This is a genomic window from Kitasatospora sp. MAP5-34 (genome assembly GCF_029894335.1).
Classification (GTDB): Bacteria; Actinomycetota; Actinomycetes; order Streptomycetales; family Streptomycetaceae; genus Kitasatospora.
Window position 1 is genome coordinate 1 of sequence record NZ_JARXZC010000026.1, and the last position, 107,751, is coordinate 107,751.

General features: G+C 72.0%; 100 protein-coding genes and 3 pseudogenes. 56 read left to right on the forward strand and 47 right to left on the reverse strand.

Going from position 1 to position 107,751, the window contains the following annotated elements; all coding sequences use genetic code 11:
* Window positions 1-164 precede the first annotated feature (164 nt).
* From metF to P3T29_RS20870, 4 genes are all read left to right on the forward strand, one after another.
* Complete coding sequence (gene metF / locus P3T29_RS20855) at window positions 165-1,139, forward strand: methylenetetrahydrofolate reductase [NAD(P)H] (protein WP_280718061.1); 975 nt, start codon at window positions 165-167, stop codon at window positions 1,137-1,139.
* Window positions 1,136-2,647, forward strand: a complete 1,512-nt coding sequence (gene ahcY / locus P3T29_RS20860) for an adenosylhomocysteinase (protein WP_280718062.1) — start codon at window positions 1,136-1,138, stop codon at window positions 2,645-2,647. Before metF ends, ahcY begins: the two co-directional genes overlap by 4 nt.
* A 397-nt stretch (window positions 2,648-3,044) precedes the next feature.
* Window positions 3,045-3,608 carry a GNAT family protein gene (locus P3T29_RS20865; protein ID WP_280718063.1) on the forward strand — a complete coding sequence of 188 codons (564 nt, stop codon included), beginning with the start codon at window positions 3,045-3,047 and terminating at the stop codon, window positions 3,606-3,608.
* A 953-nt stretch (window positions 3,609-4,561) separates the two neighbouring features.
* Window positions 4,562-4,954, forward strand: a complete 393-nt coding sequence (locus P3T29_RS20870; RefSeq protein ID WP_280718064.1) for a hypothetical protein — start codon at window positions 4,562-4,564, stop codon at window positions 4,952-4,954.
* 61 nt (window positions 4,955-5,015) lie between these two features.
* Here the strand turns inward: P3T29_RS20870 and P3T29_RS20875 are convergent, their stop codons facing one another.
* Complete coding sequence (locus P3T29_RS20875) at window positions 5,016-5,369, reverse strand: hypothetical protein (RefSeq protein ID WP_280718065.1); 354 nt, start codon at window positions 5,367-5,369, stop codon at window positions 5,016-5,018.
* A gap of 740 nt (window positions 5,370-6,109) precedes the next feature.
* Window positions 6,110-6,523, reverse strand: coding sequence for a nuclear transport factor 2 family protein (locus P3T29_RS20880; protein ID WP_280718066.1), 414 nt, complete (start codon window positions 6,521-6,523; stop codon window positions 6,110-6,112).
* 141 nt (window positions 6,524-6,664) lie between these two features.
* On the opposite strand from P3T29_RS20880, the gene P3T29_RS20885 reads away from it, so the two are divergent.
* Window positions 6,665-7,585: a LysR family transcriptional regulator gene (locus P3T29_RS20885; RefSeq protein ID WP_280718067.1), complete on the forward strand. Its 921-nt coding sequence runs from the start codon at window positions 6,665-6,667 to the stop codon at window positions 7,583-7,585.
* A 121-nt stretch (window positions 7,586-7,706) separates the two neighbouring features.
* On the opposite strand, the gene P3T29_RS20890 is transcribed toward P3T29_RS20885, so the two are convergent.
* Window positions 7,707-8,468, reverse strand: coding sequence for a hypothetical protein (locus P3T29_RS20890; RefSeq protein WP_280718068.1), 762 nt, complete (start codon window positions 8,466-8,468; stop codon window positions 7,707-7,709).
* A 215-nt stretch (window positions 8,469-8,683) separates the two neighbouring features.
* A complete protein-coding gene (locus tag P3T29_RS20895; RefSeq protein WP_280718159.1) occupies window positions 8,684-9,121 on the reverse strand; it encodes a MarR family transcriptional regulator in 438 nt (145 codons plus the stop codon).
* A gap of 126 nt (window positions 9,122-9,247) precedes the next feature.
* Here P3T29_RS20895 and P3T29_RS20900 point away from each other — a divergent pair, with 126 nt between their 5' ends.
* The 6 genes from P3T29_RS20900 (at window position 9,248) to nadE (ending at window position 13,677) form a co-directional block, all read left to right on the forward strand.
* Window positions 9,248-10,126, forward strand: a complete 879-nt coding sequence (locus tag P3T29_RS20900) for an alpha/beta hydrolase (protein ID WP_280718069.1) — start codon at window positions 9,248-9,250, stop codon at window positions 10,124-10,126.
* Between the two features lie 332 nt (window positions 10,127-10,458).
* Complete coding sequence (locus tag P3T29_RS20905) at window positions 10,459-11,049, forward strand: GNAT family protein (RefSeq protein ID WP_280718070.1); 591 nt, start codon at window positions 10,459-10,461, stop codon at window positions 11,047-11,049.
* Between the two features lie 256 nt (window positions 11,050-11,305).
* Window positions 11,306-11,485, forward strand: coding sequence for a hypothetical protein (locus P3T29_RS20910; RefSeq protein WP_280718071.1), 180 nt, complete (start codon window positions 11,306-11,308; stop codon window positions 11,483-11,485).
* 236 nt (window positions 11,486-11,721) lie between these two features.
* Complete coding sequence (locus P3T29_RS20915) at window positions 11,722-11,937, forward strand: hypothetical protein (protein ID WP_280718072.1); 216 nt, start codon at window positions 11,722-11,724, stop codon at window positions 11,935-11,937.
* A 97-nt stretch (window positions 11,938-12,034) separates the two neighbouring features.
* Window positions 12,035-12,766 (forward strand): class I SAM-dependent methyltransferase, encoded by a 732-nt coding sequence (locus P3T29_RS20920; RefSeq protein WP_280718073.1) that lies wholly within the window; start codon window positions 12,035-12,037, stop codon window positions 12,764-12,766.
* Window positions 12,767-12,828: 62 nt separating this feature from the next.
* Window positions 12,829-13,677: an ammonia-dependent NAD(+) synthetase gene (nadE, locus tag P3T29_RS20925; protein ID WP_280718074.1), complete on the forward strand. Its 849-nt coding sequence runs from the start codon at window positions 12,829-12,831 to the stop codon at window positions 13,675-13,677.
* Window positions 13,678-13,745: 68 nt separating this feature from the next.
* Here nadE and P3T29_RS20930 read toward each other — a convergent pair whose 3' ends face one another.
* The 6 genes from P3T29_RS20930 to P3T29_RS20955 form a co-directional block, all read right to left on the reverse strand.
* Window positions 13,746-15,026 (reverse strand): sigma-70 family RNA polymerase sigma factor, encoded by a 1,281-nt coding sequence (locus P3T29_RS20930; protein WP_280718075.1) that lies wholly within the window; start codon window positions 15,024-15,026, stop codon window positions 13,746-13,748.
* An 18-nt stretch (window positions 15,027-15,044) separates the two neighbouring features.
* Window positions 15,045-15,446 (reverse strand): YciI family protein, encoded by a 402-nt coding sequence (locus P3T29_RS20935; RefSeq protein WP_280718076.1) that lies wholly within the window; start codon window positions 15,444-15,446, stop codon window positions 15,045-15,047.
* Window positions 15,447-15,825: 379 nt separating this feature from the next.
* Window positions 15,826-16,056 carry a hypothetical protein gene (locus tag P3T29_RS20940; protein ID WP_280718077.1) on the reverse strand — a complete coding sequence of 77 codons (231 nt, stop codon included), beginning with the start codon at window positions 16,054-16,056 and terminating at the stop codon, window positions 15,826-15,828.
* 89 nt (window positions 16,057-16,145) lie between these two features.
* Window positions 16,146-16,715, reverse strand: coding sequence for a Uma2 family endonuclease (locus P3T29_RS20945; protein WP_280718078.1), 570 nt, complete (start codon window positions 16,713-16,715; stop codon window positions 16,146-16,148).
* A 95-nt stretch (window positions 16,716-16,810) separates the two neighbouring features.
* Entirely contained in the window at window positions 16,811-18,277 is a 1,467-nt protein-coding gene (locus P3T29_RS20950) for a hypothetical protein (RefSeq protein WP_280718079.1), read from the reverse strand.
* Window positions 18,278-18,736: 459 nt separating this feature from the next.
* Window positions 18,737-19,750 carry a LysR family transcriptional regulator gene (locus P3T29_RS20955; protein ID WP_280718080.1) on the reverse strand — a complete coding sequence of 338 codons (1,014 nt, stop codon included), beginning with the start codon at window positions 19,748-19,750 and terminating at the stop codon, window positions 18,737-18,739.
* A 243-nt stretch (window positions 19,751-19,993) separates the two neighbouring features.
* Here P3T29_RS20955 and P3T29_RS20960 point away from each other — a divergent pair, with 243 nt between their 5' ends.
* The 3 genes and pseudogenes from P3T29_RS20960 to P3T29_RS20970 all read left to right on the forward strand — a co-directional run bounded on the left by P3T29_RS20960 (window position 19,994) and on the right by P3T29_RS20970 (window position 24,809).
* A complete protein-coding gene (locus P3T29_RS20960) occupies window positions 19,994-20,776 on the forward strand; it encodes a hypothetical protein (RefSeq protein ID WP_280718081.1) in 783 nt (260 codons plus the stop codon).
* A 201-nt stretch (window positions 20,777-20,977) separates the two neighbouring features.
* Window positions 20,978-21,130 (forward strand): annotated as a pseudogene (locus P3T29_RS20965) (RNA-guided endonuclease TnpB family protein); the annotation flags it as partial.
* Between the two features lie 70 nt (window positions 21,131-21,200).
* On the forward strand, window positions 21,201-24,809 hold the full coding sequence (locus tag P3T29_RS20970) for a hypothetical protein (protein ID WP_280718082.1): 3,609 nt from the start codon (window positions 21,201-21,203) through the stop codon (window positions 24,807-24,809).
* Window positions 24,810-24,898: 89 nt separating this feature from the next.
* On the opposite strand, the gene P3T29_RS20975 is transcribed toward P3T29_RS20970, so the two are convergent.
* Window positions 24,899-26,023: a methyltransferase domain-containing protein gene (locus tag P3T29_RS20975; protein ID WP_280718083.1), complete on the reverse strand. Its 1,125-nt coding sequence runs from the start codon at window positions 26,021-26,023 to the stop codon at window positions 24,899-24,901.
* 293 nt (window positions 26,024-26,316) lie between these two features.
* Window positions 26,317-26,457 carry a hypothetical protein gene (locus tag P3T29_RS20980; RefSeq protein ID WP_280718084.1) on the reverse strand — a complete coding sequence of 47 codons (141 nt, stop codon included), beginning with the start codon at window positions 26,455-26,457 and terminating at the stop codon, window positions 26,317-26,319.
* Between the two features lie 299 nt (window positions 26,458-26,756).
* On the opposite strand from P3T29_RS20980, the gene bla reads away from it, so the two are divergent.
* Window positions 26,757-27,683, forward strand: coding sequence for a class A beta-lactamase (bla, locus tag P3T29_RS20985; protein ID WP_280718085.1), 927 nt, complete (start codon window positions 26,757-26,759; stop codon window positions 27,681-27,683).
* Between the two features lie 84 nt (window positions 27,684-27,767).
* Here the strand turns inward: bla and P3T29_RS20990 are convergent, their stop codons facing one another.
* The 3 genes from P3T29_RS20990 to P3T29_RS21000 form a co-directional block, all read right to left on the reverse strand.
* Window positions 27,768-28,901, reverse strand: a complete 1,134-nt coding sequence (locus P3T29_RS20990; protein ID WP_280718086.1) for a methyltransferase domain-containing protein — start codon at window positions 28,899-28,901, stop codon at window positions 27,768-27,770.
* Window positions 28,902-28,915: 14 nt separating this feature from the next.
* Window positions 28,916-29,794, reverse strand: a complete 879-nt coding sequence (locus P3T29_RS20995; protein WP_280718087.1) for a radical SAM protein — start codon at window positions 29,792-29,794, stop codon at window positions 28,916-28,918.
* Between the two features lie 281 nt (window positions 29,795-30,075).
* A complete protein-coding gene (locus P3T29_RS21000; protein WP_280718088.1) occupies window positions 30,076-30,570 on the reverse strand; it encodes an NUDIX domain-containing protein in 495 nt (164 codons plus the stop codon).
* 509 nt (window positions 30,571-31,079) lie between these two features.
* Here P3T29_RS21000 and P3T29_RS21005 point away from each other — a divergent pair.
* From P3T29_RS21005 to P3T29_RS21015, 3 genes are all read left to right on the forward strand, one after another.
* A complete protein-coding gene (locus P3T29_RS21005; RefSeq protein ID WP_280718089.1) occupies window positions 31,080-31,910 on the forward strand; it encodes a helix-turn-helix transcriptional regulator in 831 nt (276 codons plus the stop codon).
* Window positions 31,907-32,116: a DUF397 domain-containing protein gene (locus tag P3T29_RS21010; protein ID WP_280718090.1), complete on the forward strand. Its 210-nt coding sequence runs from the start codon at window positions 31,907-31,909 to the stop codon at window positions 32,114-32,116. Before P3T29_RS21005 ends, P3T29_RS21010 begins: the two co-directional genes overlap by 4 nt.
* A 340-nt stretch (window positions 32,117-32,456) precedes the next feature.
* Window positions 32,457-33,755: an ATP-grasp domain-containing protein gene (locus P3T29_RS21015; RefSeq protein ID WP_280718091.1), complete on the forward strand. Its 1,299-nt coding sequence runs from the start codon at window positions 32,457-32,459 to the stop codon at window positions 33,753-33,755.
* 56 nt (window positions 33,756-33,811) lie between these two features.
* Here P3T29_RS21015 and P3T29_RS21020 read toward each other — a convergent pair whose 3' ends face one another.
* A complete protein-coding gene (locus P3T29_RS21020) occupies window positions 33,812-34,594 on the reverse strand; it encodes a crotonase/enoyl-CoA hydratase family protein (protein ID WP_280718092.1) in 783 nt (260 codons plus the stop codon).
* 399 nt (window positions 34,595-34,993) lie between these two features.
* The gene (locus tag P3T29_RS21030; protein WP_280718093.1) at window positions 34,994-35,383 is read right to left on the reverse strand and encodes a helix-turn-helix domain-containing protein; all 390 of its coding nucleotides are present in this window, start codon (window positions 35,381-35,383) and stop codon (window positions 34,994-34,996) included.
* Between the two features lie 59 nt (window positions 35,384-35,442).
* On the opposite strand from P3T29_RS21030, the gene P3T29_RS21035 reads away from it, so the two are divergent.
* Window positions 35,443-36,048, forward strand: a complete 606-nt coding sequence (locus P3T29_RS21035) for an NAD(P)H-binding protein (protein WP_280718094.1) — start codon at window positions 35,443-35,445, stop codon at window positions 36,046-36,048.
* Window positions 36,049-36,436: 388 nt separating this feature from the next.
* A complete protein-coding gene (locus tag P3T29_RS21040; RefSeq protein WP_280718095.1) occupies window positions 36,437-36,850 on the forward strand; it encodes an STAS domain-containing protein in 414 nt (137 codons plus the stop codon).
* 130 nt (window positions 36,851-36,980) lie between these two features.
* Here P3T29_RS21040 and P3T29_RS21045 read toward each other — a convergent pair whose 3' ends face one another.
* The 8 genes from P3T29_RS21045 to P3T29_RS21080 all read right to left on the reverse strand — a co-directional run bounded on the left by P3T29_RS21045 (window position 36,981) and on the right by P3T29_RS21080 (window position 45,500).
* Complete coding sequence (locus tag P3T29_RS21045) at window positions 36,981-37,880, reverse strand: 3-oxoacyl-[acyl-carrier-protein] synthase III C-terminal domain-containing protein (RefSeq protein WP_280718096.1); 900 nt, start codon at window positions 37,878-37,880, stop codon at window positions 36,981-36,983.
* A complete protein-coding gene (locus P3T29_RS21050) occupies window positions 37,873-38,964 on the reverse strand; it encodes an LLM class flavin-dependent oxidoreductase (RefSeq protein ID WP_280718097.1) in 1,092 nt (363 codons plus the stop codon). Before P3T29_RS21050 ends, P3T29_RS21045 begins: the two co-directional genes overlap by 8 nt.
* Window positions 38,961-39,719: a class I SAM-dependent methyltransferase gene (locus tag P3T29_RS21055; protein WP_280718098.1), complete on the reverse strand. Its 759-nt coding sequence runs from the start codon at window positions 39,717-39,719 to the stop codon at window positions 38,961-38,963. The genes P3T29_RS21050 and P3T29_RS21055 overlap by 4 nt, the downstream gene beginning before the upstream one ends.
* A gap of 60 nt (window positions 39,720-39,779) precedes the next feature.
* Complete coding sequence (locus tag P3T29_RS21060; RefSeq protein ID WP_280718099.1) at window positions 39,780-41,075, reverse strand: PLP-dependent aminotransferase family protein; 1,296 nt, start codon at window positions 41,073-41,075, stop codon at window positions 39,780-39,782.
* A gap of 7 nt (window positions 41,076-41,082) precedes the next feature.
* Window positions 41,083-42,432 carry a (3,5-dihydroxyphenyl)acetyl-CoA 1,2-dioxygenase DpgC gene (dpgC, locus tag P3T29_RS21065; protein WP_280718100.1) on the reverse strand — a complete coding sequence of 450 codons (1,350 nt, stop codon included), beginning with the start codon at window positions 42,430-42,432 and terminating at the stop codon, window positions 41,083-41,085.
* On the reverse strand, window positions 42,429-43,172 hold the full coding sequence (gene dpgB, locus P3T29_RS21070; protein WP_280718101.1) for an enoyl-CoA-hydratase DpgB: 744 nt from the start codon (window positions 43,170-43,172) through the stop codon (window positions 42,429-42,431). The genes dpgC and dpgB overlap by 4 nt, the downstream gene beginning before the upstream one ends.
* Window positions 43,173-43,192: 20 nt before the next feature.
* The gene (gene dpgA / locus P3T29_RS21075; RefSeq protein WP_280718160.1) at window positions 43,193-44,281 is read right to left on the reverse strand and encodes a 3,5-dihydroxyphenylacetyl-CoA synthase DpgA; all 1,089 of its coding nucleotides are present in this window, start codon (window positions 44,279-44,281) and stop codon (window positions 43,193-43,195) included.
* Between the two features lie 79 nt (window positions 44,282-44,360).
* On the reverse strand, window positions 44,361-45,500 hold the full coding sequence (locus tag P3T29_RS21080; RefSeq protein ID WP_280718102.1) for a glycine amidinotransferase: 1,140 nt from the start codon (window positions 45,498-45,500) through the stop codon (window positions 44,361-44,363).
* A gap of 499 nt (window positions 45,501-45,999) precedes the next feature.
* Between P3T29_RS21080 and P3T29_RS21085 the strand changes: the two genes are divergently transcribed.
* The 10 genes from P3T29_RS21085 (at window position 46,000) to P3T29_RS21130 (ending at window position 60,356) form a co-directional block, all read left to right on the forward strand.
* The gene (locus P3T29_RS21085) at window positions 46,000-47,055 is read left to right on the forward strand and encodes a methyltransferase (protein WP_280718103.1); all 1,056 of its coding nucleotides are present in this window, start codon (window positions 46,000-46,002) and stop codon (window positions 47,053-47,055) included.
* A gap of 158 nt (window positions 47,056-47,213) precedes the next feature.
* Window positions 47,214-48,923, forward strand: a complete 1,710-nt coding sequence (locus tag P3T29_RS21090; RefSeq protein WP_280718104.1) for an ABC transporter ATP-binding protein — start codon at window positions 47,214-47,216, stop codon at window positions 48,921-48,923.
* Window positions 48,920-50,677: an ABC transporter ATP-binding protein gene (locus tag P3T29_RS21095; RefSeq protein WP_348532850.1), complete on the forward strand. Its 1,758-nt coding sequence runs from the start codon at window positions 48,920-48,922 to the stop codon at window positions 50,675-50,677. The genes P3T29_RS21090 and P3T29_RS21095 overlap by 4 nt, the downstream gene beginning before the upstream one ends.
* Entirely contained in the window at window positions 50,670-53,138 is a 2,469-nt protein-coding gene (locus tag P3T29_RS21100) for an amino acid adenylation domain-containing protein (RefSeq protein ID WP_280718105.1), read from the forward strand. Before P3T29_RS21095 ends, P3T29_RS21100 begins: the two co-directional genes overlap by 8 nt.
* Complete coding sequence (locus P3T29_RS21105) at window positions 53,119-54,492, forward strand: peptide ligase PGM1-related protein (RefSeq protein ID WP_280718106.1); 1,374 nt, start codon at window positions 53,119-53,121, stop codon at window positions 54,490-54,492. Before P3T29_RS21100 ends, P3T29_RS21105 begins: the two co-directional genes overlap by 20 nt.
* Window positions 54,493-54,541: 49 nt before the next feature.
* Window positions 54,542-54,778 (forward strand): acyl carrier protein, encoded by a 237-nt coding sequence (locus tag P3T29_RS21110; protein WP_280718107.1) that lies wholly within the window; start codon window positions 54,542-54,544, stop codon window positions 54,776-54,778.
* A gap of 102 nt (window positions 54,779-54,880) precedes the next feature.
* Window positions 54,881-56,755: a condensation domain-containing protein gene (locus P3T29_RS21115; RefSeq protein ID WP_280718108.1), complete on the forward strand. Its 1,875-nt coding sequence runs from the start codon at window positions 54,881-54,883 to the stop codon at window positions 56,753-56,755.
* A gap of 52 nt (window positions 56,756-56,807) precedes the next feature.
* Window positions 56,808-58,067, forward strand: coding sequence for an ATP-grasp domain-containing protein (locus tag P3T29_RS21120; protein ID WP_280718109.1), 1,260 nt, complete (start codon window positions 56,808-56,810; stop codon window positions 58,065-58,067).
* 55 nt (window positions 58,068-58,122) lie between these two features.
* Window positions 58,123-59,379 carry an ATP-grasp domain-containing protein gene (locus P3T29_RS21125; protein WP_280718110.1) on the forward strand — a complete coding sequence of 419 codons (1,257 nt, stop codon included), beginning with the start codon at window positions 58,123-58,125 and terminating at the stop codon, window positions 59,377-59,379.
* A 44-nt stretch (window positions 59,380-59,423) separates the two neighbouring features.
* Window positions 59,424-60,356, forward strand: coding sequence for a fatty acid desaturase (locus P3T29_RS21130; RefSeq protein ID WP_280718111.1), 933 nt, complete (start codon window positions 59,424-59,426; stop codon window positions 60,354-60,356).
* A gap of 141 nt (window positions 60,357-60,497) precedes the next feature.
* Here P3T29_RS21130 and P3T29_RS21135 read toward each other — a convergent pair whose 3' ends face one another.
* The gene (locus P3T29_RS21135) at window positions 60,498-61,949 is read right to left on the reverse strand and encodes an amidase (RefSeq protein ID WP_280718112.1); all 1,452 of its coding nucleotides are present in this window, start codon (window positions 61,947-61,949) and stop codon (window positions 60,498-60,500) included.
* A 167-nt stretch (window positions 61,950-62,116) separates the two neighbouring features.
* A complete protein-coding gene (locus tag P3T29_RS21140) occupies window positions 62,117-62,935 on the reverse strand; it encodes an alpha/beta hydrolase (RefSeq protein WP_280718113.1) in 819 nt (272 codons plus the stop codon).
* Window positions 62,936-63,353: 418 nt separating this feature from the next.
* On the opposite strand from P3T29_RS21140, the gene P3T29_RS21145 reads away from it, so the two are divergent.
* Window positions 63,354-63,602, forward strand: coding sequence for an SCO4226 family nickel-binding protein (locus tag P3T29_RS21145; protein ID WP_280718162.1), 249 nt, complete (start codon window positions 63,354-63,356; stop codon window positions 63,600-63,602).
* A gap of 349 nt (window positions 63,603-63,951) precedes the next feature.
* On the opposite strand, the gene P3T29_RS21150 is transcribed toward P3T29_RS21145, so the two are convergent.
* From P3T29_RS21150 to P3T29_RS21170, 5 genes are all read right to left on the reverse strand, one after another.
* On the reverse strand, window positions 63,952-64,686 hold the full coding sequence (locus P3T29_RS21150; protein ID WP_280718114.1) for a cation transporter: 735 nt from the start codon (window positions 64,684-64,686) through the stop codon (window positions 63,952-63,954).
* 1 nt (window position 64,687) lies between these two features.
* Window positions 64,688-65,023, reverse strand: coding sequence for a metalloregulator ArsR/SmtB family transcription factor (locus P3T29_RS21155; RefSeq protein ID WP_280718115.1), 336 nt, complete (start codon window positions 65,021-65,023; stop codon window positions 64,688-64,690).
* Window positions 65,024-65,211: 188 nt separating this feature from the next.
* Window positions 65,212-65,607: a DUF3224 domain-containing protein gene (locus P3T29_RS21160; protein WP_280718116.1), complete on the reverse strand. Its 396-nt coding sequence runs from the start codon at window positions 65,605-65,607 to the stop codon at window positions 65,212-65,214.
* Between the two features lie 118 nt (window positions 65,608-65,725).
* Window positions 65,726-66,610, reverse strand: coding sequence for an aminoglycoside phosphotransferase family protein (locus tag P3T29_RS21165; protein WP_280718117.1), 885 nt, complete (start codon window positions 66,608-66,610; stop codon window positions 65,726-65,728).
* Window positions 66,611-66,798: 188 nt separating this feature from the next.
* Window positions 66,799-68,229, reverse strand: a complete 1,431-nt coding sequence (locus P3T29_RS21170) for an amidase (protein ID WP_280718118.1) — start codon at window positions 68,227-68,229, stop codon at window positions 66,799-66,801.
* 97 nt (window positions 68,230-68,326) lie between these two features.
* On the opposite strand from P3T29_RS21170, the gene P3T29_RS21175 reads away from it, so the two are divergent.
* On the forward strand, window positions 68,327-68,947 hold the full coding sequence (locus tag P3T29_RS21175; protein ID WP_280718119.1) for a TetR family transcriptional regulator C-terminal domain-containing protein: 621 nt from the start codon (window positions 68,327-68,329) through the stop codon (window positions 68,945-68,947).
* An 89-nt stretch (window positions 68,948-69,036) separates the two neighbouring features.
* Here P3T29_RS21175 and P3T29_RS21180 read toward each other — a convergent pair whose 3' ends face one another.
* From P3T29_RS21180 to P3T29_RS21200, 5 genes are all read right to left on the reverse strand, one after another.
* On the reverse strand, window positions 69,037-69,234 hold the full coding sequence (locus P3T29_RS21180) for a DUF397 domain-containing protein (RefSeq protein WP_280718120.1): 198 nt from the start codon (window positions 69,232-69,234) through the stop codon (window positions 69,037-69,039).
* 1,226 nt (window positions 69,235-70,460) lie between these two features.
* Window positions 70,461-73,268: a lantibiotic dehydratase gene (locus P3T29_RS21185; protein WP_280718121.1), complete on the reverse strand. Its 2,808-nt coding sequence runs from the start codon at window positions 73,266-73,268 to the stop codon at window positions 70,461-70,463.
* 68 nt (window positions 73,269-73,336) lie between these two features.
* Window positions 73,337-73,504 carry a hypothetical protein gene (locus P3T29_RS21190; protein ID WP_280718122.1) on the reverse strand — a complete coding sequence of 56 codons (168 nt, stop codon included), beginning with the start codon at window positions 73,502-73,504 and terminating at the stop codon, window positions 73,337-73,339.
* A gap of 76 nt (window positions 73,505-73,580) precedes the next feature.
* Entirely contained in the window at window positions 73,581-74,780 is a 1,200-nt protein-coding gene (fxlM, locus tag P3T29_RS21195; RefSeq protein ID WP_280718123.1) for a methyltransferase, FxLD system, read from the reverse strand.
* Window positions 74,781-74,996: 216 nt separating this feature from the next.
* Window positions 74,997-75,521, reverse strand: a complete 525-nt coding sequence (locus P3T29_RS21200) for an ATP-binding protein (RefSeq protein WP_280718124.1) — start codon at window positions 75,519-75,521, stop codon at window positions 74,997-74,999.
* A 231-nt stretch (window positions 75,522-75,752) separates the two neighbouring features.
* Here P3T29_RS21200 and P3T29_RS21205 point away from each other — a divergent pair, with 231 nt between their 5' ends.
* Together P3T29_RS21205 and P3T29_RS21210 are read left to right on the forward strand one after the other, a co-directional pair.
* Window positions 75,753-76,607, forward strand: a complete 855-nt coding sequence (locus tag P3T29_RS21205; protein WP_280718125.1) for a helix-turn-helix transcriptional regulator — start codon at window positions 75,753-75,755, stop codon at window positions 76,605-76,607.
* 28 nt (window positions 76,608-76,635) lie between these two features.
* The gene (locus tag P3T29_RS21210; protein ID WP_280718126.1) at window positions 76,636-76,863 is read left to right on the forward strand and encodes a DUF397 domain-containing protein; all 228 of its coding nucleotides are present in this window, start codon (window positions 76,636-76,638) and stop codon (window positions 76,861-76,863) included.
* Window positions 76,864-77,111: 248 nt separating this feature from the next.
* Here P3T29_RS21210 and P3T29_RS21215 read toward each other — a convergent pair whose 3' ends face one another.
* Window positions 77,112-78,350, reverse strand: coding sequence for an MFS transporter (locus tag P3T29_RS21215; RefSeq protein WP_280718127.1), 1,239 nt, complete (start codon window positions 78,348-78,350; stop codon window positions 77,112-77,114).
* 510 nt (window positions 78,351-78,860) lie between these two features.
* Between P3T29_RS21215 and P3T29_RS21220 the strand changes: the two genes are divergently transcribed.
* Both P3T29_RS21220 and P3T29_RS21225 read left to right on the forward strand, forming a co-directional pair.
* Complete coding sequence (locus tag P3T29_RS21220; protein WP_280718128.1) at window positions 78,861-79,355, forward strand: hypothetical protein; 495 nt, start codon at window positions 78,861-78,863, stop codon at window positions 79,353-79,355.
* A gap of 110 nt (window positions 79,356-79,465) precedes the next feature.
* Window positions 79,466-80,230, forward strand: coding sequence for a 2OG-Fe(II) oxygenase (locus P3T29_RS21225; RefSeq protein WP_280718129.1), 765 nt, complete (start codon window positions 79,466-79,468; stop codon window positions 80,228-80,230).
* A 95-nt stretch (window positions 80,231-80,325) separates the two neighbouring features.
* On the opposite strand, the gene P3T29_RS21230 is transcribed toward P3T29_RS21225, so the two are convergent.
* Window positions 80,326-81,090: an SDR family NAD(P)-dependent oxidoreductase gene (locus tag P3T29_RS21230; RefSeq protein ID WP_280718130.1), complete on the reverse strand. Its 765-nt coding sequence runs from the start codon at window positions 81,088-81,090 to the stop codon at window positions 80,326-80,328.
* A 9-nt stretch (window positions 81,091-81,099) separates the two neighbouring features.
* Complete coding sequence (locus P3T29_RS21235; protein WP_280718131.1) at window positions 81,100-81,765, reverse strand: DUF4386 domain-containing protein; 666 nt, start codon at window positions 81,763-81,765, stop codon at window positions 81,100-81,102.
* 77 nt (window positions 81,766-81,842) lie between these two features.
* Between P3T29_RS21235 and P3T29_RS21240 the strand changes: the two genes are divergently transcribed.
* The 3 genes from P3T29_RS21240 (at window position 81,843) to P3T29_RS21250 (ending at window position 83,371) form a co-directional block, all read left to right on the forward strand.
* Complete coding sequence (locus P3T29_RS21240; protein WP_280718132.1) at window positions 81,843-82,319, forward strand: MarR family transcriptional regulator; 477 nt, start codon at window positions 81,843-81,845, stop codon at window positions 82,317-82,319.
* 6 nt (window positions 82,320-82,325) lie between these two features.
* On the forward strand, window positions 82,326-82,595 hold the full coding sequence (locus P3T29_RS21245) for a hypothetical protein (protein ID WP_280718133.1): 270 nt from the start codon (window positions 82,326-82,328) through the stop codon (window positions 82,593-82,595).
* Between the two features lie 245 nt (window positions 82,596-82,840).
* Window positions 82,841-83,371 (forward strand): NUDIX hydrolase, encoded by a 531-nt coding sequence (locus P3T29_RS21250; protein ID WP_280718134.1) that lies wholly within the window; start codon window positions 82,841-82,843, stop codon window positions 83,369-83,371.
* Between the two features lie 84 nt (window positions 83,372-83,455).
* Here P3T29_RS21250 and P3T29_RS21255 read toward each other — a convergent pair whose 3' ends face one another.
* Complete coding sequence (locus P3T29_RS21255) at window positions 83,456-84,814, reverse strand: transcriptional regulator (RefSeq protein WP_280718135.1); 1,359 nt, start codon at window positions 84,812-84,814, stop codon at window positions 83,456-83,458.
* Window positions 84,815-84,951: 137 nt separating this feature from the next.
* Here P3T29_RS21255 and P3T29_RS21260 point away from each other — a divergent pair, with 137 nt between their 5' ends.
* From P3T29_RS21260 to P3T29_RS21270, 3 genes are read left to right on the forward strand one after another with little or no spacing between them, the layout of a single operon-like run.
* Window positions 84,952-85,551, forward strand: a complete 600-nt coding sequence (locus P3T29_RS21260) for a hypothetical protein (RefSeq protein WP_280718136.1) — start codon at window positions 84,952-84,954, stop codon at window positions 85,549-85,551.
* Entirely contained in the window at window positions 85,548-86,027 is a 480-nt protein-coding gene (locus P3T29_RS21265; protein ID WP_280718137.1) for a hypothetical protein, read from the forward strand. Before P3T29_RS21260 ends, P3T29_RS21265 begins: the two co-directional genes overlap by 4 nt.
* A complete protein-coding gene (locus P3T29_RS21270; RefSeq protein ID WP_280718138.1) occupies window positions 86,024-86,230 on the forward strand; it encodes a hypothetical protein in 207 nt (68 codons plus the stop codon). The genes P3T29_RS21265 and P3T29_RS21270 overlap by 4 nt, the downstream gene beginning before the upstream one ends.
* 366 nt (window positions 86,231-86,596) lie before the next feature.
* On the opposite strand, the gene P3T29_RS21275 is transcribed toward P3T29_RS21270, so the two are convergent.
* Both P3T29_RS21275 and P3T29_RS21280 read right to left on the reverse strand, forming a co-directional pair.
* The gene (locus P3T29_RS21275) at window positions 86,597-87,340 is read right to left on the reverse strand and encodes a response regulator transcription factor (protein ID WP_280718140.1); all 744 of its coding nucleotides are present in this window, start codon (window positions 87,338-87,340) and stop codon (window positions 86,597-86,599) included.
* The gene (locus P3T29_RS21280) at window positions 87,337-88,227 is read right to left on the reverse strand and encodes a histidine kinase (RefSeq protein ID WP_280718141.1); all 891 of its coding nucleotides are present in this window, start codon (window positions 88,225-88,227) and stop codon (window positions 87,337-87,339) included. Before P3T29_RS21280 ends, P3T29_RS21275 begins: the two co-directional genes overlap by 4 nt.
* Before the next feature lie 119 nt (window positions 88,228-88,346).
* Between P3T29_RS21280 and P3T29_RS21285 the strand changes: the two genes are divergently transcribed.
* Entirely contained in the window at window positions 88,347-89,087 is a 741-nt protein-coding gene (locus tag P3T29_RS21285) for an ABC transporter ATP-binding protein (RefSeq protein WP_280718142.1), read from the forward strand.
* The gene (locus P3T29_RS21290) at window positions 89,084-91,396 is read left to right on the forward strand and encodes an ABC transporter permease (RefSeq protein ID WP_280718143.1); all 2,313 of its coding nucleotides are present in this window, start codon (window positions 89,084-89,086) and stop codon (window positions 91,394-91,396) included. Before P3T29_RS21285 ends, P3T29_RS21290 begins: the two co-directional genes overlap by 4 nt.
* Window positions 91,397-91,540: 144 nt before the next feature.
* On the opposite strand, the gene P3T29_RS21295 is transcribed toward P3T29_RS21290, so the two are convergent.
* Window positions 91,541-91,801, reverse strand: a complete 261-nt coding sequence (locus tag P3T29_RS21295) for a hypothetical protein (protein WP_280718144.1) — start codon at window positions 91,799-91,801, stop codon at window positions 91,541-91,543.
* A 521-nt stretch (window positions 91,802-92,322) separates the two neighbouring features.
* Between P3T29_RS21295 and P3T29_RS21300 the strand changes: the two genes are divergently transcribed.
* Both P3T29_RS21300 and P3T29_RS21305 read left to right on the forward strand, forming a co-directional pair.
* The gene (locus P3T29_RS21300) at window positions 92,323-92,742 is read left to right on the forward strand and encodes a hypothetical protein (protein ID WP_280718145.1); all 420 of its coding nucleotides are present in this window, start codon (window positions 92,323-92,325) and stop codon (window positions 92,740-92,742) included.
* A 457-nt stretch (window positions 92,743-93,199) separates the two neighbouring features.
* The gene (locus P3T29_RS21305) at window positions 93,200-95,299 is read left to right on the forward strand and encodes a hypothetical protein (protein WP_280718146.1); all 2,100 of its coding nucleotides are present in this window, start codon (window positions 93,200-93,202) and stop codon (window positions 95,297-95,299) included.
* A 2,532-nt stretch (window positions 95,300-97,831) separates the two neighbouring features.
* On the opposite strand, the pseudogene P3T29_RS32720 reads toward P3T29_RS21305, so the two are convergent.
* The 3 genes and pseudogenes from P3T29_RS32720 to P3T29_RS21320 form a co-directional block, all read right to left on the reverse strand.
* Window positions 97,832-98,329: pseudogene (locus tag P3T29_RS32720) on the reverse strand (DUF4157 domain-containing protein); the annotation flags it as partial.
* A 569-nt stretch (window positions 98,330-98,898) separates the two neighbouring features.
* Window positions 98,899-99,117, reverse strand: a complete 219-nt coding sequence (locus P3T29_RS21315; RefSeq protein WP_280718148.1) for a hypothetical protein — start codon at window positions 99,115-99,117, stop codon at window positions 98,899-98,901.
* Window positions 99,114-99,404, reverse strand: a complete 291-nt coding sequence (locus tag P3T29_RS21320) for a hypothetical protein (RefSeq protein WP_280718150.1) — start codon at window positions 99,402-99,404, stop codon at window positions 99,114-99,116. Before P3T29_RS21320 ends, P3T29_RS21315 begins: the two co-directional genes overlap by 4 nt.
* 171 nt (window positions 99,405-99,575) lie before the next feature.
* Between P3T29_RS21320 and P3T29_RS21325 the strand changes: the two are divergent.
* The 10 genes and pseudogenes from P3T29_RS21325 to P3T29_RS21370 form a co-directional block, all read left to right on the forward strand.
* Window positions 99,576-99,731, forward strand: a pseudogene (locus P3T29_RS21325) (helix-turn-helix transcriptional regulator); the annotation flags it as partial.
* A gap of 18 nt (window positions 99,732-99,749) precedes the next feature.
* The gene (locus P3T29_RS21330; RefSeq protein WP_280718163.1) at window positions 99,750-100,355 is read left to right on the forward strand and encodes a DUF5753 domain-containing protein; all 606 of its coding nucleotides are present in this window, start codon (window positions 99,750-99,752) and stop codon (window positions 100,353-100,355) included.
* Window positions 100,352-100,564, forward strand: coding sequence for a DUF397 domain-containing protein (locus P3T29_RS21335; protein WP_280718151.1), 213 nt, complete (start codon window positions 100,352-100,354; stop codon window positions 100,562-100,564). The genes P3T29_RS21330 and P3T29_RS21335 overlap by 4 nt, the downstream gene beginning before the upstream one ends.
* Window positions 100,565-100,898: 334 nt before the next feature.
* On the forward strand, window positions 100,899-101,468 hold the full coding sequence (locus P3T29_RS21340; protein ID WP_280718152.1) for a cysteine dioxygenase family protein: 570 nt from the start codon (window positions 100,899-100,901) through the stop codon (window positions 101,466-101,468).
* Window positions 101,469-101,533: 65 nt separating this feature from the next.
* Entirely contained in the window at window positions 101,534-102,946 is a 1,413-nt protein-coding gene (locus P3T29_RS21345; protein ID WP_280718153.1) for an FAD/NAD(P)-binding protein, read from the forward strand.
* A 234-nt stretch (window positions 102,947-103,180) separates the two neighbouring features.
* Window positions 103,181-105,121 carry a LodA/GoxA family CTQ-dependent oxidase gene (locus tag P3T29_RS21350; protein WP_280718154.1) on the forward strand — a complete coding sequence of 647 codons (1,941 nt, stop codon included), beginning with the start codon at window positions 103,181-103,183 and terminating at the stop codon, window positions 105,119-105,121.
* Window positions 105,121-106,065, forward strand: a complete 945-nt coding sequence (locus P3T29_RS21355) for an FAD-dependent monooxygenase (RefSeq protein WP_280718155.1) — start codon at window positions 105,121-105,123, stop codon at window positions 106,063-106,065. Before P3T29_RS21350 ends, P3T29_RS21355 begins: the two co-directional genes overlap by 1 nt.
* Entirely contained in the window at window positions 106,062-106,286 is a 225-nt protein-coding gene (locus P3T29_RS21360; protein WP_280718156.1) for a hypothetical protein, read from the forward strand. The genes P3T29_RS21355 and P3T29_RS21360 overlap by 4 nt, the downstream gene beginning before the upstream one ends.
* Window positions 106,283-106,414 (forward strand): hypothetical protein, encoded by a 132-nt coding sequence (locus tag P3T29_RS21365; RefSeq protein ID WP_280718157.1) that lies wholly within the window; start codon window positions 106,283-106,285, stop codon window positions 106,412-106,414. The genes P3T29_RS21360 and P3T29_RS21365 overlap by 4 nt, the downstream gene beginning before the upstream one ends.
* 248 nt (window positions 106,415-106,662) lie before the next feature.
* A complete protein-coding gene (locus tag P3T29_RS21370) occupies window positions 106,663-107,673 on the forward strand; it encodes an IS630 family transposase (protein ID WP_280718158.1) in 1,011 nt (336 codons plus the stop codon).
* Window positions 107,674-107,751: the final 78 nt, after the last annotated feature.

Here is a 107,751-nt window from a genome sequence, read left to right on the forward strand (position 1 = left end):
CTGCGGCCGGAGCGGATCGGCGTGGTGCTGTCCGAGGAGTTCCAGCTGCACCCCGAGCAGTCCACCGACGCCATCGTCATCCACCACCCCGAAGCCGGCTACTTCAACGCCCGCTGACACCACACAACGTGACGAACAGTCAACTTCACTGAAGGAGGCCTGAGATGACTGCCCTGCAGGAAGCCCCGCTACGACACCACCGACCGGGACCGAAGGAGATCCTGGCGTCAGGCCTCCCCTCCTTCTCCTTCGAGTTCTTCCCGGCCAAGACCCTCGCGGGGGAGCGGGCCCTGTGGGAGTCGATCCGCCGGGTCGAGGCGGTGTCACCGTCCTTCGTGTCCGTGACCTACGGCGCCGGCGGCTCCTCCAAGGAACGCACCATCGCCACCACCGAGCGGATCGCCACCCACACCACACTGCGGGTGGTCGCCCACCTGACGGCCGTCGGCCACTCGGTGGCGGAGCTGCGCCGCATCGTCGGCCAGTACTCGGACGCCGGAGTACGCGACATCCTCGCGCTGCGCGGCGACCCGCCCGGCGACGCCCAGGGGACCTGGCTGCCCCACCCGCAGGGCTTCAGCCATGCCAGCGAACTGATCCAACTCGTAAGGGAACTCGGACAGTTCAGCATCGGCGTCGCCGCCTTCCCGGAGCGCCACCCGCGCTCGCCGGACTGGGGGAGCGACATCCGGCACTTCGTCGCCAAGTGCCGGGCGGGCGCGGACTACGCGATCACCCAGATGTTCTTCCGGACGGAGGACTACCTCCGGCTCAGGGACCGGGTGGCGGCGGCCGGTTGCACCATCCCGATCATCCCGGCGATCATGCCGGCCACCAACGCCCGCCAGATCCAGCGCTTCGCCGAGCTGAGCAACGCGACCTTCCCCAAGGAGCTGGCGGCCCGGCTCACCGCCGCCGCCGACGATCCGGCGGCCGCGCACCGGATCGGCGTGGACCACGCCACCGAACTGGCCGGCCGCCTGCTGGACGAAGGCGCCCCCGGACTGCACTACATCACGCTCAACCGTTCCACCGCGACGTTGGAGATCCACCGGGAGCTGTCCTCGCACCGCTCCCGGTCGCAGACCCCGCCCGTCATTACCTCCACCACCACCACCATTACCGAGGAGCAGCAGTGACGCGTCCGACCTTCACCGACTTCAAGGTTGCCGATCTCTCCCTGGCGCCGTTCGGTCGCAAGGAGATCCAGTTGGCCGAGCACGAGATGCCCGGCCTGATGTCCATCCGCAGGGAGTTCGCGGCCTCGCAGCCGCTGGCCGGTGCCCGGATCACCGGTTCGCTGCACATGACGGTGCAGACCGCCGTGCTGATCGAGACGTTGACGGCGCTGGGTGCCGAGGTCCGCTGGTGCTCGTGCAACATCTTCTCCACCCAGGACCACGCGGCCGCCGCGATCGCGGTCGGCCCGGAGGGCACCGCCGAGAACCCGTCGGGTGTGCCGGTGTTCGCCTGGAAGGGCGAGACGCTGGAGGAGTACTGGTGGTGCACCGAGCAGGCGCTGACCTGGCCGAACGGCCAGACGCCCGCTGCGCCTGATGGTTCGGCCGGCTGCGCCGGACCGAACATGATCCTGGACGACGGCGGTGACGCCACCATGCTGATCCACAAGGGCGTGGAGTTCGAGAAGGCCGGTGTCGCGCCGGACCCGTCGACGGCGGACAACGACGAGTTCCGGATCGTCCTGGAGGTGCTGAACCGCACCCTGAAGGAGACCCCGAACAGGTGGACCGAGGTCGCTGCCACGATCAAGGGCGTGACGGAGGAGACCACCACGGGTGTGCACCGGCTGTACGAGATGCACCGTGACGGCAAGCTGCTGTTCCCGGCGATCAACGTCAACGACGCGGTCACCAAGTCGAAGTTCGACAACAAGTACGGCTGCCGGCACTCGCTGATCGACGGGATCAACCGTGGCACCGACGTCCTGATCGGCGGCAAGGTCGCGGTCGTCTTCGGTTACGGCGATGTGGGCAAGGGCTGTGCCGAGTCGCTGCGCGGCCAGGGTGCCCGGGTGATCATCACCGAGATCGACCCGATCTGCGCGCTGCAGGCGGCGATGGACGGCTACCAGGTGACCACGCTGGACGAGGTCGTCTCGGTCGCGGACATCTTCATCACCACGACGGGCAACAAGGACATCATCCTTGCCTCGGACATGGAGAAGATGAAGCACCAGGCGATCGTCGGCAACATCGGTCACTTCGACAACGAGATCGACATCGCGGGTCTGGCGAAGCTGCCGGGCATCGTGCGGACCGAGGTGAAGCCGCAGGTCCACGAGTGGCACTTCCCGCCGAAGGCGGGCGATGGGCACAGCGCCGATGGTCACACGATCATCATGCTGTCCGAGGGGCGTCTGCTGAACCTGGGCAACGCGACCGGTCACCCGTCGTTCGTGATGTCCAACTCCTTCGCGAACCAGACGATCGCGCAGATCGAGCTGTTCACGAAGACCGAGCAGTACCCGGTGGACGTCTACGTGCTGCCCAAGCACCTGGACGAGAAGGTGGCCCGGCTGCACCTGGACGCGCTGGGCGTGAAGCTGACCGTGCTGTCCAAGGACCAGGCCGACTACATCGGTGTCCCGGTCGAGGGCCCGTACAAGCCGGAGACGTACCGATACTGACCCGCCAGGCGAAGGCCGCCCCTTGAATCCGGGGCGGCTTTCGTGCTGTCAGGGCGGGTCCTACTGACCAGCGCCGGCGAGCCCGGCCGTGACGGCCGTGACGGCCGTCGTACAGTGTCCCGCAGCGGCCTGCCGGACCACCAGCCGGCCGGAGGCCCGGATCTGCCGCCCGCCGGGCGCGGGCAGGCCACCTGCTCGGTGTGGGGCGCGTCAGCGGGGTGACGACGCGGCTGCGTGATGCGGGCGATGGTGGACGCGCACGCGAAGCAGTACCAGGCAGAGCCCGCCCGCGTCAGTTTGCGTCAGTTCGGGTCAGGTCGGGTTGCCGAGGAGATTCGATGTCACCTGGGCCCGGCGCGACTGCGGCTGGCAGGATCGTTCTGTGGAACGACAGTTGGTGTCTCTGGACAGGGTCGGTCTCGCGGACTGGCGGGCCGTCCACTCGTGGGCTTCGCTGGCCGAGGTCTGCCGCTTCCAGGCCTGGGGGCCGAACACCGAGGGGCAGACGCGCGCGTTCGTGGCGGCTGCGGTGGAGGCCTGGTCGCAGGTGCCCCAGCGGCGGTTCGCTTATGCGGTGCGCGTCGGGGGCGACGTGGTCGGCATGGGTGAGCTGCATGTCCGGAGCCGGGGGCAGCGCCAGGGCGAGATCACCTATGTCGTGCACCCCCGGGTCTGGGGCCAAGGCGTGGGGACGGCGATCGGGCGGGAGCTGCTCGGGCGAGGGTTCGATGAACTCGGGCTCCACCGGATCCACGCCACCTGCGACCCGCGCAATCTCGCGTCGGCCCGGGTGCTCGGCAAGCTCGGCATGACGCGGGAGGGGCGCCTTCGCCACACCGCGCTGATCCGGGACGGTTGGCGGGACTCCGAGGTGTTCGGCATCCTCGAGGACGAGTGGCGCGCGGTCGGGTGGACCGACCGGGCCTCGGGGGGTGCCTGTTGGGACCGGGATCATTTCTGACGTTAAGTCAGAATGTGGCCGGGGCCGAAAGGCGACAGAATGCGCGAGAAGTTCAACCACCCATGGCACGGCGTGTCTTGACGGATCCGAGAGAGAGTCGTGACCTGCCCGGAGAGCGGTAGAATCCCCGGTGCGGGCGCGCCAGCAGGCTCGCGGCAGGGTAACGTCCGGCAACATTGGCTTCACTGTAGGCTACCGCCTCAGAGTCGACGTGTCGGTTTACGGGGCGAGAATCTCGAGTTGACGTACAGGCGACGCCGGGGCTGCTACGGCGGGACGAGAGGGCATGGGAACAGGGCCGGGGGAGCGAAGCTCTCACCGGCCCTCAAGCGCAGCGAGGTAGTGGCACTGAACGGCAGAAGGGCAGACCGCCGGCCTGGGACCCACCTACTCGGGTGACCTGGACGGAGCCTCCCCGACAGCCGGTTCCCCGACGGGCCTGTGACACAACGAGCCTGTTGCGGAGCGCTCCGCCCCAAGCGGAGTCATTACCCAGCCGCACCAGTCCGGTCCGGGCGGCAGCGGCTGGGGCCCTTGTCATTCATACCGGCCTGAGCTCACCGGCTCGGCCTCGAGTGTCCGCGGAGTGCACGTTCGTGCCAAACAGAACTCCTCTACCCGACCCTCCACCTGACGGTGCCCCAACCCCCAGGGCATCCGGTCGCCGTCCGGCTCCCGGCGGTCAGCCGCCGCAACGCGGCACTGCTTTCCCTCCGGGCCAAGCCGCTCCCGGGCAGCAGCGCAATGCCGCTCCACCAGCCGCTCCCGCAGCCGGTGGACGTTCCCGCCCGGGGCGCCGTCCGGCTCGCGGCGGCCGGCCGCCGCAACGCGGCGCCGCGTCCCCGCCGTCCGGGCCCGGTGATCGCAGGGCGCGAGGCGGTGCCGCCCCCGGGCCGCTCGAACCAGCTGCTCCCAGCCAGTTGGGGACGGGCCTCCTGCCGTTCGTCGACCGCATGGTCGAGCGTGCCGCGAAGGGGTGGCAGGAGCTCGCCCGGATACTGATTTTCTCGATAGTCGTCCTGTCGGGCATGTCGGGCGTACTCATCCTCCTCGCCCACTACTTCAGCACCGGGCTCATTGCCCCGGGTACGCTGGTCGGCCTCGTGACGGGCGGCACCGGCGTGGGCATGATTCGCCGCCGCCACAATCGTCTCCGGCCGCCGGTGGACCAGCTCTCCCTGTCCGCCGAGCACCGCGTCGCCCCCGAATCCGAGTGGCCGGCTGACGGTGCCCCGGTCGCCGAGCACACCGATTCGGAGGCCAACGACATCCCCGTACCGCCGCCGCGGCGGGGCTCCGAGCCCGCCAATGAGCCGCCGGACGATCCGTTCGGATCCTTGGCCTGAGGCTGGTCGTGGTTGTGGTCGGCACCCCGAGGAGGGGTGCCGACCACAACCACAGGCAGCCTCAGCGCTGCTGCGGCTTGGTGACCCTCTGCAGAACCCAGTCCGACGCCGGGACAGCCGCCGCGATGAACACTCCCAGCACGGAGAAGAAGACCACCCCTGCGGCCGTCCCGCCCGTCTCGCCGGTACCAAGGCGCGCAGCCACAACTGCCAGTGCCAGGCCCAGCAGCGTCGCCACCACCGTGTACACGGCGAGCGCGCCTGTGGTGATCGTGTGTCTGACCCGGCGAGACTTCGAGGTCACCTCGGCGCGAACGTCGTCGGCGGGACGCCCGGGCGAGAGCGCAGGTCTCATGCCCTGCTCTTCGTGACGACTCAGCAAGGGTGCCTCCGTCAGCGTGGCCGTGCTCTCCATACCCGTCCTCCCCGGAAGTGACGGACATCTCCTATCTACCCTGCGAGAGGCGGGGGCACCCCCGCTTCCCCCGTTCACGAGTATAAGAAGTGCCACAAGGTGTACCGTGCCGGTGCGCTCCGCGCACCGGGTCATCCTCTCGCAAGAAGCCCCGTGGTTCCAGAAGTGAACTCACCCTTCTTGTTGGGTGGGCAAGAAGAAACCACTCTGTGACCCTGGTTCAACATGCAAGATCTGACGGGCAGTTCAACGAACCAGCCCGCTGAAGGGTACCCTCTCGCGGGTGGAACCGACTTGACGATGCGTCAGTACAGGCACCCGGGTGCAAACGCTTCGGAGAAGCCCGTACCCGCATTCCAACCCAGATCAACTGCGCGGCATTCCGGGCAGCGTGAGCATATGCGCCACGCGCACTCCAGGCGCCGTACCAGGTGTCGTTCATCACTTCACGCCCTGTCGGCCGCGCCTGTTGAGGCACTCAGTGCCACCCGCGACGGCCAAGGAGTGCCGTGAACCTGCCCGTTGGTGTGATGCCCCCTCCCGAGGGGCGGAGCAGACGGCTTCCCCCGCTCCGGGCGTCCAGCCGGTCGGGTGCCCGGTTCTGCCGTCGCGGCCAGTGCCGCGCCGCAACCCGGTCCGCGCGGTCGGCGAACCGGATCGCGAACCGTCCGCGCGTGACCGGTGTGACCCGCGTGACCCGCGCGGCGACGCGGACCCGCCGGTGCTGGCTCCGGCTCGACTCAACCGAAAACGACGGTCTTGGCGTGCAGCGTGTCGAAATACTCGCGGACCGAGGCGATCCGCCCGTCGCGCACGGTGAACACCGCCAGGCAGTGCTGGTCGTAACGGCCGCCGGACCGGGCCAGACCCCGGGTGTCCCACTCGGCCAGCACCTGGTCGCCGTCGCCGATCAGCCCCCGGAACTCGAACTCCATCGACTCCGGCACCAGCCGGGCGAGCATCGCGGGGACGAACTCGCCGAGGATCTCGTCCGGCCCGGTCCAGGTCCGCGACAGCGGCAGATCACCAGCGAGCGTCCAGGTCGACTCCGGCCCGAAGAAGCGGCGCAGCGCGGTGAAATCCCCCTCCGTCAGGGTGTTCATGTACTCCAGGATGACGCTCTTGCTGGTCGCGGTGAGGTCTACCGTGTTCATGTCCTCGGCCTTCTTCCGTGCTGTCGCTCTCCGGTACCCGAACCTTAGGAAGAGCAGACCGCGAGAGGGAAAGACCTGTTCTCGATCAGCTCAGTACAGAACGGCATCGCAGCTGGTCACCCGGCTCCTAGACTGTCCGGCATGTCTGAACTGCGCCGCCTGCGCTACTTCCTGGCCGTCGCCGAGGAGCGGAACTTCACCCGGGCCGCCGAGCGGCTGCACATCGCCCAGCCGGCGCTGAGCCGCCAGGTCCGCCAGCTGGAGGAGGAGTTGGGCGTCCGGCTGCTCGACCGCACCACCCACTCCGTCGAACCTACCGAGGCCGGACGGCTGTTGATGGACCGTGGGGCCGGCCTGTGCGACGAGGCGGACCGGCTGTGGCGTGACGTCCGCGGATTCGCCGGGGGCGAGCACGGCGCACTGTCGGTGGGATACAGCACGAGCGCCGGGTACGAGACCGCGCCCACGCTGCTGGCGGCGCTGGCCGCGCGGTACCCGGGCGTCACCGTGACCACCCGGCTGCTGCCCACGGCCGAGATCGTGGCCGCCGTCGCCGACGGCACACTCGACGCGGGCCTGGTGCGTTGCCCGCCGTCCGCGCCCGAACTCGTGCGCACCCTCGTCCGGCTGGAACCGCAGGGCGTCCTCATGTCCGGCGGCCATCCCCTCGCCCAGGGCCCCGCCGTCGCCGTCTCCGCCTTGACCGGCGAGACCCTCCTGATCCACCCACGCGAGGCCAACCCCGGCCACCACGACGCGATCATGGGCATCTTCGCCCGCGCCGGGATCGCCCCGACGATCCTGCCGCAGACACTCTCGTTCGACGCCGCACACACCCCGGTAGCGCGCGGCGAGGCCGTCTCCGTCGTCGGCCGGTCAGCTGTCCACGGCCTGCCGGGCGGACTGGCGTGGCGGCCGCTGCTCCCCGTCGCCGCGATCGAGATCCACCTGCTCACCCGAGGCCGGTCCGGACGTCCCGCAGTCGCCCGCCTGCTGCGCGTCGCCTCCGACACGGCCCGCGCCAACGGCTGGCTCCGCTCACCCGGCACCGCCACGGCCTGACCCCCGGCACCGCCCACGGCCTCACCCGGCCGGGCGGCGGGGCAGCGGGAGAGCGGGCGGCCGCCGTGGAACCCGCCGCGAGGGGGAGGTCAGGGGCCGGGGCCAGCCTCGCGGCCCCCGGTCAGCGGGCGGACCAGACCGGACAGCCGGCCGTGTGGCGGGTCAGCAGCATCACGGTCCCACCGTCCAGTACCTGGCGGTCGTGCGTGATCGGACAGCAGAACGCAGGTGACGCCGACCGCACGGGCTGGGTGGTGACGCGGGTGTCGTCCCGGTCCGGCAGCTCGGTACGCGGCCAGGCGGGCTCCGGAAGGGGCCGCACCGGCCGGTGCCGGGGCGCGGCCCGGCGGTCGACCTGCTCGACAGGTATCCCGAGAGCTCGGGCGCGGGCATGGAGGCGGCGGCGGTCGCGTCGTTCGGACATGACGACACCCTGCCCTCTCGCACCCCGTCCGCGCCAACCCGGCCCCCCGACAAGCCGCCCGGCGGCGGCCGGCAGCGGGTGAACCACCCGCGGCAGGAGGTCCCGGGAAGTGGGGGAGAGGGCGGGCATGGTCCCTGGCAGGTCCTCGTAGCCGTTCAGCAGCCAGCCCGCTGTCCTGATCGACCAGAGCAGCGCGGGGGCCACGGTATGCGGCAAGTATGGTCCGACTGCGGCCTCCACCTCGTAGTGCCGGGCTGTCGGGTCATCCAGTGTGATGCCCTTGACGAATACCCGGGTGCCGTCCGCGAAGGTGAGGCGGGCCGCGATCCCCGGCGTGAAACCGCCGCCCGGGTAGTCGATCCCGCCGACCGGGGCGCCCTGCCGGCTCTCCACAGCATCCCGAACAGGCTCGGGCACGTGGTCCCAGCGGGGGCGGGAGGCGGGGGGCGCTGATGCCATGGCGTTCCTCCGGAGCCGGGGTAGTGGACGGTACCGCCACCGCAACTCGCCCTGCCCGGCAAATTCGATCCGTCGCGCCCGGATCAACGAGCCTGGGAACCTTCCTGTCCGTACCAGGCACCCCACAGCCCTGGTGGAAGCGCTGCTACGCGTTTTCCGTTTTCGCTCGGACGCCTCCAGCACCTGCGGTGACGGCTTCTCTCCGGCCGCCGGGATCAGCGGGGCGGCTCGGCGGCCGAGAGGTCCACGTCGTCGAAGAGCTCCAGCATCCGGCCCAGTACGCGGACGCAGGTGGTGACGTCCGCGTCGGTGAGGTCGCCGCCGGCCTGGCGCAGCAGGGCGTGCTCGCGGGCGGTCACCGCAGTGATCGCCGCGTGGCCGTCGTCGGTCAGGCGGATCAGCGAGGAGCGCTGGTGCGCGGGGTTCGGGATGCTCTCGACGAGCTCGCGCGCGGCGGCGTCGTTGACCATGCGCTGGACGAACTGGCGGCTCAGCGACTGGGCGCGGCCCATCTGCGGGACGGTCATCGGTCCGTGCTCGCGCAGCAGGTCCAGGACGGCGCGGACGCCGACGGAGATCCCCTGTGCGGCGTCCTGCTCGATCTTGCGCTGGACCCGCCGGTACAGCGGTCCGACCAGGGCGAAGACCTCCATCAGCCGCTCCGGGAGTTCGTCCGCGCGGAGGGGGCGGCCGGTCGTGGTCGCGGGCTCGTTCTTGGTCACGGGACCATGATGACACCTTGGTTGCCATGATTCCAAGAATATGGCACCTTGGTTGTCATGACTGAGACCGCGATCTCCGCCGACCAACCCCAGCCCCAGCCCGCCTCCGAGACCTCCGGGACCTTCGGGACCTTCGAGACCGGGGACGGCGCCCTCGCCTACCGCGACACCGGTTCCGGCGAGCCGATCGTGCTGCTGCACTGCGGCTTCGTGGACCACACCATGTTCGACAACCTGATCCCCGAACTGGCCCGGCGCTACCGGGTGATCGCCCCCGACGCACGTGGCCACGGCTTCTCCGCGAACGCGAGCAGGCCCTTCCGCCAGACCGACGACCTCGCCGCGCTGCTGCGCCACCTCGACCTGGGGCCGGTCGTGCTGGTCGGCATATCGATGGGCGCGCTCATCGCGATCGACACCGCCGTCGAGCACCCCGGGCTGGCCCGCGCGCTGGTCGTCAGCGGTCGCGGCCTCGGCGAACCCGACCTCGGCGACCCCTGGTCGAAGGCGCGCGTGGCGGCCCAGAACGGCGCGCTCGCGGCCGGCGACATCCCCGGCTGGCTCGACGGGTTCGCCCAGTGGGCGGCGGGCCCGGAGCGTACTCTCGCCGACCTCGACCCCGAAATCGTGCGCCACATCCAGGAGATGGCCCTGCGCACCCTGAGGAAGCACACCCCGGACGAGCCGGACCACCGTGTCCCCGTGGCCGACGTGGCGACGCGCGCGAAGGAGATCACCGTCCCGGTCCTGGCCGTCAACGGCGCCCTCGACGTGCCCGGCCTGCTGGCCACCGCCGACGACCTCATCGCGGCCGTCCCGGGCGGCCGGACCGTCCTCATGGACGGCGTCGGCCACTACCCGACGATGGAGCGGCCGGAGACCTTCACCCGGATCCTGGAGGACTTCCTCCGCGAGGTGCACGCCGGGAAGGCGTAACCCGGCGGGCCACCCCGGCACCGGAGCCGCCGGGGGAGACCGGGACACCGGCCCGACCAGGCCCGCACGGACGGCCGCAGGGGAGCCGCCCGCTCAGGCCCGGTCCGGGGCGAACCTCCCGGCGCGGCACCGTAGAACGGGGGGAGGACGTCGCAGGCCACGGCCTCGTCCAGCCGCCGGTACGCCGCGCCGCTACGCCGCGTTGAACCGCCCGGCAAGCGCCGCCAGGTGACGTTGCGTGACGCCGCTGGAAGCCGGTGCCGTCGCCCCGTCCTCCGGGCCCGGACTGTCGCTCTAGGCTGGCGGTCACGGTCACCGACTCGGGAGCAGATGTGTCTACCGCCACCGCCGCGTTGTTCACCTGCCCGCTGGGGGACGACGCCGCCCTGATACCGCGCACGGCCGCGATCGCGGACGCCTATCAGGCGCTGTTGGAGGCCAACTACGAGCGTCTCGCCCACTGGTTCCCGGGGGCGTTCGACAAGCCGCCGACACCGGAAGGCACTCGTGCGGACTTGGAGCGGGCAGGCCGGGCGTGGCTCGACGGGTCGCAGTTGCCGCTGGCCATCACGGTGCAGGCCGAGGACGGTTGGCGCCTGGCCGGTTGGGTCAACCTGCTGATCGACGGTCCTGCGCGGTCTGCCGAGGTGGGCTACTGGCTCGGCGCCGGCTTCGAGGGACGTGGATTGGTCACCCGGGCTGTCACGGCGGTACTCGACCACGCGTTCGGGCAACTCGGCCTGCACCGCGTCGAGTTGCAGACCACCGCCGACAACGAACGCAGCCGGAGCGTGGCCCGGCGCCTGGGGTTCACGCAGGAGGGCGTACTGCGCGAAGCGGCGGCCTTTCCCGGCGAACGCCGTGATGTCGTGGTCCACGGCCTCTTGGCACGTGAGTGGCACAAGGCAGCTTCGCCGGGTTAGGCGCCCGGCGCTCGTCGCCGCGCCGCCGGGCTTCGGCGCCGACCGCGAGGTCGGCCCGGACCGCCGTGCGGCCCGGGCCTGCCCGGCCGTCCGCGACCGGGGACGGGACGGGGTGGCACACGTCCAGCCAGGCCGACAGCGCGGCTCGGCGGGCGGCTCACCTTCCCGCGCGGTCCTCGACTTCCGCGAGAGCCGTCCCGTGCCGCCGCGCTCTCCGCTACGGTCGGGGGAGACGACCTGCAAAAGGGGAGCCCCGATGTCAGGACCTCAGGCGCGGTTGCAGGGCCGGATCTGTCCTGCGTGCGGTGGTACCGGGCTGACAGAGAAGGAGCGGCACACCCACGAGGCCGATTCGAACGGCAACCTGATCCCGCAGGTCAACCGGTTCCTCTCCGCGTGCACCCTGTGCGGCGGCAGCAAGGTGGTGTACGGCTGATGCGTCTCGTCTTCATCTGCATGGAGTCCCTCCGCTCATCCTCGTCGGCGAGACACAGGACAACCTGGTCTGCCTGGAGGGCCACCTGCGTCTGACCGCCTACGCCCTCGTCGGCTTCCCGACCGACATCGAGTGCCTGATCGGCACCGCGCCGACCATGGGACAGTGGGCGCGGTAGTCCAGTCGCACCAGGCCCTCGGCGCTTGTGCGACACTTCGTCAATGCCACTGGTGTGGGTGACCGGCAACTCAGGGGTCGGCAAGTCGACGGTCTGCGAGCTGCTGAAAGCTCGGGGAGAAGCGGCGATCGATGCCGACTGGGAGGGCTACAACCACTGGGTGGACCGGACGAGCGGACGGGTCGTCGTCGACTCGCCGGATCTGGTGCCGGCCGGCTGGCCCCAGCCCGACCCCACCGAACACCACCCGGTTCACCACCACGCTCTCACGTAAAATCACATCCCCGCCTAAATCCTGATGATGAGTCAGACAAATCTGACGGTCCGTAAATCCGGTTGGTGGCTGCCGTCCGCCCGTGGATACTGTCGCGGTGTACTCGGACGATGATGACGCCGCGCTGTACGACCTGCTGAACGCCTGGGATCCCGGACACTGGCCCGGCGACGCGTTCTACGACGAGTTGGTCGCAGCCGCCGGCTCGGTGCTGGACGTCGGCTGCGGTACCGGTTCGATGCTGCACTGGGCGCGTGAGAACGGCCATACCGGGCGTCTCGCCGGCCTCGACCCGGACCGGGCCGCCCTCGCCCGGGCCCGGCGCCGCGCCGACATCGAGTGGGTCGAGAGCACTGCGGCGGGCGCGAGGTGGCAGGCCGAATTCGACCTTGCGACGATGACCGGCCACGCGTTCCAGTGCCTGGTCACCGACGACGAACTCCGCGCGTCGCTGGCGGCGATCCGTGCCGCGCTGCGGGCCGGCGGCCGGTTCGCCTTCGAGACACGCCATCCGCAGGCGCGTGCCTGGGAGGCATGGAACCCGTCGAACGCCTCCGACCTCACCGACGCGGCCGGCCGCGCCCTGCGTGTCTGGCACGAGGTCGAGGCCGTCGCCGACGACGTCGTCACCTTCACCGGGACGACGGCCGAGCCGGACGGTACCGTGCTGCGCGTCGACCGCACGCGCCTGCGCTTCCTGGACGTCGGGCCGCTCGACGGGTTCCTCGCCGAGGCGGGTTTCGAGATCGAGGCCCGGTACGGCGACTGGCAACGCGGACCCGTCACCGCGGCGAGCCGGGAGATCGTCACGGTCGCCCGCCGCAGGTAGCCGGGCCACGTGGTGGTTCCCCCGCACGTTCGGGTTCGATTCCGGGCCGGTACAGTACGTGGATGTCGAACCTACGGGAGCAGATCCTCGCCGAACTCGGTGTCAAGGCGGCCATGGTGCCCAAAGTCGAAATCCGGCGACGGGTCGACTTCCTCAAGGACTACCTGCGGTCGACCCCGGCCAAGGGCTACGTGCTCGGGATCAGCGGCGGCCAGGACAGCACGCTGGCCGGCCGGTTGTGCCGGCTCGCTGCCGAGGAACTGCGCGCCGAGGGGCACGAGGCCGCCTTCGTCGCGGTGCGGCTGCCCTACGGCGTGCAGGCCGACGAGCACGACGCGCAGATCGCGCTGGAGTTCATCCGGCCCGACCGGTCGGTCACGGTGAACGTCAAGCCGGGCGCGGACGCCGTCGCCGCCGAGGCGGCGCTCGGCCTGCGGGAGCTGCTGGGCGACGAGCCCGGGCTGCGGGACTTCGTGCGCGGCAACATCAAGGCCCGCGAACGCATGGTGATCCAGTACGCGATCGCCGGGCAGCTGAACCTGCTCGTCGTGGGCACCGACCACGCGGCCGAGGCGCTGACCGGCTTCTTCACCAAGTACGGCGACGGCGGCGCCGACGTCACCCCGCTGACCGGGCTGACCAAGCGTCAAGGTGCCGCCCTGTTGCAGGAGTTGGGCGCACCGCCGAGCGTCTGGGAGAAGGTGCCGACCGCTGACCTCGAGGACGACCGGCCCGCGCTGCCCGACGAGGTGGCGCTCGGCCTGACGTACACCCAGATCGACGACTACCTGGAAGGCGCCGACGTCACGCCGGACCTGGCGGCAAAGGTGGAGTCGGTCTACCTCGCGACCCGGCACAAGCGGACCGTCCCGGTCACCCCGCTCGACGACTGGTGGCGGCCAACACCGTAGCGGTGAACGCCGGCGTGGTATCCGGTCCAGCGGCTGGTCCGGGACGGCCCATATCTGCGGCCTCGAGGTCAGGCCGTGGGCCCGCCGTCCGGGCCGGGGTCGGGGCCGGCCAGCCGGGCGGCGCGGATGGCGAGATGGTGGCGCTCGGGCAGGCTGGCGGTGGCGCGGGAGGCCGCGCGGAACAGTTCGGCCGCCCCGGTCCGGTCGCCGGCCATCTCCAGCAGGTGGGCCCGTACCACGGTGACCCGGTGGTGGCCCTTCAGGCGGGGGTCCGGCGCGAGGGCGTCCAGCGCGGCCAGGCCCGCCTGCGGGCCGTGCACCATGGCGGTGGCGACGACCCGGTTGAGCGAGACCACCGGGTTCTCCGAGACGCGTTCGAGCACCCCGTAGAGGGCGAGGATCTGCGGCCAGTCGGTCTCCCCGGCGGTGGCGGCCTCGTCGTGGACGGCGGCGATCGCCGCCTGGACCTGGTACGGGCCCACCGGGCCGCTCGGCAGCGCGGCGGTGATCAGCGCGATCCCCTCGGCGACGGCCGCGCCGTCCCACCGCCGCCGGTCCTGCTCGGCCAGCGGGACCAGCTCGCCGCCGGGCCCCGTCCGGGCCGGGCTGCGGGCGTGGGTGAGCAGCATCAGCGCCAGCAGCCCGGTGACCTCGCTGTCGTCGGGCAGCGCCACGTGGACGGCCCGGGTCAGCCGGATCGCCTCCCGGGACAGCTCGACCCGTTGCAGGTCCTCGCCCACGCTGGCGGCGTAACCCTCGTTGAAGATCAGGTAGAGCACGTGCAGCACCGCGTCGAGCCGCTCCGCCCAGCCGCCCGGCTCCGGCAGCCGCAGCGGCACACCGGACGCCTTGATCCGCTGCTTGGCCCGGCTGATCCGCTGCCCCATGGTCGCCTCGGGCACCAGGAACGCGCGGGCGATCTCGGCCGTGGTCAGCCCGCCGACGCACCGCAGGGCCAGCGCGAGAGCCGAGGCCGGCGACAGCACCGGGTGGCAGCACAGGAAGAGCAGGGTCAGCGTGTCATCCCGCCCCGCCGCGTCCACGGTGTCCGCCGCAGGCGCCGCCAGCCGGTCCGCCGGCACCTGCCGGGCCACCTGGTCCTCCCGGCGGCGGCGGGCCTGCTCGCTGCGCACCTCCTCGGTCATCCGGCGCTGGGCGACCTGGATCAGCCAGCCGCGCGGGTTGCCGGGGATCCCCTCCTCGGGCCACTGGACGGCGGCGGCCAGCAGCGCCTCCTGGACGGCGTCCTCGGCGGCGGTGAAGTCCCCGAACCGCCGGGTGAGCACGCCGACGACCTGCGGCGCCAGCTCGCGCAGCAGGTCCTCGACGAGCACGGCCTCGACGGGCACAGCCGGCTCAGTCAGCGGTCACAGCTCCCCGGGCGGCGCCGACATCACCTGGCGCACCTCGATCGGCATGTCCAGCGCCGCCCCGCCGGGGCCGGGCGCCGCCGACACGGCGGCGGCGATCTCCACCGCCCGCTCGGGCGTCTCGCAGTCGACGATCCACCAGCCGGCCACCCACTCCTTGGTCTCCGGGAAGGGCCCCTCGGTGACCACGGGCGCGCCGCCGCCGTGCGAGCGGACGATCTTCGCCGTGTCCGGCATCGCCAGACCCTGCGCGTCGACCAGCTCCCCGGCGGCGGACAGCTCGGCATTGGTGTCGCGCATGAAGGCGATGTGCGCCTGGATCTCCTGCGGCGTCCAGGTGTCGATCGCCGGGAAGTCCGCCGTCGCCGCGCTGAACTGCATCAGCAGCATGTACTTCATGTCCTGCTCCTCGGACTCGCACGCCCTCGGGCGGGGCGCTCTCACACACAGGTAGAAGCACGCTCCGTGATTTCGACACCCGGGCGGGACTTTTCCCGAACTCTTCCGCCGGTGGAATCCTAGGCCGCGACGGCCTGCCGGGTACGGCGCAACGACGCTCCCGCTCCCGGGCGTGTCGGGGGACCGGCCGCTGCCGGTGCTGCGGGTCGTCGTGTGCGCCTGACGCCGTCGGGGATCTTGAGAAGGCTCGGGCCCACCTCACCGAGGCCCACCTGCTCGCGGGCCGGGCCGGGCCGTGGCCTCGCCGCCGCTCTCCCCGCCGCTGACCTGGCCGACTGTCAGGTGTCCCGTACCCGCGCCCGTCCGGTGCCTCGTGCGGTCAGGCCGGCTGGAGGTCCTTGGGGTCGGCCTCCCATTCGAAGCCTCCGCCGTGCGGCCGGACGAAGACGCGGCGCCGCAGGATCCGGTCCGTGTCGCTGTCGCGTTCGACGAGCTGGCCGGAGATCGTCCCGGTCCGGCCGTCGTGCTTGTGCCGGACCGGTTTGCCGAGACCGGGGTGGGGTGGACTGCTCACTGAGACCCCGATCGGCATCGCGGGCACCGTCCTCATCTGTCGACTGTTCGCTGTGCCCGTCCAGCATGCCCGCAACAGGCGCTCCTGCGGCGCATGTTCGCCCAAGAAAGCGCAAGCGGGCGGCATCAGGCGGAGTACGCGATCAGGTCGTCGGTGGACAGGGCGAAGGCGAACGGCTCGGGGATCGGCACGGTATCGCCGAACTTGCCGCTCCACCGCCGGTGGTACACGCCGCCGACAGGATCGGAGTAGAGAGTGATGACCCCGTCGCGCGGGTCGATGAGCAGGTACATCGGGATCCGCATCAGCGGGTAGTCGCGGACTTTGCCCACGAGGTCGTTCTCCGGGTTCGAGGGGGAGACGATCTCTACCGCGATCGCCGCCAGTTCGGCCGGCACGTCGTTGCCCCCGCGCTCGACCATCGTGATCGGGATGTAGGTCAGGTCCGGATTGCGGAGCTTGCCGACGGCGGGTGACGCGAGGTCAGTGTTCTCGCTCGGCATCAGGTCGGTCGGCCGGTGCGCATCGAACTGCTCCCGCACGGCCAGCAGGTTGCGCTGATGGATCACCGACGGACCAGCCATCATGATGATCTCGTCGCCGGACACCTCGATCTTCCACCCCGACGGTGGAGTCAGGCTCTGCGCGTACTCCAGCAACTGGGCATGACGCTCGGGAATCTGGAATTCGGCCATGACCGCATCCTTCCACTACGAGCCGCGGTTCGGGCCGGTGGGGGATTTCCCGGCCCTGTCCGCCGCCGCCGGTCCGCCGCCGGTCCGCCCGCAGGTCAGACGTCCGCAGTGGCGTCGTCGCGGGACGGTGCGGCCGGGACCTCGACGGGGTCGTCGGAGGGTGCGTCCTGGCGGGAGCGCAGAGCGCTGCGCTGCTGCGCCGCCGCCTCCCGTACCTGCCCGGTGCCCCCCTGGCCCGGGTTCCCGCCACCGCCTGCCTGACCGTAGGGGACCGAGTGGAGCGCCCCGGGCGGCTGCGCGGCCGGGGCGCGGCCGAGGCCGCCCGGTTCCGTTCCGTGGTGGCCGGCGGCGGACCAGGGATCGCCGCCCGGCAGAGCCTGGCCGCTTCCGTGCTGGGCGAAGACCGCGCGCGGCCCGGCCGGCCCGGCCGGTGGCCGCTGCGGCGTGAGGTCGGCGTGACCGGCCTCCGCTGCGGTCAGGCCCGGCGCGGGCAGTCCCGGGGCCCCGCCCGCCGTCGCGCCGCGCCCCATCAGCAACCCGGCCACGCCGGCGAAGTCCCCGCCGCGCACGGCGCCGACGTCGGCGTGGTCGAGCCCCGAGTGCGGTCCGTCGACCGTGGTGAGGCCCGCCTGGTGCGGGCTGCCGCTGGTCACGCCGCTCACCCCGCCCGCGAGGCTGAGCGGGCCGGGCGAGGACGGGGAGTTCTGCCCGGCCAGCATGCTCTGCATCTGCTGGGCGTGCGACTCCTCGTTCCCGGTGATGTTGCGGGCCACCTGGTCCATCCCGTCGGCGGTGCCCCGGAACGAGCCGAGCAGCCGCTTGAGCACCTCCACACCGACGCTGGTGGCGATCTGTTCGGCGGCGGCGATCACCAGCTTGCCGAACATGTCTCCCGGCTGGCCCACGTCCAGGTCCTCGACGGTCTTCCGGAACGAGGCGCCGTGGGAGTCGAGGTCGTCGGCGTGGCTGCGAAGTTCCTGGGCACAGGAGGCCAGCCCGCTCAGGTCCACCCCGAAACCGGGGCTGTTCGACGGCCCGGACCCGCTGCCGGTCACGTCCTTGGCCACGGTCTCCACCAGATCGCCCACCGGCTGGGCCAGCGCCTGGCCGAGCGCGGAGACCGCTTCCTCCAGCACGCCGGAGACGATCTGCTTGCCGGCCGCGATGACGGCCGCGCTGCTCCACGGGCCGGTCGCCGAGGTGGCCGCCAGTTCGCCCTGGGTCGCCACCAGTTGGGTCGCGGTCGCGCCCTTGCAGCCCTCGACGACCAGGGCCGCCGCGTGCAGCGCGGTCGAGGTGGCCCCGCACGCCTCGACCACGAACTGGGAGTACTTCGAGACGGTTCCCCACAACTCGGCCAGTCTGTCCGCGGAAGCGCCGTGATAGACCTCCTTCAGCGTGCCGAGCGCCTTGTCGGCGTCCATCTGGACGGAGTCGATCGCCGAGGCCAGCTTGCCGAGTTCGTCCGCGAGCCTGGCCACCTCGTCCTCGTTCACCTGGGGCCAGTCCAGCCCGAGGAGGCCCAGTACGGTGCCGAGTTCCGGTGGTAGTTCAAGTGCCATGCTTCCCCCAAAAAGCTGCTGCGTGGTCGAACGCGCGGACGGAACGACGTCCGGCCGGGTCTTGTGCCGGTGTTCTGTTCTCCGCCCGTCGGCACGGTGAACGGCCCCGAGCGCGCGCGAGCGGGACGTTACGGCGTGCGGCCGGGCATGGCTTGGACAACTTTGACCTCGCCCGGCCGGGCGAGCACCGCCACCCGGCGGGCGGCCGTCATCCGGCCCGGTGGCCACTGTCCGTCCGTGGTCCTGCCCGTCCGCAGTCCTGCCGAGTGCGCGGCCCCGGGCCGGCGTGCCGACCGGGCAGTACCGATGGTGGTGTTCACGCTGCTCAGGGGACAGGCCAAGGCACCGGCCAGCTATGGCCGGTCCGTCACAGGAGGCTCGTCGGCGGCCGTGTCTGTGACAGCGGGCGCCGGGTCCTTCGTCGCGCGTGACGTGGTCAGGATTGTTCGGTCGACGCGGTCAGGGCTGGTCGGTTCCGGTCGGAGCGACGGTTTCCAGGGGCCGCGCGCACCGGTCGGTGGGGTCGTGCAGCCGGCGGACGATGATGTCCTTCTTCGCGTGTCCGGCGTCGGTCGCCGCCTCGGCGTCGTCGAGGGCCGCCTGCTGCAGCGCGTCGACCGCCACCCGGGCCGCCGCAGCGGTGTCGTGGCCGGTGCGGTAGAGCGTCCGCGCGATCAGGCGGCCGGTCACCGGCAGCCCGGTCACCGTCACCTGCTCCAACTGGGCCGCGAGATAGGCGGGCAGGATCGCGGCGCCGACCTGCCCGGCCAGCAGCGCGCGGACGACGATCACGTGGTCGGCGAGGTGTTCGACCGACGGCACGATCCCGTGGGCGCTCGCGAACCTGGCGAAGGCACGTCCGCGAGCGGACGGCGCGGGGGCGCTGATCCAGGGCCGGCCGGAGAGTTCGGCGGCGTCGGCCGGTACGGTCCAACCGGCCGGGACGACCACGCGGTACTCGTCCTCACTCAGGACCCGGGCCCGGACCGACGGCGGCAGCGGTACCACGGTGTCCCGGTCGTCGGAGATCACCAGGACGTCCAACTCGCCCAGTCTCAACTGCCGCAGGCCGTCCGACAGCCCGGTTTCCACGAACCGGGGCTCGACGCCCGGGTGCCGCCGGGCGAGCAGCCGCAGCGCCGGGACGGCGAGCCGGGCGAGCACCCAGGAGGTCGCCCCGATCGCCACCGGCCCCCGCATGACCTGCTGGTTCGCGGTTCCCAACTGCTCGATGGCGGAGGCGAGCTCCTGGCTGATGCGGTCCCCGGTGGCGGCGAGCAGCCGTCCGGCCGAGGTGAGTTCCAGCCGTGGACCCGAGCGGTCCACCAGGGGCAGGCCGACCTCCCGTTCCAGGCTGGCCAGTTGCTGCGACACCGCCGAACGCGTGTGACCGAGCACCCGCGCCGCCGGCGCGAGGCCGCCGCTCTGCGCGATCGCGCGCAGGACCAGCAGACGCCTCGGGTCAAGGTTCATCCGCGCCGCCCCCTTCTCCGTGTCGGCGGAAATCGTGCCACGGACCGCGCTCACGCATCATCAGTTCTGCTGTCGAGGGGGGTAAGCGCTGCTGTGCGACCGGGCAGCCCGGCGGGCGTGAAGCTGCCATCCTGGCCGGGATCCCCAGGGCCACGGCCGGCACGCCCCGGGCACTCCGCCTGCCCGAATCCCGGTCGTATCCCGGTCATACCGATCATCTCCCCGATCACCAGGAGGCCGCACATGGCCAGTGCCGTTCCGCAGCCGCCGACAGGGCCGTCGTCCGCGCGGCGTCCCGGCCCGTTCACTGCCGCCCGCGCCCTGGCATGCGCCCTGCGCGGGCTGTTGCTGTTGCCGCTGCTGTCGGCCTGCGGCCCTGCCACCACCGCCTCACCCGCCACCACCGCCTCACCCGCTGCCCCCGGCCCTGCCGCTGTCCCCGGCCCTGCCGCTGTCCCCGGCCCCGCCGTCCCTGACGCCGTCGCTCGCGCGGGCGGCAGCCCCTCGTACGTGCTCAGCGCCCCACCGGCCGCAGCCGGCTACCAGCAGGGCCGGCCCCCGGCCGACCTGGAACAGAAGATCAACTCCGACCTCCGGCAGAACGCCGAGCGCCTGGGCGTCTCCGGCACACCCGTCCACGCCTACTACGACGACCGGGCGGACGGCGCCTGGATCTTCTACACGGGTCTCACCGGCAGCGGCTTCGACCCCGACCACCTGCACGACGTCCTCAACCAGCCCCCGGCCACCAGGAACGACGGCGCCGGCGACCGGATCACCACCAGCGCCATCGACGCCGACCCGGGCCCGCACGGCGGCCGGGCGATCTGCAACACGATCCTGATTCAGAACGTCATGCTCACCACGGCGGCCACCACCTGCTCCTGGTTCACCCCGACCACCGCCGCCGGCATCACCCTCGTCATCAAGGGCGACGGCACCAACACCAAAGTCGGCTTCACCGCCGCCGACGTCGCCCCGATCATGCGGGCCATCCGCGCCGACGCCGAGCAGCAGCGGCAGTAGCGCCGGCCACCCGCACCAACGCCCAGCCGGCATCCGCCGGGTGGCAGCCGCGAAAGCCGTACGCTGCGCAGGGTGCACAGCGGTGTACGCAGGCGGCCGGGCCCGTCACCTGGTGGCCGGAGGATGTCCCGGCGTATACGCCGGGGAGGAATCCGGCCTCCCGCGATGGGGGCACCCCCGGCCGGAGGCTGGGGGAGGGGCTTGGGACAGCGCACCTACACCTGCACCGCGTGCGGAGCCACGTCCCCCAGGGACAAGAACTCCGCCCGCGTGATGCTCATCCGGGCAGGTCTGAACCCGGCTGACGCTGAGAGCAGAGGATCTTCCGGGCCGCCGGGCCGGACGGCAGCTTGAGTCAGAAATCCCACCGACAGAAGCCGGAATCCCCTGGGCTTCAGCCGGGGGAGCAGTCAAACTCTGGGGCATGACGACGCCCGCGCCGACCTGCCCCGACTGCGAGGCCCCGCTGGGCCTCGGCCGGCCCGCCCGCTGCCCGCGCTGCCGGTTGCCGCTGGCCGACGCCGACGCCGGGGCCCTGTGGCAGCTGACGCTCGCTCTGCAGGAACTGGACGCCCACCGGCTGACGCTCGTCCAGCAGCGGGAGCGGCTGCTGGACGGCCTGCGGGCGCGGCGGGACAGCGCCGCCGCCGAGCCGAAGCCGGAGCCGGAGCCGAGGCCGGAGCAGGCCCGGGCCACGCCGCCCCCGGCCCGGACCACGTCGCGACCGGCCGGGGGCACCCCGGGAGTGTGGGCCCCGCCGCTCACCAGCGCGGCGCGGGAGGTGTCCGGACCGTCGGCGCAGACCGTCCTGTTGGTCCTCGGCGGGCTGCTGGTCACCGTGGCCGCGCTGGTCTTCACCGTCGTCAGCTGGGGGCAGCTGGGGATCGGCGGCCGGGCCGCCGTGCTCGCCGTGCTCACCGGCTGCGCCCTCGCGCTGCCGCATCCCCTGCGCCGCCGTGGGCTGACCGCCACCGCCGAGACCTCGGCCGCCATCGGCCTGGCCCTGGTCCTGATGGACGCCTACGCCGCCCGGACCGCCGACCTCGCCGGGCTCGGCGCGGTGAACGGCCCCGGGTACTGGGCAGCCGCCACCGCGCTGATCAGCATCGGCGCGGCGGCGTACGGGTGGGCGGCCCGGCTGCGCCTCCCGGCGGCGGCCGGCTTCCTGCTCGGACGCCTGCCGGCCCTGCTGGCCGTCAACGCGGCGGGCCTGCACAGCGCCGACGCGATCGCGGCCGCGATGGTCGCCACAGCGGCGGTCGACTACGCGCTGCTGGCCAACCGACCACTGCGGACCGCCCTGCTGCGCGGCAAAGCGGACGGAACGCCGGACGGAACGCCGGACGGAACGCCGGACAGGACGCCGGACAGGACGCCGGACAGGACCGACCCCCGGGTGGTCGCGGCCGCCGCCGTCGCCGCGTTCTGGGGACTGGCGGGCGGAGCCGTCGCCGCTGCCGCCTCGCACGTCACAGCCACCACGACCGCGACCCCCGACGCCCTCGCCACCACCGCCTGGGCCTGGCCGCCCCTGGGCACACTCGCGCTGCTCGCCCTCCTGGTGTCCCTCCGCCACCCCGAACTCGGCCCCGGCACCCGCCGCCTGGCCGGGGCCGTCGCCGCCGCAGCAGTCCTGTCGGCGGCGGGCGGATCGCTCGCCCAGGCGTTCCCCCACGGCTGGACCGCCCCCGCGTACGGCGCACCGGCGGCGCTGCTCCTGGCACTGTCGGCGACCCTGCTGCGACGGACCCGGCGGGCGGCACCCCCGACGGACCTCCCCGCCCTCACCGGAGCGTTCCACGCCGCCGCCGCCGTGCTGCTCGCCGCCTCGGTCCCGCTGATACCCGGCCTCGCGCGCGCCCTCCTCGAACCGCTCCGCCACGCACCCGCCACCTGGGCCGGCGGCCCCCGGCCGTCCTGGGACTGGACCGTCGCACCCGCCGCCCTCATCGGCCTCTGGCTGCTGGCCGCCGCCGTCACCACACTGCGCATCACCACCCTCCCCGCCGTCTGGCTGCCCGTCACCACCCTCCCCGCCGCCTCGCGGCGCTTCACCACCCTCCCCGCCGGCACGCTGCGCATCCCCGCGATCCCCGCCGCCCAGCTGGAGGCAGCTGCCGCGACCCTCGTCGTCCCCGCCCTCGCCCTGCTGCCGGTGGCCTGCGGCCTGCCGTACGGCGTCGCGGTCGGCGTCCCTGTCCTGCTCACGCTGGCGGCGGTGCTGGCGGCCGAGTTGCGCGGGGCCCGTCCGGCGGTCCTGGTGGGCCTGACCGTCGCTCCCGCGTTCGCGCTGCTCTGGGCGTTCGCCGACCGCGCCGCCACCATCACCGTCCTTGGCGTCGTCGCCGTGCTGGCCGGTGTGCTGACGGTCCGCAGAGCGGTCGGGGTCCCTGCGGCCGTCGCCGCGTGCTGCGCCGTTCTCGCGCTCGGCGCCGAGGCCGTCGCCGTCGGTGCCGCCGCCGGACTGGGGCTCGCGGACATCATGCTCGCCGTCCTCGTGGTCGCCATCGGGTCCGCCCCGGTCGCGGCCCGCACCTCCGGCAGCGTCTCGCTCTCCATCGAGGCCACCGGCTACGGCCTGGGCGTCCTCGCCCTGACCCTGACCCTGACGGCTGGTCAGCCCGCCCGGCTCGCCTTCGACCTGACCCTGGCCGGGGTCGCGGCGCTCGGCGTCGCACTGCGCGCCGACCGCCGACGGCCCGCCGCCCTCACCGCCACCGCCCTACTGCTCGCCGCCTTGCTCCTGCGGCTGCCCGGCCTCGCGCGCGCCCTGCTGGAACCGCTCCGCCAGGCCTCCGCCACCTGGGGGAGCGGCCCCCGGCCGTCCTGGGACTGGACCGTCGCACCCGCCGCCCTCACCGGCCTCTGGCTGCTGGCCGCCGCCGTCGCCACACTGCGCTTCATCACGCTCCCCACGATCCCCGCCGCCCAGCTGGAAGCCGCTGCCGCGACCCTCGTCGTCCCCGCCCTCGCCCTGCTGCCGGTGGCCTGCGGCCTGCCGTACGGCGTCGCGGTCGGCGTCCCTGTCCTGCTCACGCTGGCGGCGGTGCTGGCGGCCGAGTTGCGCGGGGCCCGTCCGGCGGTCCTGGTGGGCCTGACCGTCGCTCCCGCGTTCGCGCTGCTCTGGGCGTTCGCCGACCGCGCCGCCACCATCACCGTCCTTGGCGTCGTCGCCGTGCTGGCCGGTGTGCTGACGGTCCGCAGAGCGGTCGGGGTCCCTGCGGCCGTCGCCGCGTGCTGCGCCGTTCTCGCGCTCGGCGCCGAGGCCGTCGCCGTCGGTGCCGCCGCCGGACTGGGGCTCGCGGACATCATGCTCGCCGTCCTCGTGGTCGCCATCGGGTCCGCCCCGGTCGCGGCCCGCACCTCCGGCAGCGTCTCGCTCTCCATCGAGGCCACCGGCTACGGCCTGGGCGTCCTCGCCCTGACCCTGACCCTGACGGCTGGTCAGCCCGCCCGGCTCGCCTTCGACCTGACCCTGGCCGGGGTCGCGGCGCTCGGCGTCGCACTGCGCGCCGACCGCCGACGGCCCGCCGCCCTCACCACCACCGCCCTACTGCTCGCCGCGTCCTGGCTCCGGCTGGCGCTCTCCGACGTGCACACCCCGGAGGCGTACACCCTGCCCCTGGCCTGCGTCGCCGTCATTCTCGGCCTGCTCCGGCGCCGGCACGCTCCCGGGACCGACTCCTGGTCCGCCTACGGCGCCGGGCTCGGCCTCGGCCTGCTGCCCAGCCTGTTCGCGGTCTGGGCGGACGGGCACTGGCTGCGCCCGCTGCTGCTCGGATCGGCGGCGCTGGCCGTCACCCTGACCGGCGTCCGGCGCCGCCTGCAGTGCCCGCTCGCCCTGGGCGGCGGCACACTGCTGCTGGTCGGCGTGCACGAACTGGCCCCCACCGTCATCCAGGTGCTCGGCCTGCTGCCCCGCTGGGTCCCGCTGGCCGCCGCCGGCCTGCTGCTGCTGGCCCTCGGCGCCACCTACGAGCAGCGCCTGCGCGACGCCCGCCGGGTACGGGACTCCCTGCGGCGGCTGAGCTGACGGGCTGGGCTGACGGCTGCCAGGGACGGCGCAGCGGCCGGCCACCGGTCCTGCGTCCGCCCCCGGTATCCGGCCCCGCCCGTCCGGGGTCAGTTCTGCGGCCACCGGGGGCCGGTGCCGGGGTCCCGGCACCAGGTGAACTGCTCACCGTCCAGGCGGACGGTGAGGCCGTAGTCGTACAGGTCGGGGCAGCCGAGCTGCTCCCACCCGTGCCACGCCTTCTCGATCTCGTCGGCCAGGCGCCGGGGGCCGCCCTGGTGCACGGCCGACTGTCTGCCGCCGATGGCGGACAGGGAAGCCCAGGAGGTGGAGCCGTCGTGGATCCACGCCGACACCCCGTCCTCGTCCGGCGCCGTGGTGAACACGACGTCGGGCAGCGCGACGCGGAGGTGGAACAGGAGATGGGCGTTGGTGTGCAGCGGGTCGAGGTCCCGGCCGGTCTTCCCTTCCGACTCCAGCTCCACCGAGGCGTGGAGCTCCCGGAAGGTGAGCGAGTGGTGGAGGTCGGCACGGGCGGGCATGAACTTCGCCAGCCCCTGCATCCAGCCGGTGGCGGAGCGGTGGTCGGCTGCGACGGTCAGGGCGACGTGGCCCAGGCGTCCCCAGGGAGTGACGATCCGGCCGCCCGGCTTCGTCTGCTCCACCCACCCCCAGGGAACCCGGTCGACGGCGTAGGTCGCGATGAACCGGTCCACCGGAGTGTCGGGCCGGACGGTGGCGGCGTCGCCCACCACCGTCTTCACGTCGGCCCCGGCGGCGGCCAGGCGCAGGCGCGCGCCGCCGGCGAGTTCTTCGTCCACCTCCACGCTCGTCACCCGGCCGGGTCCGGCACGGCGGGCGAGGAGAGCGGCGTTCCATCCCGAGCCCGTACCCGCCTCCACCACCCGGTGCCCGGGCTCCAGGAGCAGCGAGTCGAGCATGTCGACCACCACCGCCTGGCACGAGAGGGAGGAAGCGGGCAGGCCGTCCACGACCTGAGTGATCGCAGCCTCGTCCTGGCTCCCGTAAAGCTCCAGCGCCCACCCCTCCGGGTCACTCGCCCGGTCGACGGGCGCCCAGGTGTGGCCGGTCCAGCGCCAGAGCCGGTCCGGAGCGAACCGGTCCCGGGGCAGCGCCTCCACGGCCTCCCGGACCCACGGGGACTGGCTGGGCCAGTCCCCGCGTCGGTCCATCTCGGCCGCCAGCCGGGCGCGATGCTCGTCCAGTCGGCCCATCGCTCCTACTTCCGGCGGGTTCCGGTGGGCGGCGGTGGCGGCGGGACCTGACCATCGCCGTTCCCGGGGGGCGGGTCGCCTTTGCCGACGTCAGGCGCCGGCTTATCGTGCTTTGCCACGCTCTTCCTCCCTGACGTCAGAGGTGCGGGACGAAGGACCCGCTGACGGATCAACCTAGCCGTAATGAGGGGCAGTTCGGGGGCGGCCAGCTGAAAGGCACACGTCCGGGCGATTGTTGCGGGTGCGGCGGTCATCCGGGTACGCGCCGGACTTTCTGCTGGGCTGATTCCGCGTCAGCAGCAAGACCCGCCGCTGCCGCCGTCCTGGTGGACGACCGGCGCGGGTGCCGGAGCCGCAGAGCTGGGCACCGCCACGAACAGCAGCCCGGCCCCGACGATCAACCCGGTGGCAACGGCGACAACAGACCTGATCACTGCGCATCTCCCTCTACGAGTCTTGGAACGAGACTCCGAGTCAACCCAGTTGACGACGAACTGTCAATGGTTGGCGGGTTCCGGCCACGCCGTCTCCTACTCCTCCGCTCCGCAGCCTCTCCTGCGTCCGGAGAGGCGTCCGGAGAGGCGACCGGCAGGCCGCGGGCCGGGTGCGTGATGGCGCATCAGCCGCGACCCGTACAGTCGAAAGCGGGCGAACTGATCGAGCTGCCGAGGCGTCCTGCTCTCCGAAGACGGTCGTCGAGAAGGATGGTCGTCGGACAGAGGAGGACGCGATCGTGGAGACCTTCGGAAGGCGGCCGGGCCGCCGCTCGGTGCTGGCCCTCGGCGCCGGGACGGCACTGGCCGCAGTGGTGTCCGCAGGTGGGCCGGCCCACGCGGCGAGCAGCACGTCACCGGGTGAAGCCGACGTCACCCGGATGCTGGCGGGCCTTGAACGCGAACACTCCGCCCGGCTGGGCGTGTTCGCGTGCAACACGGTCACGGGCCGGAGCGTGCTGTACCGCGCCGACGAGCTCTTCCCGATCTGCTCGGTGCACAAGACGATCACCGCCGCCGCCGTCCTGCGAGACCTCGACCGGGGCGGCGAGTTCCTCGCCAAGCGCATCCGGTACACCCACCAGGACGTCACGGACGCGGGCTACGCCCCGATCACGGGCACACCCGAGCACCTCGCGAACGGCATGACCGTCGCCCAGCTGTGCGCCGCCGCCCTCGACCACAGCGACAACGCCGCCGACAACCTCCTGCTCCGGGAGCTCGGCTGTCCCACGGCGATCACCCGCTTCTGCCGGTCCATCGGCGACGACGTGACGCGGCTCGACCGGTGGGAGCCCGAGCTGAACTCGGCCGAACCGGGGCGCGTCACCGACACCACGAGCCCGGCCGCCATCGCGCGTACGTTCTCGACGCTCGTCCTCGGCGACGCACTCACCCCACAGGACCGGCGGCAGCTGACCGAGTGGCTGCTCGCCAACACCACCAGTGCCGCCCGCTTCCGCGCCGGACTCCCCGAGGACTGGGCTCTCGCGGACAAGACCGGCACCGGCGACTACGGCACCACCAACGATGTCGGGATCGCCTGGACCCCGGACGGGACCCCCCTCGTACTGGCCGTTCTGTCCACCAGAGCGGACGCCGCCGCCCCGGCGGACGAACCGCTGGTCGCCAGGACCGCCGCTCTGCTGGCGGCAGCCCTCACCTGACACGTCGCAGTGCACCTGGCTGAGTCAGGGGCCGAAGCCCCGTCCAGGTGATCCTGAACGGGCTCCGTGTGCTGGTCCGGGCTCTCAGCCGATCACGGCGGACCAGCGACCGCGTGACAGGTGGATCACGCCGTCCGGGCTGATCCTGGCATTGCAGCCGTAGAGGGGAAGGCCGCCTTCCACCTCCCGCCAATTCCGGATGCCCTCCAGATCGGACCACAGCCGACGGGGGCCGCTCTGGTGAACTGTCGGCGGCTCGAACCGTTCCGCCTCGGCCCGTGCCCAGGAGCCGTCGGGGTGGGCGAGGTAGGCCGTCCGTCGTCCCGGCTTCTCCTCGAAGTCGATTTCCACGCCCGGCACGGTGACTGTGAGCATGGACCAGACTTCCCAGTCGTTGCGGATGTCGGCCACGGGGTACCGGAATCCCTTGACCTCCTCGCCCTCGCCTTCGCGGGCGGTCTTGAAGAGATGTTCGAGGCCCGGCGGGTAGGTCGGTCCGGACCGGGTGGTCATGAAGCCCGCCCAGTCCCTTTCGACCATCCCTTCGGCTCCGCCGTCGGCGGTCTTCCACGCGGTGAGGATCAGAGCCGTGTCGGCGATGGTCATGACGAGCCGTCCGCCACGCTTGAGCGCTCGGAGCCACGACACCGGGACAGGCCGGGCCGACACGGTGGCGATGACGCGGTCGTACGAGCCGGGAACGGGCCCGGTGGCGTCCAGAGTCATGAACTCCGGGTGCAGTCCCATCCCGGCAAGACGGGCCCTGCCCGCCTCCGTCAGGTACTCGTCCACGTCCACGGTGGTGATGTGCCGGTCGCCCAACCGGCGTGCGGCGATGGCGGTCAGCCCGCCGGCTCCGGTGCCGATGTCGAGCACGTCGTGACCGGCGTTGATCCGGCCGTGCCTCAGCATCTTGACCACAAGGGCCGTGAGCGTGGCGGAAGATGTGGCGCGGCCCGTGGGATGGTCGTCCGGTTTCGCGTGGTCCGCGTGGAGCCCTCCGACACTCGTCACAAGCGACTTGCCACCGTACGCCCGCCGGAACCACAGCTCCTGGTCTTCCTTTCCGCTCCGGAGTCGCCACCCGCCGTCTTCGGCCGGCTCCCACCACTTCGGCACCAACTCATGCCGGGGAACACCGGCGACCGGGTTCCGCCAACGAGAGTCGGGGTCGGTCGTTCGTTCGGCGAGATCCGCCGCGTGCTGCTGCCATTTCATGTGCTGCCCTTTCGTCAGTAACTCGGCCCGCAAGCCTCAGTATTGGCGGGGCTGCAGTCGTTGCTGTCGTTCGGCGGGCAGCCGCCCATCGTGTAGCCGGGGCCGCACACTCCCTGGTCGGAAGGGCTGCACGGTCCCCCGTTCGGGCCGCACGGCTCAGCGCGCTCGGGAATCGTGGCGACCACGGCAGCCCACTCCGGGCCGGCCAGGATGGACGCGAGCGAGGATTCCCGGACGTTCGCGGGCTTCAGGAAACGCCCGAGCACGCAGGGGCTCACGGACCCGTCCGGCATGATCGCGAGCCGTCCGCGCCCGCAGTTGCCGCACAGCGCGCTCACGTCTGGCACGGACTTCGTCGACCGCCCGACGCCCCGGGCGTAGTCCAGAGTCACGCGCTCGATGCCCAGGGAATGCAGCTCGTTCACCGCCAGGCGCTCAAGCTGCCCGTCGTGCACACCGACAATGCCCGCCCGGATCGGGATACCGCGCCGGATGGCCTCAACGATGTTCGCGCGGGTCCGCTCGTGGCTGCCGATGGTCTTGGTCACCTTGTCGTGCTCGCCGGCGTTGACCGAGTAGTACGACGTTGCCAGGCTGACCCCCGGGTGCTCGAAGACCGCCCAGCCCTTCGCGGACACGTGGTAGAGGTTCGAGAAGATCTCGACCTTTCGGCCCCGGCTCAGCGCATGGTCGACCAGACCGGCCCATCCGGGGAACGTGGTCGGCTCCCCGCCGATCAACTGGACCGTGGCGATGCCGATTTCGGTGGCCTGGTCGATCACGCCGAACCAGTCGGCCTGCGTCATGACGCCGTGCGTTCCGGCGGGACCGGAGTCGGCAAAGCAGTGTTCGCAGACGAGTTGGCACTCTCCGGTGATCTCCAGCTCGATCACGTGCGGGACAAGCGGCTTGGTGGTCGGCGGTTCGAGAAGAGCGGTCATGTTGAGTCCTTTCGTGGACGACTGCCGAAAGAGCCCGCCCGGCCAGGAGCCCTGTCACGTGACGCCTGGCCGGGGCGGGCGGCCCGTGCCGGTGTCCTCCCCAGAGGGAACGGCACGGGGGTTTTGGGGTGGTCCCGCCCGTCCGCGACGGGGGCGCGCCAGCAGGCGGGACCGTTCCCGTGCCTACCGGATGTTGACCCGATCCGACGGCAGGCACGGGAGTCTGGGAAGGGTCAGCCGACTGGGAAGCCCCTGACGAGGAGCGGGATGCCCTGTCCGTCCCGGCGGGTGAGCCAGGCCGCTGCGATGCGGCGGCGTCCGACGGGCGACACGTGGTCGGGCAGTTCCGTGGTGCCGACGAAGCGGTGTCCGCGAAGGCGGGTTCCGGGGGTGTCGGTGTTGATCCGCTCCACCTGCTTGGCCGTGAGGACGCCTCCGTTGAAGACGAAGTTGTACCCCTCGGGGTGCTCCCCGGCCGGCAGGTGGTCCACCGCGAGGAGCTGCCACAGGTCCAGCACGAGCGTGGTCTGCGCCAGCAGGTGACGGGCCGCCGCGTCGTGGGCGGCCTCATCTTCCCCGGCGGCACCCCCGGGCAGGACCAGCCCCTCTTGGTGCTCAGGATCGACCATCAGGACGTGGCCTTCCGAGTTGAACGCGATCACCACGCACTCGATACGGCGGGCGGGCGGGGCGGCCATCAGGGGGTCCGGGTGCAACGTGCTCTCCATCGTCGGTTGTTGGCTCGGGGTCGGGGTCGGGGTCAGGACGGGCTTGTCGGCAGGCCCGCACCCACGCTCACGAAGAGCGTCACGGCGGTTACGGCCAACACATAAGCTGTGTGGCCTGGTTGGGGCTTCACGCGGACCCACGCCCGCGAGGCCGGCCACCGGGCCCACCCTTGAGGGCAGGCTCCAACTGGCTTGCGGGAAGGATCGGTTGAATCTCGCTGGCCGGGGTCTCCCACTCGCACCCGCCGCCGACGGGCCGCAGAAGCACAGTTGGGTACTTGCCGAAGCCGGGGCACTGGTACTCCCCGGTCAAGCCGTGCTTCGCGTCTCGTACCAGCTCACCCACCTGGGGTTCGTACAGCGCCTGCGGGGGCGTTCTGCGGACACTCACCGGCCACTCCTCTCTGTAGTCGTTCCACTACCAGAATCGGCGTCGACGGCTAGTCTCGGTAGGGGGTGGACTGGACAGTTGGCCCCGGTCGGACTCAGTGCGGAAGGGTCGAACAACCATGCGCAAGACCATGCTTGACCCATCGTCATCTCCAGCTGCCGCCTTCGGAGTGCAGCTTCGCAGGTCAAGGGAGGCGAAGGGACTCACTCAGAGGCAGCTCGGGGCGCTCATCGGGTTCAGCAACAGCTTCGTTTCGTGCATCGAAAGAGCTACACGCAATCCGACACACGCCTTCGCGACGAAGGCCGACGAGTACCTTGAGACCGGCGGCACCCTTGAGCTGATGTGGTGGAACCTCATGCACACGGCCCTGCTTGAGGGGTTCCCGGAGTACGCCGCTCACGAGGCCAGGGCTGTAGAACTGCGCATGTTCGAACTTGGCGTCATCCCCGGTCTGTTCCAGACGAGGGCCTACGCCGAGGCGCTTGCCCGCGCTGACGTGAGGCGCGGCGGCATCACCCAGGAGCAGGCGGAGGAGCGAGTTGCCTACCTGCTCACGCGTCAGCACCGCCTTACCCTGCCGTCGGCACCACTCGTCCACGCCGTTCTGGACGAGAGCTGCCTACAGCGCTTCGTGGGCGGGAACGATGTGATGGACGGGCAGCTTGAGCATCTGGCGCAGCTGTCCGACCGCCCGAACGTACTTCTCCAAGTGGCGCCGTTCACGATGGGCGAGCGGCGGCCGTTCGCCCTTCCCGTGTACCTGGTGACACTCGCCGACCGAACGATGCTCGGCTACACCGAATCCCAGGAACGGGGGTACCTGACCAGGGAAACGGACACGGTCAGGGAGTGGGCCAGGGACTACGATCGTCTCCAGGTGGGAGCCCTGTCCGACGTGGCGTCCCTCGAACTGATCAACGCTGCTCGGAAGGGATTGCGTCCATGAACACCGTAGACCTGTCTGGCGTCACCTGGTTCAAGTCCTCGCACAGCCAGAACGGCGGCGCGTGCATCGAAGTAGCCCCGGGCCTGCCCGGAGTTGTCCCCGTCCGCGACTCCAAGGACCCCCAGGGCGGCGCCCTGGTCTTCTCTGCCGACGCATTCGCGGCCTTCGTGAGCTCCGTCCGCAGCGGAGAGTTCGGGGACGTCTGACGGCCCGGTGCGAGCCGCCCAGGGCGGTAAGTTGAGACCCCGGCAGAATCCCTGCCGGGGTCTTTTTGTGGGCACCCTCTGTTGCTGAAACTACGCGCGGCCCGGAACGCCGTCACCGATACCGGGCGAGGCGCGGGAGTTGGCCCGGGTGTTGCCCGGCCGCTGCTCCCCGACGGCGTCGCGGCTCCGGGATGCCCTCACCGGCCGAGGCCCGTGAACGAGCCCCTGCGCCCGGCGCCGGCCGCGAAGCGGGCCGAGTGGACGCGTGACCGGCCAGGTAGGGATCATGACCCCGGTCGTGGTGCGGAGGGCCGCACCACGGGGGTGAAGGGGAGTCAGGGTGCAGGGACAGCAGGACGACAGGGGCGCACGCCATCTGCTGGTGGTCGGCATGGCGCGCAGTCCGCACTACCGCGAGGCGGTGCTGCGTGAGCTCGCCGGGCGCTATCCGTTGTGGCTGCTGTGCCAGACCCCGCCCGCCTGGGCGCTGCCGTACCTCGCGGGCTGGACCACCGCCGACATGTCGGACCGCGCAGACCCGGCCGGCGTGCTGCGTGCGGTGGAGCGACTGGCCGACGACGTGGTGATCGGCGGGGTGGTCACGGCCGAGGAGGACTGCGTCGAACTCGCCGCCCACCTCACCGAGGCCCTCGGCCTGCCGGGCATCAGCCCGCAAGCGGCCGGTCGCTGCCGTGACAAGGCCGCCACGCGGCGCGCACTGGAACACGCGGGCATACCGGGCGCCCGGGCCTTCCAGGTGCACTCCCAGGCCGAGGCGGAAGAGGCCGTCCTCTCGCTCGGGCTGCCCGTCGTCGTCAAGCCGCGGGCGATGGCCGGCTCGCGCGGCGTGCGCCGGGTCGACGACCTCGGCGAGCTCGCCCACGCGTACACCTACGCCGTCAGCACGACGCCGTGGTACGACGGCCCGACCGTCCACGACGGCGTCCTGATCGAGGAGTTCCTGGACGGCCCCAACATCAGCCTGTCCTCGGTCGTCGTCGACACCGTCGTCCACCCGCTGGCCGCCGCCCGCGTCACCACCATCCAGCCCCCGTACTTCCTGGAGACCGACCACATCGTCGACGGCCAGGACCCGCTCCTGACCGACCCCGAATTCCTGCGCATGGTCCAGGACGTCCACACCGCCCTCGGCATCACCGCCGGGACCACCCTCAGCCAGTGGTGCCTCACCTCACGAGGCCCACGCCTGATCGAGGTCAACGCCCGCCTCGGCGGCGACCTCGTCCAGGTCATCGGCGGCCCCGCCAACGGCCTCAACGTCATCCACGCCTGGGCCGACACCGCCATGGGCCACCACCCCCACACCCATCGCACCCCCAGCGGCGCGGCCGCCATCACCTTCCTCTTCCCCGACCACGACCTCACCGTCGACACCCTCACCCACACCGGCACCGCCCCCGCCGGCACCGACATCGTCCTGCTCGCCCACCCGGGCACCACCCTCCACCTCCCGCCCCGGGGCGCCAAGCCCCGCTACGCCTACGTCACCGCCAGGGGCGCCGACCTCGCGACCTGCGTACGCAACCTCAACCTGGCCAGGGCCGCAGTCGAGCTGACGGCCACCGCCGACCTGGAACTGCCCGAAAACGGCCCGACTGTGACGGTGGCCGCCCGATAGCGCCTGTCAACTCCCCTTCGACGGGCGAGGATTCGCGCAGCCCCGACTCCGACCTCTCACCGGCCGAGGTCCGTGAACGAGCCCCCGCGCCCGGCGCCGGCCGCGAAGCGGGCCGCGCCCTCGCGGGTGTCGGCGGCGAAGGAGACCATGCCGTGCCGCCACTCGTTGGCGAGCGCGTCGGCCTCCGTGAGGCCTTCCTGTTCCAGGAGGGAGAGGCGGTCGTGACGCAGGCAGGTCTGCGGGAAGCGGGCGATCTCGGCGGCCAACTCCTCTGCTGCCGTACGCTCCTGGCCCACCGGGACCAGTCGGTTGGCCAGGCCCATCCGCAGCGCCTCGTCCGCCGTGACCGGGCGGCCGGTGAGCACCAGGTCCATCGCCTGGCTCGTCCCGATCAGCCGGGGCAGCCGGAACGTACCGCCGTCGATCAGTGGGACACCCCAGCGCCGGCAGTAGACGCCGAAGACCGCGTCCTGCGCCGCGACCCGCAGGTCGCACCAGACGGCCAACTCCAGGCCGCCGGCGACCGCGTGGCCGGCGATCGCGGCGATCACCGGTTTGCCGAGCCGCAACCGGGTGGGACCCATCGGGCCCCGGCCGTCCGCCTCGACCCGGCTGCCCAGGTCGGTGCCGACCGCCTTGAGATCGGCACCGGCGCAGAAGGTGCCGCCCTCGCCCCACAGGACGGCGACGGCGGCCGAGTCATCGGCGTCGAACTCCTCGAACGCCTCGCACAGGGCCGCCCCGGTGGGGCCGTCCACCGCGTTGCGGACGTGCGGCCGGGAGAGGATCACCGTGTGGACGGGTCCTCGGCGTTCCACCCGGACGGCCTGGTCAGCCATGTGATATGCCGTCCTTCGGAAGGGAGTTCGCGCGGCGCGCGCGGGCGGACTCCTCTCTACCAGGGAACCGGGAAGGTGTCCACCAGGTGGATCCGCCCCGGAGTCAGACCGGTGGCTGCGGGTCGTAGTGAATGCCCCGGCGGACCTGGCGTGCGCGCTCCGGTGATACCAGTCGGCTGACCAGGTGCAAGGCCATGTCGATGCCGGCACGCTGGCGGGCCAACCCGGGTGACGGGGCACAAGAGCACTACTGACTTTCAGGCCGCTCGGCGCTCACCGCGATCTCGGCCTCGCCCTTGCGGGTTGACGCTGCGCTGCGCGCGGGCCTGGAGGCGGCGGCGTGTGCCTGCAGCAGGTTGAGCGGCAATCGCCCGGCCCCGATCATCCAGCCCCACGCTGTCAGTGGCCTGCCCGAACGCCCGCCTCCTGCGCGTCGATCAGCTCGTCCCAGTGCTCCCGCGTCCACTCGCAGGCCGTGTCCAGCGGGCCCAGCAGGCCCCGGCCGAGCGGGGTCAGGGCGTAATCGACGCGGCGCTCCGGGCCCTCGCGCACCTCCCGTACGACGAACCCGTCCCGCTCCAGCCCGCGCAGTGACTGGGTCAGTGACTTGGCCGTGACGCCGCGCAGGGGAACCTTGAGCTCCGAGAACCGGCGCGGGCCGCCTTCCAGGCAGCGCAGGATCGACGAGGCCCACTTGTCGCCCACGCGGAACGGCACCAGTGGTGACGGGCAGACGGGGTCGAACATCTCGGGATCCAGCGGGGTCTGCCCGGCCTGCGGCTTCGTCATGGCCTACACCGTAGGGCGGTACCCGATCGGAAACCAGTCCTCGGCCTACGCTCCCGATCATGGAAACAGAGAGCAGCAGGATCATCGTGTTCGGGGCGGGCGGCCGGGTCGGCAGGGCGGCCGTGGCGGAAGCCCGGCGGCGGGGCCATGAGGTGACGGCGGCCGGGCGGGCGGACGGCGAGGTGACGGACCCGGCGGCCGTGGCGCGGCTAGCGGCCGGGCACGACGCGGCGATCGTCGCCGTGTACGACCCCGGGGCGCGCCCCGGGGAGTTCTTCCCCGCCGTCGCCCGCGCCGTCGCACAGGGGCTCCCGGCGGCCGGGGTGAAGCGGCTGGTGTCGGTCGGGCTGGCCTCCGTACTGCCCACCGCAGCCGGGGACCTGCTGATGGACACCCCCGGCTACCCGCAGGAGTGGCGGGAGTTCTACGCCGGCCACGGCGCCGGCACCGACGCGCTGCGCGCGGCCGCGCCGGACGCGCTGGACTGGGTGGTGCTGAGCCCGGCGGGGGACTTCGACCATGACGGCGAGCCCGCCGGCGGGTACGCCGTCGCCCCGGCCGCCGCCGGCAGCCGGATCACGCCCGCGGACTTCGCCCGCGCACTGCTGGACGAGATCGAGGTCCCGGCCCTGCACCGGACACACGCGGGAGTCGCCGCCGTCTGACCGGCACGATCCACGACGACCCGGCTCCCCGGGGTGCGGGGGCGGCGTGCTCCCGGATGCCGTCCGAAGCCGCTGGGGGCCCCGGAGAGGCGGCCCGATCGCGGGAAATGACCAGCACGGCGTTGCGACGGAAATTGCGAAGGTTTTCCGTGAACATCGTGCCTCTTATATCGGATCATCGCGTCTGTTCTGCCGTGCCGGCGGGAACCGGTTAACCCATTCACGGAATTCCCGCGCACACTTCGCGAGACCGTCACGTGGGCGAGGATTCGCCCGCCGGGCGGTGGGGGAAAGGCCGCTCCCGGACGAATGGTCATGCGAGAAAGCCGCGGCTCGCACGGGCATAAGGTCGTGTCCCCAGGCCGGGCTCGAGGAGAAAGGAATCAGCGTGGCGGTGAACCTCAGTTATGGGGAGCGGTACGGCTGGACGGTCGTCCAGGTCACCGGGGAGGTGGATATCGGCGGCGTCACCGCCCTGCGGCAACGACTGCTGACGCTGATCGCCGAAGGCGGCCATCACATCGTGGTGGACATCAGCCGACTGGCGTTCTGCGACTCCACCGGGTTCGCCGTGCTCGTGGCCACCCGCCGGCTGCTCTCCGCCCGGGGCGGCCGGCTACGGCTGGCCCTGCCCGGGCCGGAGGTGCACACCCGCAAGGTCCTCTCCGCATTCGGCATCGAGAAGATCTTCGAGGTCTACGACTCGGTGGAGGAGGCCCTCGCCGACCAGCGCGACACCTCGGACGTGACCCGGCCCCCGCTGCCCGCGCAGCGCGACGCCGCGTCGGCGCCCGCCGACTGACGTCAGGGTACGGGTCGCCGGTGGGAGCAGCGGGTGCTCCCGGTCGGGCGCGGCCTGCGGCCGACACGCCGGCCGAGTGGCGGGACCGGGGTTCCGCGGTACTCGACCCTGGTCGGCGCGGGCCGCCCCGTCACCGGCAGGCCAGGGCCAGGGTGCTCCACGAGTGGGGTCCGCTGGCGGAGGCGAGCAGGCGGTCGCCGGGGGAGAGTGAGCCGTCCGCGTGCCGCTGCGCCAGGGTGACCAGGATGTCGGCGGAGAAGCAGTGGGCCAGATCGGCGACGGAGCCCGGCAGGATCCGCTCGTGCGGGAACCCCATCGCGGTGCACAGGAACTTCTGTGACGCCGTCCGGTAGTTGGCGAACATCACGTGGCGGAACTCGTCCGGCGTGGTGCCCGTGCCGGCCAGCAGGTCGGCCGTGGTGTCGCGGGCCAGTCGGACCGTCGCCAGCAGGGCGTCCCCGGGGAGGTCCGGTCCGTCCAGCCGTACCTGGGTCCGGCCGGCGATGGCGTCCACCGTGAAGCTCGCGTCGGTGGAGTCCGGGGCGTCGGCGCTGACCAGGCAGGCGGCCGCGCCGTCGCTGAACAGGGAGAGGCCGCTGGCCATCAGCCGGTCCTGGGCGGACCGGGCCCGGTCCGCCAGGACCAGCAGGACCCGCTGCCGCGTCCCCGACCGGACCATGTCCCGCGCGATGCGCAGCGCGGGCCCGAAGTTGCCGCAGTCGTGCCCGGCGACCGCGATGGAGTCGCAGGTCGCCAACCCGAGCCGGTTGGCGACGCGGGCCAGCGAGCCGGCCGAGTCCGGGTCGTTCTGGCTGACGTAGACCAGGGCGTCGGGGGGCTCGGCGCACTGCGCCAGGCTGCGCTCGGCGGCGACCGCCGCCAGCTCCCAGATCTCGGCGTCGCTGACCCGGTAGGTGACGATGTCCTCGGCCAGGGCGGACAGGTCGTCAGGCAGTTCCGCCGCCAGCTCGGACAGCTTGCGGCGCTCTCCGTGGACGTGGCCGATGGCCGACAGGTGGACGCTACGCATGGACCCCGCCCTGGTGCTCGCCCTGGTGTTCGCTCGCGCGCCGGCCTGCCGTGACGGGCGGCAGCGCCCGGCGGATGTGCGCGAAGTCCTCGTCGGTGCCGCCGTTGAGCAGGAGGTGGCCGACCCCGGCCGTGAGGTACTCGCCGAGCCGTTCGGCCACCTCGGCGTAGCCGCCGACCAGGAAGGGCGCGCTGGCCAGACCGCTGCGGAAGGCCCCGAGCCAGTAGGGGTCGGCGGGTCCGGCGGCAGCGGCGCCGGCCTCCTCGGCGACGGCCTGCCGGGCGAGCTGACGCGACCAGGTGTTCTGCGACTGCGTTTTGAGCAGCGTCTCCTGCCGTCCGGTCCAGGACTGGGGGAAGCGGTCGTGCGCCTCCTGCCACGCGGCCGACGGGTCCGGGCGGCTCAGGACGCCGATCCTGATGCCGACCTCGCCGGTGTAGCCGCTCGCCCGCAGCGGGTCGAGGAACTCCCGCCGCCACTGCGGGAACGGAGCCGGGTGGGTGACGACGACGTCGGCGATCTCGCGGGCCACGGCCAGGCTGGCGGGGGAGGAGCCGGCGACGAAGACCTTGCACCGGGCCAGGACCTCCGGCCGTGGCTCCAGCCGGAACCCCCGGTACCGGTAGTACTCGCTGTCCTCGTCCACCGTCCCGCCCCGGAGCAGCGACCTGAGCACATGCCCGTACCGGCGCAGCCGCTCGTACCGCTGATCGTGGGTCAGCTCGTCGCCGATCCGGCGCATCTCGTCGTCGCGCGCCCCCGTCACCAGGTTGAAGTGGAGCGGGCGTCCGTACAGCATCGCGTAGGCGGACGCGCAGGCCGCGGCGGTGTGCGGCGGTGTGCAGGCCGGCTGCAGGGCCAGCAGCGGGACGAGGGTGCTGGTGACGGAGCCGAGGTGGGCGGCGACGACCCAGGGGTCGATCTCGTGCAGGTTGTGCGGCACCAGGATGCCCGCCCAGCCGGCCTGTTCGGAGGCGGCGGCGGTCGCGCCGAGCCGCTGCCGGAAGTCGTCCTGGAACACCTGGTGGCCGCTCACCGACTCCGGGGTGACGGAGTAGACCTGCGGACCGGGGCCGGCGCTCACGGCCGGCCCCCGGCGGGGAGGCCGAGGACACTGGCGGGATCGTTCGCGGTGCCCTGCGGGCGGAGGTCCTCGGGGTCGGTGTAGTCGCGGATCCGGCGGATCAGCGTGGTGCTGTTCTGCCCGAAGCGGTGCGGCTCGCGCAGGTTGGTGAGCTCCAGCCCGCCCTCCGGACCGGCCAGGGACTGTATGTAGTGCAGGACGGCCCGGCCCTGCGGATAGGTCATCAGGTAGTGGACGGCGAGCATCCCCCCGGCCGGGTTGATCAGCTCCCAGTACTCGCGCACGAACGCCAGGGTGTCCCAGGTGTCGATCCAGGCGAAGTCGACCAGGCCGAGCTCCTGCCGCACGGCCTCGCCCGAGCCGGTCAGGTCGCCCTCCAGCACGGTGCACAGCCCGCTGAGCCCGAGCTCGTCGAGGACCTTCATCGCCCGGGGCGCGGAGGAGGTGGGGTCGGTCATCCGGTCGATGCAGACCAGCCGGGGCCGGTACGGCTGCTCGTAGTACGCGGGGTGGGCCATCGGCTGGAGCTCGGCCGCGTCCGGATCGCCGAGCCGGGACCGCTCCAGTTCCACGGCCACCGCGTTGTCGTGCAGTGCCTGGGCCAGGAACGGGGTGGTGTAGCCCATGCCCACCTCCAGCACGTGCTGCGGGCGGGTCGTGCGGATGAGCCAGTACAGCATCGGCGCGGTGGCGTCGGTGCCCATCTCCGGCACGGACAGCGTGGCGGCCGCTGCCATGAATGCGTCGTCGATCACAGGAGTTCCCGTCTTGTCGGGTCGGTGGACGGATGGTCACGGTTCAGGGGGTGCGGGCGTTCATGACCCGAGTTCGTTGCGCAGGAAGGCGGCCAGCCGGCGCACCCCGGTCTCGATCTGTTCCGGGTCGAGGTAGCTGCATGACAGCCGGAGCACCCTGTCGCCCGTGTCGTCCAGGTGGAAGCCCGCCATCGGCGTCCACAGCACGCCGTACTTCGCGGCCGACACCTCCAGCAGTGCGGCGTCGGCGGGCACGGGCAGGGTCATCCGGACGAAGAACCCGCCGTCGGGCCGGTTCCAGTGGACGCCCGGCGGCGGGCTCGCGCCGACGTGCCGGTCCAGGGCGTCGGTCAGCAGCGCGAGGTTGCGCCGGTACAGCCGCGACTTCTCGGCGCCCAGGGTGCGCAGCGAGCCGCCGTGCTCCAGCAGCATGCCGCCGACCAGCGCCTGGCTCCACGGCGAGGTGTTCACCGTCACCATGCTCTTGAGGGCGGCGATCTCGTCCGCGAGCAGGCGGGTCGTGCCGTCGGCGGCCCGTACCTCCTGGTCGGCGAGGACGAAGCCGGCCCGCGCGCCGGGGAAGCAGATCTTGGCGAAGCTGCCGACGTGGACGACCCGCCCGCCGTGGTCCAGGCTCTTCAGCGCGGGCAGCTCGGCGCCCGGCGCGGCGGTGAACCCGTACACGTTGTCCTCCAGCAGGAGGAAGTCCGCGCGCTCGGCGAGCTCCAGCAGCCGGTGCCGCGCCGCCAGGTCCATCCGGCTGCCGCTGGGATTGGCGAAGTCGGGTGCCACGTAGCACAGCCGGATCCGCCGGTCCTGACGCCGGGCCTGCTCGCAGGCGGCTTCGAGCCGGTCCAGGTCGAGGCCGTCCCCGCGCTCGGGGACGGGCACCACGCCGATGTCGAGCAGCCGGGCGGCGCCGGTGATGCCCGGGAAGCTCGGATCGGTGACCGCGAGCAGGTCCGACGGGGAGCGGAACAGCGCGCGCAGCACCAGGAACATGGCCTCCTGCGCGCCGACGGTGACGACCAGGGCCTGCGGCGGGACTTCGGTGCCGAGATCCTGGCCGAGGGCCGCCGCGACCAGGCCGTTGATCAGGCCGCGGCTGGGCCCGTACTCGCCCAGCAGGAGCTGCGCCCGCTCGCGCCCGAGCCCTTCGGTGTCGGCGAGGTGGTCGAGGTAGCGCTGCACGTAGCGGTGGCCGTCGAGGGTGCGGACGAAGGACGGGTGCGGCGCGCCCGGGGCGAAGGAGACGGCCTGCGGATGGCGGCTCATGACCTCGTTCAGGAAGCTGATCGTCTCCAGGACCGGATCCGCCACCGAGGCGTGCAGGGACTCCCGGCTCAGCTGTGCCATCGCGCCGTCACCGCCCGGCCCGTGATCGCGTCCAGCGCTGCTCGACCTTGGCCAGGACGTCGGCGCTGTACAGCCGTTCGGCCTGGACCACCGCGAACTCGGCCAGGTAGGAGCGCAGGTGGTCCAGCGGCTCCTCGGCCAGGTTGAGCATGAACCGGTTGGCGGCGACGGCGGGGGCGGCGAGATCCTCGACGGCCCGTTCGACCGCCGCGTCCATCTCCTCGCGCGGCACCACCTCGTCGCACAGCAGCCCCGCCTCGGGGTCGGTGGCGCGGACGGCGTGCCCGCCGAGGATGATCCGCCGGGCCAGGCGGCCGCCGGTGAACCGGCCCAGCCGCAGGTTGCCCAGGCCCGGCACGATGCCCTCGTGGGCGGCGGGCAGGCTGAAGTAGGAGTCCTGTTCGGCGATCACCCGGTCGCAGGCCAGCATGAGCTGGGTCCCGCCGCCGATGGCGAAGGAGTCGACCGCCGCCACCCAGGGCTTGTGCGCCGCGCGCTCGGACCGGCTGGTCCGGGCCGGGTCCACCACCACCCCGTGCACCAGTTTGCCGAGGAAGCCCAGCTCCCGGCCCAGCAGGAAGTCCACGAAGGACAATCGGCCGTTGCGCAGGTCGGCGAGGTTGATCCCGGCGCTGAACACCCGCTTCCCGAGGTGGCGGGGATGGCTCATCACCGCGCCGCGGAGCACCCCGACGCGCACCTGCCCGTCCAGCGCCACCAGGTCGACGGCGGTCTCGAGATCCGCCACCAGCTGGTTGTCCTCGGCGTTCAGGCAGTGCTGGTTGTCGAGCGTCAGGTGGGCCGCCTGCCCCCGGCGTTCCAGGAGTACGGAGGCCAGCCGGACCCGGCCGCTGCTGCGGAATTCCTGGAGGCGGGCGACGGAGTCGGGCAGCGGGCGCAGCATGGCGTCCATCAGGTGCCCGCCCGCGACGGCCGAGCGGAGCAGACCGGCGAAGAAGATGGCCTGGTCGACCTCCCGGCCCTCCTTGTCGGCCTGCCGGTGCGCCCGCTCGGCGTCGAGCTGCGCCTGGGTGGGCACCAGGCCGGGGAAGCGGTCGGCCGCCGCGTGGACCAGCGGGCCGAGCCGGAGAGCCAACGCGTGGCCGTCGGTCAGCTCGTGGTACACCGCGTCGGCGTGCCGGGCGATGAACGCGCGCCGCAGCGTGCGGCAGGAGGCGAAGGCCTCCGTGGCCAGTTGTTGCTGGTGCGGGTCGCGTTCCGGCTTGGCGGGCAGGCGGGCGATCAGTTCTTCGACGGACTCCGAGTGCCGGGTGAGCACCGAGGCGAACTCGTCGAGCGTGGTGCCGGGTGCGGGCGTCTCCTGGCCCGGGGTGAGGGGGGAGTCCGGCCGGGTCATCCGCGCGCCTGCTGTTCGGCAGCCGTCCCGGCGGGCTCCGCCGGGTCGTCCGGGTCGCCGGTCAGTCGGCGCAACTCCCGGTCGCAGGCCGCGAGGTGGGTGCCGAGGGCCTCCTCGAAGGGCGTCGACATGGCCTCCAGCAGGAGCCGGCGCCGTACCGCGAGTTCGGCGTCGGAGATCCGGCCCATCAGCACCGCCGCCGTGTGCACGGCCTCGGCCGGGTCCTCGGTGATCTGGTCGGCCAGGCCGAGTTCGCGGGCCCGTTCGGCCGCGATCTCGTCGCCCCACAGCACGATCTGCCGCGCCTTGGCGGCGCCGAGCTGCTGGACCAGGCGGTGCACCGCCATGCCCGGCCAGACGTGCCCGTCGTTGACGGGGAGCAGCAGTTGGAAGTCGGTGGTCACGATCCGGAAGTCCGCGGTGAGCAGGACCTCCAGCGCCGGGCCGCCGCAGGTGCCCTGGGCCACGGCGATGGTGATGGCGGCCAGCCGTTCGAGCCGTCGCAGGGCCCGCTCCCAGCGGCTGACGTCCCTGATCCGGACGTCTCCCGGCCAGGACCGGCGGCCGGCCGGGGTGGTGCCCAGGCGCAGGACCACCACCGTCCGCTCACCACGGTCCTCGACCCGCTCGCAGGCCGTGTCGATCGCCGCCGTCAGGTCCGGCAGCGAGTGGGAGCCGTCCACGTCCACGGCCACCGCGAGTGCACCGGCGAGTTCGGCCGGTTCGAAATCCACCGTCATGACACCTGTTCCTTCGCCAGTCACCAGCGCACCAAGGCCATCTCGATCGTCGAGCCCGGCCCCATCGTCATCAGCACCCCGTGGTCGCCCGGGGCCGCGCTCCGCTCCGCCAGCAGCCGTTCGTAGGAGAACAGGAACGAGCCGCTGGACAGGTTGCCGTAGTCCCGCAGCACGCTCACGGTGTGCCGCACGTCATGGCGGCTCAGGCCGAGGTTCACCCGGACCGAGTCGATGACCTTCTTGCCGCCGGAGTGCACGAGCCAGTGGGCGATCTCCGAGCGGCGCAGCCCGGTGCCGTCGAGCAGCCGGTCCAGGGCCGCTTCGGCGTGCGCCCCGACGACGTAGGGCACGTCCGGGTCGAGATAGAAGCTGAACTTGCCGAGCTGGTCGTCCCAGTCGTAGCGCATCGCGCCGACGGCCTCGGGGATGATCCGGCTGGAGAACCGGAGCAGGGCGGGGCCGGCGGCGGGGCCGCCGTCGTCGTCGGCGGTCACCACGATCGCCGCCGCGCCGTCGCCGAAGAGGCTGTTGACCACGGCGGAGCGCATCGTGCCGTCGAAGACGTACGCGGCGGAGCACGCCTCCACGCAGACCATGAGCGCCCGTTCGCCCGGATGGGCGGCGGCCCAACCGGCCACCGCCGTCAGTGCGTTGAGCCCGGCGTTGCAGCCCATGCCGACCACGTCCAGCCGGGAGCAGTGCCTCGGCAGTCCCAGCTCCTTGATCAGCAGCGCCGAGAAGCCGGGGGTGAGGAATCCGGTCGAGGAGACACAGCACAGGTAGGCCACGTCCTGCGGTCCGAGGCCCGCCCGTTCCAGGCAGGCCAGGACGGCCCGCCGCCCGAGGTCGATCCCGCTGGACGTGTGCTTGCGCAGCAGCTCGCCCTGGGTCTCCTCGGCGCGGACGCCGTCGGCTCCGGCCGGCGGCAGGGTGAGGTGCCGGCGTTCGATCGCGCTGTTGAGGAAGACGGATCTGATCCGCGGATCGGTGATCCGGAACTCGTCGAGCAACTCGCGCTGGGTGTAGGACTCCGGCGGCAGCGCGGTGCCGACGGCCGTGATCTGTGGCTGTGCCCGGCGGGAGTCCCCGGCCGCGCCCACGGAATTCAGCTGTTCCAGAACTGCACTCACCGCTTCCTCATATGTCGTGCGTCGGCGCGAGCGGGCCCTCAGGTTCGGACACAGGCCCTCAGCTCAGGTAGTCCTCCGGGCCGCCGTCGCGGACGGTGTCCAGGGTGAAGCAGTGGAATCCGCCGCCGAACAGCCGCCGGTGCCGGTGCCGGACGGGCACGACGGTGAAGTGGTGCTGCTCCAGGGTCCGCATCAGCTCCGGGCAGGCGTCGTTGACCAGGACGGTGTCCGGGCCGACCGAGAGCACGTTCATGTCGATGAACGGACTGGTGAGGATGAGGTCGTCGTCCTCGTACGCGGGGAAGTTGTTGGCGCCCGGCGCCGGAGGGACGATCAGGTCCCAGCCGCGCAGCGGCTCCGGCAGCTGGTCGGCCACCTCCTTGGAGCGCACCAGCAGCGTTCCGGGGCGCAACGCGAGGACCATGCTGTCGATGTGACTGTCACTCAGCTGGAACACGCGGTGCAGCCGGAACCGCCCCTCCAGGTGGCGTTCCAGCCAGTCGACGGCCATCGCGTGGTTCGCGGTGGAGATGTTGACCAGGATGTCCCGGCCGAACCGCAGGCACTGCGCCCCGTCGAACATCATCTCGAAGCCGACGTCGTAGGGCGAGGACTGCGGATCCTCGATCGGCTCGGTCGGTCCGCCCGCCTTGCTGCTGCCCTTGGCGTACGAGAGGTCGAAGGAGGCGTCGGTCATCAGCGGACGGGGCATCACCGTCCAGCGGGCGCCCTGGCGGAAGTAGTCGTTGAAGACCGGCTTGAGCAGCTGCGTCTCGAAGTAGCGGGACCGGATCATCGGCGGCGTCTCGATGATCTCGTCGCCCAGGATCAGCGTGTTGTCGCGGACGTTGAGCGGCGGCACCACCGCCGCCGACCAGGCCGGGGTCCGCACCTCGGTGGTGGACTCGTGCAGGTCCAGCGGCCGGTGCACGGTCACGGACAGCGACCTGAGGGTCTCGGCGATCCCCTCGACGTCCTCCAGCAGCTCTTCGACGTAGCGCTGTTTGATCTGCGAGCGGGCCGCCGGCCGGGGGCCGGCGCCGGTGCTCAGCCGGGGGTAGTACCACTCCGAGCGGACCAGGTTGTCGTGGAAGAAGAGGTCGAAGGACAGCTCGCGCTCGTGCGAGGTGTAGTTCGCCGCCGAGCCGACGACGACCTCGCGCAGTGGTGACCACTCGTCATAACTGTTCAGCTTCATAGTCGTCGATCGCTCCAGGTCGTGGGTGGCGGAAGACAGCGGGCGGCCGGCCGTGCCCGGCCGCGGCCGGGCACGGCCGGGCACGCAAGGGCCGGCGGTCGGCGTCGAAGGTGGCGGGCCCGCGTAGCCGGCCTGCGGGAGAGGCTTTGCGCCGGACGGCGCGACCCCCCGGTGGCGGACGGGGCCGGCCTGCAATAGGCGGCCCTGGGCGGACCGGAGTTCCGGAACTGGGCGTGGGCTAACTAGCGTGGCGCAGCGGCATCGGTGACTACACCCTAGACATGCCTCGGCGCGGACGGCAAGGACCGTATGCGGAAAAGATCGCTCCGATTGCGGAGGGGCTGTACCGCCGGTTGCGCAAATTCGGACATTCTTCCGCTATATGGGCTCTGACCTGCCCGGATATAGATCGCTTGACTTCCCGTAGGGCTGATGCGACGGTGTGGGAGCGCCACTCTGGTCACAGGGGACGAGTGGATACTTCGGGGGTGTGGTGTCGATGAGCCAGCCTTTACATGACTTCTCGCAGGACCCGGTCCACGACCGTTTCCAATTCCTGGTAAATGCTCCGGCCCTTTTCAACGCCGTGGTGACGGCGGCCGAGCTGGGGATTTTTGAATTTCTCTCCAAGGCTCCCGGTTCCGAATTCGACGGGATACGGGAATTCACGGGCCTGCCCGCCCACCAGCTGCGCGTCCTGCTCCACGCGGTCTGCACGACGGGCCTGCTGGAGCGGCGGGACGGCGGCTACACCAACGCGGAGACCGCCGAGCGGCTGCTCGCCCCGGACGCTCCGGACAGCTGGCGGCACATCCTCGTCGGCTGGCGGGACATCTACTACCCCGCCTTCGCGCACATGACAACGGCGCTGCGGGCCGGCACCAATACCGCGCTCGCCGGCTATCCCGGCAATGAGCCGACGCTCTATCAGCGGCTGGCCCACACGCCGGAGTTGGAGGCGGTATTCCACGCCTCGATGAGCGCCTTCACGATGCACAGCCTGTCCGGCCTGGTGGAGCGGGAGGAGTTCTTCTCCTCCGCCCGGCACCTGCTGGACGTCGGCGGCGGCGACGGCACGACGACCTCCGCACTGGTCCAGCGCTACCCGGACCTGCGGGTGACCGTCTTCGACATGCCCAGCGTGGCCCGGCTCGCCGCAGGCACCACCGCGACCGGCCCGGACGGCCGGGTCGAGCTGCAGGCCGGCGACCTGTTCGCCGACGCCTTCCCGAGCGGCGTCGACACCGTCCTGTTCAGCCACGTCCTGGAGATCTTCTCCGGGGAGCAGATCGTCGCACTGCTCAGCAAGGCCTACGAGGCACTGCCGGCCGGCGGCCGGGTGCTCGTCTACGGCTACAACGTGTCCGACGACGAGACGCAGGGGATCTTCTCCGCCCGGCTCTCGCTCTACCTGAACATCCTGGCCAGCGGCCAGGGCATGGCCTACCCGGCCAAGGACTACGAGCAGTGGCTGCGCCGGGCCGGGTTCGGCGACGTGTCGACCATCGCCGGGCTCCCCTTCGAGCACGGGCTCACCACGGGCGTCAAGGCGTAGCAGCCCGGACCCGGGCCCGGACCCGCGCCCGGCGCAGGTCCGGGCCCGGGCTCTGATCCGCCTGATCAGCCCGCGCCGCGGCTCCCGGTCCCGTCCGGTCCCGCCCGGTCCGGTCCCATCCCTCGGTCGCAGTCCGAGAAGACAAGCACTAGGAAGACATGCATCCCTTTCCTGACCCCCGACCGGGTGTCCCCGACCACCGGTCACCGGCTCGGTACCTGTGGTGGCTCGTCGGCGTCCGGCGGGGCGCGGCCGTGCTCGCCGTCCTGTACGGCATCCTCTGTGCCCTGTGCCAAGGACTGGTGCCGGCGGCGGTCGGCAAGGGCATCGACGCCGGGCTGATCGCGCGAAACCAAGGGGAGCTGCTGATCTGGAGCGGGGCGATCCTGGCCCTGGGCGTCGGCCAGGCCGTCACCGGCACCCTGCGCGACCGCTGCTCGGTGCGCAACCGGTACGGCGCCAGCTACGCGACCACGCAGTTCATCACCCGTCAGGCCGCCGCGCTCGGCGCCACCCTGCCCAAGCGGGTCTCCGCAGGCGAGGCGATGAGCGTCGGGTCGGCCGACGTCACCCGGGTGGGCGTCGCCCTGGAGAGCTCGGCCCGTGGCAGCGGGGCGGTGGTCTCGGCCCTGGTCGTCGCCGGCATCATGCTCTACCAGTCCTGGCAGCTCGGGCTGCTGGTGCTGCTCGGCATCCCCGCCATCACCTGGGCGATGGCCCGGCTGATGCGCCTGCTGCACCGCCGCCAGGACGAACTACGGGCCCAGCAGAGCGTGTTGACGGATCTCGCGGTGGACATCGTGGCCGGGCTGCGGGTCCTGCGCGGGATCGGCGGCGAGGAGGTCTTCGCCGACCGCTACCGGACCACCTCGCAGCGGGTCCGCCAGGAGAGCGTCCGGGTGGCGGCGGTCGAGGCGTGGATCACCGGCGCCAAACTGCTGCTGCCGGGCCTGCTCGTCACGGCGGTGATCTGGCTCGGCGCGCACTACGTCGACACCGGGCGGATCAGCGCGGGCCTGCTGGTCTCGTTCTACGGCTACGGGGTCTTCCTGGCGGAGCAGCTGCGCCGGGCGACCGGCATGGTCGACCAGCTGACCCGGGCCATGGTCGCGGCCAAGCGAGTGGTCGCCCTGCTCGACCTGACGCCCGAACTCGGTTCCGGCACAGAGGCGTCGGACCCGGCCGCCAAGGCCGACCTGGAGGATCCCGAGTCCGGGCTCACCCTGCCGGCCGGCCGGTTCGTCGGCGTGGTCTGCGCCACCCCGGCCGACGCCGCCGTGCTCGCCGACCGGCTGGGCCGCTACACCGACTCCGCCGCCACGTACGCGGGCGTCCCGCTGTCCGCGCTCCCGCTGGCCGAGGTGCGCCGGCGGATCCTGGTCGCGGACAACGAAGCCCGGCTGTTCTCCGGCCCGCTGCGCGGCGAACTCGACCCGTACGGCCGCGCCGCGACCGACCCGCGGCTGCTGCCCCGCGCCCTGGACGACGCCTCGGCCGCCGACATCGTCGAGCCGCTGCCCGAGGGCCTCGACACCGTGATCGGCAACGCCGGGCGGGAGTTCTCCGGCGGCCAGCAGCAACGCCTGCGCCTGGCCCGGGCGCTGATGGCCGACCCGGAGGTGCTCATCCTGGTGGAGCCGACCAACGCGGTCGACGCGCACACCGAGGGGCGGATCGCCGCCCGGCTGGCCGCCCACCGGGCGGGCCGGTCCACGCTCGTCCTCACCGCCAGCCCGATCCTGCTCGACCACACGGAGCAGGTCCTGCTCGTCCTGGACGGCAAGGTCGTCGCCGGCGGCACCCACGCCGAACTGCTCGCCGACCCCCGCTACCGATCCACCGTCACCAGGGAGGTGGCCGCGCCGTGACCGCCCTGCCCGTCGCGTCCTCGCGCGAAGTACACGCCGGCGCCAAGGAGATGATCCGGCAGAACCGGCGCGAACTCTCCGGGACACTGCTGCTGCACAGCCTGGCCACCGTCGCCGGGCTGGTCGCCCCCTGGATGCTCGGCCGGCTGATCCAGGACGCGGGCCGCCACCTGGACACCGCCACCGTCACCGGCCTGGTGATCTGCGCCGCCGTCATCACCCAGGCCCTGCTGGAGCGGTACGCCACCTTCGGCTCGGTGCGCCTCGGCGAGAAGGTGCTCGCCGGCCTGCGGGAGAAGTTCGTCGACAGCGTGCTCGCCCTGCCGCTGGGGACGGTGGAACGGGCCGGCTCCGGCGACCTGATCACCAGGTCCACCCGGGACGTCGACGTGCTCGCCCGCACCGTGCAACTGGCCGCCCCCGACGCCCTGGTGGCGCTGTGCACGATCCTGCTCACGCTCGGCGCGATCATCCTGGTCAGCCCGGTGCTGGTACTGCCCTGCCTGATCGCGGTACCGGTGCTGTGGGCCTCGACCCGGTGGTACCTGATCCGCGCCCGCCCGGGCTACCTGCGGGCCAACGCCTCGTACTCCCGGATCGCCGAAACACTCGCCGAGACCGTCGACGGGGCCCGCACCGTGGAGGCGCTGCGCGCCGCCAACAAGCGCTTCGACCAGCTCAACAAGGACATCGCGGAGTCCTACGCGGCCGAGCGGCACACCCTGTGGCTGCGCAGCGTGTACCTGCCGATCGCCGACACCGGCTACATCCTCCCGGTGGTCGCCTCGCTCATGGTCGGCGGACTGCTCTACATCCACGGCACGGTCACGATCGCCGCCGCCACCGCCGTCACGCTCTACGTCCAGCAACTGACCGGCCCGGTGGACCGGCTGCTGTTCTGGATGGACGAGCTGCAGGCCGGCGGCGCCTCACTGGCCCGCATCCTGGGCGTCAGCGAGGCCCTGGCGGAGCACGACACCACGGCCCCGGCCGCCGAACCCCCGCCGGGGGGCCGGGGCATCGAGCTGCGCGGGGTCAGCTACGCCTACCGGGAAGGACGGGACGTCCTGCACGACCTCGACCTGGTCATCCGGCCGGGGGAGCGGCTGGCCGTCGTCGGCTCCTCGGGGGCGGGCAAGTCCACCCTCGGCAGGCTGCTCGCGGGTGTGCACGCGCCCCGGACCGGCTCGGCGACCGTCGACGGCGTGCCGCTCACCGGCCTGCCACTGGCCGAACTGCGCAGCCAGGTCGCGCTGGTCACCCAGGAACACCACGTCTTCAGCGGCACCCTGCGGGACAACCTGCTGATCGCCCGCCCGGGCGCCGACGACCGGGCGCTGGAACGCGCCCTGCGCGTCGTGGACGCCTGGGAATGGGCCGCCGAACTCGGCCTCGACGCGCGGATCGGCTCCGGCGCGGCCCGCCTCTCACCCGCCCAGTCCCAGCAACTCGCACTGTCCCGACTGGTGTTGGCGAATCCGCACACACTGGTCCTGGACGAGGCCACCGCGATGATCGACCCGCGCGCCGCCCGCCACCTGGAGCGCTCACTGGCCGCCGTACTCGAGGGCCGGACCGTCGTGGCGATCGCCCACCGACTGCACACCGCACACGACGCGGACCGCGTCGTGGTCCTGGAGGAGGGCCGGATCGCCGAGATCGGCTCGCACGACGAACTCGTCGCACTGGGCGGCCGCTACGCCGCGCTCTGGGCGTCCTGGCACGGCCAACTGGAGGAGGCACCCGATGAGTGACCACGACGAGCCCACCACCACCGAGCTGCCGGCCGACCTGCCCCCGCCCGCCACCGGCGGGTTCCGCCCCGGGACCGAGGAACGGCGGCTGCCCGCCGAGACCGCCGGCAAGCTCGCCGAACTGACCGCCGCCGGCGGGGCCACCACCGAGCCCGTCGTCCTGCTCGCCGCGCTCGCGGCCGTACTGCACCGGCACACCGGCAACACCGACCTGCTGATCGGCCTCGACGCCCGGCTGCTCGGCGACCAGCAGGCCGCACCCGTCCTGCTGCCGCTGCGGCTGCCCGTCGACCCCGCCGCGTCCTTCGCCGAACTGCTGGCCGAGACCCGGCACGCCGCCACCGAGGCCCTGGCCCACGCACCGGAACCGCCCGGCCCAGGCACCGGGATCCGGATCGCCGTCCGGCCGCCGGGCACCGACGACCAGCCGGCTCCGCTCGACGCGGCCTTCACCCTGACCCGCCAGGACGGCGCCGCCACCCTCGGCCTGCGCTACGACCAGGGCCGCCACACCCGCGCCACCGCCGTCTGGCTGCTCGGACACCTCGCGACGCTGCTCGCCGGGGCGGTCGCCGAACCCGGCCGGCGGCTACGCGACCTCCGCGTCCAGCACGACCCGGCCCCGGCCCCGGACTGGGACCTGCCCACCCCGGCACAGTACGTCCCGCCCGCCCCGCCCGGCGCGGCGGAGTCCCTGGTCGACCGCTTCCGGACGGTGTCCCACGCGCACGGAGACCGGATCGCCGTCAGCGGCCCCTCCGGCCGCTACCGGTACGCCGAGCTGGACCGGCTCACCACCCGGCTCGCCCACCGGCTGCGCCGTCACGCCGGCCCCGGCACCCGGGTGGCCCTGCTCTGCGAACACGACATCGGTGCGGCGGTGGGCATCTGGTCGGTCCTCAAATCCGGTGCCGCCTACGTCCCGCTGGACCCCCGGCAGCCGGACGGCCGGCTGGCCCGGATCGCCGCGAACGCCGGAGTCTCGGCCATCGTCTGCGATCCGGCGCTGGCCGACCGGGCCAGGAAGCTGGTCCGGGAGCGGCCGGTGCTCACCCTGGAGCCGGCCGGCCCCGAACCGGAGGGCGAGCTGCCCGGCCCGGCGGGCCCGCAGGAGCTCGCCTACCTGCTGCACACCTCCGGTTCCACCGGGACGCCCAAGGCGGTGATGCAGAGCCACGGCAACGTTCTCGCCCACACCCTCGGCTACGCGCAGCGGATCCGGATCGGCGTGGGGGACCAGCTCCCGCTGCTGGCCCGACTCGCCTTCGACGCCGCCGCGATGGACTTCTTCGGCGCCCTGCTGACCGGCGCGACCCTGCACATCACCGATCCGCTGCTGCCCGCGCCGCAACTGCGCGGGCGGCTGGGCGCGATGGCCGCGTCCGTCCTGCACTGCACGCCCACACTGTTCCGGCACCTGGTCGGCGACCTCGGCGAGGACCGGAGCGGGCCGGACGCGGTGCTGGCGGGCGTGCGGGTGGTGGTCCTCGGCGGCGAGGAGGCGACCCGTCAGGACCTGCGCCGGTTCCTGGCCGTCTTCGGGCGGCGCAGCGTGCTGGTGAACGGCCTCGGCCCGACCGAGTGCACCGTGGCGCTCCAGCACCTCGCCACCCGGGCCGACCTGGACCGCCCGACCCTCCCGGTCGGCCGGCCGGTGCCCGGCCTGGAGGTCCGCCTGCTCGACGCCGAAGGTGAACCCACCGAGGTGTACGGCGAGTTGGAGCTGATCGGCGACCGGGTGGCGCTCGGCTACTGGGACCAGAAGGAGACCACCGCGGCGGCCTTCCGCACCCACCCCGACGGCAGCCGCAGCTACCGGACCGGCGACCTGGCCCGCCGGCTGCCCGACGGCTCGCTGGTCTTCCTCGGCCGCCGGGACCGGCAGCTGAAGATCCGCGGCCACCGGCTCGAACCCGGCGAGATCGAGTCCGCCCTGCGGGCCCATCCCACGGTGGCCCAGGCCGCGGTGGCCGTGGACGACCGCTCCGCCCCGCCCCGGCTGGTCGCCTACGTCTCGTCCGCCACGGCCTTCCCGCCCGACGGACGGGAACTCGTCGGATACCTGGCGCGGATCCTGCCGGACTACGCCGTGCCGGCCCAGGTGGTGGTGCTGGACTCGATGCCGCTCGGCCCGACCGGGAAACTGGACCGCTCCAGGCTCCCGCTGCCCGACCCGCTGCCCGCCCCGACGGCCGGCGCCGACGACGAGCAGCCGCAGACCCCGGTGGAACGCGCGGTGGCCCGGAGCTGGTGCCGGACCCTCGCCCTGCCCCGGGCCGGGCTGCACGACAGCTTCATGGCGAGCGGCGGGGACTCGATCCGGATGCTCGCCCTGCTCGCCGCGCTCCGCGACGAGTTCGCGGTCGACGTCCCGCTCACGGAATTCCTCAACGCGCCGACCATCGCGACGCTGGCGCGGATCATCGACCGGGAGAGCATCGATGCTGAGCTTGCCGTCTGACCGCACCACCGGCGAGCCGACGGGCGGACACCGCACCCGGATCCTGGTCGGGAACGACTTCAGCGAGGACGTGCGCACCGACCGGGGCTGGACCGGCTGGTGGGTGCAGCGGCTGATCTGGTTCGCCCGGGACGGCGACGTGCTCGTCCTGCCGGTGCCGCCGGACGACGCCTTCCTCGACTACGTGACCGCACTGACCGGCACCCGCAGGGACAGTCTGAGCTTCGTGATCCCCCCGGCCGGGGAACAGGGCGAGGACGCGGCGGGCACCCTGACCCCCGGACGGCTGGCCGATCCGGACTTCGTCGCCGGGCTGCGCAAGGCCGTCGGCGGACGCGAGGTGACCCACCTGTCGGCACTGTGGCCGGATCCGGCGGTGGCGCGGCTGGCCCGGCAGCTGGACGCCGCGCCGGTCATGCCCGGCCACGGCTTCGTCTCGCAGGGCGGCGGACTCCTGGTCAACAGCAAGTCCGCGTTCCGGGCCGTGGCCGCCGGCGCGGGCGCACCGCTGCCGCCCGGCGCGGTGTGCACCGGGACGGAGACCGCCGAACGGGTCATCCTCGACCTGCTCGAAGGCGGGGAGGCGGTGGTCGTCAAACACGACTTCCTCTCCGGCGGGCGCGGCAACGAGATCCTCAGCACCGATCCGACCGTCCGGCCGATCGGCGCCCGCCGCGTGGTACCGGTCACCGGACCGGGCGACGTCCGCGCCTACCTCGCCGACCGCTGGCCCTGGCTGACCGGCGGCGGGCGCAGCCGCCCGGTCGTGGAGCGCTACTACCGGGACAGCTCGGCCTACTTCGCCGAGTACCTGGTCACCGACACCGGGGCCGAGCTGGGCGGGACCGGCGAACTGCTGTCCGCGCCCTACGCGGTGGGCCAGGTGATGCCGGCCCAGGGCCTGGAACGGGAGGTGCTCGACCAGCTGTTCCAGGGCGCCGAGCGACTGGCACAGGCGCTGCGCGCGATCGGCTACCGAGGCGTACTGAGCCCCGACGCGATCGTCACGCCCGAACGCGAGGTGCTCTTCACCGAGTTCAACGGCCGGGTCACCGGCTCCACCCACATCTACGGCGTGATCGGGCGGACCGTCACCGGCCCGGGCTTCGGCCGGGACCGGATCATCCTGGACCGCGTCTGGCCCGAGGGCTGGTCCACCCCCTCCTTCGCCGCCGCCCTGGCCGGGCTGACCGAGGCCGGTCTCGCCTACCGGCCGGAGCAGCGCACCGGCGTCGTGCTCACCAACCCCTTCGACGGCACCAACGGCGTCATGTACGCCGTCGTCGCCGAGGACCTGGACCAGGCCTGGGCCGTGGACCGGGCCCTCGCCCCGCTCTTCGGCCCGGCCCGCTAGGCCCGGTCCCACCCCCGATCACCAGGCACCGGAAGGACACCACACCACCATGGAAGACCTCCAGTCGAAGCTGGCCGCCCTGTGGGCCGATCTGCTCAAGAGCGGGACACCGGACGGTGCAGCCGACTTCTTCGAGTGCGGCGGCACCTCACTGACGGCGGTCCATCTGGCCGCCCTGATCCAGGAGCAGTTCCAGGTGTCGGTCGACGCCGTCGAGGTGGTCACCGGCCGGACGCTGGCCGTGATCTCGGGTCTCGTCGCCGAGCGGCTCGCCGCGGTCTCCTGAACCGCACCCTCCCGAACCGCACCCTCCCGAACCGCACTCTCCTGAGCCCCACCGGGCCGGACCGGCGTCCGCCCCGCCCTGCCCAGCAGACGAGAGAGGACCATGAGAAGCATCACGCGCGGCGGGCCGCTGACGCTCGCCCAGAAACGGATGTGGCTGCGCTCCTACTGGCGCGGGCACGGGGAGTTCTTCCCGGCCTGGACCCGGCGGTGGGAGCTGCCCCCCGGAATACCGGTCGCGGCGGCCCTCGACGCCTGGTCCACCCTGACGGCCCGGCACGAGATCCTGCGGACCGTCTTCCTGATCGGCCCGGACAGCGAACCGGCCCAGGTGGTCCTCGCCGCCGACGGCTTCCGGCCGCCGGTCTCGGTGGACGACGCCGAGCAGCCGGGCGAGGACCGCCCGGCCGAGATGGCCGGCCCGCTCACCGTGGGGGCGGCGTTCGCCCGCCCGCTGTGGGCGGCCCGGCTGCTCGCCACCGACGGCCAGGTCCGCTCCGTCGACCTCGTCTTCGACCACATCGTCAGTGACGGCAGCGGCCTGCACAACTGGCACGAGCAGTTCCTCGACCTCTGCCAGGGCCGGGACGCGCCGCTGCCGGCCGTCCAGCCGCTCGACCGCCAGGCCACCGAGCCGGACCCGCAGCCCGGGACCGACCACGCGGCCCGCAGCCCGCAGATACCCGCGCCGGGACACGGCCGGCCGGTCACCGGCCCCCGCTACCTGCTGTCGTCCACCACCTACGAGGGCCTGCTCCCGGCCGTCGACGAACTGTGCGAGCGGACCTCGGCCTCGCGCGCGATGGTCTTCATGTTCGCCGTCGCCTGGCTGCTGAACCGGTACTCCGGCCACCCCCGGGCGCTGTTCGCCAACTACGTCTCGCACCGGCTCGGCCGCGACCACGGCATCGAGTGCCAGATGCGGCCGGTGGACGTCCCGGTGGAGATCGACGACTCGCTGAGCTTCGAGCAGGCACTGCGGTCCGTCAACGCCGGGACGCTGCGCGCGTACCAGCGCGACCTGCGGTCCGGCCCCGTACCGCCGGAGGACCGGGCCCGGACCGCCGCAGCACGCGGCGTCGGCTTCGTGGTCCCGGTCTACTTCAACTTCCAGGGCCACCCCCGGGCGGACGGTCCGGTCCGGGAGCCGCTCGGCAAGGCCGTCGTCACCAGGCGCGAGGACGAGTGGGACGAGCTCGGCCGCCCGTGGTGCGTGGTGGTGTACGTGTACGTGCAGGGGTCGCAGGTCGTCCTCGACCTCGACATGGATGTCCGGATGCTGTCCGAGGAGACCACCCACGCCTTCGCGGACCTGCTCCCCGGACTGCTCCAGCTGATGGCCGAGCAGCCGTCCGCCCCGGTCCGCACGGCCGACCCGCTGCTGCCACCGGGCTTCGCGGCGGAGGCGAACTGCCGCCTGGTGGGCGACAACTGGGTGAACCCCGACGCGACCCGGGAGGTACTCGAGTCGGCCCGGGGCGTACGGAAGGCGGAGGTCCGGTGCGAGTCGGGGGAGGTGCTGGCCCACCTCGCGCTGGAACCGGGCACCGAACTGTTCGACGTCCACGAACACCTGTCGGCCGCGCTCCGCCTGCACCTGGACGTGACGGCACCCCAGCGCTACCTCCCGCTGCCCGGCCCGGCCGGCACCTCGTGGTGGCCCCCGGGCACGGACGCCGACGGCTGGCGCCCGGACCAGGCCCTGCCCTCCCTGCCCCCGGCGACCGAGGCCGAGCGGGCGCTGTGCTCGGCGATCCAGGAGACCCACGGCCTCGCGGTCGAGAACCTGGCGCCGACCTACGTCGCCGCCGGCGGACGCGTACTACTGGCCCCCGCCGTCACCGAGGCACTGCGCCGCCGGAGGCTGGCGGGCCTGCGCTCGTACCACTTCAACACCCCGTACACGCTGCGCGCCATCGCGCGCTGCCTACGGCCGGAACCGGCGCGGGACACCGACGGCGCCACCTACCTGGGCTGAGCGGACCCGCGCCAGGTCCCCGGCCCCTCACGACCAGTCAGGGAGCGACACGATGCCCGGTACCCCCTCGCCTGCGGCCCCGCGGGTGCTCATCGTCGAGCCCACGTCCTCGGCGTTCGGGCTGATCCACGAGGCCCGCGCACGCGGCCTGCACACCGTGGTCGCCAGTCACGACCAGGGCGACCGACGCCTGCCCGACCCGGTCAGGGACAGCGTCGGCACCCTGCTCCAGGTGGACTGCAACGACGAGGCGGCGCTCGGCGCGCTCGCGGCCGGGCTGCACGCCCGCACCCCGTTCACGGGCGTGCTGTCCGGTGACGAGTTCTACGTCGCCACCACGGCCCGCCTCGCCGACCGGCTCGGCCTCCCCGGGCTGCCCGTCCGCAGCGCCGCCGCGCTGCGCGACAAGGCACTGATGCGCGCCAGGGTCGCGGCGGCCGGACTGCGGGTACCCCGGTACGCCGAGGCGGCCGACGCGGGCACGCTCACCGCAGCCGCCGCCCTGGTGGGCTTTCCCGCCGTACTCAAGCCCGCCGCCTCGGCCGGCAGCATCCATGTCACCCGCGTCGACGACGCCGCAGGGCTCGACCGCGCGTACCGGGAGCTGCTGCACGACACCCGCCCCGACGACGTGGGCGGGTACCTGGACGGCCGGGTGCTGGTCGAGGAGTACCTGCCCGGTCCGGAGATCAGCGTCGAGGGCTACGTCCACCAGGGCCGCGCCGTCGTCGTCTCGGTCACCGGCAAGATCCTCAGCCCGGAGCCGCACTTCCTGGAGATCGGCCACATCGCCCAGGCGGAGCTGGACGATGCGGCCAGGGAGCGGGTCGAGTCCTACGTGGACGCGGTGTGCCGGGCCCTGGACGTGTCGCTCGGGCCGTTCCACTGCGAACTGCGCCTGGTCGGCGGCGAACCCGTCCTGGTGGAGATCGGGGCCCGCCTCCCCGGCGGACGCGTCACCGTGCTCACCGAGTGGGTGACCGGGATCTCGCTGCCGCGCATCATGCTGGCCGCGTACACCGGCGGTGACGTGCCGTCGGCCGCCGTGGCCGGCGCGCCCAGCGCCAAGTACGCCGGCGTGCACAACTTCACCGCGCCCGGCACCGAGGTCATCCAGGCCGTGCACGGCCTGGAGCGGGTCCGGGCCGCCGGGTTCGTCCGGGAGGCGGTCCTGCGCGCACGACCGGGCGACCGGGTGCCGCCCTTCGGCGACTTCCGCTGCCGCCTCGGCTTCGCGATGTTCACCGCCGACACCCACGCCGAGGCCCTGGCCCACCAGGCGGCCCTGGCCGGGATGGTGACCTTCGCCTGACCAGGGACCTCCTGGCCGAACCACCCGTCGCCCCAATCCGAGGGAGCCACCCACTGTGTCCGACCTTCCGCACGTCCTCGTCATCGGCAGCGGCGACCCGCTGTACCGGGAGTACGCCCTGGCCGGTCTGGCCGAGAACCACACGGTCACGATGATCGACCGCGCCCCGGCGAGCTGGCAGGCGCGCTACCTCCTCGACCACGCGGTGGCGCCGCTCGACGACCCCGCCGCAGTGGCCGCCACCGCCCGCGAGCTGTCCGCCCGGCACCACTTCGACGGGGTGCTGACCTGGGGCGAGTTCGCCGTGCCGGCCGCCGCCCGGGCGGCGGCCGAGCTGGGCCTGCCCGGGATCAGCCCCGAGACCGCGCACGCCTGCCGCGACAAGGGCGTCACCCGGTCCGTCCTGGCGCGGGCCGGCGTGCCCTCCGCCAGATCCGTCCGCGCCGTCACCCTGGAGCAGGTCCGGGCCGCCGCGCAGGAGGTCGGCTTCCCGGTGGTGGTGAAGCCGACCGCCAACGCCGGCAGCCGAGGCGTGATCCGGGCCGACCGCCCGGAAGACCTGCCGCAGGCCCACGAGTTCGCGGCCCGCGCCGGCGGCGCCGGGGCCGACGGCACCCGCGCGGTGCTGGTCGAGGAACTGCTCGTCGGCCCCGAGGTCAGCGTGGAGTGCGTCAGCTACCAGGGGGAGATCCGGGCGGTGGCACTGACCCACAAGACGGTGGGCCTGGAGCCCTACTTCGAGGAGCTCGGCCATCTGGTGAAGCCGCAGAACGGCGACCTGTCGGGGGAGCCGGCGGCCCAGGTGGCCGTCGCCGCGCTCCACGCCCTCGGCGTCCACGACAACGTCAGCCATGTCGAACTGCGGCTCACCGCCGACGGCCCGAAGATCGTCGAGGTCAACGCACGGGTGGCCGGGGACATGATCGGCTACGCGGTCCTGCTGGCGACCGGCATCGACCTGGTCCAGGCCGTTTCCGCGATCGCCCGGGGACAACGCCCCGATGTGACGGTCCGTCACCAGCGCAGCGCCGCCGTCCGCTTCCTGTACGCGCCGCACCCCGGGCGGGTGGCGGAGCAGTCCGGCCCCGACGAGCTCCGCGCCGAGCCCTGGCTCGACCGCATGGTCTGGGAGCAGCCGGTCGGCACCTTGGTCGCGCCGCCGCCGGCGGGCGACGTCGACTCCCGGCTGGCCCAGGTGGTCGTCACGGGGACCACCCCGGAGGAGGCGCTGCAGCGGCTCGACCTCGTCTGCGGGCAGATGCAGTTCCGACTCGAACCGCCGGCGCGGGCCACCGCGCCGTCCGGACGGTGAGTCAGCCCCCGCCGCCTCCGAGGACGGAAGGACCCCGGAACCCGATGCCGTCCACCCCTGCGGCCAGCCGGGCGGAGCGGCTGTTCCGGCGGGTCCGGGTGTCCCGGAGGGACGAAGCGGCCTTCCTGCTGAAGTTGCTGGCGGTGACCGTGTCGCTGGCCGTCGGCGGGTTCCTCGCGCTGCGGACGAGCCGGCCCATGGCCGCCACCGGCGTGCTGCTGCTGGGGGCGACCTACACCCACATGGTGGAACTGCAGCACCAGTGCCTGCACCACTCGGCCTTCCGCCGGGCCAGAACGCACCGGCTGGTCGGTGTGCCGCTGGGGCTGGCCCTCCTCGTCAGCTACAGCCACTACCGGGTCCGGCACCTCCAGCACCACCGCTTCCTGGGCACCTCCCGCGACTCCGAGTTCTTCGGCTTCGACACCCGCCGGCCGATCACCTGGCGCGGACTCGGTCGCGGACTGTTCGACCTCGGGCGGATCGCCGCCGTGTCCGGCGACATCGTCCGCAGCCTCCGGGGCAGCTGGACCTACGATCCCGGCCAGATCTCGGCACGCCTGCGCCGCGACATCATCAACGAGTACCGGCTCATGGGCCTGCTCGTCCTCGCGGCGGGCGGCGGCTCCGCGCTGGGTTACGGCGGGCCGGTGCTGAGGATCTGGCTGCTGCCGCTGCTCGTGGCGCTGCCGCTGCACTTCCTGGTGGAGCTGCCCGAGCACCTCCTGTGCGACACCGAATCCACCGACGTGCTGCGCAACACCCGTTCCATCCGGGGCAGTTGGTTCAGCACCTGGTACACCAACGGCAACAACCTGCACATCGAGCACCATGCCGCGATGACCGTCCCGATCAACCGCCTCCCCGAGCGTCACCAGGAAGTCCAACGCCTCGCCACCCACGTGGAGCGCAGCTACCCGGCCTTCTACCGACGCGTCCTGCGCGAGGCGCACCGCAACTCGCGCACCCGGACCTGACCGCCGCCGCGCACCCGACCGGACGGCCTGCACGAGCGGGCCGTCCGGGGTGACATTCGCGTTCCGGGCGGCGGTCGCGCGCATTCGGAGGATCTCGTCGTGGTCCGCGCCTCGTCCTCGACGGACACCCGGTGGTACGCCCTACTCCGGTGCCCGGAAGCCGCCGATCTTCTGCTCGAGCAGTTCGGCCAGCCGCAGCGGGGTACGGTCCTCGAACATCGGACCGATGAGCTGCACTCCCACCGGCAGGCCCTCGGGGGACCGGCCCGCCGGTACGGCGGTGGCGGGTAGGCCGGGCATGGTGGCCAGACCGGCCCAGACGAGTTGGTCGAAGTACGGGTACGCGACACCGTCGACGTCGATCCGGCGTTCCAGCGGACTGGGACGGTGGTCGTGCGGGAACGCCGGAGTGGGTGTGACGGGGCACACCACGACGTCGAACTCGGCGAAGAGCTGCCGCCAGCCGTGGCGGTGGAGCTCGCGACGGCCGTTCACCTCGACCCAGTCGCCATGGCTGAGCACCATGCCGCGCAGCCGCGCCGCGTCCAGACTCCGGTCGTCCTCGCCCAGTTCGGCCACACGTGACTGCACCTGCTCGCGCGCTTCGACGGGAAAGCGCGCGACGGAGCCCGACACGAGCAACTGCATGTAGAGCGCCGAGGCTTCGCCCAGGTCGGGGAGCAGCGCGCTGTGCCGTTCGACGCGCGCCCCGCCGTCGGCCAGCGCGTCGGCCACGCGGTTGACGCCGGCCCGCACGGCGGATCCGGTCGCCATGAGCGGATGGTCCTCGATGACCAGGACCCTGAAGTCGCGGAGCTCCTCGTGACGCGCCGGCGGCAGCCGCAGGTCGTAGGCCACGCCGTGCGTCAGCGGGTCCGGTCCGGCCATGACGTCGAGCAGGAGCGTGAGGTCGCGGGCGCTGCGTGCCATCGGACCGACGACGGCGAGGTCGAGGTCGGCCGGCAGTGCCGGCGCGGGCGGCGGGACCATGCCGCGGTTCGCCGCCAGCCCGAGTGTCGGCTTGTGTGCGTAGACACCGCAGAAATGTGCGGGGGTGCGCAGCGAACCGCCGATGTCGGAGCCGATGGACAGTGCGCCGAATCCGGACGCCAGGGCCGCCGCCGATCCGCCGGAGGATCCACCCGGCGTGCGACCGTGGTCCCACGGGTTGTTGGTGGTGCCGTAGATCTCGTTGAAGCTCTGTATATCTTGCAGCCCCAAGGGCACATTGGTCTTACCGAGCACCACCGCGCCTGCGGCCTTGAGCCGCGACACCTGCACCGCGTCCTCGGGCGGCAGGTAGTCCCGGTGTTGCGGCATGCCCCAGGTCGTGGGCAGCCCGGCGACGTTGTAGGACTCCTTGACCGTCACCGGGATGCCGAGCAGCGGCTGGTCCTCACCGCGGGAACGCGCCTGGTCGGCACCGAGCGCGGCGGCCCGTGCACGGTCGAAGTCCGGCACACAGATCGCGTTGATCGACTTGTCGTCCCGCTCGATACGGGCGATCGCCTCGTCGGTCAGTTCCGCCGAGGTCACTTCACCTGCACGCAAGGCAGCCGCGAGTTCTTCGGCCGTCTGAAAATTCCAATCCATGAATCCGACCGTACCCACCTCTGGGACAGGCCATCAAATGCCGCTTCGCACAACGGGATGGACGTCTCATTACTCGTCATCTTCCTCTCCGGCCACAGACAATTCGCCCGACCGCCGGTGAAGTGAGTCCGGCGGGCGTGATTCGGAACGTCCCTGCTGACGGTGGGTCAGGCCTTGAGGAAATCCAGCAGGTCGGCGTTGAGCTGGTCCTTGTGGGTGACGAAGAGGCCGTGGCTCGCGGTCGGGTACTCCTTGTAGGTGTTGGCGGGGATGAGCTGGGCGGTCCGGCGGGCGGTCAGGTCGATGTTCGCGGAGGAGTCCGCGGTGCCGTGGACGATCAGGGCAGGGATGGTGATCTCGCGCAGGCCGGGCCGGAAGTCGGTGTGGAAGAGGGACCGGAAGAACTGGGTGGTCGCCCAGGGCGAGGTCGTCAGGCACAGGCCGATCATCCAGTCGATGACGGCCGGTGAGACGGCGTTGCCCAGGTGGGTGCCGAACCAGATCTGGGCCTGGCGGGCGAACCAGTTCGGGCGGTCGTGGCGGAGCTCGGCGACGGTCGCCGCCAGGAACTCGTCCGGGATTCCGGCCGGGTTGTCGTCGGTGCGGCGCAGGAAGGGGAGGGTCGCCGAGACGAAGGCGACCCGGGAGACGCGGTTCTCGCCGTGCCGGGCCAGGTAGTGGGCGGCCTCGGCGCCGCCCATCGAGTGGCCGACCAGGAGTGCGTCGCGCAGGTCGAGGTGGTCGAGCAGGGCGGCCAGGTCGTCGGCGCTGGTGTCCAGGTCGTAGCCGGTCGGCGGGCGGTCCGAGCGGCCGTGGCCGCGCCGGTCCAGCGCGATGCAGCGGTAGCCGCGCTCGACGAAGTACGGGATCTGGTACTCCCACATGTCCGCGTTCAGCACCCAGCTCGCGACGAAGACGATGGGCTGTCCGGTCCCGTAGTCCTCGTACGCGAGGCGGGTACCGTCGTTGGTCTCGAAGAACGGCATGTCGGTACTCCTGGTCTCGGTGTGCGCGGATGGCTGTCCCGTCCGCTGGTTATGAGCATCCGCCAGATCGGCGGGCACCGAATCAGTCGGCTATCGGTAGACCGGCACCTCGTGCCCGTACAGCCTCCGGCCGGGGGAGACCCACCGCGCAGTACCCGCGCTGCCTGACCGACAACGGCGCGGGCCGGCGCCTCAGCATGGCCACCTGCACACCGGGCAACACTTCCAGCAGTGGTACCTCCCCTGACCGCCCCCTGACCGCCCCGGCGTCCGCTTACCGTCGGGGGCAACGGAGGACACAGCGGCCGGGGAGCTCGATGATGGTGATTAGCCGATCGCGTGACCTGGCGGTGCCGTGACGACGGCGGCGAGCCGCGCTGCCGGTCGGACCGCCGGGGGAGTAGCCGAGGTGAGCGCAATGCCGACGTATATGGACATCCACCGCAACATGACCGGTATCACGCCGGAGCAGCTCAGAGCGGCCCACCAGGCGGACCTCGACATCGAGTCGGCCGAGAGCGTCCACTTCCAGCACGCCTGGGCCGACCCGACCTCCGGGTCGGTGTTCTGCCTGTCGGACGGCCCCTCGCGTGAGGCCGTCCAGCGCGTGCACGAGCGGGCCGGCCACCCGGCGGACGAGATCTACGAGGTTCCCATCGAGGTTTGACTTCCTCAACCGGCCCGAAGACCGGTGATTCCCTCCACGCCGCGCGCGGATGGCGCGGCGTCCGGGTGGGTTCCTGCTTCACCGCGCGGTGCCGGGACGAGTCCCGGTCCTACCGGTAGCCGCCGGTCGGCTCCCAGCGAGCCCTGTGCCGTCCGGCGATGCTCAGCGCTGGTGCGCTGTGCATCGCCGGGTCACGCCACCGACCAGCACGAGCACCCCAGCCCCACGCCACTGGTTGACAGCGGCCGGCTCGAATTCCCCATGGACGGCCAGTTATGGCTCCCCACGGACGGCCAGTCGACGGTTGGCGCCCGTACTTGTCGTCGTCGCTGTCCGTGATGGCCTGGGGTCAGGTGCAGCAGTCGCAGCCCGGGCGGCAGCCGCAGTCGTCGGTGGCGGTGCTGGTGCTGGTGCTGGTGCTGGTGCTGGTGCTGGTGCTGGTGGGCGCTGGGATGGTGCAGCAGGCGTCGCCACGCCAGGCGTCCCGGCCCTCCTTGACCGCCACTGCGGCGACGACCAGAGCCGCGGCGGGGTCGGCCCACGACCAGCCGAGCAGGGTGTTGGCGAGCAGGCCGGCCAGCAGCACAGCGGACAGGTACGTGCACAGCAGTGTCTGCCTGGAGTCGGCGACGGCGCTGGCCGAGCCGAGTTCGCGTCCGGCCCGGCGCTGGGCGGTGGACAGGACGGGCATCACGGCCAGCGACACGGCGGCCAGGACGATGCCGGGCAGGGAATGGCGGGCATCGCCGGAGCCGGTGAGCGCGCGGCCGGAGTCCGCCGCCACGTAGGCGGCGAGCGCGAAGAACGAGACAGCGATGATCCGCAGGGTCGTCTTTTCCCGGGCCTCGCGTGCCGCATGGTCCCGGGCCGAGAACTGCCAGGCCACGGCCGCAGCGGAGGAGACCTCGATGACCGAGTCCAGTCCGAAGCCGATCAGCGCGGTGGACGAGGCGCGAGCTCCGGCGGTGATGGCGACGACGGCCTCGACCACGTTGTAGGTGATCGTGGCGGCCACCAGCAGGCGTATGCGTCGGGCGACGATGTCCCGGCGGGCCTGCGACAGCCCCAGGATGACGGTGGCCATCTCAGCAGCAGTCCTTCTGATCGGCATCGGTGCAGGCGCGGTCGGTCTCGACCGCCACCACGGCGGTACGAAGGTCGTCCAGCGCGTGCCCGAGCCGGGGGTCGGCGAGTTCGTAGCGGGTGCGGCGGCCGACCGGCACGGCGACGACCAGGCCGCAGTCGCGCAGGCACGCCAGGTGATTCGACAGCCGGGTGCGGGAGATCCCGAGCCGTTCGGCCAGGTCGGAGGGGTGCGCCGGGGCCTCGCGCAGTGCGAGCAGTAGCCGGCAGCGGATCGGATCGGCGAGAGCGCGGCCGAACCGCGCCAGCACCTCGACTTCGGAAGCAAGAGTCAGCACCGCTCAGACGATACAGGGAATCCTGAATTCAGGAATCGGTGTCGCGTCTGTGCTCATGGTGAGACTGGTCGCGAACCGCATCCACCGCCACGGGAAGCTGGTGGAGCCGACGGGCGATCGGATCGCCTGGTGAGGGCGGATGACGCTGAGCATCACCCCGAAGGTCCGGACGGCGAGGCGGGTATGCGTCAGCCCAGTGTGTACTCCAAGACGTAGGAGTGGCTGCCGTCCTCGGAGCGGATGATCTCGAAGGCACCCGTGATCCCCGCGAGGTCACCGGAGCCCGTTCCCGGGACCACGCGGATCGCGAGCTGCTCACCGTGGCTGCCGGGCGCGCTGTGCTGGAGGACGAAGGAGCCCTTGCGGCCGTCCAGTTCGCCCGTGAATCGCTCCACGGCGACATAGGCGGCGGGACTGCCCTCGATGTCGGCCACCGACAGCATGTTCACCGTACTGGTGCCGGCCAGGCCGCCCTGGAAGGTCTTGGTGATCCGCACTCGGCCGAGCGCGGCGCCCGGGCCTTCGTCGAGCACCTCCGGCTCGAACGATGTGAGGTCGAACGTTCCGCCGGCCTTCGTGCTCATCCTGCAAACCTCGATTCTTGGATCAGCTGTATCGGGCAGCAGCCTTGCACACGGTACTGACAATCCCCGCTGGTCTTGAAGGGGCGACAGTCGCCACTTCGGCGATGAGAGCAGTTGCTCAGCTGCGAGCCAGAGTCACGAGGAATCGGGTGTCGGCGTCGTCGCGCCCGGCGCAGAGCCTGGAGGCCGCGTCCATCACAGCAACAGCGCGGCACCAGGCCAGTACCCGATCGGGAGACTGCCCCGGAACCAGTGCCGCCAATTCCTCGACCCTGCGCTCCAGTTCCGCGAGTTCCGCCACTCCCGCCAGCACCCAGTCCACGGCGTCGAAGTCGGGATCGCCCAGCGCCGGCCGGGGGTCGATCGCGACCATGCGCGAGCCGGGTCCGGACAGTACGTTGGCCGGATGGAGATCACCGTGCACGAGTCCCACCGTGCCGCCGTCGGCGAGCTCCAGGGCGGCTGCGCGGGCCCGCTTGAGCAGCGCCGGGTCAAACGTGTCGCTCAGACCGGCGCTCGTCAGCCTGCGATCGGTCAGCTCGAAGAGAAAGTCCACCCGGTGCGCAAGCGGCTGCAACACGGAACCCTGGCCGCGAGAGGGGGAAGGGATCCGCAGCTCGCGCAGCAGGGCCGCGACCTCCGGCAGAGTCCAGTCGAGTTGCCTCATCGGGACTCCCGGCCGTACGTCCTCCAGCAACAGGGCCCCGACGGCAAGGTCCTCCGCCAGCAGGCCGACAACCGACGGCGTGTCGGCCCAGGCGTGCAGTGCCGCTGATTCCACGGCAGCGATCTCGGGATCGGGAGTGAGCTTCAGCCACACCGTTGCCCCGTCGGCCTGTCGGGCGCACCGGAACACCCGTGAGGTGCCGCCTCCGCCTGCCGCCAGGACGTTCAGGTTCCAGCGAGCCGTCAGCTGATCCACCAGCGCCGGCAGCCGGTCGCACCAGCCCAGGGCTTCCGGTCCGAAGCGCACGGCAAACCGGTTGCGTACTTCTGGTGCCACGAAGGCTGTCCCGTCCACCGCGCCCCCCGTTCGTTGTCGCAGGTCAACGAACGTATCAGGAGGCCGAGCAGTGCCGCGACAGAAATCTGTGACACCGCAGGAAAGGAACACGCCCTTCGACATCGCCGACGTCGCGCAGCCGGCCCGGGGTGCGGACCCGGGCTGCGCACCCGCTGCGGCCCGGAGGTTCAGCCCGTCCGGACGTCCCCGCGCGGGTCGACCGGTGTGAGGACGCCGAGCCGGTCCTCGACCGCCTGGGCCGCGGCCAGGCACAGGTCTTCCCGGAACGCGCGCCCGACGATCTGCACCCCGGACGGCAGCCCGTCGGCCAGACCGGTCGGTACGGCCACCCCGGGCACGCCCACGAAGCTGGTCACGGTGCACAGGCGCAGCCCCGACCCGACCCGGTCCCGCCCTGCCCGGTCGCGCGACTCCAGCCCCGGTTCGACGGGTGGTTCGGTGAACGACGGGCCGAGCAACAGCGGGTACTCGTGGAGGAATTCGGCCCAGGAGCGGCGGATGTTCAGCCAGGTGCCCATGAGTTTCATGAGTTCGTCCGCACTCGCGGGCGGGGTCCGCTGCATCGTCATCTCGATGTAGCGGTCACCGCCCTCCCCGAGCAGCCCCCGCACCACCGGCCAGGTCGGGGCGAACTCGGTCACGGTGATCCGGCCGTACGCCTCCAGCGCCTCGTCCAGTCGCGGCACGTCCGGCACCTCCCGCACGTCGTACCCGGCGTCCCGCAGGGCCTCGGCCGCAGCCGCGACGGCCGCGCGCACCGTGGGGTGGACGCCGTGCCCGCCGGGGTCCGCCACGACCGCGACCTTCACCGGCCCGGGGAGCGGCTCGCCGTACGCGGGCACCGGGACGGCCCGTGGGTCGCGCGGATCGGTGCCGGCCAGTACCTCGTACGCCAGCCGCAGATCGCCGACACTCCGGGCGAACGGGCCGTCGGTGACCAGCAGTTGGGACGCCGGGCCGGGATCGTCGGGGCCGAGGATCCGGTGGTCGGCGGGGAAGCGGCCGGTGGAGGGCTTCAGCCCCGCCACACCGCAGAACTGGGCCGGGACCCGCACCGATCCGCCGGAGTCGTTGCCCAGGCCGAGCGCGGCCATGCCCGTCGCGACGGCCACCGCGTCGCCTCCGCTCGTGCCGCCCGGGGTGCGGCCGGGGTCCCAGGGATTGGCCGTGTCGCCGAAGAGTTCGCTGCGGGTGTGCATCCCGGCCAGGATCAGGGTGGGCATGTTGCTGTGCCCGATCGGGATCGCACCGGCCGCGCGCAGCCGGGCCACCGGGGGCGCGTCGGCCGGCGCCACCAGGTCGCGGAAGCGCGGGGTGCCGAACGTGGTCGGCACACCCTCGATGGCGGTGCTCTCCTTCACCGTGAACGGCACCCCCGCGAGCGGACCCAGCTCCTCGCCCGCGGCCCGTCGCCGGTCCGTCCGCACGGCGGCCTCGCGGGCCCGCTCGGCCAGGAGTTGGGTGACCGCGTTCACCTGGGGGTTGACCTCGGCGATGCGTTCCAGGTGGCTGTCGATGAGTTCGACCGCCGAGATCTCTCCACCGCGCACCGCCGCCGCCTGCGCGGCGGCCGGCATCTTCCACAGGGCGTCCCGCATGCTCGTACCTCTCCCCATCCACGTTCCGATGCACTTGCATCGGAACTGTAGCCTGGGAACCGATACGAACGCATCGAATAACCGGAGGCGACCACACATGCCCAAGCAGGTGGACCACGAGGGCCGACGCCACCGGATCGCCGAGGCCGTCTGCCTCCTCGCCGACGAACACGGGCTGGAGGGCGTCACCCTGCGCGACGTCGCGGCCCGCGCGCAGGTGTCGATGGGCGCCGTCCAGCGATGCTTCCGGACCAAGGAGGAGATGCTCGTGTTCGCGCTCGGGCACATCGGCGAGCGGATCACCGAACGCGTGCGGGCCCGCCTCGCCGGCAGCCCGGCCCAGTCGGCTGGCACCACCCTGGGCCACGCGGTCACCGAAATCGCACTGCTCGAGGAAGAACACCGCGCCGAGGCACGGGTCTGGCTCGCCTTCGTCGCCCGAGCGGCCGTCAGCGAGCCGCTCGCCGCCACGCTGAAGACCAACTACGCGGCCCTGCAGGAGGCCTTCGCCCGCCTCGTCCGGGAAGCCGGCGCGAACGCCGAGCATGCCGTGCCCCTCGACCCGCAACGCGAGGCCCGCACCCTCCTCGCCCTCGCGGACGGTCTCACCACGCACGTCCTCATCGGCCATCTCACCCCGCAGGAGGCGGCAGACGTCCTCCACGCGCACCTGGCCGACCTCTGGGCCCGGCCGTCCGGCCCGGTCGCGCCGGCTTGAACGCCGGAGCCGGGTGCACGAAGCGCAAAAGACCCCGGCAGGATTCTGCCGGGGTCTCAACTTGCCGCCTCGGGCGGCCCGTAGCGGGCTCAGACGTCCCCGAACTCTCCCGCGCGGACGGAGCTCACGAAGGCCGCGAACGCATCGCCGGAGAAGACCAGGGCCGGGCCGGACGGGTCCTTGGAGTCGCGGACGGGGACGATGCCGGGCAGGCCCGGGGCTACCTCGATGCACTCCCCGCCGTTGCGTCGGTGGGCAGGAGGTGCTGCTGATCGCCGTTCGGTCATACCAGCAGCAACAAGCTGTCCCAGGTCGGCAGTTGACTGGATTCGGGTGGGTGATCGTGGTCGGTGAGGGCGAGTGCCATCCCGGCTCGTCCGGTGAGGAACCCTGGCCCTGGGGGCCTTCGGCGGACCGGTGGTGGAGGGTGATGGTGTGGAGGGCTGCTTGGTCGGCCAGCCTCCCGCAGCCGATTCGGGTGGCGGCTTGAAGGACTCCGGCGGTGCCGTGGCACAACCCCGGCCCGTCCGTGTCCCAGGTGTCGGCGGGCCGCCGGCCGAGGAGGTCGAGCGCGCGGTGGGCGTGCTGGGTGAGTGATGGGTCGGCGAGGGTTTGGCCGGCGCGGTGGAGGGCGGTCGCGATGCCGGGCGTGCCGTAGCACCAGGCGTCGCGGCGCCCGGGAATGGCGGACAGCAGGGCGGGGTCCGGGCACTGGAGCAGCTCGTGGCCGGGGAGGAGCGGCGGCCAGGAGGGACCGGGAGCTGACCAGGTCACGAGCCAGTGGGCGGCGGTCTCGATGGCGTCCCGCTGACCTGGCACGGTGACTGCGCAGGTGCGGGCGACGGCGAGCAGGGCGAGAGGACCGGCGATGCCGTGGGCCGCGCCGGTTGTCGCGCTTCCGCCGGCCGGAACGCCGCCGACTGTGGCGAGGGCGTGGTCCGGGGCGGCCAGCCACCAGCCGGGCAGGTTCCCGGCTGGGGTGGTGATCATGTAGGTGAGGGTGGTGAGCGCTGCTGTGAGGCCGGGTTCGGCCTCTTCGTGGCCGAGTTGGTGGGCGGCGAGGAGCACCCGGCCGATTCCGGCGAGCCCCTTGATGGTGTCGTAGACGGCCCAGGGCGTGCCGAGCCGGCCGTCCCGCAGGCGCTGGCGCTGGTGGGCGGCCAGTCCCTGGGCGCGAGCCGACAGCCAGGCACTCGCCCGGGTGACTGCGGCGAGCCTGGTGCGGTCGCTCGGCAGGTAGGCGCTGCCGAGGATGAGGGAAGCGGCCAGGGCCCCGGGACCGGCATAGATCCCATCGGCGGCGGTGTCCGTAAGGAGGCGGGCGGCTGCTTCCCAGTGGCGGTCGGCCGCGCGGGCAAGGATGGGGTCGGATCGAGAGAGCACGGCGAGCAGGAGTGCGGTGCCGGGCAGCCCGTCTGCGAGCGTGCCTGCGGCGCCGGGGCGCAGTTCGGCGGTGACGTCGGCGGGGTCGGCGACGGCGTCGGCGATCTGTTCGACCAGGCGGTCCGCCGGGTCAGGCATGGCGGATCAGGTCGGTGGCGAGGGAGCGGGCCAGCTGCTCGCGTGCGGGGTCCGTGCCGAGGAGGCGGTTGCAGTGCAGGTGGATCGCGTCAGAGGCACACAGGGGCGCGATGTCGTCGCCGAGCAGGGGTAGGTAGGCGACAAGGGCGGCTTGCCGGTTGTTCCAGGTGTTGGTCAGCCACGCTGGTACGGCTGCCGCGCGGCAGCGGGCGCGGAGAGCTTCCCGCCGGCGGCGCAGGTCGGTGGTGAGGGTGAGGGGGCGGGCGGCGTCGGGAGCGCGGAGGCCGCCTGCGATGGCGGCGGCGCAGTGGGCGGCGATGATGAGCCGGTCGTCGTCCTGGTCCGTCAGCTCGGCGAGGACCGCGAGCGTCAGGCTGCTGTCGGCGGCGAACAGCTTCTCGGCGGCGGCGACAGCCTCGGGGCCGCCGTAGCGCTGGGTCTCGGGCTGGTACGGCTGGGCGGCGAGCTGACCGTTGCTCAGGTACTGGCGTGCCATCTCACCGGCCCAGCCGGCCAGCTCCTGCTGGACAGCCGCCAGGACATCGGGGGTCGCCTGGTAGCGCAGCCGCAGGTGTGGGCCAAGGTCCGCGGTGCTGTACCGCAGCCAGTAGAAGAGGGCGCCGTCGGGTGCGGGCGGCAGTTGGGCGAGCACTGCGTCCTGGAGGCGGACCGGGACCGGCAGCGCGAGCGACAGCCAGGTGTCCCCGGAAGGGATGGTGTCGGTGGTGCGGGGCCGGGCGGCGGCGCGCGGGTCGAAGCGCTGCTCGGCCCCGCCGCCGTGGCGCCGGTAGAGGGGGATGACGAGTTCCAGATGGTGGCGACCGTGCGGGCCCTGCACAACGCCGTTCCCGCCCAGGACTTCGGTGACGCTGCGGCATCCGCGCCGGACGCTGCGGCGCAGCAGCTCGCGGTGCTCGGGAAGGCGTAGGTCGAGCGGAAGGTGCCGGTCGCTCTCCTCGATCACCACTTCGTCCGGGACGGCCGTGGTGGTGCGGCTGCGCCAGTCCTCCAGATGCTCCAGCCAGCCCGCGCGGTGGTTGACGGCAGCGTGCAGGGCCTGGGGGAGCAGCCAGCGCTGCGGGGCCAGCACGGTGGAGCGGTAGGTGACGCGCGGGGTGTACGGGGCGTCACCGGCCGGGCCCCAGGACCAGGGGTGCCAGGGCCGTTCGTCGGCGTGCCCGAGCAGGTGGAGCAGCTGAGCTGCCGGCGGCACGAGTGAGCGGGTGATGCGGCTGAGCAGGACCGGTCGCACCTGGCGCTCCAACCGGGAGGAGTAGAGCGCGAGATGGCCCCGGCTGGTGGTCGTGATGAGGAGGTCGCGCGGGTCGAGGTCGTCACCGTCGCGTAGTGGTACGCCGATCGGAATCCGGTAGGCGGCCGCCCCGGTCTCCACGGCGAGGGCACCGGTCGCAGCGGTGAGCGGCCGGCAGACGACCTCGGCGGTCACCGGTCCCGGGCCGGTCTCCACCTTCGCGTTGAGGGCGGGCAGGTGGCGGGCGAAGCGGGCGGCGGCCGATCCGGCGTCCTGGGCCGCGTGCGGGCCCACCGCCAGCTCCAGCGGCCCGGCGGCTCCGCCCAGGACACGGACGTGTACCTCGGCGGTGCGCGGCGGGGCTTCGTCCCGGTTGTGCGCCAGCGCCTTAACCATCTCGTTGGTCAGGTCCACGGCGTTGCTGCCGCGTGCGAGCGCTTCCGTCAGCAGGCCGATAAGCAGCCGCGAGTGCCGGTCGTCGAGGTCTGAGCCGGCACCGATGGCATCCTCCGGACCGGTCGGGCCGATCCCGACGGCCGGGTCGATGGCCTCCAGCAGGGGGACCATCCGGTGCGGTCCGTAGGTCGCGCGGAACTTGGCGGTCCACGACCGGAGCGGGGGCGTGCGGTGCCCGATGCGCCACAGCAGCTCTACCGCGCGGGCCGCCTCCGCGCCCACCACGGCGGGCAGCCGCAGGTGGGCCTGCGCGATGGTGTCGATGGTCAGCGGCCGACGGCTGGGTTGGATCGCGTCGGCCTCTTTCCGGGCAGCGCGCAGCAGCGGCAGTCGGCCGGGCCCGCCCGGCGGGTGGGCGTCCGCGTCTCGCAGCAGGTCTCGCAGGTGGAGCAGGTCCGTGCGCAGCGGGACGCTCGCGGGGAGCTTCGAGGTCAGCCACTCCAGCGGGTCGGCCGTCAGGTCGGCGGGCAGCAGATCGGTCAGCAGCAGGCCTGTTCGGAGCATATGAACGATCGCGGTTCGGGCGGCTTGGGCGGTCGCGCCGGGCCAGCGCTCAAGTATCTCGGCGAGCACCTGTTCGGCGGGAGCACCGCCGGGACGGTCGCACCGCTCCAGAAGCCAGAGAGACAGCTCAGTAGCCCGCACGGTGCCCAACTGGGCGGTGCCGTCGGCGCCGGGGTGCTCGACCTCCAGCAGCTTCCCGCGGCGCACCGCCAGCAGGTTGGCCGTCAGGGTCAGAAGCTCCAGGACGCCCGGCGCATCGAGGCACCGGTCGGCGACGGCGGCCAGCCATCCGGGGCCCGGCAGCGTCACGCAGCGGTGCTCCTCGCCCAGACGCAGTTGGGGCTCGCCCGCCTCCAGGCGGGCGGTGGCAGCGGCGGCCCACACGCCGTGCGGGGTGGTGCGGCTGCGGGCCCGCAGCGCGTACGCGGTCCGCGTCAGCTCGGCCCGCTCGGACGGGGCGTCAAGGTCGCGCGAGGCGAGGAAGAACCCTTCGGTCAGCAGCTCTTCCCCGGCGGTCGGGTTGCTGGCCGGCAGCAGCGGAATCCGGGCCATCGCGACCGGGCCGGGTACGAGCGTGATCCTGTGCATCGGTCCTCCCCTCGGGGTTCCGTCCGGGACGGGTGGGTGCCCCCGCAAGGGCACCCACCCGTGGCGTACTACAGCTGACCCGGGATCAGACAGCCGGTCGTCGCGCCCTGCGGCGGGGACTGCCCGCAGCCGTCACCGGTGGTGTCACCCTCGGTGTCGGCGTAGTTCTCGCGGATCGCGCTCAGTGCGGTGCTCTGCGGGTTGAGCTCGAACACAGTGAGAAGTTCGGTACTCATGTGCATCCTCCTTCCAACGCTCGGCCAGGGATGGTGCGCCCGGTCCCCTGCGGGGACCGGGAGTTCGGAGGGAGCGTCAGACGCTCCAGGCCAGCACCATGGGCGGGCCGGGCCGGTCCAGCACGCGTCCTGCGGCCATGGCGGCGGGGCCGGTGCCCTCGGCGTAGACATGAAGCACGGGCCCGGTGCCGCCGCGGTGCTCGCTGTCCCATTCCTTCATCCGGTCAACGACCTCGTCGGCCAGCCTGCGGTCCGGGCCGTGGAGAACGACTCCGTACTCGTAGCGGGCGCTCTGCCCTTCGGCGGGGCGCATCGTCACGTAGGCCAGGGACGTGGAGGTCCAGGTGGCCGGGGTGCCGCCGGGCAGTACCGTCACCGATGCCTGCCGGTCGGTCAGCAGGCGTCCATAGTTGTCGAGCGCAGTGGCGAGCCAGAGGTCCACCACGGGCCGGGTCTGCTCGCTGGCGCCCACCACGATGCCCGTCCAGCACTCGGTCCGCTCTCCGGTCAGAGCTGTGGTCAGTGCGCCGTGCTCGAGTTGCTGGATGCCGTCCACGTGCAGCCGCACCCCGGGTGCCAGCTCGATCGTCTCGGTCGCGTTGGCGCCCTCGCCACGCATCCGGACGAAGCCGCAGGGCAGCCAGCCGCCGCCGGACCAATGGCCGTCGCCCGCCGGTGTCAGGGAGACCAGGCGGCCCAGGCCGCGCACTCGAACCGGCGCCACGAGGACCCCGTCGGCGGCCAGCTGCTCCAGCCAGGCCGGCGCGATGGCGGGTGCCTGCACGGTCACCGTGATCCGGTCGTACGGGGTGGCGTCCGCCACGCCGTGCGCGCCATCGCCGGTCACCAGACGGACCGCGCCGTCCAGGCCCGCCGCCTTGAGGCACAGGCGTGCGCGGTCGATCACGGCCGGGTCGATGTCGATACTCGTCACCGCGCCCTCGTCGCCGACCATTTGGCATAGGAGCGCGGCGTTGTAGCCCCCCGAGCCGATCTCCAGCACCGAGTCCCCGGGGCGCGGGTGCAGGTACTCCAGCATCGCCGCGACCAGCCACGGAGCGCTGACCGAGCTGACGGGGCGCCCCTCGTCGTCGCGGTCCGTGAACACGGAGTCGTCCTTGTAGGCATCGGCGATGGCGACACCCGGCAGGAAGAGGTGGCGAGGTGTCGCGGCGAACGCCTCGGCGACTTCCTGGGTGGTGATCCTTCCGGCCCGTTGCAGGTCGCCGACTAGGCGCTCGTTCAGCTCGGTGGCTGCACTGATCGTGTCGTTCATCCGCTCGCTCTCTGGTGACAGGGGCCCGACGGCGGGACATGCCCGCTGAGTTTGCCAAAGGCGCCACTCTCGCGGGCTGTTTCCGGACAACCACTGTGCGTACTAACGAGGCGGTTGTGATCTGTGGTGGTCGGGGCTGCGGCGTCGTTGACGCAACCCCGACCACCGGGTGGGCACGGGACGGCGTTGAAGTGCGGTGGTCTCGGGGCGCGTCGGTCATCCCGCACGCCCCAGCCGGATGGTCCGGCCGCCGGTTCCGGTCCATAAGGAGGTTTCGGGCGGGGCCTCGGGCCCGCACTCGAACCACACCGTCTTCCCGGCAGAGGTGCCGTCGGCTCTTCGCACCGTCAGCGGGATCACGCCCCATCGGTTGGCCAGGGCCTGGAGCAGCTCAAGACCCCGGCCGCTCTCGGCGGACGTGGAGCCCTGCTGGCGCTGGGGAATCCGGGGGTCGGCGTCCTGCAACTCGAGTCGTACGGCCTCGCCAGTCCACTGCGTGGTGAGGGTGCTCGGCTTGCCGGTGTGCAGCACAGCGTTGGCGATGACCTCGCCCGCGCACACCGCCACATCGGCCAACCGGTCGGGGGAGAAGGGCAGTTGCCAGCCCTTGATCCCGTCGATGACGGCCCGCCGCGCCTTGGAGGCTTCGTCCAGGGTCGGAGCGACGTGCAGGACCAGTCTCAGCGGCTGGCGATGAACAAGCTGAGCGCCCGGTTGGGCAGGGCACAGTGACTCGGGCATGGATGACCCCCGGAGAGCACGGCGATGATCACTGAACGTGTGCCATGGGACACCATCGGTGAGTGCGTGACCCACCGTGCCGCAACCTGGCGAAGAATGCAATAGGGCACGGATCGCTAGTTAGCGACTTCGGCGAACTAGCGTTCTGTTGACTCCTGCACCACACTTGACGCAAGGTCAGTCACGAGGAGGGGCAGCCAGATGGCAGCGAGGACACCGACGACGAAGGACGTGCCGTTCCTGGCGCAGGTCGCCGGCCGCAGGCTGCGGCGATGGCGCGAAGACTCCGGCCACACCAGGGAGAGCGCGGGCGAGCTGCTGGAGATCAGCCCGCACGCGATCCAACGTCACGAGATGGGCGTGACCCGACTGCGGGCCCGCGACGTGATCTCGTACGCGGAGACCTACCGGGTGACCGACCCGCAGGCGATCAAGGACCTGGGCGACCTGGCCCGCCAGGGCGCGACCCGAGGATGGTGGACCGAGTATGGGGGTCTCCTCGACCCGGCTTACACCTACGTGGTCGAGGCCGAGCAGATGGCCTGCTACGGCAAGGGCATCCGAATGTGGAACCCGTCGATCGTTCCCGGCCTGTTCCAGACAGATGAGTACACCGAGTCGGTATTCGAACGCGCCCAGCTGCTCTGGAAAGAGGACAACCCGCTACCGCTCCCGCAGGCCATCGAAAGCCGCCAGAAGCGCAAGGAGCTGCTCGACGGCCTCAACCCGCCCGAGATCTGGGCGGTACTCAGCCAGGCCGCGGTGGACCTGATGGTCGGCGGACCCGAGGTGATGCAGCGGCAGTACAAGCACCTGCTCGACCTGTGCGAGCGACCGCGCATCACCATCCAGATCCTCACGCACGACTCCGGATACCACGTCGGCACCGACGGGCCGTTCGTCTCCTATTCGTTCAGCCGCGAGAACGACGACGACGGCGTGGTCTACTACGACAACAGTCGCTCGATCACCGATCAGGTGGCTACTCTGCGCAGGCATTCGAAGCAGTTTGACCTGCTGAGGGCTCAGGCAATTCCGCTGGCGGGGTCTCGGTCATACTTTCAGGCAGCCCACACCGGTAAGTGAGTTGGGCAGCATCCTGAAAGGAATGACCATGGTTGGAGACCTCCTCGACCAGGGAGCGAGTGGCTGGCGGAAGGCCAGCTACAGCGGTGGCCAGAACAGTGAGTGCGTCGAGGTCGGCGAAACCCCGGCGGGGCTCACGGCGATCCGAGACACCAAGGACGACAAGCGGGGTCCGGTACTCACCGTCACCCCGGCCGCGTTCGACGGCCTGATCTCCGAAATCAAGGCCGGGAACTTGACGTTCGGCCTGATCTGACGCTTCGGCGTCGCCTGAGTGTGCGGACCCTGACGTACGAGCCGCCGGGGCCCACTTCCCACACCGGTGGACCAGACCGCGAACACCGGGCCGGGCTCCCGCTCTTCGGAGTAGGGGCCCAGCCTTCGCCGTGAAGGGGGTTCGACAATGGAGTTCGAGGAGCAGGGCGCCCCGTGGGATCGGTGGGCGGCCTCGTACGACAGCGACGCCATCGGATTCGACAGCACGTCAGCGCCTATGCCAAGGCGTCAGTCCCGGACCAGCTCGCGGACGTCCTCACCGACCGCGAGCGGCTTGCGCACCTTGGCCCACCACGCCACCAGGGCGCAGCCGCTGCCGGCCAGCACGGCGGTTGCCGTCCCGCCGATGAGGAAGCCGGCGCGCGGGTGGCCGGCAGCAAGCGCTGGGACGACCATCATCGAGACAGTCCCGGCGGTGCGGATCAGCGTCTGGTCCACTGTCAGCAACCTGCGCCGGGCGGCCGGGGGGAACTGCGCGAGGTGGGTGGACAGCGAGACGGACAGGAACGGCGAGATCACGCCCGAGAGCGCCGAGACAGCCACCAGCACCGGCAGCGACACCACCGCCCCGGTCACCGCCAGCAGTACGCCGGAGACAGCCCAGACGGCGCAGTAGACGGCGGGGAGCAACCGTGGAAGGCGGACGTTCCCCGCCACCGCGTTCCCCGCCAGCGACCCCACCCCGACAGCGGCGAGCACCAGGCCGTACGCGCCCGCGCCCGCGTACAACCGGGTGGTGAGGAGAGCGGGCATCGCCATGGACACGGCCCCGGTGAAGATGCCGACCCCGTGCACGGCGAGTGCCACCCCGGTCTCCGGGTGGGTGCGCACCAGGATTCGAGCCCGCGGCCTGGTGCCTGGCGTCGGGGTTGGCGCCGGTTCCCGTTGCGCGAGCACGGCCCCCTTGGCGAGCACGGCCAGCGCGACAGCGGAGACCGCGAACGTTGCCGAGTCCAGCCAGAACAGCCCGGCCATCGGCATGATCGCCAGCAGGATTCCGGCCGAGCCGGGGCCGGCCACCCTGGCGATGCGGCCGGTGAGATCCATCAGACCGCTGACGGCCTGGACCTCGTCCGGCTTCACCAGGTCCGGCACCAGGGCACCGAGGTTCGGATCGAACAGCGCGCCGCCGATCCCGAGCAGTGCGGCCGAGACCAGCAGCCCCTCGGTTCCCCACGTCGCCCAGGTCCACGGGAGTGCCGCGACCAGCACCATCCGGACCAGGTCGACCAGGGCGAGCGCCCGGAGTGCGGCGAACCTCTCCACGGCCTTGCGGCCGACCGTGCCGAGCACGATGTACGGCACCGACTCGGCGATGGCCACCAGGCCCATGGCACCGGCCCCGGACTTCTGCCAGGCGATCCACATCACCGCCAGGGCGTACAGCCGGTCGCCGAACACCGACAGGGTCTGCGCACCCCAGAGGAGAAGCACCGGCCCTCGCCGCAGCAGCCGCACGTACTGCATGATCCACCCCCGCCCTGGAAGCACGAAGTCCCGGCAGCGAGACGCCACCGGGAACTCCCCCTACCCTAGGGAATCTTGAAGATCGTCAGCCGCAGACGCCCCGCGCGTCACCCCTGCGCCTACTGGGGCGGTTTCCAGGAGTTGTCAGCAACACGTGTGCGGCCGCCCAGTTCGGCGGCGACGGTGCCGGCTGTTCCGGGTTGTGGGCGGTCAGGTCCTCCCACTGGCTAGGGACCGCTCGGTCCCCGGCCTCGGCGGGGCGTTCAGACGGGCACGGCGGTCGCTCACCGGTTTGTACGCGTCGATCGCGTTCGTCACCGCCGTGCTGACTGTTCATCAGATCGCGCGAACTCGCGATTGTCAGCTGGTTGGGCCGGATGGGTGTGGATACGCTCGATCGCGTCGTCCGAAAGGGGGCGGCAGCCCGTCGCGTACTGCATGCGCCCCGGCCGTCCCGGCCGTCGTGCGCCGGCACGGATCACGCTCGGGCCGGTTCCCGTGGGAGTGGACATGAGTTCTGTAGGTCGTAAGACCGTCGCGGTGATGGCTGCGGCTCTGGCGTCGCTGGGCGCGGGCAGCGGTGTCACCGCGTCCGCGGCCACCCCGTCGCCCGCGTCGTGCAGCAGCGGGGCGGAATGCCCGAGCCTGAAGCCGACCAGGCTGACGGCCAGTCAGGCCACCCTGAACGTCACCCAGATGCAGCTGGAGAACATCCAGGCGATGGCGTCCGACGCGGTGACGGGGGAGCCCATTCGCGGCGCGAAGATCGTGTTCGCCACCATGGGCGGCCGGACGCTGGGGGCGGCCTACACCGACTACGACGGCATCGCCGCGATCACGGCTCCGGAGGACTTGGGCCCCGGAACCCTCCAGGAGTTGCTGGGCGGCTACGAAGCCGCGATGGTCGGCGACGGCGTCCACACCCCGGTCGGGGCCCACGGAGCGATCACCGTCGGCACCGACCAGGGCCCCGGTGTCCCGGGCAACCCGTGCGCCGTCTGCTAGTGACCGCAGGCTCGAGCAGGACGTGGTCCCGGTCGGCTGGAGCCGGTGGGGACGCTCCAGCGGTCGGAGGGTCAGAGGAACACTCACCGCGATCCAGAAGGCAGGACAGCATGACAACGCAGGACATCGCGGCACGTCACGACAGCGTGACGGGACGCCCGTCCGAGGCGGTGGAACAGGCGGTGGAACAGGCGGTGGATCAGCAGTCGCTGGTGTGCACGGACGCGATCTGGCGGCTTCCGGTGACGGTCTGCCGCATCACCCAGTTCCTGGGCGAGCAGACGGCCGGCGCCTTGCTGGAGCGCGCCATCGCCTCCACCGGCGACATGTTGAAGCCCTCCAGGATCCGAGACCGGGAGCTGGTCCCCGACATTCGCCGGTCCCGGTCGTGCCCGGACTTCGCCGCGCCCGAGTTGACGGCGGCCATCGACGAGGTCCTGGAGGCGGTCGAGCACACGCTGGGAGTCTCCTGCCGGTACACCGAACCCAGCTACAGCCTCAACGTGCACAACGACGGCGACTACTACCGGCCGCACCAGGACACCAGCGCCGAGTTCGCCCCCCGGCGCCTGCTCACGTTCGTGTACTACCTGCACCGTACGCCCCGGCCTTTCGACGGGGGCGAGCTGCGCGTGTTCGACGCCGCCCTGCCGCTGCACACCGACACGACCGGAAAGTGGCAGGAGCGCACCTGGCGGGACTGGGAGCCCGAGCACGACAGCATCGTGTTCTTCCTGCCCACCGCCTGGCACGAGGTACGGCCGGTCAGCTGCCCGGGCAGGCAGCACGCGGACAGCCGCTTCGCCGTCAACGGCTGGCTGTGCAGCCCCGACCCCGCGCACCACGGGGAGCCTCTTGCGCCGAGGTCGCCGTAGCCGCCACGGCACCGCAGCCGCCACGGTGCCGGGCACGCTCCCGGAGGACCGGACCCCAGTGGCCGACGGCCTCGGGGAGGGCCGGGGGAGGGCCGTCAGCCGGTGATCCGGCCGCCCGCCACGTCGATGGTGAGTCCGGTCAGGAAGGACGCGGCGTCCGAGGCGAGGAACAGGGCGGTCCCGGCGACGTCCTCGGTGGTCCCGAGCCGGCGCAGCGGGTGCAGGGCGGCGACCCGCTCCTGGACTTCGGCGGGCATCCGGGACTCGACCTTCTCGGTGCGGATGGCGGACGGTGCGATGCAGTTGACGCGGACTCCGCGCGGCCCGACCTCGGTGGCCAGCTGGCGGGTGAGCATCACCAGCCCGGCGTTGGCCACGCCGTAGGCGAGGTTGGCCTCGCTGGGGTGGCGGCCGGCGGCGGAGGACATGGTGATGACCGAGCCGTGGCCGCGTTCGAGCATGCCGGGCAGGAACGCCTGGATGGTCAGGAAGGCCGAGGTCAGCTCGGAGTCGATCACCTCGCGCCAGCGCTGTTCGGTCAGTTCCGGGGTCGGGACGGGCCGGCCCTGGCCCCCGGCGAAGGCGGCCAGGATGCCGACCGGGCCGAGCCGGGACTCGGCCAGCTCGCGGACGCCCGCCAGCGCGTCGGCGTCGGTGACGTCCGCGACGGCGGCGACGGCGGTGCCGCCCTCGCCGGTGACGGCGGCGACGACGGTTGCCAGGGCGTCCCGGTCGCGGCCGACCACGCACACCTTGGCGCCCTGGGCGGCGAAGGCCCGCGCGGTGCGCGCGCCGATGCCGCGTGATCCACCGGTGACGACCACGGTCCGGCCCCGCAGGTCGGGGTAGGTGCTGAGCATGTCGGTCTCCTACGGGTGAGTGGTGCGGGGGCGGGTGAGGGGGAGCCGGGCCGCGACGAGGACCAGCCACAGGGGGCCGCCGAACCGGACGACCGGCAGCAGGTAGCCGAAGCCCGGGACCAGCAGGGTGAGGGTGGCGAGCATCCCCACGGCGGCGAGCACGAGCCCGGCCCAGCTCAGGGCCCGTGGCAGCAGGCCGGCGAGCAGCCCCGGCACCGAGACCCCGGCGAGCAGCAGGGCGAACATCACCACGAACCCGGGCCCGCCGGAGGCGTACGACAGGTCGGCGAGGGCGCGGGCCAGCGCGGGGCTCGCGTCGTCGGGCAGCCTGCCCTGCGTCCAGGCGAGCATCCCGCTCAGGGCCAGCCAGCCGGCCGCCAGCACCCCGCCGGCCAGCGTGATCGCCGAGCCGGGGGCGGTGATGCCCAGCGCGCGCAGCCGGCGGTAGAGCACCGCGGCGACGAGCGCGAGGGGCACGGCGGAGGAGAAGAGCAGGAAGCCGCCGACCTTGATCGTGGTGCCGTGTGCCTGCGTGTACTGCAGGACCGCGAGGCCGGAGGCGTCGGGGTGCGGGGTGGAGCGGTTGACGACGACGTAGGCGATGGTCAGCGCGGTGAAGGCCAGTACCGGCGCCAGAAGCGGCGGGCCGGACTGCGGGCGGCGTTCGGTGGTCATGGCTGCTCCTCGATCGTTCCTATACTCAAAATAATGATTACATAGTGGAACGATTGTCAAGGCGGTACGATGCCCCTATGAGCATCGATCGTGGGGATGGCGGGCGAGGCGGCGTGGCGTTCCTGCTGGCCCAGCTCGGAGCACACGCGGCAGGCCGGTTCGCGGAACGGATCGCCGCCCTCGACCTGACACCGGCCCAGGCCGGGCTGCTGCGGCTGCTGGCCAGAACACCCGGCCGCAGCCAGCGCGAGCTGGCCGGCGACCTCGGGATGCCGCCGAGCCGCTTCGTCCCGTTCGCCGACAAGCTGGAGGAACGAGGCCTGATCGAGCGGCGGCGCAACCCCGACGACCGGCGGCTGTACGCGCTGCACCTCACGCCGGAGGGTTTCGCCCTGCTGGGCGCGCTGCGCGAGGTGGCGACGGCCCACGAGGAGCAGACCTGCCAGGCGCTGTCGCCGGAGGAACACGAGCAACTGGCCGCGCTGCTACGGCGGGTGGCGGACCAGCAGGGCCTCGCCCCCGGCGTGCACCCGGGGTACCGGACCGTCCGTTGACAAGCGGTGGCCCGGGCCACCACCCCCAAGCCTCCGTCCAGCGCCCGGAGGGCCTGTGACCGCGCCCGCGCCCGCGCCGGCCACCGGGACGGCCGGCGGATCGGCGAGTTCTCCGCGCCGGCGGGCGGCACCGCCAGGGCGCACTGGGACGCGGGTTCCGGCGTCCTGGCCGTCGAAGCGGCGCCGGCCTACGTCCTGGCGGCGGCCTTCGGCGTCGGGGCGCCCGGCCTGGTGAAGTCGGCGATCGGCGCGGGGGTTGTCTCACCTCCGTTCTGAAGCACGGCTCCTGACGGACAGTCAGGCGGCTCGCGAGATTGAGCACGAGTTGCATCCGAACTCGGGAGCGTCGATGCGAGATGCGATCGATCGAGTCGAGCAGCGCGTCACCCGGTGGTCCCCCAGGGCTGAACCACGGTGCCCTGTTCTCCTCCGGGAAGGTGGGGCGGCTTCGTCAGTTCGGACTTCACCCGGTCGCCTCTGTGACAGGATCCGCCGCCAGGGACCCGAGGAGAGGCACAACGTTGAGCGAGTGGACCATCCACGGCAGCCGCGCCATCCACACCAGCCCCTGGGTCGAACTCGACCTCGTCGACGTCGAACCGCGAGGCCACCCCCGCTACGAGCACCACCTCGTCAAATGGGCACCCGTCGCCGCCACCGTCGTCCTCAGCGAACGCGACCAGGTGCTCATGATGTGGCGCCACCGCTTCGCAACCGACACCTGGAACTGGGAAATCCCGAGCGGGATCGTCGAGGCCGGCGAGTCCCTGGAAGCAGCCGCCATCCGCGAGGTCGAGGAAGAGACCGGCTGGCGTGTCACCACGGTCGAGCCCCTCGCCCACAACCAGCCCGCGGGCGGCATGTCCAACGCCGAACACCACGTCTTCCTCGCCCGCGAAGCCACGTACATCGCTCCGCCCGTCGACACCCACGAAGCCGACCGCATCGAATGGATCCCCCTCGACCGGATCCAAGAGATGACCGACCGGCGGGAGATCGTTGCCGGAGTCGCCGTCACCGGCCTCCTCCAACTCCTCGCCCGCCACCCCTAGGTCGTCGCTGTCGTCGCTCATGGGCTACCAGCTGCCCGACAGCCTAAGGTGATGCAACAGGACCAGCCGTGACCGGCGGCCGCATTACGCGGCGGCGGCCTCGATGACCGGGCGCGCCCGCTCCGCGAAGTCGGCAATGAGACGGTGCTGACCGAACGGCTGCATCCGCTTCTGAAGGTCGGCCACCGCTTCGACTGCCCGTGAGCTCTTTACCTTGCGCGTCAGCGAAAGTGTCCGCAGGCCAGCCGCATACGCCGCCTCCAGATCCCGCCGCTGCAGATGAGCGCTGGCCAATGCCGCCTGAGACATCGCCCCCCGGCGCGCACGCTGCTGCATACGGGCGTGGTCGATGCTGCGGCGGGCGTGCTCCTCCGTGGCAGCAATGTCGCCGATGTCCCGCATTGTCATGGCATGCTCGCCGTGCAGATAGGCCGGGTCGATGAAGAGCGCCCACTCCTGCTCGGTGGCCTGGTCGACCTGCCCGGCCGCCGTCTCTGACTGGACAACCGCGTGGGCCGCCGCCTTCTTTTCGCCGAGAGCGGCGAGAGCCCGGCCCTCCAAGGCCCACAGGTCAGCGAGGCACGCGTTCGATGCGCCCTGGAGCCCGTGCCGTCCGGACTGGGCGAGGCGGAGTCCCTCTTCGGGGTGTCCGAGAAGGGTCGCCTGGTCAGCCATGCCCGCGAGGACATGTGCGCCGAGCGGAGCGTTCTTCGACTCCTCGGCGAGCCGCAGCGATTGGATCAGGTAGCGCTGGGCGGTGCCGTGCTCGCCGTTGTCGTAGGCCATCCATCCAAGCAGGTACGTCTGTTCGGCAGCGGCCTCGCACAGTGCCCGCCGAACATCGTCTGACTGCGACCTGCGAAGAAGCGGGTACACGTGGATGTTCATATAGGCCGCGAGGAGGAGCCGCCCAGAGCCTCCGCCTTGGAAGATGTCCATCTTCTGGAACTCGCCGAACATGTTGCGGACGGCGGTGACGTCCTCGAGGCGGACGTGTGGGCCCGGGTCGGGCGACTGGTCGAGGGTCGCGAGGAGCCAGTCCCTGCTAGGGCCGATGGCGGCGACCGCCGCGAACGGTGCAACGGCCAGAAACTTACGTCGATCCACGTCTGCTCGCCCCAGATCAGCCACGGTTTCCACCGTAACCGCGTAGTCCCTGGAGTAAAGGAGTGAGCGGTCTTCCGCCGGACTCTCGCCAAGTCCAAGTTCGTACGATGTGACCCGATATTTGAGTGCATCGGAGAGCACGTCGGCAAGGATCCCCGGCACAGGGCGGCGGGGGATCCGGCCCTCCAGGATCCAGCGCCTGACGGTGGAAGCATCAGGGTTGATGTGAGGGCGGCCCGTGTCGTGAGCTGCGCTTTTGACCCGCCGGGCCAGCTCCGAGTTGCTGAGTCCCGACCGCTCAACGAACGCGGCCAACTGCTGGTTCGGTGTCGCCATGAAGTCTGTGTACCCCTTCCTGCCGCCCACTGCGGAAGTGCCACCCTCTGCCACCCCCTGGCCTGATGACCACGACAGAGGTCTGGGTGTTGCCTGTTGGTGATGGTAGACCGCTCAGCTTGTGAGGAGAGGCGCACATGGAAATGGCCGCAGAGCAGCCGTTACCCCTGAGCAGTGAGCTGCTCGCCACGTCGTCCGTGTGGACGTGGATCGACTCGATGCCCGAGGGCCTGGTGGCGTTCCTCCTCATCACACCGCCGATGGGCGGTGCCGTGGACATGCAAGCCTTCGCTACCCGGGCATGCCTCGGTGCCCCGAACCAGCCGATGCCGGACAGTACGATCCAGCTGGTCATTCAAGGGGCAGATGCGGTTCTTGCGATCTGCGGCACTGAGACGGCCCTGCGCGTGTCCATCACCCCCGAGTGGGCGCAGTTTGTTCGAGCTGGTGGGACAGTCGTTGTGGTCATCGGGGCCGATCCGCTCCTTCCTACGGCAGCCCGCCGAGAGGTCGACGACTACCTCCTTGGTGCTGTGCTGCCCCGAAAGCTGTGGATGGGAAAGACGCGCCTCGCAGCCGAGTTCACCGAGGATCAGGTTCACGGTCGGGCCTGCCGGTGCTGCGGGTCCGCCGAGGCGCCGCTGCACCCGGACAAGGCACTGGTCACGCGGGTGACCACAGGCGTCGTCCGGGACACCGTCACTGCGGTGTGCACGGATTGCCTGGTGCTCCGGTGAACGCCCGCGAGCGGTACATCGTGGAGCGGCAGGCCCCCGTCGGGCGGCAGCCCGGCCTGTACGCGATCCGCGACAAGGCGACCAGTGAGCTGGTTCTCGGAAGTGACGGCCGGTTGGAACTCTTCGCGATGGATTTCAGCGCCGAACGCTGGATCATCAGCCAGATCTCCACCGGCCGGCCCGCGCCAGTAGCGCGGAGAGCGGTGAGCCGCAGTCAGTGGCCCGCCGTCACGGTGAGCGTAGACGGCATTCTGGACCCGCTCGCCGCACCACTCCCGCAGGCCCTCGGCGCCCTCTGGGACGTACTGCGTGCACTGCCGCTCGGGTGGACGCAGTTCGAGGCGTACCGGTACTTTTTCGACACTCCGGGGGCCGAGGAGCGGGTGAGCACGTTCCTGGAGCGTGACAGGTGCCTGGTGCTGTCATTCGCCATGGACGGGCAGTCCCACTGCGTACGGGTGGAGGCGCAGCCGTGACCGCCGCATGGGTTCCGACGGCAGGGCAGACGGCCTACCTGCGGTCCACCGGGGAGTCCGTCGCGGTGATGGACTTCCGTGAGGAGCGCGTGTACGTCCGGCCGCTCCGTGGCGGCCGCGAGACGGCCCTGAGGGTGGGGGAGTTGATTCCGCCGGACGACGCTCCGGGCGGCCTGCACGACTGGCAGGTGTCGCGCGGATGAGGCGGCCACCGGCTCAGGTGAGCGAGCTGGCCTGAAAGGTCAGGAGGATCCTCGGCAGCCGCGCGCCAGCCCGCATCTGGCGCTCTGCCGGGGACGGGTATCGCGTGGTGGTGGACCTCGAAGCGCCGCCGGATTCCTTCAGCGCGGTTCAGGTCCTCGCCCTTCAGGCGGCCCTGGCCGACGCGCGGACGTGGGGCGTCGCCACCAGGAGCAGGGCCCGGAAAGTCGTCTGGGCCGAGGTGGGTCGGGTGACGAGGTGAGCGCGAACCGCCTCGTACCACGCCTCGGCAGCGCCTCTCGGAGCGTCGGCCGGCGGATTCAGTCGATCGACGTTGTCGTCCCGGACCTGCGACCCCGGCCGATTCTTCAAGAAGTCGGCGTGGGCTCCGCAGGCCCCCGCCCCGGGCCGCCCGGCGTGACCAGCCCGGTCTCGTACGCGAGGACGACGGCCTGGGCCCGGTCCCGGAGGTTCAACTTGGCGAAGATCCGGGCCACATGGGTCTTCACCGTCGACTCGCTGAGCGTCAGCTCGTCCGCCAGCTCGGCGTTGGACAGCCCGCGCCCCAGCAGGGCGAGCACCTCCGCCTCGCGCGGCGTCAGCGGGGCCAGGTCGCGGTGCGGCGCCGGGCCGGCGGCGGGGGAGGGGCGCGGGGCGCCGGCCGCGAAACGCTCGACCAGGCGGCGCGTGATCGACGGCGCGAGCAGCGCGTCGCCGGTGTCCACCAGCCGTACGGCGGCGGCGAGGTGGGCCGAGGTGACGTCCTTGAGCAGGAAGCCGCTGGCGCCGGCGGCGAGCGCCGCGTACACGTAGTGGTCCAGGTCGAAGGTGGTCAGCATGATCACCCGGCAGTGCGGGACCTGGGCGAGGATACGGCGGGCCGCCTCCAGGCCGTCCATGACCGGCATCCGGATGTCCAGCAGCGCGACGTCGGGCCGGTGCGTGACGGCCGCCGCGACCGCCTCGGCGCCGTCGGCGGCCTCGGCGACCACGTCGATCCCGCGTGCGGTGAGGATCATCCGGAAGCCGGTGCGCACCAGCTCCTGGTCGTCGGCGATCACCACCCGGGGCCCGGGCCGGCCGTCCGGCGGCGCGCCCGCCGCGCCCGTCACGGCCGGTCCAGCGGGATGCGCGCGCGGACCCGGAAGCCGCCGCCGAGCCGGCGCCGGGCGTCGAAGTCACCGCCGTACACCGCGACCCGCTCCCGCAGCCCGACCAGCCCGCGCCCGGCCCCGACCGGCCCGGCCCCGTCGGCGCGCCGCCCGGCGCCCGCCAGAGCGTCGGCCGGCACGCCCTGGTCGCCGGACAGCACGCTCGGCCCGCTGTTCAGCACCTCCACCCGCAGGTAGCGGTCCGCATAACGCACCGTCAGCTCCGTCTTCACCCCGTCCCCGCCCCCGCCCCCGTGCTTGAGCGCGTTGGTCAGCGCCTCCTGGACGATCCGGTACGCCGTCACGTCGATGCCGCCGGGCAGCGGCCGCGGCTCGCCGGAGATCCGCACCTCCACCGGCAGGCCGGCGAAGGCGAACCGGTCGATCAGCGGGCCGAGCCGGCCAAGGCTCGGCTGCGGCGCGAAGCCGGCCTCCGCCGGCTCGTCATGGCCGTCCGCCGCCGGGGCCAGCAGGCCGAGCAGGTGCCGCAGTTCGGTCATCGCGTCCCGCCCGGCGGACTCGACGGCGGCCATCGCGGCGGCCGCCGCCTCCGGCATGGTGGCGAGCACCTCGCGGGCCGCCCCCGCCTGCACCACCATCAGGCTCACGTTGTGGCTGACGATGTCGTGCAGTTCCGCCGCGATCCTGGCCCGCTCGGCGTCGACGGCCGTGCGCGCCGCGCTCTCCCGCTCCCGCTCCAGCAGCCAGCCGCGCGCGCCGACGGCCGCCCGCCAGGCCCGCCGCGCCCGGCCGAGCGCGACCCCCAGCCAGCCCGCCGCCGCTGCCGCCACCAGGGCGGCGCCCCACCCGATCTCCGATCCCCACACTCCGTCAGCTTCCCAGCCCACGCGGTGATCCACATCCTCCGGGAGTGCCACACCCGCGTACATCCCCGGTACTACGGCCCCGGACAGTTACACCCGGGGTGGGATGCCCCGCCCGGGCCGCCGCTCCTACCGTCGGGGTCATGAGCAATGACCACGACGGGACAACCCGGCAGGGCGACGCGCAGGTCGTCGTCGAACTGTCAGCTGTCCACAAGGAATTCGGGGACGCCAAGGCCCTGGACGGAATCGACCTGCGGATCCGGGCGGGTGAGGCGGTCGCCGTGATGGGCCCCTCGGGCTGCGGCAAGTCCACCCTGCTGAACATGGTCGCCGGCCTGGACCGGCCCACCTCCGGCACGGTCCGCGTCCAAGGCCAGGACCTCGGGCAGCTGAACGAGACCGGGCTGGCACTGTTCCGCCGCCGGCACATCGGCATGATCTTCCAGTTCTTCAATCTCATCGACGACCTGCCCGCCCTGGACAACGTGGCACTGGCCGCCCAGCTGACCGGCACCTCCGCCCGCCAGGCGCGCCGCCGGGCCCTGGAACTGCTCGACGAACTCGGCGTCGCCCACCGCAAGGACACCTACCCGGCCGCGCTGAGCGGCGGCGAACGCCAGCGCGTGGCCGTCGCCCGGGCGCTGATGAACCGTCCGGCGCTGCTGCTCGCGGACGAGCCGACCGGAGCCCTGGACAGCCGCTCCGGCGAGCAGGTGATGGACCTGCTGATCGACCTCAACCAGCTCGGGCAGACCCTGCTGATCGTCACCCACGACCCGCAGCTGGCCGCCCGCTGCGCCAGCCGGCTGGTCGAGGTCGCGGACGGCAAGGTGGACCGCGAGCGCTCCCTGGAGCCCAGCGTCCCGGAGCACACGGCATGACCGGGGCGGTGTGGCGGGCCTCGCGCGCGGCCGTCAAACGGCGCAAGGTCCAGACGATCGTGATCGGACTGGTCGTCTTCTGCTCGACCACCACCATCCTGCTCGCGCTCGCCGTGATGAGCGCCGCCCGGGCGCCGTTCGACGCGGCCTTCGGCGCGCAGCGCGGCGCCCACGTGGTCGCGACCTTCGACGCCGCCAAGGCCCCGGCGGCGCAACTGGCCGACGGCGCCCACCGGCCGGGCGTCCAGGCGGCCGCCGGGCCGTTCGCCCAGGTCACCCTGGACATCCCGACCGACTGGCTGGGCCACGCCCCCGGGTCGATCACCCTGGTGGGCCGGGCCGACCCGGCGGGCCCGGTGGACCGCGTGGAGCTGACAGCGGGCCGCTGGGCCACCAGGCCGGGCGAGGTCGTTGTCTACATGGGCTTCCGGGGCACCTTCGACAACCTGCTGGGCCAGACCATCGCGCCCACCGGCGCCCCGCCGCTCACCGTGGTCGGCATCGCTGACAGCATGAGCAACTCGGCGGGCGGCTGGGTCACCCCCGGGCAGGCGGCCGCCCTGCGTCCCACCGCCGAGCAGATGCTCTACCGGTTCACCGACGCCTCGACGGACCAGGTGGTGAAGGCGGGCCTGGCCAAGGCCACCGAGGGCCTGCCCGCCGGCGCGCTGACCAGTGCGCAGTCCTACCTCACCCTCAAGCAGGCGTTCTCCGCCTCGGCCGACGCCTACCTGCCGTTCATGTCGGTCTTCGGCGCGCTCGGCCTGGTGGTCGCGGTACTGATCGTCGCCAACGTGGTCAGCGGCGCCGTGGTGTCCGGCTACCGCCACATCGGCGTGCTCAAGGCGCTCGGCTTCACCCCGCGCCAGGTGGTCGCCGTCTACGTCGTCATGGTCTCGGTGCCGGCGCTGGCCGGCGCCGTCCTCGGCACGGTCGCAGGCGCGGCGCTGGCCGGTCCGATCGTCGACATGGCCTTCACCGGGATCGAGACCGGCACCGCCGCGCTCGCGCCCCCGGCCTGGCTGCCCGCCGCCGGCCTGGCCGCCGTGCCCCTGCTGGTCGCCCTCGCCGCGTTCCTGCCCGCCTCGCGCGCCCACCGGATCTCCGCCGCCGAGGCGATCACCGCCGGCAGCGCGCCGCGCACCGGGCGCGGCCTGCGGATCCAACGCCGGCTCAGCGGCACCCGGCTGCCGCGCTCGGTCAGCCTCGGCCTCGGCCAGCCCTTCGCCCGTCCGGCCCGCACCGCGCTCACCATGGCGTCCATCGTGCTGGGCGTGGTCACGGTGACCTTCGCCACCGGCCTGACCAGCACGCTGCTCGCCTCCATGGCGCCACCGGACGGGGACAACGGCCGCACCTTCGTCCACGTGCAGGTCGGCGCCGCCGATGCCCACCAGACCGTGCCGAAACTGACCGACGCCCGGATCGAGGCCCTGCTGCGCGCCACACCCGGATCCGACCAGGTGACCTCGCGCGCGTTCGAACGGGCCGGCCTGGCCGGCTGGACCCAGCCGGTGTTCGCCGACTTCTACGGCGGCGATGCCCTCGAGCGGCCACTGAGTGTCATCAAGGGACGCCCGGCGACCGGGCTGGACGAGGTGATCGCCGGACCGGCCTTCCTGGACCAGCACGGACTCAGGCTCGGCGACCGGATCACCCTGGACGTCAGCGGCCGGTCCCTGCCCGTGACCATCGTCGGCGAACCCGTCGAGGGCAACGCCCGGGCGGTGGCGTCCAACGAGGCGACGCTGGCCGGGACCGGGGTGCAACTGCACGTGGTCGAGTACGTCGTGCGGCTCGCACCCGGCGCGGACGCCGCCGCCTACGTCAAGGCGGTCAAGAACGCCGACCCCGGCCTCTACCCGAACGTGGTGACGCAGAACGTGGACGGCCCGATCGCCTCGGTGATCAGCTTCTCGACGATCTTCACCGTGCTGCTGTGCGTGGTCGCCTCGCTCGGCGTCTTCAACACCGTCCTGCTGAACATCCGCGAGCGCCGCCGGGACCTCGGCATGCTCAAGTCGATCGGCATGACGCCGCGCCAGGTGGTCGCGATGACGGTGACCTCGGTCGCCGGACTGGGTCTGGTCAGCGGGATCATCGGCGTCCCGCTGGGGATGGCCGCGCACCGGCTGGTCGTCGAGAACGTCACCATCCTGGCGTTCTCGGACTCGATGATCGACGTGTGGCACGCCCCGCTGCTGATCGCCGTCGCGCTGGCGGGCGTCCTCATCGCCGTCCTCGGCGCGCTGCTCCCCTCCCGCACGGCGGCCCGGCTGCCGATCGCCGAGGTGCTGCACAACGAGTGACGCCCCAGGGCGGGCGGTTGCCGGGGGCGGGGTGGCGGACGGGGGTCGCCGCCCTGCCCCGCGGGCGTGTGCAACCGCTGCACTGTCGCACCTGGGTAGCGCCCGGCCTGGCGAAGTGCCTTGAACGGTGGCCGACCGGGAAGATCAACTTGTAGGCGCAGCGTCGCTCCGCGTGGCCTCGGCTGCGGGAACGGCGGGTGGGTCCTCCGGGGCGAAGCCGCCACGCACATGAAGCGGCAGGCCAGGGATCTTCATGACGCCCTCCGCCTGGCCGACCAGCCAAGTGGGTACATCCTGGTCGTACTCCTCCCGGGTGGCCCACTGCCGGAACCAGATTCCGATCCGCCAAGAGCCGTCCGCGCGGGGGATCAGAAAGCAGGCGTCGCTCTCCTCGGTGCCGGCCATCTGTTCCGCCGCCAGATCCGCGACGACGACCCGACCACCGTCAAGCAGCTGAACGACGCGGTGGAGGGAAACCTCGCCCCTCTGAAGGCAGGTCAGATTTATCCAAGCCGAGCCCTTTCGTACGCCGCTAAGGTCCCCGCACGGAAGCCGATCGCTATACAAGGGGGCAGGCAGATGGCCTTGTTGGGCATCTTGGTCTGGGTCGGGATCATCTGGGGCATCGCCAAGGTCGTCGGCTGGTTCTCGGGCCGGGGCGACGCGAGCAGGAAGTCGCGCTACAACGGCGGTGGTGGCGGTGGTGGTGGCGCGGGCTGCGGGGGCGGCGGAGGTTGCGGCGGTGGTGGCGGAGGTTGTGGCGGCGGAGGTTGTGGCGGTGGTGGAAGCTGAGCGGTCACCTGTACCAGGGCGTCGCTGCTGGACCAGAGCGGCAGCGCAGGCCACTGCCGAAGTATTTCGGCCGTCCAGGACGGAGAAGCAGCGTGCTTTCGCGACGGTTTTCGCGACGCCTCGACCGCGTGCAGTTGGCCGTCGACGCGCTCGAACTTCCCCCGGCCGTCTACAAGACCTGTCCCTTCCAGCCACGGGAGCTGGTCGAGACCGGGCTGCGACAGTGGTTGCGGTGCTGTGGAGCGGCGATGCTGGACGGGCAGATCATCGGCATGCCGTCGTTCGCTGTGGACGAGGCATGGCACGGGCTGATTCTGTGCACCGTGCGCTACGCGGCCTTCTGCCAGGCGAGTTACGGACAGTTCCTGCATCATCACCCCCAGGGTGGTGAGCTCCCCGGGAGCGCGGAACGCGCAGGATCGATGCGGGAACAGCTGCACCGGACGGCTGTGGCGTGGTCCTTTGTGGCCCGGCCTGGTGAGGAATGCGTCCTGTGGGACCTCGATGTGCGGGTGGGAGTGCCCGAGCCGTGGGGCGTGGACCGGCACCGATAGGTCCCGGCGCGGCCACGGTCAACGACGCCTGGCAGTAGGCCGGGCCGGCTGTCAGTGTCCGACCGCCCAAGTCGATCGTGTGAGCTTCCAGGAAGCGGTACGGCGACGGCGGCGGTGGCACCGCGAAGCCCAGCACGGGCGCGCCTCCCAATGAGCGATTGTGTTGACTCTTGTGGGTTGTTGATCGGTGCAATATCGTATGGCATCGCCGTCCAGGCCAGGCGGCCCAGCCATCCCCCCACGTCAGTGCCCCGCCGACGGCGACTCTCCGAGTGCTGCCGTCACGTCCCCCACTGCGCTGCCCGTGGGCGCCGCAGCGTCCCCGGCCGATACCCCGGCGCACCACATCCCAGAGTCGCACCACAGCCCAGAGCCGCACCACCTCCCACCAGCCGTTGTCAGGCCCGCCTCCGGGCGGACGCGGCCCCGGCCCACCCACCACTCGGGAAGCCCCCACATGCGCACATCGCCACACCGCGTCGCCGGCCTGCTCGCCGCGATGGCCCTCGCCGCCTCCGGCCTCGGTGCCACCACCCTCGTCACCGCCGCTCCCGCCGCCGCCCTCGGCAACGGCAACGCCCTGACCCCGCCCATGGGTTGGAACTCCTGGAACAGCATGGGCCCCTCCGTCAACGAGGCCGAGGTCAAGCAGACCATCGACTTCATGGCGGCCAACGGCCTGGTCCAGGCCGGCTACAACACCGTCACCATCGACGACGGCTGGTCACTGCGCCACCGCGACGGCCAGACCACGGACTTCGTGAAGAACTCCGACAACGGCATGCAGCTGTACGACAACAACGGCAACCCGGTCTCCGGCACCGACGGCACCGGCAACGACCGCACCAGCGGCCACCTGGTCACCGACCCCGGCTCGTTCCCCTCGCAGACCGTCAACGGCCAGACCGTGAACGGTGTCCAGTACCTGGCCTGGTACGCGCACAGCAAGGGCATGAAGTTCGGCCTGTACGCCACCGACACGTACACCACCTGCCAGGGCCACCCCGGCAGCCTCGGCCACGAGTCCACCGACGCCACCGACTTCGTCTCCTGGGGCGTCGACTACGTCAAGTACGACGACTGCCCGTACGGCCCGACGATCACCGGCCCCGACGGCTACGCCTACTACCCGCAGGGCGAGGGCAAGGAGCTCACCCAGTCCATCTACGCCCGCACCCAGACCTTCCGGCAGGCCCTGGACGCGGCGACCGCCGCTGCGGGCAAGCCGAAGATCACCCTCAGCCTGTCCGCGCAGCCCGCGCACACCGGCATCCCGTACCTGCTGAACGCCAACGACCCGGCCCGCACCGACCCGCTGATCACGGCCGCCGGCGTCCAGCCCCACCAGGCCGCCGGGTACTACCCCACCGGCGTCTGGTGCGGGCAGGTCGCCAACCTCTGCCGGATCGGCGGCGACCGGGACAGCGAACTGGACGGCGTGCTCTACAACGGCCAGCTGCAGACCGCCCTGAAGTACCCGGGCAACGTGCACCCCGGCAGCTGGAACGACATGGACATGATGTTCGCCGGCTGGCAGGACACCAGCGGCATCTGGGGCGTCAGCGACACCTACAAGGGCAACAAGCCGTTCACCGACGACGAGTCGCGCACCGAGCTGTCCGTCCTGTCGATGATGGCCGCCCCGCTCATCTCCGGCGCCGACCTGCGCACCACCGCCGACGCGCAGCGCACCGCGAACGGCTACACCTGGTCCACCGGGATCACCTCCTCCGCCCTCGGGCTGCTGAAGAACCCCGACATGATCGCCGTCGACCAGGACAGCCTCGCCAAGCCCGCCACCCTGGTCGGCACCATGCCCAACTACCCCGCCTCGCAGACGGCCCCCGTGATCCTCAAGCGCCAGCTCGCCAACGGTGACCTGGCCGTCGCGCTGATCAACCAGGACCCGAACAACTGGGCCATGCCCAGCGCCAGTTTCGCCGCCCTGGGCCTGACCGGCTCCAGCTACTCCTACCGCGACCTGTGGACCGGCTCCACCGGCACCCTCACCGGCACCGTCGGCGGCAGCTGGATCCCCGCGCACGGCGTCACGCTCCTGCGCATCACCGGCGGGGCCATCGGCACGGGCGGCGGCGGCACCGGCGGCGCGAGCGTCGTCGGCGACGGCAAGTACCACGCGATCAGCGCGGGCGGCACCGGCGGCCAGGCGCTCGAAGTCCAGGGCGGCTGCAACGCCTCCGCCGGCGCCAACTCCGACATCAACGCCTACCAGAGCGGCAACGCCGCCCAGCAGTGGCTGTTCACGCCCAACGCGGACGGCACCGTCACGATCACCGACAACTGCTACACCTCCGCCCAGGCGCACACCGTGCTCGCCGCCGGCGGCGGAGTCGGCAGCGCCTACCTGCTCAACCCCTCGGCCAACAACCCCTGGCAGAAGTGGAAGGTCACCCAGAACAGCGCCGGCGCCCTCACCCTCACCAACACCGGCAACGGCCTGACCCTGGACGTCGCCGCCACCACCGCCGGCTCCACCGGGATGACCAACCCGGCCAACCCGGCCGCAGCCGGCCAGAGCTGGACCGTCCTGTCCTGACGATCCGTCACCCCACCCGCGACCGGGTACCGGCGAACCCCGCCGGTACCCGGTCGCGGTCGGGCCGAGGCACCGGACCGTCCACCCGGACAGGGGGGGCGTACGAGCAGGAGCCTGCCACCGCACCGGGCGGGCTCACCCGTCCTCGTCCTCGTCCCCCGACTCGTCCTTCCCGCTTCGCGTCTTCTTCTTGATCCTGGTGCTTCGCCTGGTACTGCCCGCGCTCCTGTCCCGCTCGTCGTCACCGCGCTCGTCGCCACTCGCCCCGCTCCCGCTCTCCGGGCCGCTGCCCTCGCTCTCCGAGCCCGCGAAGTCGTCGTCGGAGTCACGCCGGCCTCGCTTCCTCCCTCGGCCCGTGGCGCGCTGTTCCTCCTCGTACTCCCTGAGTCTCGCCCTGAGCTCTGCCTTGAGTTCCCTCATCCGGGCAGCGGTGCGCGGTGTTCCGGTCAGCCCGAGCAGCGTCCGCAGCTCTTCGCGGTCCTCATCGGTCACCAGGACGTCGGTGCTCGCCAGCAGCTCCTCGACCGCGTCCGTGGTGCGCATTCCGGCGCGCCCGAAGCCGGCCGGCCAGCCCTGCTCCATCGTGAAGAGATGAACCTCGAGGGCGGCGGCCAGCCGGCGCAGCGGGCCGGCCGGCGCGCCGGGCAGCATGTCGGTCAACTCCGCTTTCGTCAGCCGCTCGTAGATCTTTCCCAGGGCGGACTTGTCGAGCAGGTTCCACATCCGGCGGCGCTGCTCCGCCGCGTCGATCGGGGTCAGCACGCGTGCCCGAGCCGCAGCGAGCTCGGTGTCCGTCCTGGCCGTTGACCACCCCTCCTCCTCGGCTTCTGCGCGCACCGCGTCCTCGGCGGCCCGCACCGGGCCGATCACCGCGGCCGGCATCCGCAGGGTGGCTGCGGCAGCGGGGTTCTCGGCGATGTCCAGGTAGTACATGTGCACCTGTTCGGCTTTGTTGTTCGCGTTCGACCCCAGTTTCACCGCTGCCATCGGAAGGGCGCTGCGATATTGGAGGTACGCCGAAGCCGCTTCCTGCAGGAGGCCCGCCGCGTTCCAGCTGAAGTCGGCACCGAGAAGTTCTCCGAAAGCCGTGCCGCGTCGCAGGTGCGCGGCCGCGTAGATCCCGCGCGGGTCCTGCGAATCGGGGAGGGCGGCGGTGCCGGGATCGGTCGGCAGTAGCGCGCCGGGAAAGGCGAGGGCCTGCAGCCTGGCGCGCGCATCCGCGATGTCCTGACCGACCAAGGCCCGCCTGACGGCTCGCTCGATGCTGCCGTTCGCGGTCAGATGGTGGCCCTGATCGCTGCCGAACAGCGTCGGATAACGGCCGCCGGAGCTGACCTCGGCGACAACGAGCCCGGAGGGGGTGGACGAGGTCGCGAGCCTGACCTGGTAGGCCCCCGGTTCGGCGGGCTGCGCCGTCCTGCTCCACTCGCCCGGCGCGGCCGCCACCGGGGCCTGCGGGCCGGGCCGTACGACCAGCCCGGCGGTGGCCTCGGTCAGGTTCAGCTCCTTCACCCGTGGCAGGACGTCGTCCCAGATCTGCGACGTGGCGTAGGCGTGCGGGTAGCAGATGGCCATCTCGTGCAGGTGACGGCTGAGTATTGACGCCACGGCGGGTACCGGCTGCCCGTCCCGGAATCCGGGCACGCGCTCCTCGTCCGGGTCACCATGGTCGGCGCGGCTGGCACCTGAGGTGAAGTCGGTCGTCTTCCGGTCGAGCAGCCCCCACAGGAACTCCCTGGCCTCGACGGCGGACAGCAGTGGCGTCCCGGCCTCGTGCGCCCGCAGCGCTTCCAGGCTCGCGGGTTCCCCGTTGCCTCCGTGCGAGTTCGGGTCGATGTTCGCGGCCGAGAACGGCGCCAGATTGCGTGCGGTCAGGTAGGCCGAGATGGCCTCCTGGAGGCAGCTCAGGCTGGTCTGGGGCGTGGTCGCGCTGTCGGCCGCGTTCTGCAGCGCGGCCGTGGCCTGGTGCACCGCGGCCATGAAATCCGCTTTGCGTTGGCCGGTGAGCAGGTCGGCGTGGGCCTGCAGGCCGGGGGCCAGCGCGGGCGGCAGCGTCACCGGAGGCCGGTCGTCGTCGGCGGACGGGGTCGACGCGGACGAAGACGAGGTGGCTGCGGCGGACGACCGCGCGGCACGGCCCTTCTTCACCGGGGCGGGCGCGGGCAGCGGGGCGTTCTGAATGCCGTCGACCAGTAGTTGCTGCATGGCCGTGATCGCAGCGGGAATCGTCTGCCCGACGACTCTGCGCCGCACGCTGTCGCCGTACATCGCCCAGGGGGTGGTGTGGGCTCCCTCGGAGCCGGCGAACTGGTGCGGCGGCCGACCGACGATCACCACCTTCGTCACGGTCGCGGCGGCAACCGCACCCGCGACGCCGGTGCCGCCACCGGACCGCACCTTGATCTGCACCGCCAGGTCGCGTTGGATCAGCGCGGCCGGGCCGCCCGACCCGCGCGGTGCGCCGCCCCCGGCCAGGGTCAGCCGCACGCCGGCCGCCTCCGCGCCGCCCCGCCCGCCACCGGCCCGCTGCAGCGGCGCGGCCATCACCCGCGCGGCGTTGGCCTCGGCCGCCCGCTCGAAGCGGTCCGACGGATCGCTGACCTTCAGTCCGTCGCCGGCCTCGGTCGCGCTGACCGGCCCGGAACGCTGCTGGATCACGTGGGTCAGCTCGTGGGCCATGGTCCGCCGGTCGCCACCGCCCGCCCCCAGCACGACGTGACGGCCGGAGGTGTACGCGCGGGCCCCGACCTCCGCCGCCGAGCGGGCCGCCGAGGGGTCGTCGTGCACCCGCACGTCGGTGAAGTCCGCGCCGAGACGGGCCTCCATCTCCGCGCGCAGGGGATCCCGCATCGGCCGACCGGGCGAGCGCAGCACCTCGTGCACGGTGGAGCGCTGCACGGGGGCAGCGGCCGGCGGCGGCTCCTGGTGGCCGCAGCAGGCGTCGTGACCGTGCTGCGGCCGCTGCAGGAGGCGGGCGACCGCCGCGTTGCCGACGGTGCGCTGCAGCTCCAGCACCGCCTCCGGGGTCAACGCGCCCGGGCCGGCCGCCTCCTGGGCGCTCCGCCGCTCGCCGCCGCGCTGCCGCGCGTCCGCCCGGCCCACCGGCTGCGCCTGCGCCTGTGACTGCGCCGGTGGCTGTGACTGTGACTGCGGGTCATGCCCTCGCACGCCTGCCCCTCCCACCCGTCGCACGCCACGGTCGCGACGCTTTCGAAGAACTACCGCGTGACCCGGTGGCGCAGAGGGTCCGAAAGGGCAGCATCCAGGGCAGCGCCGGGTGGACTCGTCCGCCGGCGGGCCGGGTGCCCGCCCGGTTCGGAGAAGGTGCAGAACCGTCGGCTGAGACGATCCTGACGGAGGGTCTGCCCCGGCCCTACGGAGTCAGCCCCCAGGCGGGCGGCGAGCTGCTTCCTGGCCCACCTGTGGCACAGGTCGCATCGTCGCCGGACGCGCGGTGACGGGGCGGCCTGCTGGTTGGTCACGTTCGGCATCTCCTGTTGGTACCCATGACGGTCGGCGGAAGTGGGTCGTGTTGCGGGCGTGCCGTACACCGTTGAAGAACCCGCCGATGCCGTAGGCACTGGACGAGTACGAGTCGGTCACCAGGCACCCCTGGTACGCGAGTTGGCTTCGCGGGTGCGGGCCAGCAGATCGGCGCGCCTCTCCCGTTCCTCCGGGGTCAGCTCGCGTCCGGCGTGCTCTTCGGGGTCGAGTAGCGGCCGTTCGGCGGGCTCGGGGTCGTCACGGTCCATCGGACGGGGGCCGCCCAGCAGGTACGCCCACGCGGGCAGGTACTCGGGCTCACCGGTCACGCTCACGCGCTCAACTCCCGCTGCGCGGGCTGCAGTTCACCGGAGACGATCCGGCCGTGGCACTCGGCGTGCTCCGCGATGTACTGCGCGATCGCCATCACGGTCCGGGCGTTGGCTCCGCCAAGGGCCACGTGCCCACCGTACTCGTGCCCCGTGGCGTACACCGGGGACAGTGACACCAGCGGTGGCAGCCCCGCGAGCCTGAGCGCCGCCATCAGGGCATCGGCCGCCTCCTCCGCCATGGTCCGGTGACGGCTGATCAGCCGCCCTCTCTCGCTCTCCAACTCGCTCACCGTGCGCGCTCCTCTCTGTAGTCATTCCACTACAAGAATCGGCATCGGCGGCTACGATCGGAAGCCTTCCGCACTGGACAAATTCGTCATGTGGGATTCAGGTTCGAAAGGTGATCGAACGTGCGGCGTACGACACTTGACCCAACGTCATCTCCGGCAGCGGCCTTCGGGGTGCAACTCCGCAGGTCACGAGAGGCGAAGAAGCTCACACAGGTAGCCTTCGGGGCGCTCATCGGGTTCAGTGACAGCTTCGTGTCGTGCGTCGAAAGAGCGACACGCAATCCTACATACCCCTTCGCGACCCTCTCGGACGACGCCCTTGATACGGGCGGAACGCTCGAACTCATGTGGTGGAACCTCAAGCACACGGCCCTACTTGAGGGATTCCCGGAGTACGCCGCGCACGAGTCCAAGGCGGCGGAGCTCCGGCTGTTTGAGTTGGGAGTGATCCCAGGGCTCTTCCAGACTCCGGCGTACGCAGCGGCAATCGCGTCAGCAGCGGTGCAGCGCGGGGCAGTCACGCAGGACCAGGCCGACGAACGCCTTGCCTTCCTGGCTGCTCGCCAACGGCTTCTGGAGCAGTCTCCCGCCCCGCTGGTTCATGCGGTACTGGATGAGAGCTGCCTACGTCGGCCGATCGGCGGAAGGGTCGTACTGACGGAGCAGTTCCAGCACCTGGAGCTACTGGCCGCGCGTCCTCAGGTGATCATTCAGGTAGCACCGCACGCACTTGCCGAGCGACGCCCGTTCGCCCACCCGGTAACGCTGCTGACGCTTCGAGACCACACGGCCCTTGGCTACACGGAATCGCATCAGCGGGGCTTCATCGAGCGGGATACTGACACCGTCAGGGCATGGACGAGGGACTACCATCGGTTGCAGGTTGAAGCGCTGCCCCAGGCTGCATCCATGGAAATGATCCAAGAGGTACGGAAGGAACTGTTCCCATGACCGACCCCGTAGACCTGACTGCCACGACTTGGGTCAAGTCCAGTTACAGCGAAAACGGCGGGCAGTGCATCGAAGTTGCTCCCGGCTTTGTGGGCGTCATGCCCGTTCGTGACTCCAAGGACCCTTCGGGGCCTGCTCTGGTCTTCTCCGCCGATGCCTGGCAGTCGTTCGTCACGGCCACCCGGGAAGGCACCTTCGGCGACGTCTGACAGCTTCCCGACACACAGAGACCCCCGTACCTCGCCCACGCCCGGTCAAGGGCGTGGAAGGTACGGGGGGTGAGCCGGGCTGCGGCAGTCAGCTCTGCAGATTCCTGCCCAGGCCCGGACCCCGGCGGTCGTTGCCAGACCAGGCGCCGGCAGGGACGAGACATACCCAACTTCTGCTTATGAAACGAGACGTGCCGAACCCGCGACTCCAGGTGACCGCCGCCCGTGCCCCGGCCGACACGCCGACGCGCCACCCGATCCATAAGCCCTAGTAGGCAATGGGCCTATGAACCGTCGTTGGACACGACAGTACGGTCGGCCCGATCTTGGCAGTATGACGTCCCCTACTGTGTCCGGCGCAGTCGTCGCCCGGGTCACCTCACGGATCGACGGCCTCGTCGTCGGGATCCGTGAGGTCATCCAGCACGGCTTACCACCGGAGTTGACGGCCCATCTGGTCGGCGAGCTGCTCGCTCCCGTACTCGGCACCGCGGATCTGCTCACCGCCGAGCAGCGCGAGGGCGACCCCGACTGCTACCGGCAGCACGTGCTGCACGCCGAGCGGGACGGCAGCTTCTCGATCGTCGCGCTGGTCTGGCTGCCGGGCCAGCAGACCCAGATCCACGACCACGTCTCCTGGTGCGTCACCGGCGTGCACGAGGGGCAGGAGAGCGAGCGCCGCTACCGGCTGATGACCGACGGGCGGACGTCCCGGCTGATCCCGACCGAGGACGTGCTCAACCCCACCGGCGCGATCGCCGCCTTCGCGCCGCCCGGCGACATCCACCAGGTACGCAACTCCTGTCCGACCAAGGCGATCTCGATCCACGTCTACGGCGCGGACATCGCCCGGCTGGGCACCAGCATCCGCCGAACCTACCGCGCGCCCGAGGGCGAACGGTGAACCCCCTTCCGGCCGTGCACCCCCTTCCGGCAGCGGGCAGCCGCGTGGACAAGGACAGTCTCCCCGTGAACCACAGCAACACCGCCCACGACATCGCCGTAGTGGGCGCGGGAGCCGCCGGCACCCTGACGGCGCTGCGCCTGCTCCACAACGCGGCCGCCGGCCGGCCCGCGCCGGCCCGGATCTGGCTCATCGACCCCGAACCCGCAGGCCGGGGACTGGCGTTCGGCACCGACGCGCCGCACCACCTGCTGAACGTCCCGGCCGGAAAGATGAGCGCCCACCGGGACGACCCCGGCCACTTCGTGCGCTGGCTCGGCGACCGAGGCGGCGAGCACGACTTCGTGCCCCGCGGCCTCTTCGGCCGGTACCTCACCGAGAGCCTGGAGGCGGCGAGCAGCCACAGCAACGCCCCCGACCTGGTCCGGGTACCCGACCGCGTCGTCGGCATCGACCACCGGGCACAGCCGGCCGCCGCACCACTGAGCCTGCGGCTGCGCGGCGGCCAGACCCTCGACGTCGACGCCGCCGTGCTGGCCCTGGGCAACTTCGCGCCCGGCCTGGCCTGGGCGCCGCCCGAACTGCGCACCTCGGTGATGTTCCTGGCCGACCCCTGGACACCGGGCGCCCTGACGACGGTACCCAAGGACCGCGATGTCCTGCTCGTCGGCACCGGCCTGACCATGGTGGACATGGCACTCAGCCTGCAGCGCCCCGGACGCGTCGTGCACGCGTTGTCGCGGCACGGCCTGGTCCCCCAGCCGCACGCCACCACCCCGGTCCTCACCCCGGCCGCCCCCCGGCTCGACGCCCGCCCGGGGCTGGCCGGGCTGCGCCGGGCGGTGCTGCGCCAGATCGCCCACTGCCGCCGCGTCCACGGCGACTGGCGGGCGGGGGTCGACAGCCTCCGTCCCGTCACCAGCGCCCTGTGGCAGCAGCTTCCACCCGCTGACCAGGCCCGGCTGCTGGCCCAGGACCTCCGGCTCTGGGAGACCCACCGCCACCGGATCCCGCCGGTCAGCGCCAGGGCCCTGAGCACCGCCGTGGACGCGGGCCTGCTCAGCATCGGCCGGGGCACCGTGGCCGACGCCAGGATCACCGCAGACACCCCCGGCGACGTCGTCGAGGTCCGCTTGGACAACGGCCGCCGGCTGCGGGTGGGGGCGGTGCTGAACTGCACCGGCTCCGAGGCCGACCTCACCCGGATCGACGACACCCTGGTCACCGACCTGCTCGACACCGGCCTCGGCACACCGGCCCCCGTCGGCGGCGGCTTCGACACCACCGCCTGCGGCCGGCTGCGCCCTGCGGGCGGCCGGGCGCAGGCACCGCTGTGGACGCTGGGATCGCTCCGGCGCGGCAACCTGCTGGAGACGACCGCCATCCCGGAAATCCGCTGCCAGGCCGATGACCTCGCCATGCTGCTGCTGGACCGCAGCGCGGTGGGAACCCGGGGCGAGGCGGCACCGGCCCGCTGAGCCGGCGGGTCGTTCGGCGGGCAGCGCGCCGTGTCCGACGCGGGCGCGGCGGTGGCCGGAGTCCCGCAGGCGGCCGGAGTCCTGCATGCCGGACGGCCCAGGGCCGGATATCCGCCTCACTCTTGCGAGTGGTCATTCGTGTCCCTCCAAACGGAGCAGCGCCTCCTGCCATAGCGTTCCGTCAACGAACTTTTAGTTCGAAGCCGGATCCCCGGAATTGGAGGCACGAGCCAGATGACCGACGAGATCGTCCGCGCCGCGATCCACCCCGCCATCGGAATCGCCAGAGTCGGAAACTCCCTGGAGGAGTACTACACCGCACCCGAGACGCCCGACCCCGGGCCGCAGGACCCGGGCTTCTACAAGGACTCCGCCGGCGCGATCAAACGCGAGGTGGCGCGCTTTCGGGTCTACGGGTACAACGCACTGGGCGAAGTGGTGGCCGAACTCACGGCGGACAACGCCGATATCCGCTGGAGCGCGCACCTGGCGAACAAGAAGGCGGCCTGGTACCAGTTCCAGCTCGCTCTCGACATTCCCGAAGCGGCAGGCGCCAACGCGTCCGGGCTCCGCAACAAGGAGATCACCGGGGGCCTGCGAAAAGACCTGGTCATCGACCCGGGCCCGATCAGCATCAGCGGGAGAAACATCTCAGGGCCCGACTTCCACTTCCGCGACGGCAAGTTCATGGGAAAGGAGGTCTATCTCGGGGAACTGCGCACCGACGAGGACGGGCACCTCCTGGTGTTCGGCGGCTTCGGCCAGTCGGCCTCCTACAACGGCAAGCCGATCACCACCTACGCCAACAACGACGGCTGGCACGACGACATCGGCGACGGCCCGGTCACGGCGACCGTCACCGTCGGCGGCCGCGCGCTGCCGGTCGACCCCGCCTGGGCCCTGGTCGCCCCGCCCAACTACGCCCCCGCGCTGAAAGGCATCCGCACCCTCCACGACCTGCTGTACGACGTGTTCGTCTGCGACGGATCGCTGCCGTTCCCGGACCGGGTCTCCTTCACCCGCCACATCGCACCCGTGCTCCAGCGCTTCACCGACCACCAGTGGGTCAACCACGGCTTCGCCGGCTACTACGGGCACGACGGCCTCAGCCAGTTCACCACCCCGCAGATGCTGGCACGGCTCAGCAGCAGCGCCCCCACCCTCCGCGCGCTGCGCCGACGGGTGTTCAGCGCACTGCGCGACTTCGGGCGCGACGGCGCCTCGCCCGTCCCCTGGCCCTGGCTGTACGGGGACGCGATGGCCATCCCACCGCGCTCACCGCTGCAGCACATGGCGTTCTCCCCGACCCAGTACCGGATGTTCCAGTACTGGGCCGACGGCGACTTCGAGGACGACTGGGGCACCCTCGGGGCCACCCCACCGCCCCGGACGCTCGCCGAGGTGCGCCTCGCCGAGCAGCCGGCCGCGCTCGACCGCGCCGCACTGGACTTCTGCCTCGCCGACGCCTTCCACCCCGGCTGCGAGGTCACCTGGCCGATCCGGCACCCCTCGATGTACATGGCGCCGTTCCGGATCCGCCACCGCCCGGCCGACCAACCCGAACCCTCGTACGGCACGGTCCTCACCCCCGAGACCGCACTGTCGGTGAACGGACCGCTGTACGCCCAGGCGCCGGGCGACCTCTCCCGGTGGATGGCCGTCCCGTGGCAGAGCGACACCGCCAGCTGCCGTTCAGGCTACGAGCTGTCCCTGGGCCCGCGCCACGACCCGTACCTGCCGACGTTCTGGCCGGCCCGGGTCCCCAACCACGTCCTCACCGAGGACGACTACCAAGTGGTCGTGGACGAGACCCGGCCGCTGACCGAACGCACCGAGGCGTTCGAGCGACGGGCCGTGTGGCTGCGCGGACTGCGCGGGCAGAACACCGAACAGCTCAACCAGATGATCGACGACTGGTACCGGCTCGGCATCGTCGAAGTGCGCGAAGGCGCCAAGGACTTCCCCGACCGGATCCAGGTGGAGTCCAGGCCCTCCATCGACCTCGAAGGCGTACCGCTCACCCAGAACCTGGTGACGCTGCACGTGCCCCAGGCCGCAGACCCGGCCCTCGCATCGGTGGCGATCAACCAGGCGATCGCGGTCAGCGGTTACACCGCCGAAGAGGTGACGGCCGGCTTCATCGACAAGGTCGCGCCCTTCCGCGACAACGCCTGATGACCGGTCGGCGCACCGCCGCCGGCGACCACTACGACGTGGTCGTCGCCGGCGGCGGCCCGGCCGGCGCCGCCGCCGCCCTGACCCTGGCGCGCACGGGCCGCACCGTCCTGCTCGCGGACGCCGGCAACGGCCCGCCCAAGACCGGCGAGGCCCTGCCCTCCGTGGCCAAGGTCCTGCTCGGCGACCTGGGCGCCGGCCAACAACCCGTCGCGACCGGACACCTGACCTGCTACGCCAACCTCTCCTCCTGGGGATCGACCGCCCTGGGCCGCACGGACTTCATCAACGACCCGAACGGTCCCGGCTGGCACCTGGACCGCGCCCGGTTCGACCGGTGCCTGCGCGAAGCGGTCCGCTCGGCCGGCGCCGAAGTGGCGGAGCGCACCACGGCCCGCCCGAAGCCCCGGCACCCGGACGGAAGTTGGGCAGTCGCACTGCGCGGACCGGCCGAGCAGCGGATGGTCCGGTGCGACTGGCTGGTGGACGCCAGCGGCCGCCGCAGGGCGGTAGCCTCCACCGGCCGGGCCACCGCTCACCACACGGACGGCCTGGTCGCCACCTGCCTGGAGCTGGCACCCGACCCCGCAGGCCGAGCGGGCGAGACCTGCTCGCTGGTCGAATCCGCCGAAGACGGCTGGTGGTACACCGCGCTGCTGCCCACCGGCCGCCGCCTGGTCACCTACTTCACCGACGCCGACCTCGCCCCGCCCGCACCGCGCACCCGCTCGGACTTCGCCCGGCTGCTGCGCCGGACCCGGCACGTCGCGGCCCGGGCCGGCGCCCACCCGCTGCCCGCCGACGCGACTCCTCGGCGGGCCCCCGCCCACTCCTCCCACCTCGACACCCCCACCGGCGACGGCTGGATCGCCGTCGGCGACGCGCCACCGCCTTCGACCCGATCTCCTCCCAGGGCATCCTCACCGCCCTGCACACCGGCATGACCGGAGCCTCGGCCCTGGCCGCCCACCTCGACGGGGACGGCCAGGCGCTGGAGTCCTACCGCGCCCAGCTGGCCGCGATCCGCACCGCCTACCAGCGCAACCACCACACGGCGTACAGCCTGGAGAACCGCTGGAGCGACCGGCCCTTCTGGCAGCGCCGACACACGTCCCTCCCGCATCCCGCCGCACCACAGCACAGCATCCGAAAGGAGCTCGCATGACCACCCGTCACGACCACGAGCACGAGGACCCTTCGGTCCACTCCTTCATCCTGTCCGGCCAGGACACGGTCTTCGGCCACCACCTGGCCGCGTTCGGCAGCGGCCCGGTCTCGGCGGCCGGCCCGTAGGGGGAATGGTCGTTGCGGAAGTCCAGGACGACCTTGGTGGTGTACAGGGCGCAGGCTGCGAACAACGCGAGGAACAGGACGGTTCGCCGCTCTTCCGCAGCGCGGTGACCCGGGGCAGGTCCTCCGGTATCTGTGCGACCGGATTGCGCCAGCGGCGGGTCAGCACCCAGACGAGGACCGTCGCGACCGCCACGACGGGAGCCCCGCCGAGGATTTGTCCGCTCTGGTACGCCCTCGAACGGGTGTCTATGCCTAGGGCGAGAATCATGCGGAGCACCCTAGTGCGCTGGTCGCGGCGGGCGACGTCCGTGCAGGCGCTGGCGCTACGCTGCCGGATCGTCCTCGCGTGTGCTGACGGGCTGTCGAACACCCAGGTCGGCGCGAACCTCGGGATCCATCCGACCACCGTGGCCACCTGGCGCAAGCGGTTCGCGGCCCAGCGGCTGGAGGGCTTGGCCGACGAGAAGCGGCCGGGCCCTGCCCGCACGGTGACGGACGAGCAGGTCGAGGACGTGATCGTGCGGACTCTGGAGACGACGCCGAAGGGCGCCACACACTGGTCCACCCGCGAGATGTCGAAGCAGAGCGGGCTGAGCCAGTCGACGGTCTCACGGATCTGGCGCACCTTCGGCCTCAAGCCGCACCAGGTCGACACCTTCAAGCTCAGCAAGGACCCGCAGTTCATTGAGAAGGTCCGCGACGTGGTGGGCCTCTACCTCGATCCGCCCGAGCGCGCCATCGTGCTCTGCGTCGACGAGAAATCGCAGATACAGGCACTGGACCGCTCGGCGCCGGTGCTACCGATGATGCCCGGCATGCCCGAGCGCCGCACCCACGACTACCTGCGAGGAGGCGTCACCACCTTGTTCGCGGCGCTCAATACCGCCACCGGCGAGGTCATCGGCTCCCTGCACCGCCGCCACCGCGCCGTCGAGTTCAAGAAGTTCCTCGCCAAGCTCGACAAGGAGGTCCCCGCCGAGCTCGACGTCCACCTGATCTGCGACAACTACGCCACCCACAAGACCCCCGCCATCCAGAAGTGGCTACTCGCGCACCCGCGCTTCCACATGCACTTCACTCCCACCAGCTCGTCCTGGCTCAACCAAGTCGAGCGCTGGTTCGGCCTACTGACGGACAAGCAGATACGGCGCGGAGTCCACAAGAACGTCCAGGCACTGGAGAAGGACATCCGCGACTGGATCGCCCGCTGGAACGAAGACCCCAAGCCGTTCACCTGGACCAAGACCGACCGGCAATAGGCGGCTGCCGCTGAGCGATGGGGTGGGGTGGATGCAGTGCGGGCACGGGTCCGCGTGATCATGGAGTTCTCTACGCTC

Coding starts and splice junctions, on each gene's coding strand:
- P3T29_RS21140 (WP_280718113.1), bottom strand. CDS start 62,935: ATGCCGTTCTTCGAGACCAACGACGGTACCCGCCTCGCGTACGAGGAC.
- P3T29_RS21190 (WP_280718122.1), bottom strand. CDS start 73,504: ATGAGTACCGAACTTCTCACTGTGTTCGAGCTCAACCCGCAGAGCACC.
- P3T29_RS21230 (WP_280718130.1), bottom strand. CDS start 81,090: ATGCTCAGCACCTACCCCGACCTGCGGGGCCGGACCGTGGTCGTCACC.
- P3T29_RS20940 (WP_280718077.1), bottom strand. CDS start 16,056: ATGAGGACGGTGCCCGCGATGCCGATCGGGGTCTCAGTGAGCAGTCCA.
- P3T29_RS20955 (WP_280718080.1), bottom strand. CDS start 19,750: ATGAACCTTGACCCGAGGCGTCTGCTGGTCCTGCGCGCGATCGCGCAG.
- P3T29_RS21035 (WP_280718094.1), top strand. CDS start 35,443: ATGGAAACAGAGAGCAGCAGGATCATCGTGTTCGGGGCGGGCGGCCGG.
- nadE (WP_280718074.1), top strand. CDS start 12,829: ATGTCGAACCTACGGGAGCAGATCCTCGCCGAACTCGGTGTCAAGGCG.
- P3T29_RS20900 (WP_280718069.1), top strand. CDS start 9,248: ATGACTGAGACCGCGATCTCCGCCGACCAACCCCAGCCCCAGCCCGCC.
- P3T29_RS20970 (WP_280718082.1), top strand. CDS start 21,201: ATGACGACGCCCGCGCCGACCTGCCCCGACTGCGAGGCCCCGCTGGGC.
- P3T29_RS20890 (WP_280718068.1), bottom strand. CDS start 8,468: ATGGCATCAGCGCCCCCCGCCTCCCGCCCCCGCTGGGACCACGTGCCC.
- P3T29_RS21130 (WP_280718111.1), top strand. CDS start 59,424: ATGCCGTCCACCCCTGCGGCCAGCCGGGCGGAGCGGCTGTTCCGGCGG.
- P3T29_RS21085 (WP_280718103.1), top strand. CDS start 46,000: ATGAGCCAGCCTTTACATGACTTCTCGCAGGACCCGGTCCACGACCGT.
- P3T29_RS21350 (WP_280718154.1), top strand. CDS start 103,181: ATGACCGACGAGATCGTCCGCGCCGCGATCCACCCCGCCATCGGAATC.
- P3T29_RS21180 (WP_280718120.1), bottom strand. CDS start 69,234: ATGACCGAACGGCGATCAGCAGCACCTCCTGCCCACCGACGCAACGGC.
- P3T29_RS21285 (WP_280718142.1), top strand. CDS start 88,347: ATGAGCAATGACCACGACGGGACAACCCGGCAGGGCGACGCGCAGGTC.
- P3T29_RS21010 (WP_280718090.1), top strand. CDS start 31,907: ATGAACACCGTAGACCTGTCTGGCGTCACCTGGTTCAAGTCCTCGCAC.
- P3T29_RS21355 (WP_280718155.1), top strand. CDS start 105,121: ATGACCGGTCGGCGCACCGCCGCCGGCGACCACTACGACGTGGTCGTC.
- P3T29_RS20945 (WP_280718078.1), bottom strand. CDS start 16,715: ATGGCCGAATTCCAGATTCCCGAGCGTCATGCCCAGTTGCTGGAGTAC.
- P3T29_RS20885 (WP_280718067.1), top strand. CDS start 6,665: ATGTCTGAACTGCGCCGCCTGCGCTACTTCCTGGCCGTCGCCGAGGAG.
- P3T29_RS21145 (WP_280718162.1), top strand. CDS start 63,354: ATGCCGACGTATATGGACATCCACCGCAACATGACCGGTATCACGCCG.
- P3T29_RS21000 (WP_280718088.1), bottom strand. CDS start 30,570: ATGGAGAGCACGTTGCACCCGGACCCCCTGATGGCCGCCCCGCCCGCC.
- P3T29_RS21120 (WP_280718109.1), top strand. CDS start 56,808: ATGCCCGGTACCCCCTCGCCTGCGGCCCCGCGGGTGCTCATCGTCGAG.
- P3T29_RS21215 (WP_280718127.1), bottom strand. CDS start 78,350: ATGCAGTACGTGCGGCTGCTGCGGCGAGGGCCGGTGCTTCTCCTCTGG.
- P3T29_RS21170 (WP_280718118.1), bottom strand. CDS start 68,229: ATGCGGGACGCCCTGTGGAAGATGCCGGCCGCCGCGCAGGCGGCGGCG.
- P3T29_RS20975 (WP_280718083.1), bottom strand. CDS start 26,023: ATGGGCCGACTGGACGAGCATCGCGCCCGGCTGGCGGCCGAGATGGAC.
- P3T29_RS21365 (WP_280718157.1), top strand. CDS start 106,283: ATGACCACCCGTCACGACCACGAGCACGAGGACCCTTCGGTCCACTCC.
- P3T29_RS21185 (WP_280718121.1), bottom strand. CDS start 73,268: ATGCACAGGATCACGCTCGTACCCGGCCCGGTCGCGATGGCCCGGATT.
- P3T29_RS21105 (WP_280718106.1), top strand. CDS start 53,119: ATGCTGAGCTTGCCGTCTGACCGCACCACCGGCGAGCCGACGGGCGGA.
- P3T29_RS21225 (WP_280718129.1), top strand. CDS start 79,466: ATGACAACGCAGGACATCGCGGCACGTCACGACAGCGTGACGGGACGC.
- P3T29_RS20950 (WP_280718079.1), bottom strand. CDS start 18,277: ATGGCACTTGAACTACCACCGGAACTCGGCACCGTACTGGGCCTCCTC.
- P3T29_RS21360 (WP_280718156.1), top strand. CDS start 106,062: ATGACCGGAGCCTCGGCCCTGGCCGCCCACCTCGACGGGGACGGCCAG.
- P3T29_RS21200 (WP_280718124.1), bottom strand. CDS start 75,521: ATGCCCGAGTCACTGTGCCCTGCCCAACCGGGCGCTCAGCTTGTTCAT.
- P3T29_RS21330 (WP_280718163.1), top strand. CDS start 99,750: ATGTGGTGGAACCTCAAGCACACGGCCCTACTTGAGGGATTCCCGGAG.
- P3T29_RS21295 (WP_280718144.1), bottom strand. CDS start 91,801: ATGGCCGGCACCGAGGAGAGCGACGCCTGCTTTCTGATCCCCCGCGCG.
- P3T29_RS21290 (WP_280718143.1), top strand. CDS start 89,084: ATGACCGGGGCGGTGTGGCGGGCCTCGCGCGCGGCCGTCAAACGGCGC.
- P3T29_RS21175 (WP_280718119.1), top strand. CDS start 68,327: ATGCCCAAGCAGGTGGACCACGAGGGCCGACGCCACCGGATCGCCGAG.
- P3T29_RS20990 (WP_280718086.1), bottom strand. CDS start 28,901: ATGAAATGGCAGCAGCACGCGGCGGATCTCGCCGAACGAACGACCGAC.
- P3T29_RS21240 (WP_280718132.1), top strand. CDS start 81,843: ATGAGCATCGATCGTGGGGATGGCGGGCGAGGCGGCGTGGCGTTCCTG.
- P3T29_RS21045 (WP_280718096.1), bottom strand. CDS start 37,880: ATGCGTAGCGTCCACCTGTCGGCCATCGGCCACGTCCACGGAGAGCGC.
- dpgB (WP_280718101.1), bottom strand. CDS start 43,172: ATGACGGTGGATTTCGAACCGGCCGAACTCGCCGGTGCACTCGCGGTG.
- P3T29_RS21135 (WP_280718112.1), bottom strand. CDS start 61,949: ATGGATTGGAATTTTCAGACGGCCGAAGAACTCGCGGCTGCCTTGCGT.
- P3T29_RS21210 (WP_280718126.1), top strand. CDS start 76,636: ATGGTTGGAGACCTCCTCGACCAGGGAGCGAGTGGCTGGCGGAAGGCC.
- P3T29_RS21090 (WP_280718104.1), top strand. CDS start 47,214: ATGCATCCCTTTCCTGACCCCCGACCGGGTGTCCCCGACCACCGGTCA.
- metF (WP_280718061.1), top strand. CDS start 165: ATGACTGCCCTGCAGGAAGCCCCGCTACGACACCACCGACCGGGACCG.
- P3T29_RS21115 (WP_280718108.1), top strand. CDS start 54,881: ATGAGAAGCATCACGCGCGGCGGGCCGCTGACGCTCGCCCAGAAACGG.
- P3T29_RS21100 (WP_280718105.1), top strand. CDS start 50,670: ATGAGTGACCACGACGAGCCCACCACCACCGAGCTGCCGGCCGACCTG.
- P3T29_RS21160 (WP_280718116.1), bottom strand. CDS start 65,607: ATGAGCACGAAGGCCGGCGGAACGTTCGACCTCACATCGTTCGAGCCG.
- P3T29_RS21220 (WP_280718128.1), top strand. CDS start 78,861: ATGAGTTCTGTAGGTCGTAAGACCGTCGCGGTGATGGCTGCGGCTCTG.
- P3T29_RS21005 (WP_280718089.1), top strand. CDS start 31,080: ATGCGCAAGACCATGCTTGACCCATCGTCATCTCCAGCTGCCGCCTTC.
- P3T29_RS20880 (WP_280718066.1), bottom strand. CDS start 6,523: ATGAACACGGTAGACCTCACCGCGACCAGCAAGAGCGTCATCCTGGAG.
- P3T29_RS20935 (WP_280718076.1), bottom strand. CDS start 15,446: ATGAAGTACATGCTGCTGATGCAGTTCAGCGCGGCGACGGCGGACTTC.
- P3T29_RS21305 (WP_280718146.1), top strand. CDS start 93,200: ATGCGCACATCGCCACACCGCGTCGCCGGCCTGCTCGCCGCGATGGCC.
- P3T29_RS21030 (WP_280718093.1), bottom strand. CDS start 35,383: ATGACGAAGCCGCAGGCCGGGCAGACCCCGCTGGATCCCGAGATGTTC.
- P3T29_RS20895 (WP_280718159.1), bottom strand. CDS start 9,121: ATGGAGGTCTTCGCCCTGGTCGGACCGCTGTACCGGCGGGTCCAGCGC.
- P3T29_RS21150 (WP_280718114.1), bottom strand. CDS start 64,686: ATGGCCACCGTCATCCTGGGGCTGTCGCAGGCCCGCCGGGACATCGTC.
- P3T29_RS21020 (WP_280718092.1), bottom strand. CDS start 34,594: ATGGCTGACCAGGCCGTCCGGGTGGAACGCCGAGGACCCGTCCACACG.
- P3T29_RS21235 (WP_280718131.1), bottom strand. CDS start 81,765: ATGACCACCGAACGCCGCCCGCAGTCCGGCCCGCCGCTTCTGGCGCCG.
- P3T29_RS20960 (WP_280718081.1), top strand. CDS start 19,994: ATGGCCAGTGCCGTTCCGCAGCCGCCGACAGGGCCGTCGTCCGCGCGG.
- P3T29_RS21260 (WP_280718136.1), top strand. CDS start 84,952: ATGGAAATGGCCGCAGAGCAGCCGTTACCCCTGAGCAGTGAGCTGCTC.
- P3T29_RS20910 (WP_280718071.1), top strand. CDS start 11,306: ATGTCAGGACCTCAGGCGCGGTTGCAGGGCCGGATCTGTCCTGCGTGC.
- P3T29_RS21340 (WP_280718152.1), top strand. CDS start 100,899: ATGACGTCCCCTACTGTGTCCGGCGCAGTCGTCGCCCGGGTCACCTCA.
- P3T29_RS21370 (WP_280718158.1), top strand. CDS start 106,663: ATGCCTAGGGCGAGAATCATGCGGAGCACCCTAGTGCGCTGGTCGCGG.
- P3T29_RS20870 (WP_280718064.1), top strand. CDS start 4,562: ATGGTCGAGCGTGCCGCGAAGGGGTGGCAGGAGCTCGCCCGGATACTG.
- P3T29_RS20875 (WP_280718065.1), bottom strand. CDS start 5,369: ATGGAGAGCACGGCCACGCTGACGGAGGCACCCTTGCTGAGTCGTCAC.
- P3T29_RS21080 (WP_280718102.1), bottom strand. CDS start 45,500: ATGAAGCTGAACAGTTATGACGAGTGGTCACCACTGCGCGAGGTCGTC.
- P3T29_RS21335 (WP_280718151.1), top strand. CDS start 100,352: ATGACCGACCCCGTAGACCTGACTGCCACGACTTGGGTCAAGTCCAGT.
- P3T29_RS21255 (WP_280718135.1), bottom strand. CDS start 84,814: ATGGCGACACCGAACCAGCAGTTGGCCGCGTTCGTTGAGCGGTCGGGA.
- P3T29_RS21110 (WP_280718107.1), top strand. CDS start 54,542: ATGGAAGACCTCCAGTCGAAGCTGGCCGCCCTGTGGGCCGATCTGCTC.
- fxlM (WP_280718123.1), bottom strand. CDS start 74,780: ATGAACGACACGATCAGTGCAGCCACCGAGCTGAACGAGCGCCTAGTC.
- P3T29_RS21060 (WP_280718099.1), bottom strand. CDS start 41,075: ATGGCACAGCTGAGCCGGGAGTCCCTGCACGCCTCGGTGGCGGATCCG.
- dpgC (WP_280718100.1), bottom strand. CDS start 42,432: ATGACCCGGCCGGACTCCCCCCTCACCCCGGGCCAGGAGACGCCCGCA.